Annotated in this window: 125 protein-coding genes, 1 other RNA gene and 1 other annotated feature (2 of these 127 cut by a window edge); of the genes, 100 read left to right on the forward strand and 26 right to left on the reverse strand. The window is 44.9% G+C overall.

Annotated elements, in window-relative coordinates; all coding sequences use genetic code 11:
- From aroA to IRE19_RS04920, 9 genes are all read left to right on the forward strand, one after another.
- Positions 1-713, forward strand: partial view of a 3-phosphoshikimate 1-carboxyvinyltransferase gene (gene aroA / locus IRE19_RS04880; RefSeq protein ID WP_203339492.1) — the 3' portion only. 571 nt of this gene lie to the left of the window's left edge; the window shows 713 of its 1,284 coding nt (coding positions 572-1,284); its start codon lies beyond the left edge, outside the window; its stop codon occupies positions 711-713.
- 86 nt (positions 714-799) lie between these two features.
- Positions 800-2,053, forward strand: a complete 1,254-nt coding sequence (locus IRE19_RS04885; protein ID WP_203339493.1) for a tetratricopeptide repeat protein — start codon at positions 800-802, stop codon at positions 2,051-2,053.
- Positions 2,054-2,067: 14 nt separating this feature from the next.
- Positions 2,068-2,628, forward strand: a complete 561-nt coding sequence (locus IRE19_RS04890; protein ID WP_191714243.1) for a ReoY family proteolytic degradation factor — start codon at positions 2,068-2,070, stop codon at positions 2,626-2,628.
- Between the two features lie 9 nt (positions 2,629-2,637).
- Complete coding sequence (locus IRE19_RS04895; protein WP_191714244.1) at positions 2,638-3,090, forward strand: YpiF family protein; 453 nt, start codon at positions 2,638-2,640, stop codon at positions 3,088-3,090.
- Positions 3,091-3,230: 140 nt separating this feature from the next.
- Entirely contained in the window at positions 3,231-3,734 is a 504-nt protein-coding gene (locus tag IRE19_RS04900) for a QcrA and Rieske domain-containing protein (protein ID WP_191714245.1), read from the forward strand.
- Between the two features lie 21 nt (positions 3,735-3,755).
- The gene (gene qcrB / locus IRE19_RS04905; RefSeq protein ID WP_191714246.1) at positions 3,756-4,430 is read left to right on the forward strand and encodes a menaquinol-cytochrome c reductase cytochrome b subunit; all 675 of its coding nucleotides are present in this window, start codon (positions 3,756-3,758) and stop codon (positions 4,428-4,430) included.
- Positions 4,431-4,469: 39 nt separating this feature from the next.
- Positions 4,470-5,252 (forward strand): menaquinol-cytochrome c reductase cytochrome b/c subunit, encoded by a 783-nt coding sequence (locus IRE19_RS04910; RefSeq protein ID WP_191714247.1) that lies wholly within the window; start codon positions 4,470-4,472, stop codon positions 5,250-5,252.
- A gap of 62 nt (positions 5,253-5,314) precedes the next feature.
- Positions 5,315-5,926: a lipoprotein heptaprenylglyceryl N-acetyltransferase LhaT gene (gene lhaT / locus IRE19_RS04915; protein WP_203339494.1), complete on the forward strand. Its 612-nt coding sequence runs from the start codon at positions 5,315-5,317 to the stop codon at positions 5,924-5,926.
- 54 nt (positions 5,927-5,980) lie between these two features.
- Positions 5,981-6,661: a zinc metallopeptidase gene (locus IRE19_RS04920; RefSeq protein ID WP_203339495.1), complete on the forward strand. Its 681-nt coding sequence runs from the start codon at positions 5,981-5,983 to the stop codon at positions 6,659-6,661.
- Between the two features lie 583 nt (positions 6,662-7,244).
- Here the strand turns inward: IRE19_RS04920 and IRE19_RS04925 are convergent.
- Positions 7,245-8,096, reverse strand: a complete 852-nt coding sequence (locus tag IRE19_RS04925) for a YitT family protein (protein WP_191714509.1) — start codon at positions 8,094-8,096, stop codon at positions 7,245-7,247.
- A gap of 122 nt (positions 8,097-8,218) precedes the next feature.
- Between IRE19_RS04925 and IRE19_RS04930 the strand changes: the two genes are divergently transcribed.
- From IRE19_RS04930 to IRE19_RS05005, 16 genes are all read left to right on the forward strand, one after another.
- Positions 8,219-8,557, forward strand: coding sequence for a nucleotide pyrophosphohydrolase (locus tag IRE19_RS04930; RefSeq protein ID WP_203339496.1), 339 nt, complete (start codon positions 8,219-8,221; stop codon positions 8,555-8,557).
- A complete protein-coding gene (gene dapB / locus IRE19_RS04935; RefSeq protein WP_191714251.1) occupies positions 8,554-9,354 on the forward strand; it encodes a 4-hydroxy-tetrahydrodipicolinate reductase in 801 nt (266 codons plus the stop codon). Before IRE19_RS04930 ends, dapB begins: the two co-directional genes overlap by 4 nt.
- Positions 9,355-9,367: 13 nt before the next feature.
- Positions 9,368-9,772 carry a methylglyoxal synthase gene (gene mgsA, locus IRE19_RS04940; protein ID WP_191714252.1) on the forward strand — a complete coding sequence of 135 codons (405 nt, stop codon included), beginning with the start codon at positions 9,368-9,370 and terminating at the stop codon, positions 9,770-9,772.
- A gap of 11 nt (positions 9,773-9,783) precedes the next feature.
- Positions 9,784-10,926 carry an N-acetyl-alpha-D-glucosaminyl L-malate synthase BshA gene (gene bshA, locus IRE19_RS04945; protein ID WP_203339497.1) on the forward strand — a complete coding sequence of 381 codons (1,143 nt, stop codon included), beginning with the start codon at positions 9,784-9,786 and terminating at the stop codon, positions 10,924-10,926.
- The gene (locus tag IRE19_RS04950) at positions 10,923-12,056 is read left to right on the forward strand and encodes a CCA tRNA nucleotidyltransferase (RefSeq protein WP_203339498.1); all 1,134 of its coding nucleotides are present in this window, start codon (positions 10,923-10,925) and stop codon (positions 12,054-12,056) included. Before bshA ends, IRE19_RS04950 begins: the two co-directional genes overlap by 4 nt.
- Positions 12,034-13,017, forward strand: a complete 984-nt coding sequence (locus tag IRE19_RS04955; RefSeq protein WP_203339499.1) for a biotin--[acetyl-CoA-carboxylase] ligase — start codon at positions 12,034-12,036, stop codon at positions 13,015-13,017. Before IRE19_RS04950 ends, IRE19_RS04955 begins: the two co-directional genes overlap by 23 nt.
- A 285-nt stretch (positions 13,018-13,302) precedes the next feature.
- On the forward strand, positions 13,303-14,139 hold the full coding sequence (gene panC / locus IRE19_RS04960; RefSeq protein WP_203339500.1) for a pantoate--beta-alanine ligase: 837 nt from the start codon (positions 13,303-13,305) through the stop codon (positions 14,137-14,139).
- Positions 14,140-14,142: 3 nt separating this feature from the next.
- Positions 14,143-14,526, forward strand: a complete 384-nt coding sequence (gene panD / locus IRE19_RS04965; protein ID WP_203339501.1) for an aspartate 1-decarboxylase — start codon at positions 14,143-14,145, stop codon at positions 14,524-14,526.
- Positions 14,527-14,669: 143 nt separating this feature from the next.
- The gene (gene dinG, locus IRE19_RS04970; protein WP_203339502.1) at positions 14,670-17,432 is read left to right on the forward strand and encodes an ATP-dependent DNA helicase DinG; all 2,763 of its coding nucleotides are present in this window, start codon (positions 14,670-14,672) and stop codon (positions 17,430-17,432) included.
- 24 nt (positions 17,433-17,456) lie between these two features.
- Positions 17,457-17,627: a YpmA family protein gene (locus IRE19_RS04975; RefSeq protein WP_191714259.1), complete on the forward strand. Its 171-nt coding sequence runs from the start codon at positions 17,457-17,459 to the stop codon at positions 17,625-17,627.
- 8 nt (positions 17,628-17,635) lie between these two features.
- On the forward strand, positions 17,636-18,112 hold the full coding sequence (locus IRE19_RS04980) for a cell wall elongation regulator TseB-like domain-containing protein (protein ID WP_203339503.1): 477 nt from the start codon (positions 17,636-17,638) through the stop codon (positions 18,110-18,112).
- 15 nt (positions 18,113-18,127) lie between these two features.
- The gene (locus tag IRE19_RS04985; RefSeq protein ID WP_238943047.1) at positions 18,128-19,318 is read left to right on the forward strand and encodes a pyridoxal phosphate-dependent aminotransferase; all 1,191 of its coding nucleotides are present in this window, start codon (positions 18,128-18,130) and stop codon (positions 19,316-19,318) included.
- Positions 19,319-19,349: 31 nt separating this feature from the next.
- Positions 19,350-20,645: an asparagine--tRNA ligase gene (gene asnS / locus IRE19_RS04990; protein ID WP_191714261.1), complete on the forward strand. Its 1,296-nt coding sequence runs from the start codon at positions 19,350-19,352 to the stop codon at positions 20,643-20,645.
- Between the two features lie 29 nt (positions 20,646-20,674).
- Positions 20,675-21,376, forward strand: coding sequence for a DnaD domain-containing protein (locus IRE19_RS04995; RefSeq protein WP_191714262.1), 702 nt, complete (start codon positions 20,675-20,677; stop codon positions 21,374-21,376).
- 12 nt (positions 21,377-21,388) lie between these two features.
- The gene (gene nth, locus IRE19_RS05000; protein ID WP_191714263.1) at positions 21,389-22,069 is read left to right on the forward strand and encodes an endonuclease III; all 681 of its coding nucleotides are present in this window, start codon (positions 21,389-21,391) and stop codon (positions 22,067-22,069) included.
- Positions 22,044-22,382, forward strand: a complete 339-nt coding sequence (locus IRE19_RS05005; RefSeq protein WP_191714264.1) for a YpoC family protein — start codon at positions 22,044-22,046, stop codon at positions 22,380-22,382. Before nth ends, IRE19_RS05005 begins: the two co-directional genes overlap by 26 nt.
- A 45-nt stretch (positions 22,383-22,427) precedes the next feature.
- Here the strand turns inward: IRE19_RS05005 and IRE19_RS05010 are convergent, their stop codons facing one another.
- Both IRE19_RS05010 and recU read right to left on the reverse strand, forming a co-directional pair.
- Positions 22,428-25,181 carry a penicillin-binding protein 1A gene (locus IRE19_RS05010; RefSeq protein WP_203339504.1) on the reverse strand — a complete coding sequence of 918 codons (2,754 nt, stop codon included), beginning with the start codon at positions 25,179-25,181 and terminating at the stop codon, positions 22,428-22,430.
- Between the two features lie 34 nt (positions 25,182-25,215).
- Complete coding sequence (gene recU / locus IRE19_RS05015; RefSeq protein ID WP_191714266.1) at positions 25,216-25,827, reverse strand: Holliday junction resolvase RecU; 612 nt, start codon at positions 25,825-25,827, stop codon at positions 25,216-25,218.
- A gap of 188 nt (positions 25,828-26,015) precedes the next feature.
- Between recU and IRE19_RS05020 the strand changes: the two genes are divergently transcribed.
- The 11 genes from IRE19_RS05020 to IRE19_RS05070 all read left to right on the forward strand — a co-directional run bounded on the left by IRE19_RS05020 (position 26,016) and on the right by IRE19_RS05070 (position 41,079).
- Complete coding sequence (locus tag IRE19_RS05020; RefSeq protein WP_191714267.1) at positions 26,016-26,384, forward strand: YppE family protein; 369 nt, start codon at positions 26,016-26,018, stop codon at positions 26,382-26,384.
- Positions 26,377-28,647 (forward strand): DEAD/DEAH box helicase, encoded by a 2,271-nt coding sequence (locus tag IRE19_RS05025; RefSeq protein WP_238943048.1) that lies wholly within the window; start codon positions 26,377-26,379, stop codon positions 28,645-28,647. Before IRE19_RS05020 ends, IRE19_RS05025 begins: the two co-directional genes overlap by 8 nt.
- Before the next feature lie 6 nt (positions 28,648-28,653).
- Positions 28,654-29,901: a ribonuclease H-like domain-containing protein gene (locus IRE19_RS05030; protein WP_191714268.1), complete on the forward strand. Its 1,248-nt coding sequence runs from the start codon at positions 28,654-28,656 to the stop codon at positions 29,899-29,901.
- A 65-nt stretch (positions 29,902-29,966) separates the two neighbouring features.
- Entirely contained in the window at positions 29,967-30,260 is a 294-nt protein-coding gene (gpsB, locus tag IRE19_RS05035) for a cell division regulator GpsB (protein WP_191714269.1), read from the forward strand.
- A 48-nt stretch (positions 30,261-30,308) separates the two neighbouring features.
- An RNA gene (gene rnpB, locus IRE19_RS05040) (RNase P RNA component class B) lies at positions 30,309-30,688 on the forward strand.
- A 272-nt stretch (positions 30,689-30,960) separates the two neighbouring features.
- Entirely contained in the window at positions 30,961-32,094 is a 1,134-nt protein-coding gene (locus tag IRE19_RS05045) for a THUMP domain-containing class I SAM-dependent RNA methyltransferase (RefSeq protein WP_203339505.1), read from the forward strand.
- 53 nt (positions 32,095-32,147) lie between these two features.
- Entirely contained in the window at positions 32,148-34,055 is a 1,908-nt protein-coding gene (locus IRE19_RS05050) for an ATP-dependent DNA helicase (RefSeq protein ID WP_203339506.1), read from the forward strand.
- A gap of 53 nt (positions 34,056-34,108) precedes the next feature.
- Positions 34,109-35,614, forward strand: a complete 1,506-nt coding sequence (locus IRE19_RS05055; protein WP_191714272.1) for a carboxypeptidase M32 — start codon at positions 34,109-34,111, stop codon at positions 35,612-35,614.
- A gap of 94 nt (positions 35,615-35,708) precedes the next feature.
- Positions 35,709-36,467, forward strand: a complete 759-nt coding sequence (locus IRE19_RS05060) for an SDR family NAD(P)-dependent oxidoreductase (protein ID WP_203339507.1) — start codon at positions 35,709-35,711, stop codon at positions 36,465-36,467.
- Positions 36,468-36,564: 97 nt separating this feature from the next.
- Positions 36,565-40,146 (forward strand): dynamin family protein, encoded by a 3,582-nt coding sequence (locus IRE19_RS05065; protein ID WP_203339508.1) that lies wholly within the window; start codon positions 36,565-36,567, stop codon positions 40,144-40,146.
- 3 nt (positions 40,147-40,149) lie between these two features.
- Entirely contained in the window at positions 40,150-41,079 is a 930-nt protein-coding gene (locus IRE19_RS05070) for a sulfurtransferase (protein WP_203339509.1), read from the forward strand.
- 541 nt (positions 41,080-41,620) lie between these two features.
- Here IRE19_RS05070 and IRE19_RS05075 read toward each other — a convergent pair.
- Entirely contained in the window at positions 41,621-42,931 is a 1,311-nt protein-coding gene (locus IRE19_RS05075) for a hemolysin family protein (protein WP_203339510.1), read from the reverse strand.
- 170 nt (positions 42,932-43,101) lie between these two features.
- Here IRE19_RS05075 and IRE19_RS05080 point away from each other — a divergent pair, with 170 nt between their 5' ends.
- The 8 genes from IRE19_RS05080 to IRE19_RS05115 all read left to right on the forward strand — a co-directional run bounded on the left by IRE19_RS05080 (position 43,102) and on the right by IRE19_RS05115 (position 51,237).
- Positions 43,102-44,679 (forward strand): amidohydrolase, encoded by a 1,578-nt coding sequence (locus IRE19_RS05080; RefSeq protein ID WP_203339511.1) that lies wholly within the window; start codon positions 43,102-43,104, stop codon positions 44,677-44,679.
- Positions 44,679-45,428 carry an SDR family NAD(P)-dependent oxidoreductase gene (locus IRE19_RS05085; protein WP_191714278.1) on the forward strand — a complete coding sequence of 250 codons (750 nt, stop codon included), beginning with the start codon at positions 44,679-44,681 and terminating at the stop codon, positions 45,426-45,428. The genes IRE19_RS05080 and IRE19_RS05085 overlap by 1 nt, the downstream gene beginning before the upstream one ends.
- Entirely contained in the window at positions 45,425-45,634 is a 210-nt protein-coding gene (locus IRE19_RS05090) for a hypothetical protein (RefSeq protein WP_203339512.1), read from the forward strand. The genes IRE19_RS05085 and IRE19_RS05090 overlap by 4 nt, the downstream gene beginning before the upstream one ends.
- A 245-nt stretch (positions 45,635-45,879) precedes the next feature.
- Entirely contained in the window at positions 45,880-47,466 is a 1,587-nt protein-coding gene (locus IRE19_RS05095; protein ID WP_203339513.1) for an L-lactate permease, read from the forward strand.
- 76 nt (positions 47,467-47,542) lie between these two features.
- Positions 47,543-48,250 carry a FadR/GntR family transcriptional regulator gene (locus IRE19_RS05100; protein WP_203339514.1) on the forward strand — a complete coding sequence of 236 codons (708 nt, stop codon included), beginning with the start codon at positions 47,543-47,545 and terminating at the stop codon, positions 48,248-48,250.
- Between the two features lie 119 nt (positions 48,251-48,369).
- The gene (locus IRE19_RS05105; RefSeq protein WP_203339515.1) at positions 48,370-49,104 is read left to right on the forward strand and encodes a (Fe-S)-binding protein; all 735 of its coding nucleotides are present in this window, start codon (positions 48,370-48,372) and stop codon (positions 49,102-49,104) included.
- 2 nt (positions 49,105-49,106) lie between these two features.
- Positions 49,107-50,543 carry a LutB/LldF family L-lactate oxidation iron-sulfur protein gene (locus IRE19_RS05110; protein WP_203339516.1) on the forward strand — a complete coding sequence of 479 codons (1,437 nt, stop codon included), beginning with the start codon at positions 49,107-49,109 and terminating at the stop codon, positions 50,541-50,543.
- Complete coding sequence (locus IRE19_RS05115) at positions 50,536-51,237, forward strand: LutC/YkgG family protein (protein ID WP_203339517.1); 702 nt, start codon at positions 50,536-50,538, stop codon at positions 51,235-51,237. Before IRE19_RS05110 ends, IRE19_RS05115 begins: the two co-directional genes overlap by 8 nt.
- Before the next feature lie 375 nt (positions 51,238-51,612).
- Here IRE19_RS05115 and IRE19_RS05120 read toward each other — a convergent pair whose 3' ends face one another.
- Positions 51,613-51,972 carry a GNAT family N-acetyltransferase gene (locus IRE19_RS05120; protein ID WP_203339518.1) on the reverse strand — a complete coding sequence of 120 codons (360 nt, stop codon included), beginning with the start codon at positions 51,970-51,972 and terminating at the stop codon, positions 51,613-51,615.
- A gap of 528 nt (positions 51,973-52,500) precedes the next feature.
- Here IRE19_RS05120 and IRE19_RS05125 point away from each other — a divergent pair.
- Positions 52,501-53,139: a pyridoxamine 5'-phosphate oxidase family protein gene (locus tag IRE19_RS05125; RefSeq protein WP_203339519.1), complete on the forward strand. Its 639-nt coding sequence runs from the start codon at positions 52,501-52,503 to the stop codon at positions 53,137-53,139.
- 168 nt (positions 53,140-53,307) lie between these two features.
- Here IRE19_RS05125 and IRE19_RS05130 read toward each other — a convergent pair whose 3' ends face one another.
- A complete protein-coding gene (locus tag IRE19_RS05130) occupies positions 53,308-54,054 on the reverse strand; it encodes an alpha/beta fold hydrolase (protein ID WP_203339520.1) in 747 nt (248 codons plus the stop codon).
- Positions 54,055-54,608: 554 nt separating this feature from the next.
- On the opposite strand from IRE19_RS05130, the gene IRE19_RS05135 reads away from it, so the two are divergent.
- The 4 genes from IRE19_RS05135 (at position 54,609) to IRE19_RS05150 (ending at position 57,320) form a co-directional block, all read left to right on the forward strand.
- Entirely contained in the window at positions 54,609-55,358 is a 750-nt protein-coding gene (locus IRE19_RS05135; RefSeq protein ID WP_203339521.1) for a class I SAM-dependent methyltransferase, read from the forward strand.
- A gap of 35 nt (positions 55,359-55,393) precedes the next feature.
- Entirely contained in the window at positions 55,394-55,885 is a 492-nt protein-coding gene (locus IRE19_RS05140; RefSeq protein ID WP_203339522.1) for an NUDIX hydrolase, read from the forward strand.
- A gap of 84 nt (positions 55,886-55,969) precedes the next feature.
- Complete coding sequence (locus IRE19_RS05145) at positions 55,970-56,542, forward strand: nucleotidyltransferase family protein (RefSeq protein ID WP_203339523.1); 573 nt, start codon at positions 55,970-55,972, stop codon at positions 56,540-56,542.
- 70 nt (positions 56,543-56,612) lie between these two features.
- Entirely contained in the window at positions 56,613-57,320 is a 708-nt protein-coding gene (locus tag IRE19_RS05150) for a DNA alkylation repair protein (protein WP_203339524.1), read from the forward strand.
- Positions 57,321-57,374: 54 nt separating this feature from the next.
- Here IRE19_RS05150 and IRE19_RS05155 read toward each other — a convergent pair whose 3' ends face one another.
- Positions 57,375-57,650 carry a hypothetical protein gene (locus IRE19_RS05155; RefSeq protein ID WP_191714286.1) on the reverse strand — a complete coding sequence of 92 codons (276 nt, stop codon included), beginning with the start codon at positions 57,648-57,650 and terminating at the stop codon, positions 57,375-57,377.
- 175 nt (positions 57,651-57,825) lie between these two features.
- Here IRE19_RS05155 and IRE19_RS05160 point away from each other — a divergent pair, with 175 nt between their 5' ends.
- Together IRE19_RS05160 and IRE19_RS05165 are read left to right on the forward strand one after the other, a co-directional pair.
- The gene (locus tag IRE19_RS05160; protein ID WP_203339525.1) at positions 57,826-58,755 is read left to right on the forward strand and encodes a phosphotransferase; all 930 of its coding nucleotides are present in this window, start codon (positions 57,826-57,828) and stop codon (positions 58,753-58,755) included.
- Between the two features lie 80 nt (positions 58,756-58,835).
- Positions 58,836-59,027: a hypothetical protein gene (locus IRE19_RS05165; protein ID WP_191714288.1), complete on the forward strand. Its 192-nt coding sequence runs from the start codon at positions 58,836-58,838 to the stop codon at positions 59,025-59,027.
- A 23-nt stretch (positions 59,028-59,050) separates the two neighbouring features.
- Here the strand turns inward: IRE19_RS05165 and IRE19_RS05170 are convergent, their stop codons facing one another.
- The gene (locus tag IRE19_RS05170) at positions 59,051-59,842 is read right to left on the reverse strand and encodes an alpha/beta hydrolase (protein ID WP_203339526.1); all 792 of its coding nucleotides are present in this window, start codon (positions 59,840-59,842) and stop codon (positions 59,051-59,053) included.
- A gap of 98 nt (positions 59,843-59,940) precedes the next feature.
- Between IRE19_RS05170 and IRE19_RS05175 the strand changes: the two genes are divergently transcribed.
- Entirely contained in the window at positions 59,941-60,246 is a 306-nt protein-coding gene (locus IRE19_RS05175; protein ID WP_203339527.1) for a hypothetical protein, read from the forward strand.
- A 192-nt stretch (positions 60,247-60,438) separates the two neighbouring features.
- On the forward strand, positions 60,439-60,654 hold the full coding sequence (locus IRE19_RS05180) for a hypothetical protein (RefSeq protein ID WP_203339528.1): 216 nt from the start codon (positions 60,439-60,441) through the stop codon (positions 60,652-60,654).
- A 94-nt stretch (positions 60,655-60,748) separates the two neighbouring features.
- Here the strand turns inward: IRE19_RS05180 and IRE19_RS05185 are convergent, their stop codons facing one another.
- Together IRE19_RS05185 and IRE19_RS05190 are read right to left on the reverse strand one after the other, a co-directional pair.
- A complete protein-coding gene (locus IRE19_RS05185) occupies positions 60,749-61,441 on the reverse strand; it encodes a DUF3169 family protein (RefSeq protein WP_203339529.1) in 693 nt (230 codons plus the stop codon).
- Entirely contained in the window at positions 61,438-61,644 is a 207-nt protein-coding gene (locus IRE19_RS05190) for a helix-turn-helix transcriptional regulator (protein ID WP_191714293.1), read from the reverse strand. The genes IRE19_RS05185 and IRE19_RS05190 overlap by 4 nt, the downstream gene beginning before the upstream one ends.
- A 202-nt stretch (positions 61,645-61,846) precedes the next feature.
- Between IRE19_RS05190 and IRE19_RS05195 the strand changes: the two genes are divergently transcribed.
- The 13 genes from IRE19_RS05195 (at position 61,847) to IRE19_RS05255 (ending at position 74,565) form a co-directional block, all read left to right on the forward strand.
- The gene (locus IRE19_RS05195) at positions 61,847-62,266 is read left to right on the forward strand and encodes an RrF2 family transcriptional regulator (protein WP_191714294.1); all 420 of its coding nucleotides are present in this window, start codon (positions 61,847-61,849) and stop codon (positions 62,264-62,266) included.
- 25 nt (positions 62,267-62,291) lie between these two features.
- Positions 62,292-63,224, forward strand: a complete 933-nt coding sequence (locus tag IRE19_RS05200; protein WP_203339530.1) for an NAD(P)/FAD-dependent oxidoreductase — start codon at positions 62,292-62,294, stop codon at positions 63,222-63,224.
- A gap of 21 nt (positions 63,225-63,245) precedes the next feature.
- A complete protein-coding gene (locus IRE19_RS05205; protein ID WP_203339531.1) occupies positions 63,246-63,842 on the forward strand; it encodes a class I SAM-dependent methyltransferase in 597 nt (198 codons plus the stop codon).
- A 129-nt stretch (positions 63,843-63,971) separates the two neighbouring features.
- Entirely contained in the window at positions 63,972-65,354 is a 1,383-nt protein-coding gene (locus IRE19_RS05210; RefSeq protein ID WP_203339532.1) for a M1 family metallopeptidase, read from the forward strand.
- 214 nt (positions 65,355-65,568) lie between these two features.
- Positions 65,569-66,018, forward strand: a complete 450-nt coding sequence (locus tag IRE19_RS05215) for a hypothetical protein (protein WP_203339533.1) — start codon at positions 65,569-65,571, stop codon at positions 66,016-66,018.
- A gap of 151 nt (positions 66,019-66,169) precedes the next feature.
- The gene (locus tag IRE19_RS05220) at positions 66,170-66,652 is read left to right on the forward strand and encodes a hypothetical protein (RefSeq protein WP_203339534.1); all 483 of its coding nucleotides are present in this window, start codon (positions 66,170-66,172) and stop codon (positions 66,650-66,652) included.
- Between the two features lie 263 nt (positions 66,653-66,915).
- Entirely contained in the window at positions 66,916-67,098 is a 183-nt protein-coding gene (locus IRE19_RS05225) for a hypothetical protein (protein WP_203339535.1), read from the forward strand.
- Positions 67,099-67,592: 494 nt separating this feature from the next.
- Positions 67,593-67,806 (forward strand) — a binding site (T-box leader).
- A gap of 55 nt (positions 67,807-67,861) precedes the next feature.
- A complete protein-coding gene (gene argS, locus IRE19_RS05230) occupies positions 67,862-69,553 on the forward strand; it encodes an arginine--tRNA ligase (protein WP_203339536.1) in 1,692 nt (563 codons plus the stop codon).
- A 200-nt stretch (positions 69,554-69,753) separates the two neighbouring features.
- Positions 69,754-70,998: an MFS transporter gene (locus IRE19_RS05235; RefSeq protein ID WP_203339537.1), complete on the forward strand. Its 1,245-nt coding sequence runs from the start codon at positions 69,754-69,756 to the stop codon at positions 70,996-70,998.
- Positions 70,999-71,034: 36 nt separating this feature from the next.
- Positions 71,035-71,586, forward strand: coding sequence for a GNAT family N-acetyltransferase (locus tag IRE19_RS05240; protein WP_203339538.1), 552 nt, complete (start codon positions 71,035-71,037; stop codon positions 71,584-71,586).
- A gap of 654 nt (positions 71,587-72,240) precedes the next feature.
- Entirely contained in the window at positions 72,241-73,584 is a 1,344-nt protein-coding gene (locus tag IRE19_RS05245; protein WP_203339713.1) for a PepSY domain-containing protein, read from the forward strand.
- A 22-nt stretch (positions 73,585-73,606) separates the two neighbouring features.
- On the forward strand, positions 73,607-74,077 hold the full coding sequence (locus IRE19_RS05250) for a FixH family protein (RefSeq protein ID WP_203339539.1): 471 nt from the start codon (positions 73,607-73,609) through the stop codon (positions 74,075-74,077).
- A gap of 29 nt (positions 74,078-74,106) precedes the next feature.
- The gene (locus tag IRE19_RS05255; RefSeq protein WP_203339540.1) at positions 74,107-74,565 is read left to right on the forward strand and encodes a GNAT family N-acetyltransferase; all 459 of its coding nucleotides are present in this window, start codon (positions 74,107-74,109) and stop codon (positions 74,563-74,565) included.
- A 33-nt stretch (positions 74,566-74,598) separates the two neighbouring features.
- Here the strand turns inward: IRE19_RS05255 and IRE19_RS05260 are convergent, their stop codons facing one another.
- From IRE19_RS05260 to IRE19_RS05270, 3 genes are all read right to left on the reverse strand, one after another.
- The gene (locus IRE19_RS05260; RefSeq protein WP_203339541.1) at positions 74,599-75,129 is read right to left on the reverse strand and encodes a GNAT family N-acetyltransferase; all 531 of its coding nucleotides are present in this window, start codon (positions 75,127-75,129) and stop codon (positions 74,599-74,601) included.
- 466 nt (positions 75,130-75,595) lie between these two features.
- Entirely contained in the window at positions 75,596-76,795 is a 1,200-nt protein-coding gene (locus IRE19_RS05265; RefSeq protein ID WP_191714309.1) for an MFS transporter, read from the reverse strand.
- A gap of 122 nt (positions 76,796-76,917) precedes the next feature.
- On the reverse strand, positions 76,918-77,496 hold the full coding sequence (locus tag IRE19_RS05270) for a TetR/AcrR family transcriptional regulator (protein WP_203339542.1): 579 nt from the start codon (positions 77,494-77,496) through the stop codon (positions 76,918-76,920).
- Between the two features lie 166 nt (positions 77,497-77,662).
- Here IRE19_RS05270 and IRE19_RS05275 point away from each other — a divergent pair, with 166 nt between their 5' ends.
- Entirely contained in the window at positions 77,663-78,139 is a 477-nt protein-coding gene (locus IRE19_RS05275) for an immunoglobulin-like domain-containing protein (protein WP_191714311.1), read from the forward strand.
- Positions 78,140-78,225: 86 nt separating this feature from the next.
- Here IRE19_RS05275 and IRE19_RS05280 read toward each other — a convergent pair whose 3' ends face one another.
- The 4 genes from IRE19_RS05280 to IRE19_RS05295 form a co-directional block, all read right to left on the reverse strand.
- Positions 78,226-78,591 (reverse strand): hypothetical protein, encoded by a 366-nt coding sequence (locus IRE19_RS05280; RefSeq protein ID WP_203339543.1) that lies wholly within the window; start codon positions 78,589-78,591, stop codon positions 78,226-78,228.
- A complete protein-coding gene (locus tag IRE19_RS05285) occupies positions 78,588-78,776 on the reverse strand; it encodes a hypothetical protein (RefSeq protein ID WP_203339544.1) in 189 nt (62 codons plus the stop codon). The genes IRE19_RS05280 and IRE19_RS05285 overlap by 4 nt, the downstream gene beginning before the upstream one ends.
- Positions 78,777-78,830: 54 nt before the next feature.
- A complete protein-coding gene (locus tag IRE19_RS05290; RefSeq protein ID WP_203339545.1) occupies positions 78,831-79,313 on the reverse strand; it encodes a flavodoxin in 483 nt (160 codons plus the stop codon).
- Positions 79,314-79,547: 234 nt separating this feature from the next.
- On the reverse strand, positions 79,548-79,757 hold the full coding sequence (locus IRE19_RS05295; protein WP_191714315.1) for a heavy-metal-associated domain-containing protein: 210 nt from the start codon (positions 79,755-79,757) through the stop codon (positions 79,548-79,550).
- Positions 79,758-80,138: 381 nt separating this feature from the next.
- On the opposite strand from IRE19_RS05295, the gene IRE19_RS05300 reads away from it, so the two are divergent.
- Positions 80,139-82,040: a heavy metal translocating P-type ATPase gene (locus IRE19_RS05300; RefSeq protein WP_203339546.1), complete on the forward strand. Its 1,902-nt coding sequence runs from the start codon at positions 80,139-80,141 to the stop codon at positions 82,038-82,040.
- A 99-nt stretch (positions 82,041-82,139) separates the two neighbouring features.
- Here the strand turns inward: IRE19_RS05300 and IRE19_RS05305 are convergent, their stop codons facing one another.
- Positions 82,140-82,946, reverse strand: coding sequence for a TIGR00266 family protein (locus IRE19_RS05305; RefSeq protein ID WP_203339547.1), 807 nt, complete (start codon positions 82,944-82,946; stop codon positions 82,140-82,142).
- Positions 82,947-83,266: 320 nt separating this feature from the next.
- On the opposite strand from IRE19_RS05305, the gene IRE19_RS05310 reads away from it, so the two are divergent.
- The 3 genes from IRE19_RS05310 (at position 83,267) to IRE19_RS05320 (ending at position 84,897) form a co-directional block, all read left to right on the forward strand.
- Entirely contained in the window at positions 83,267-83,782 is a 516-nt protein-coding gene (locus tag IRE19_RS05310; protein ID WP_191714513.1) for a cupin domain-containing protein, read from the forward strand.
- A gap of 49 nt (positions 83,783-83,831) precedes the next feature.
- A complete protein-coding gene (locus IRE19_RS05315) occupies positions 83,832-84,080 on the forward strand; it encodes a hypothetical protein (RefSeq protein WP_191714318.1) in 249 nt (82 codons plus the stop codon).
- Positions 84,081-84,393: 313 nt separating this feature from the next.
- Positions 84,394-84,897, forward strand: coding sequence for a hypothetical protein (locus tag IRE19_RS05320; protein ID WP_203339548.1), 504 nt, complete (start codon positions 84,394-84,396; stop codon positions 84,895-84,897).
- A gap of 208 nt (positions 84,898-85,105) precedes the next feature.
- Here the strand turns inward: IRE19_RS05320 and IRE19_RS05325 are convergent, their stop codons facing one another.
- Positions 85,106-85,750, reverse strand: coding sequence for an SDR family oxidoreductase (locus tag IRE19_RS05325; RefSeq protein ID WP_191714320.1), 645 nt, complete (start codon positions 85,748-85,750; stop codon positions 85,106-85,108).
- Positions 85,751-85,945: 195 nt separating this feature from the next.
- On the opposite strand from IRE19_RS05325, the gene IRE19_RS05330 reads away from it, so the two are divergent.
- The 3 genes from IRE19_RS05330 to IRE19_RS05340 are packed head-to-tail and all read left to right on the forward strand — an operon-like array spanning position 85,946 to position 87,697.
- Positions 85,946-86,152 carry a hypothetical protein gene (locus tag IRE19_RS05330; protein WP_203339549.1) on the forward strand — a complete coding sequence of 69 codons (207 nt, stop codon included), beginning with the start codon at positions 85,946-85,948 and terminating at the stop codon, positions 86,150-86,152.
- A gap of 21 nt (positions 86,153-86,173) precedes the next feature.
- On the forward strand, positions 86,174-87,184 hold the full coding sequence (locus IRE19_RS05335; RefSeq protein ID WP_203339550.1) for a S66 family peptidase: 1,011 nt from the start codon (positions 86,174-86,176) through the stop codon (positions 87,182-87,184).
- Positions 87,185-87,199: 15 nt separating this feature from the next.
- Positions 87,200-87,697 (forward strand): GNAT family N-acetyltransferase, encoded by a 498-nt coding sequence (locus IRE19_RS05340; protein ID WP_203339551.1) that lies wholly within the window; start codon positions 87,200-87,202, stop codon positions 87,695-87,697.
- 161 nt (positions 87,698-87,858) lie between these two features.
- Here the strand turns inward: IRE19_RS05340 and IRE19_RS05345 are convergent, their stop codons facing one another.
- On the reverse strand, positions 87,859-88,869 hold the full coding sequence (locus tag IRE19_RS05345) for a PQQ-dependent sugar dehydrogenase (protein ID WP_203339552.1): 1,011 nt from the start codon (positions 88,867-88,869) through the stop codon (positions 87,859-87,861).
- Positions 88,870-88,944: 75 nt separating this feature from the next.
- Here IRE19_RS05345 and IRE19_RS18485 point away from each other — a divergent pair, with 75 nt between their 5' ends.
- Positions 88,945-89,067, forward strand: coding sequence for a hypothetical protein (locus IRE19_RS18485; protein ID WP_255548226.1), 123 nt, complete (start codon positions 88,945-88,947; stop codon positions 89,065-89,067).
- A 91-nt stretch (positions 89,068-89,158) separates the two neighbouring features.
- On the opposite strand, the gene IRE19_RS05350 is transcribed toward IRE19_RS18485, so the two are convergent.
- From IRE19_RS05350 to IRE19_RS05365, 4 genes are all read right to left on the reverse strand, one after another.
- On the reverse strand, positions 89,159-89,476 hold the full coding sequence (locus IRE19_RS05350) for a hypothetical protein (RefSeq protein ID WP_225218339.1): 318 nt from the start codon (positions 89,474-89,476) through the stop codon (positions 89,159-89,161).
- Between the two features lie 17 nt (positions 89,477-89,493).
- The gene (locus IRE19_RS05355) at positions 89,494-89,703 is read right to left on the reverse strand and encodes a hypothetical protein (RefSeq protein ID WP_203339553.1); all 210 of its coding nucleotides are present in this window, start codon (positions 89,701-89,703) and stop codon (positions 89,494-89,496) included.
- A gap of 117 nt (positions 89,704-89,820) precedes the next feature.
- Complete coding sequence (locus IRE19_RS05360; protein ID WP_191714326.1) at positions 89,821-90,210, reverse strand: ribonuclease HI family protein; 390 nt, start codon at positions 90,208-90,210, stop codon at positions 89,821-89,823.
- An 8-nt stretch (positions 90,211-90,218) separates the two neighbouring features.
- Positions 90,219-90,902: a queuosine precursor transporter gene (locus tag IRE19_RS05365; RefSeq protein WP_191714327.1), complete on the reverse strand. Its 684-nt coding sequence runs from the start codon at positions 90,900-90,902 to the stop codon at positions 90,219-90,221.
- Between the two features lie 147 nt (positions 90,903-91,049).
- On the opposite strand from IRE19_RS05365, the gene IRE19_RS05370 reads away from it, so the two are divergent.
- On the forward strand, positions 91,050-91,247 hold the full coding sequence (locus IRE19_RS05370) for a zinc-finger domain-containing protein (RefSeq protein ID WP_006829962.1): 198 nt from the start codon (positions 91,050-91,052) through the stop codon (positions 91,245-91,247).
- A gap of 73 nt (positions 91,248-91,320) precedes the next feature.
- On the opposite strand, the gene IRE19_RS05375 is transcribed toward IRE19_RS05370, so the two are convergent.
- On the reverse strand, positions 91,321-91,530 hold the full coding sequence (locus tag IRE19_RS05375; protein ID WP_191714328.1) for a cold-shock protein: 210 nt from the start codon (positions 91,528-91,530) through the stop codon (positions 91,321-91,323).
- Positions 91,531-91,695: 165 nt separating this feature from the next.
- Here IRE19_RS05375 and IRE19_RS05380 point away from each other — a divergent pair, with 165 nt between their 5' ends.
- From IRE19_RS05380 to nadR, 9 genes are all read left to right on the forward strand, one after another.
- A complete protein-coding gene (locus tag IRE19_RS05380) occupies positions 91,696-92,331 on the forward strand; it encodes an HD domain-containing protein (protein ID WP_203339554.1) in 636 nt (211 codons plus the stop codon).
- Positions 92,328-94,214, forward strand: a complete 1,887-nt coding sequence (locus IRE19_RS05385) for an ABC-F family ATP-binding cassette domain-containing protein (protein ID WP_203339555.1) — start codon at positions 92,328-92,330, stop codon at positions 94,212-94,214. Before IRE19_RS05380 ends, IRE19_RS05385 begins: the two co-directional genes overlap by 4 nt.
- A 26-nt stretch (positions 94,215-94,240) precedes the next feature.
- Complete coding sequence (locus IRE19_RS05390; RefSeq protein ID WP_203339556.1) at positions 94,241-95,371, forward strand: virulence factor; 1,131 nt, start codon at positions 94,241-94,243, stop codon at positions 95,369-95,371.
- Positions 95,372-95,520: 149 nt separating this feature from the next.
- Positions 95,521-95,835 carry a hypothetical protein gene (locus tag IRE19_RS05395; protein WP_203339557.1) on the forward strand — a complete coding sequence of 105 codons (315 nt, stop codon included), beginning with the start codon at positions 95,521-95,523 and terminating at the stop codon, positions 95,833-95,835.
- A gap of 272 nt (positions 95,836-96,107) precedes the next feature.
- On the forward strand, positions 96,108-96,362 hold the full coding sequence (locus tag IRE19_RS05400; RefSeq protein ID WP_203339558.1) for a hypothetical protein: 255 nt from the start codon (positions 96,108-96,110) through the stop codon (positions 96,360-96,362).
- 233 nt (positions 96,363-96,595) lie between these two features.
- Positions 96,596-96,802, forward strand: a complete 207-nt coding sequence (locus IRE19_RS05405) for a hypothetical protein (RefSeq protein WP_191714334.1) — start codon at positions 96,596-96,598, stop codon at positions 96,800-96,802.
- Positions 96,803-96,921: 119 nt separating this feature from the next.
- Positions 96,922-97,164: a hypothetical protein gene (locus IRE19_RS05410; RefSeq protein WP_191714335.1), complete on the forward strand. Its 243-nt coding sequence runs from the start codon at positions 96,922-96,924 to the stop codon at positions 97,162-97,164.
- Positions 97,165-97,316: 152 nt separating this feature from the next.
- Positions 97,317-98,054 carry a nicotinamide riboside transporter PnuC gene (gene pnuC / locus IRE19_RS05415; RefSeq protein WP_203339559.1) on the forward strand — a complete coding sequence of 246 codons (738 nt, stop codon included), beginning with the start codon at positions 97,317-97,319 and terminating at the stop codon, positions 98,052-98,054.
- A gap of 3 nt (positions 98,055-98,057) precedes the next feature.
- Positions 98,058-99,107, forward strand: a complete 1,050-nt coding sequence (nadR, locus tag IRE19_RS05420) for a multifunctional transcriptional regulator/nicotinamide-nucleotide adenylyltransferase/ribosylnicotinamide kinase NadR (RefSeq protein ID WP_349291250.1) — start codon at positions 98,058-98,060, stop codon at positions 99,105-99,107.
- A gap of 396 nt (positions 99,108-99,503) precedes the next feature.
- Here nadR and IRE19_RS05425 read toward each other — a convergent pair whose 3' ends face one another.
- Positions 99,504-99,740 (reverse strand): hypothetical protein, encoded by a 237-nt coding sequence (locus IRE19_RS05425; RefSeq protein WP_191714337.1) that lies wholly within the window; start codon positions 99,738-99,740, stop codon positions 99,504-99,506.
- Between the two features lie 1,026 nt (positions 99,741-100,766).
- On the opposite strand from IRE19_RS05425, the gene IRE19_RS05430 reads away from it, so the two are divergent.
- The 15 genes from IRE19_RS05430 to IRE19_RS05500 all read left to right on the forward strand — a co-directional run.
- Complete coding sequence (locus IRE19_RS05430) at positions 100,767-101,204, forward strand: BrxA/BrxB family bacilliredoxin (protein ID WP_203339560.1); 438 nt, start codon at positions 100,767-100,769, stop codon at positions 101,202-101,204.
- Positions 101,201-101,983, forward strand: coding sequence for a class I SAM-dependent methyltransferase (locus IRE19_RS05435; RefSeq protein ID WP_203339561.1), 783 nt, complete (start codon positions 101,201-101,203; stop codon positions 101,981-101,983). The genes IRE19_RS05430 and IRE19_RS05435 overlap by 4 nt, the downstream gene beginning before the upstream one ends.
- 270 nt (positions 101,984-102,253) lie before the next feature.
- A complete protein-coding gene (locus tag IRE19_RS05440; protein WP_203339562.1) occupies positions 102,254-102,847 on the forward strand; it encodes a YpjP family protein in 594 nt (197 codons plus the stop codon).
- A 367-nt stretch (positions 102,848-103,214) separates the two neighbouring features.
- Positions 103,215-104,159 (forward strand): thymidylate synthase, encoded by a 945-nt coding sequence (locus tag IRE19_RS05445; protein ID WP_203339563.1) that lies wholly within the window; start codon positions 103,215-103,217, stop codon positions 104,157-104,159.
- Positions 104,160-104,526: 367 nt separating this feature from the next.
- A complete protein-coding gene (locus IRE19_RS05450; protein ID WP_203339564.1) occupies positions 104,527-105,024 on the forward strand; it encodes a dihydrofolate reductase in 498 nt (165 codons plus the stop codon).
- Entirely contained in the window at positions 105,017-105,757 is a 741-nt protein-coding gene (locus tag IRE19_RS05455; protein WP_203339565.1) for a lysophospholipid acyltransferase family protein, read from the forward strand. Before IRE19_RS05450 ends, IRE19_RS05455 begins: the two co-directional genes overlap by 8 nt.
- Positions 105,758-105,844: 87 nt before the next feature.
- On the forward strand, positions 105,845-106,684 hold the full coding sequence (locus tag IRE19_RS05460) for a DegV family protein (RefSeq protein WP_203339566.1): 840 nt from the start codon (positions 105,845-105,847) through the stop codon (positions 106,682-106,684).
- A gap of 39 nt (positions 106,685-106,723) precedes the next feature.
- Positions 106,724-107,524 carry a GDSL-type esterase/lipase family protein gene (locus IRE19_RS05465; RefSeq protein WP_203339567.1) on the forward strand — a complete coding sequence of 267 codons (801 nt, stop codon included), beginning with the start codon at positions 106,724-106,726 and terminating at the stop codon, positions 107,522-107,524.
- A gap of 12 nt (positions 107,525-107,536) precedes the next feature.
- The gene (locus tag IRE19_RS05470) at positions 107,537-108,112 is read left to right on the forward strand and encodes a YpmS family protein (RefSeq protein WP_191714346.1); all 576 of its coding nucleotides are present in this window, start codon (positions 107,537-107,539) and stop codon (positions 108,110-108,112) included.
- Between the two features lie 16 nt (positions 108,113-108,128).
- Positions 108,129-108,659 (forward strand): peptide-methionine (S)-S-oxide reductase MsrA, encoded by a 531-nt coding sequence (msrA, locus tag IRE19_RS05475; RefSeq protein ID WP_191714347.1) that lies wholly within the window; start codon positions 108,129-108,131, stop codon positions 108,657-108,659.
- A complete protein-coding gene (gene msrB, locus IRE19_RS05480) occupies positions 108,656-109,081 on the forward strand; it encodes a peptide-methionine (R)-S-oxide reductase MsrB (protein ID WP_191714348.1) in 426 nt (141 codons plus the stop codon). The genes msrA and msrB overlap by 4 nt, the downstream gene beginning before the upstream one ends.
- Before the next feature lie 58 nt (positions 109,082-109,139).
- On the forward strand, positions 109,140-109,355 hold the full coding sequence (locus IRE19_RS05485; protein ID WP_203339568.1) for a YozE family protein: 216 nt from the start codon (positions 109,140-109,142) through the stop codon (positions 109,353-109,355).
- A gap of 69 nt (positions 109,356-109,424) precedes the next feature.
- Complete coding sequence (deoD, locus tag IRE19_RS05490; RefSeq protein WP_191714350.1) at positions 109,425-110,129, forward strand: purine-nucleoside phosphorylase; 705 nt, start codon at positions 109,425-109,427, stop codon at positions 110,127-110,129.
- A 358-nt stretch (positions 110,130-110,487) separates the two neighbouring features.
- Positions 110,488-112,002, forward strand: a complete 1,515-nt coding sequence (locus IRE19_RS05495) for a lmo1851 family serine protease (protein ID WP_203339569.1) — start codon at positions 110,488-110,490, stop codon at positions 112,000-112,002.
- A 57-nt stretch (positions 112,003-112,059) separates the two neighbouring features.
- A protein-coding gene (locus IRE19_RS05500) for a CobW family GTP-binding protein (RefSeq protein ID WP_191714352.1) crosses the window boundary here: on the forward strand, positions 112,060-112,668 show its 5' portion. It continues 273 nt past the right edge of the window; the window shows 609 of its 882 coding nt (coding positions 1-609); it begins with the start codon at positions 112,060-112,062; its stop codon lies off the right edge, out of view.

A 112,668-nucleotide genomic window follows, 5' to 3' on the forward strand; every position in this document is an offset into this window, starting at 1 on the left:
TCGCTTCACGTGATCACACTGAAATTATGCTGGAACATTTCGGAGCGACGATTACACGTGAAAACCAGCTGATCAAGTTGGAGGGCGGCCAAAAGTTGACGGCTGCCCATGTTCAAGTGCCTGGCGACATTTCGTCCGCTGCGTTCATGATCGGGGCTGCCTTGGTTACAGAAAACAGCAAAGTGACGTTGAAGAATGTCGGAATCAATCCGACACGCACCGGCATTCTGGATGTAATCGAAAAAATGGGCGCCTCTTTCGAGCTGGTGGAAAACGATACGGAGGGAGAACGTTCTGCGGACGTAACCGTCTATTCCAGCAAGTTAAAAGGTACAGAAATCGGTGGAGAGCTGATTCCTCGATTGATTGACGAGATTCCGTTGATTGCTCTGATTGCGACGCAGGCAGAAGGAACGACGGTCATTAAAGATGCAGAAGAACTCCGGGTTAAAGAAACCGACCGCATCGCTGCAGTCGTCAAGGAATTGTCAAAAATGGGAGCGGATATCGAAGCGACAGAAGATGGCATGATCATTCAAGGGCCGACTGCTCTAACTGGAGCAGAAATGACTTCCTACGGAGACCACCGCCTTGGCATGATGGCTGCAATCGGTGCTTTGGCTGCATCTGGAGAAGTCGTAATCGATGATCCGGAATGCATATCGATTTCTTACCCTAATTTCTTTGAACATTTGAATTTACTGACAAAATGACTCTCCTGTTGGAGAGTTTTTTTATTATGATAAAGCAGGTATTTCGTGTAGGATGAGAGTAAGAACGTGAAGGAAAAGGTGATAGGATGTCTAATATTGAAGAGATACAGAATGCCGTTAAGCAAGGAGATCCCAATCTCCTGAACACATTGCTGGATAAATATTTGCTGCAGGGAGATCCAGATGAGCAATATGGTTTGTCGGAATGGCTGGCAGAAATCGGTTTTGTGGAAGAAGCGATCAAAGTGTTGGAACATCTGCAGTACATTTTCCCGGAAGAAGCCCAGCTCATCATTGATCGTGCGAACCTTTTGATCGACGCTGACCGTGAAGACGATGCGTTGAATGCATTGATGGAAGTGCCGAAAGACGACGAGCTTTATGCTCAGGCGCTGGTGACACTGGCGGATTTGTTCCAGTTGCAGGGCTTGCTGGAAGCCGCTGAAAACCGTTTAAACGAAGCGATAGAGCTTATGCCGGACGAACCGCTCCTGCAACAGGCGAAAGCCGAGTTGCTGCTGGATTCGGGGCGATACCTGGAATCGGCAAAAATCTATCAGGAATTGGAAGGGCGCAATATTGAGATTGAAGGCGTCAACTTTTCCGAAAGGCTTGCTGAAGTATACAGTGCAGGAGCTGCTTATGAAGAAGCTTTGCCTCATTATGAAAAAGCCTTGGAAGACCAAACAACTCCGGATGTCCTGTTCGGGGCAGCATTTGCTGCCTTCCAGACACGCCAGTATGAAATGGCTGTCCGGCGTTTGGATGAATTGATCGATATCGATCCGGATTATTTTTCCGCTTACTTGCTGAAGGCGCAAAGCCTGAATATGTCAGAAGACTATGATGCTGCATACAAAGCAATAATTGAAGGCATAAGCCGTGATGAATTCGATAAGGAACTATACTTGTTCGCCGGCAAACTGGCGATGAAACTCGGCAAACCCGAAGAAGGAGTCAACCATCTGCGCCAGGCAATCGCATTGGATCCCGAATACATGGAAGCCATCTACACCTTGGTGTCTTACTTCCATGGCGAAGAGATGGATGAAGATGTTCTGGAACTTGCAGAAATGGTGATTGAAAGCGGCGATGACTGGGCTGGTCTTTACCCGATGATCGCGGAAGCTTACGAGCGCTCTGAAAATTACAAGCAGGCGACAGTTTATTACGAGAAAGCTTACCCGTCATTTAAAGACGATGCGGCTTTCCTTAAAAACTACGCTTTATTTCTCATAGAAGAAGGAAAAAGAGGGGCGGCCCTCGAAATGATTAAAGAGCTGCAGGCCCTGGAACCGGAAAATCCGGAATGGTTCGACTGGCAGCAATCGTTTGAATGAAAGGAGGAAATTTCATGACCGCTTCAGTATCGATAGGGGAAAAAAAGCAATTCGTCCGTTGGTTTCTGCAATCGTACAAAATGAAAAGACGCGAGTGCATTTGGATTCTGAATTATATGTTGAGCAACGAAGAACTGCTTGAAAAAACCCATTTTGTTGAAGAAGCGCATTATTGTCCACGTGCAATGGTCATGTCCTCAACAGAATCAAAAGAAATCCCGTTCCGCTTCTACAAAGGGAACCTAATGACAGCAGATGCAGAAAAATCGTTCCACGATCTGCGTCTGAATCCAGATGATGATTTATACGTTCAGTTGAATTTCCCGAACATTCCTCCACCGTCCTTGTATTTATCGGTTTTGGAAGAAAATCCGTATATCCCTAAAAATGTCTCCGTCAGTGAGCAGGACCAATTAATCGCTGAAAAGATTCTGGAAGAGAGTATGCAGATTTTCCAGGAGGAAACGATTCATAAGCAAATTGATGAAGCACTGGATGCCAACGACCGCGAAAAGTTCTTTGAACTATCGGCTATGCTCCAGGCATTTAAAACCTTAAAAAAAGACGGAGTGTGAAATAGCTTTATGCATTTTTTCGGAAAAGAGATCGATCAATATTTGAACCAGCAGGATTATGTCGATACGGCTGTAATTCCGCTTCTTCCGTTGGACATGAGTGCTGCCGGAATGAAGTCGAGTGCCGGTGCTTCTGAATACCTGCAATCTTTGACTGCTTTATTGGAGAAACAATTCAAAGGGCGGATACTTTTGCTTCCGCCTATTTCTTATGCCAAAATAGCAAATCGCCAGCGGATAGCAGAAGAATTGACGGAAGAATTAAAGCAGACAAAGTTCAAACATGTGTTTTATTTGACCACTGATGCCGAATGGCGGACCATCGACAGTTTAAAGAATGTATTATGGCTGCCGGCGATTCCAATCGAAGATATGGACCAATCTTTTAAGAAATCCGTAATGGAAGACCAGTTGAGACAAGTATTGCCGCTATTTATGAAAGAATGGTCACATCATTCATGAAATGTTCACAATCTGCAGGAATAGGCTCTTTGCGATATTGACCTAAAGATTTGATTGATATATTATTAGGTTGTCCTAGTAATTATATTTGAATGAGTATGTCCATTGGACTGACCTTGAATGTTAGAGGGGGGAAAAGGATGAGTAACAATCGTGTATCACGACGTCAATTTTTAGGCTACACATTAACTGGTGTAGGTGGCTTTATGGCAGCAGGAATGTTGATGCCAATGGTTCGTTTTGCGGTAGACCCGATACTTCAGCAACATGAAGGCGGAGATTTCGTTTTAACTGATCAAGCTGTAGCTGATATTACGGAAGAGCCAGTACGTGTCGACTTTGCATTTGAACAAGTTGATGCATGGTATACATCTGAAGTAACGAATTCAGCTTGGGTGTATAAAGAAGGCGATAAGTTAATCGCGCTTTCACCTGTCTGCAAACATTTAGGTTGTACAGTGAACTGGGCGGGCGACACAGAAAACCCGACACAATTCTTCTGTCCATGCCACGCAGGCCGTTATGAGAAAAACGGACAGAACATCGCAGGAACACCGCCGCTTGGGCCACTGGATGAGTACGAAGTACGAGACCAGGATGGCTTTGTTGCAATCGGTGCAGTAAGAGACAACACATTAGTTTAATAGTTAGGGGGTACGACACCAGTGCTAAACAAGTTATATGATTGGGTTGATGAGCGATTAGACATTACGCCTATCTGGCGTGATATTGCTGACCATGAAGTACCTGAGCACGTAAACCCCGCACACCACTTCTCAGCATTTGTTTATTGTTTTGGGGGACTTACATTTTTCATTACAGTGATTCAGATCTTATCCGGTATGTTCTTAACGATGTATTATGTACCAGATATTGAAAATGCTTGGCAGTCGGTTTATTATCTTCAAAACGAAGTTGCTTTTGGAGAAATTGTGCGTGGTATGCACCACTGGGGAGCTTCACTTGTAGTTGTTATGATCTTCCTTCATACACTGCGGGTATTCTTTACAGGTTCTTATAAGAAACCTCGTGAATTGAACTGGGTCGTAGGGGTTATGCTATTCGGCGTTATCCTTGGATTGAGTTTCACAGGTTACTTGCTTCCATGGGATATGAAAGCTCTATTTGCAACAAAAGTTGGGATTGAAATTGCAGCATCTGTACCGGTTATCGGTGAATCAATCAAGATTCTATTGGCTGGGGATTCAACAATCCTTGGTGCACAGACTTTGACACGATTCTTCGCTATCCACGTCTTCTTCTTGCCTGCGGCTTTGCTTGGGTTGCTAGCTGCTCACTTTATCATGATCAGAAGACAGGGTATTTCAGGACCGCTATAATTTAGTCTGCAACAAGGATTTATTAAGGAGGGAACACTTATGCATCGCGGAAAAGGGATGAAATTTGTAGGGGATTCGCGTGTTCCGAGTATGGAATTCCGTAAGCCGAATGTTCCTAAAGATTACTCCGAATACCCTGGTAAAACAGAAGCTTTCTGGCCGAACTTCCTTTTGAAAGAATGGATGATCGGTGCAGTCTTCTTGATCGGTTATCTGCTTTTGACCGTCGCACATCCGTCGCCTCTTGAAGGCCAGGCAGATCCGACTGATACAGCTTATATTCCTTTGCCAGACTGGTATTTCTTGTTCTTATATCAATTACTGAAATACGAATTCGCTTCCGGCCCATACAACGTGGTTGGTGCCATCATCGTTCCAGGACTTGCTTTTGGAGCTTTGGCATTAGCACCATTCTTGGATCGCGGACCGGAAAGACGTCCTTCGAAACGTCCTTTGCCAACTGGCTTCATGCTTCTTGCCGTAGCTTCTATCATCTTCCTTACTTGGGAGTCGGTAGCAAACCACGACTGGGAAGCTGCAGCAGCGCAAGGTGAAATTACGGAGGAAGTAGAAATTGATACAGCGGACCCGGGATATGAAATTTATTCTGGAGCTGCATGTATCAGTTGCCATGGCGACAATTTAGAAGGCGCAGTCGGACCGACACTTATCGGAACTGGCTTGTCTCCTGAAGAAATCGCTGACATTGCTGTCAACGGTATTGAAAAAGACGGGGCTCAAGTAATGCCTCCTTCATGGGACGGAACAGATGAAGATCTGCAAGTCCTATCGGAATTCATTTCAGGCCTTGAAGCTGAATAATAAAAATAAAAAAAGAGCCGGGAAACCGGCTCTTTTTTTCTACCTTGAAAGGAAGAAAAACGATGCTTTCCTTCGCGATTAAGATTTCCACGTGGCTGATGTACCGACCTTTTCTAATTCTTCTGTTCCTCATCAATTTGGGCGGTACGATATATGGATACATATGGTACGGTTGGCAATTGAAGATTACAGAGCCGATCTTTTTGATTTTCGTTCCAGACAGTCCGACAGCCAGTCTCTTTTTTACGATTGTGTTGGGACTCTGGATTATTGGAAAACGGAGCCGTTTGTTTGAGGCTTTGGCTTTTGTGACCTTAATTAAATATGGTCTGTGGGCAGTCGTCATGAACTTGCTGACGCTGTGGGAAACAGGGTCCATCGGTTGGATGGGCTGGATGCTTATCGCATCCCATTTTGCAATGGCGCTTCAGGCAGTGCTGTATATTGAGCATTTCCGCTTTGGCTGGCTGGCAGTGGCCTTGACCGCCGTTTGGACTTTGCATAACGACGTCATCGATTATGTCTTTGGACAGATGCCGATCTACAGCACTTTAAGTGAATACAGCAGCCAAATCGGCTACTTTACTTTCTGGTTATCGATTGCTTGTGTCAGTTTTGCCTTATATGTTGCTCATCTGAATCGATCTCAATCCATATCAGTTGACCAATATTGACTAACACAAGTAAAATAAAGGTATCAAGCAGAAAGAAAGAGGTGCGATTTACACATGGGTATGAGCTATATCTTCTATTTTATCCTTTTGCTGATCATTCCAATTTGGGCACAATTTAAATTAAAAAGAACGTATGGAAAATATTCGAAAGTCCGGTCGACATCCGGCCATACAGGTGCACAGGTAGCACGTACCATCCTCGATGCCAATGGACTCCAGAACATCAAAGTCGTTGAAAGCCGTGGGATGTTGAGTGACCATTACAATCCATTAACGAAAACAGTGGCACTCAGCAGCCACAACTACCATGAAGCTTCTGTTGCGGGAACCGCAGTAGCAGCTCACGAAGTGGGACATGCGATTCAAGATGCTGAGGACTATTCCTTCTTGCGCCTTCGCCATCGCATGGTGCCGATCGTTAATATTTCATCGAATATGTCTTGGGTTTTCATCATGATCGGTTTCTTCTCGGCTTGGAGTGGTGCATTATTGATCGGAATCATCCTGCTTGCTGCTAGTGTGGTATTCCAATTGGTGACATTACCGGTCGAGTTTAATGCCTCTAGCCGGGCAATGGACCAATTGCTGTCGAATAACATTATCCGAAACGAAGAGGAACGCCATGCAAAAAAAGTATTGAGCGCAGCCGCGATGACCTATGTTGCAGCTACTGCAGTGGCAGTTCTTGAATTGGCTCGATTGATTTTGATCTATACAAGCATGAATCGTTCGTAAAAAAAACGGCCCTGTAAAAGGGCCGTTCAGCTTGTAGACAAAAGAATATTTATGTCGTTCAAAGGGTGAATATGCAATTTATTGTCTTTCTATTGGATCCTGCACTCCAGGCGGACGCTTTCCTGCGGGCTTGCGCCGAACTAACTCGGACTGACGCCCGAGTGGATTTCGGCACTTCGCTATCCCGCTGGAAGCGAGTCAGGCTGTGCCTGACTCGTTTGCGACGAAGCTAGCGAAGCGATGCAGGAGCATATCTTTGCCCTTCGCCGCCTTGCGCTACGGATCTTTGTATGAAGGAGTTACCAAGTTTATTGGGACGATGGTTTCCGGATCCTGACTAGCAGGCCATTTCCTTTGGTTGAAGCTACACGCCCCCGATCGGGCCGGCCACGGAGACTCCTGTGGGAGCAGCGCAGCGATGAAAGCTGAAGCCCCCGCAGGAACGCAGTGACGAGGAGACTGAAGCTGAGCCCACGGAACGCGAAGTGGCCGGACCGGTTGGGGTATGCACTGCTATTCATTTTGGAAAGACTTTGTCTATAGTCTAAACGGCCCTGTAAAAGGGCCGTTTTTTCTATGCTTTTTAACCGATCGGCTGTTTTTCCTCATCAAGCGTAAACCCTTCGCCCATGACATCATGGACTTCCATTAAGGAAACAAAGGCGTGGGGGTCGACGGAGTTGATGATGTTCTTTAAACGGACAATTTCATTTCTCGCGACGACGCAATACAATACTTCACGTTCTTCTTTTGTGAAATGGCCATAGCCACGTAGGATGGTAATTCCGCGGTCCATCTCAACAGCAATGCGGCTGGCGATTTCTTCCTGAGAATTTGAAATGATCAAGGCGCCTCTGCCGGCGTATGCACCTTCCTGCACGAAATCAATGACACGTGCCCCGACAAAAACTGCGACCAGTGTATACATCATAGAGCGATGATCCAGGAACGTCAGCCAGGAAAGCATAATGACGCAGGCATCGAACAGGAACATCGTTTTCCCCATGCTCCAGCCGATGTATTTCTGCGCCAAACGCGCCAAAATGTCGACGCCTCCAGTAGTGCCGCCAAAACGGAAAATGATCCCGAGACCGACTCCGACGAAGACCCCAGCGAACAAAGCCGCAAGGAATAAATCATTCTGCAAGTTGATCTGGATTTCGTAGATCAGAAAAATCTTCAGAAACACCGAAACAGCTACTGTGCCGATAATCGTGTAAAGAAAAACTTTTCTTCCGAGAAGCTTCCAGCCAATAAAAAACAAAGGAATGTTCAATAGCAAGTTCATCAATGCCGGGTCCCAATGGAAAATAAAGTACAAAATCAATGTAATACCGGCAAATCCGCCCTCGCCCAATTCATTTTGAATATTGAAGTGGACAAATCCGAAACTGTAGATGGCAGCTCCGAGCAGGATGAAAAAGATATTTTTCATTTTCAATTCTTTCAATTTACTCAAACCCCTTTCGTGAATATCAACTTCTGTATTATCGTTTAATTAATGTATTTTGACAACATCATCAGTTTTCTTTACGATTGACTGAGGAGTGTGATGATATGAGCGGAGATAAAACGATGAAACAGCTTCAGCTGGACGTGGACCAATACATAGGACAGTACAAAGAAGGCTATTTTCAGCCGATGGAAATGATGGCTCGCATGACCGAAGAACTGGGCGAACTGTCCAGAGAAGTGATGCACCAATACGGTCCGAAGAAAAAGAAAAGCTCGGAAGCTGAAAACAGTATTGAGGAAGAGATGGGAGATGTCCTGTTCGTCTTAATTTGTATGGCGAATTCAATGGATATCGATTTGGCGCATGCTCATGACCGGGTGATGGAGAAGTTTGCGAGCAGAGACAAAGACCGCTGGACAAGAAAGGATGGAGACAAATGACGATTCGCGTGTCAATTGCAGGAGCAAGAGGGAAAATGGGCAAAGAGGCTGTACATACAGTCATGAACAATCCGGATATGGAATTGGTTTCTGTTCTGGATTACAAAGAAGTTGGGAATACATTGGCAGATACGAACTTGTTTCCTTCTTCCTATACCGCACCGGTCTTTACAGATTTGCAGGAACTGCACTCGAAAACCAAACCGGATGTATTGGTTGACTTAACGACGCCTGAATTTGTTTACGAGCATACGAAACAGGCTTTGGAATTGAAAATCCGTCCGGTGGTCGGTACAACCGGTTTTTCAGATGAACAGCTTGAAGAGTTGACTACACTTTCAAAAGAATCGAAAATTGGCTGCATCATTGCACCGAACTTTGCAGTAGGAGCAGTTCTTATGATGAAGTTCGCTGAACAGGCGGCCAAATATTTGCCCGATATCGAAATCATCGAAATGCATCATGACCAAAAATTGGATGCCCCTTCCGGAACCGCAATGAAGACGGCCCATTTGATTTCACAAGAACGCCCAATCCATGAACAGGGGCATGCCCGTGAAAAAGAAACGCTTCCAGGGGCACGCGGAGCCAATTACGACGGCATGCGCATCCACAGTGTGCGTTTGCCGGGTCTTGTTGCGCATCAGCAGGTGCTGCTTGGAGGAGACGGCCAATTATTGACGCTTCGCCACGACTCGTTTAACCGCGGCTCATTTATGTCAGGCGTGGTTTTGTCCATCAACACTGTTATGGAAAAAGAAGAGTTGATCTATGGTTTGGAACACATAATCGTTTAAAGGGGAAGATGATATGAAAATTGCCTTGATTGCCCATGATCGAAAGAAAGACGATCTAATCCAATTTGTTACAGCATATCAGCCGATATTGGCTAAGCACACGCTTTATGCGACTGGGACGACCGGCCAACGGGTCATTGATGGAACAGGATTGCCAGTCATCCGTTTTCAATCCGGCCCCCTTGGCGGCGACCAGCAGATTGGTGCCATGATAGCCAAAAATGAGATGGATATGGTCATTTTCTTCCGGGATCCATTGACTGCACAGCCTCATGAACCTGATGTAACAGCATTGATTCGCCTGTGTGATGTCTACGGAATCCCATTAGCCACCAATATGGGAACCGCTGAAGTGCTTTTGAAAGGGTTGCAGGAAGGCTTTATTGACTGGCGGCTGCTCGGAGAAAGAAGAGGATAGGAGAGAACATTGTGCGAAAAATGAAAATTGGCATCACCTGCTATCCAACGGTTGGAGGATCAGGTGTAATTGCCACGGAATTAGGGAAAATGCTGGCAGAAAAAGGGCACGAGGTGCATTTTATCACGTCCAGTACGCCTTTTCGCTTGAATAAAACATATGCAAATATCTACAGCCACCAAGTGGAAGTCAATACGTATTCCGTTTTCCAGTACGCACCTTATGACATTGCGTTGGCGACGAAAATCGCGGAAGTCATCAAAAATGAAAAACTGGATCTGATGCATGTGCATTATGCAATTCCACATGCCGTCTGTGCCATTCTTGGGCGGGACATGGCAGGCTCCAACATCGGCATTGTGACGACTCTGCACGGTACGGACATTACAGTATTGGGGTCAGATTCTTCTTTGAAAGAAGCGATTCGCTACGGCATCGAGAAGTCCGATATCGTCACAGCCGTTTCAGATTCGTTAAGAGATCAGACTTACGATCTTATTAACCCGGATAAAAAGATAGAAACAGTCTATAATTTTGTTGATGAAAGGGAGTATTTCCCGCAGGACTCTAAAGAACTGAAAGCTGAATTAGGAATAGAACCCGATCAGAAAGTGATGATCCATGTTTCGAATTTCCGGAACGTCAAGCGTGTCCAGGATGTTGTAGAGACATTTTCACAGGCACGTCAACAACTGGATTGTAAATTATTGCTGGTCGGGGATGGACCTGAAATGGGACGGATCATTCAGCAAGTGCAGGATCTTGGATTGGAAGATGACGTGTTGTTCCTTGGAAAACGGGACAGCCTGGCAGAATTCTATAATATCAGTGACATCAAAATTCTTCTTTCTGAAAAAGAAGCGTTCGGCTTAGTGTTGCTGGAGGCGATGGCATGCGGGGTGCCGGTGATCGGCTCCAATATCGGAGGAATGCCCGAAATTATCGAACCGGGCGTGAATGGCTACCTGGTCGAATTGGGTGACACAAAACAGGCCGCTGAATACGCAATCGAAATGATGAGCGATGAGAAGAAGCTGGAGGAATTGCGGCAAGGTGCTTTGAAAACAGTGGCTGAACGTTTCCATTCCTCTAAAATCCTGAAACATTATGAAGGCTTGTATGAACGCTTGCTGGCAAAGGATGACACACAATGAAGACGGCCATCAAAGTGATCGGCATCTTGCAGAAAGCAGGTTTCGAAGCTTACATGGTCGGTGGAGCAGTGCGCGATTTTCTGCTCGGCCAGGCGCCTCACGATATCGATGTGGCTTCTTCCGCATCACCGCAGCAAGTGAAAACCCTGTTCAAGCGAACGGTCGATACGGGAATTGAGCATGGCACTGTGTTGGTGCTGATTGACGGTGAAGGCATAGAAGTGACGACATTTCGGACGGAAGGCAGTTATTCCGATAACCGCCGGCCTGATTCGGTGGAGTTTGTCCAATCGTTAGAAGAGGATTTAAAGCGCCGCGATTTCACCATCAATGCGATGGCGATGACGGAAACCTTGAAAATCATCGATCCGTTTGGCGGGACAGAAGATCTCCGAAAGCATATTATTCGTGCGGTGGGAGAACCAGATCAGCGCTTTCAAGAAGACGCACTGCGCATGCTGCGAGCGGTGCGTTTTTCGGGGCAGCTGGATTTTTCAATCGAGCAACACACACTTGAGTCAATCCGCCGCCATGCGTCGTTGATCCAATCCATCGCGGTCGAACGTTTAAAGTCGGAAATCGATAAGATATTCGCCAATCCTCGTACGGCCCGCAGCATGGAGTATCTGGGGAAAACGGATTTAACGGCTTTTCTTCCCGCCGGCAAGCTTTTCGAAATGGATTGGAGCCGTTACGAATCCAGCGGCAAAGCGGTATTTGGCTGGTTTTATTTATTGCATAAAAACAATCGGCCATTTTCAGAAATAAAGGATTACCGTTTTTCAAATGAAGACAAGCGGCTCATAGAGAAAAGCCTGGAGTTGGCCAAGCTGGAATTTTGGGATCAATGGACGTTCTACTATTATGCCGTTGACCAATTGGAGATGGCAGCTAAAGCAAGCGGGAAATTGCTTGACCCGGCAGCCGCCAAAGCCGAATTGCCCATTCAATCAAAATCCGATCTCGCAGCAAGCGGACGGGAGTTTATGGAATGGAGCGGAGAGCGTTCCGGCCCATGGCTGAAAGTGTGGATAGAAAAGTTGGAAAAACTGATTGTCTATGGTGAATTGAAGAATGACAAAGAACTCATAAAGGACTGGTTTGTGAATGAATATCACCGTCACGCATAAGTTAGCGAAGCGATTAATCGAATCGAACGGTGAAGCCGTGTCGGGCCAACAATTGGCAGAAGAATTCGGAATTTCCCGGACAGCAATCTGGAAGCACATCAAGGAGCTTGAAGAAAAAGGCTATGCCATTGAGTCAGTCAAGAAAAAAGGCTACCGCATCGTTTCCATTCCGGATACATTAGAGCCCTTGGCCATTCAAACAGGATTGAAGACGAAACACATCGGACAGAACATCGAATATGTGGAAAGCTGCTCTTCGACTCAAATCATCGCCCATAAACTCGCACAGGAAGGGGCGCCAGGCGGCACTGTCGTGCTGACAGAGACGCAGACAGCCGGACGTGGGAGAATGGCCCGGAAATGGGATTCAGCGGCAGGAAAAGGCGTCTGGATGAGCGTTATCCTCCGGCCGGATGTCGTGCCGCAAAAAGCGCCTCAGTTTACGCTGGTCACTGCTGTCGCAGTGGTAAGAGCGATTGAAGAAGTCACCAAATTGCAGCCGAAAATCAAATGGCCGAATGACATTCTCCTGAACGGCAAAAAGTGTACGGGCATATTGACAGAGCTGCAGTCAGATGCAGATGGCATTCAGGCATTGATCATCGGCATCGGCTTGAACATCAATCAAGAGAAAACGGATTTCGATCCGGAAATCCAAGCTATTGCGACTTCTCTGAAGATGGAGAGCGGGGACACGGTAAGCCGCCAAAAACTGGTCCAGTCCCTGCTGAATTACTTGGAAATTTATACACAGATGTACATTGAAGAAGGCTTCGGCCTGCTTAAAGTCATGTGGGAAAGCTACTCGACGACCATCGGACACCCGATCCGGGCGCGTATGACGAACCAGACACTTGAAGGCATCGCTGAAGGCATCACCGAAGACGGAGTTCTGCAATTGCGGACAGCGGACGGCAAACTCCACGGCATCTATTCAGCTGATATCGAAATGACCAACTAGAGGGTGCAGGATTCATTCCTAGCATATTGCCTCCAACTTGCATAACCCTTAAGCATGGAATATGTTTTTTTCTGAATTTCTGGTATAGTGTTTTTAACGGGCAGTATCGCTTGCGAACTGCACCGAACAACCGCAACACACCCAAAAATTCATAGTAATCTAGTTCTGCCTTGATCACTTATACGACAGGGACGGAGGAAACCAAACGTACATTTACTGTCCTTCTGTCTTTTTTTCGGCGGAAGGGCTTTTTATATGGTTTTCTTCCCGAGAGGAGAGAAAAAATTGTTGATTTTACAGACGGTGGACGAACTTAAAAAATGGATTCGGGAAACCAAAAAAGCAGGCGAGACCATTGGTTTAGTGCCGACGATGGGTTTTTTGCATGAAGGGCATTTATCTTTAGTGGAAAAGGCCAAATCAGAAAACGACAGGGTGGTCATGAGCATTTTCGTCAACCCTGCGCAATTTGGGCCGAATGAAGATTTCGACCGCTACCCGAGAGACCTGGATCGCGACCGGCAGCTGGCTGAAGGAGCAGGGACGGATGCAATTTTTGTACCGGGTGTAGAAGAGATGTATCCACGGGAAAGCCAAATCAAAATTACAGCCGGTGCACAGGCGGATGTCCTGTGCGGCGCTAAAAGACCCGGACATTTTGATGGCGTACTGAAAGTAGTCACCAAGCTGTTTCATTTAACTGAGGCGGATATGGCGTATTTCGGCCAAAAAGATGCCCAGCAGTTGGCGATCATCGAGTCGTTGGTTGCAGATTTCAATTTTCCGATGGCGATCCGCCGTGGGGAGACTGTCCGCGAAGAAGATGGATTGGCAAAAAGCTCACGCAATGTTTATTTGAGTGCTGCTGAACGCGATGAAGCGCCTCATTTGAAAAAAGCATTAGAGATGGGCAAGACCCTATTTTTGCAGGGGCAGGATCCGATTGCGCCAATGACTGGCTATCTCACCGAAAACACGTCCGGAAAAATCGATTACATTGAATTGCTCGATTATCCGACTTTGACCGCGGATATTCAAAACGATGCTATATTGGCTTTGGCTGTGCAATTCGAAAAAGCACGATTAATCGATAATATCATTTTTAACCCAAAGGAGAATTGACTCATGCTTAGAATGATGCTGAATTCAAAAATCCACCGTGCAACGGTGACAGAAGCTGACTTGAATTATGTAGGAAGCATTACCATCGATCAGGATTTGCTGGATGCTGTGAGGATGCTGCCAAATGAAAAAGTGCATATCGTCAATAATAATAATGGCGCCCGTTTTGAAACGTACATCATTGCCGGAGAACGCGGCAGTGGCGTGATTTGTGTGAATGGAGCGGCAGCGCGCCTGGTACAGCGTGGGGACATCGTCATTATCCTTTCCTATGCCTATGTCATGAACGAAAATGCCCGTGACCACAAACCAACTGTTGCCATTATGGATGCCGACAATCAAATCAAGGAAATCATCCATTACGAACCTGAAGCAACCGTCATGTAAATTGTGCAGCCTCCGATATGATTCGGGGCTGTTTTTCTTTTGCCTGAAGTAAAGCAAGAAGATTGAATTTTCATCTTGAAAGCGGAAAGCCGCTGGATATGTTACAATTTTTTTAGGCTAACACCTAAGAAAGAGGGGCTAAGATGAACACGCAAAAGTATGTCGTTGTCGATATTGAAACAACGGGCCATTCCCCTGCAAAAGGTGACCGGATTATTCAACTCGCAATGGTAACGATTGAAAACGGTGTAATTACCGATACATATACAAAATTCATCCATCCGGGACGCACGATTCCATTATTTATACAGGATCTGACGAATATTACAGACGAAGATGTGAAGGATGCTAAAGCTTTTGAGTATTATGCTGAAACGGTTTTCGAAAAAATGCAGGATGCGATTTTTGTTGCACACAACACCAATTTTGATCTGCCTTTCCTGCAGGCCGAACTAAAACGCAGCGGTTTGCCGAAATGGCATGGCATTACGATGGATACGGTTGAATTGGTGCGGTTGATGTACCCGACGGCATTCAGCTATAAGTTGCAGGACATCACTTCAGAGCTGGGGATTCCGCTCGAAAGTGCCCATCGTGCAGATGATGATGCGATGGCGACAGCCTTGTTGTTTTTGCGTGCCAAAAATGACTTGGAATCCTTGCCGTACGATACTTTGGCATTTCTACACAAACGTTCTTTCCAATTGAAGTCGGATCTGTCCCGTCTGTTTTTTGAATTGACGCAGAAAAAAAGAAATGCACAGGCAGACGAGTTCGACCGTTTTCAGGGAGTTCCCCTGAAGCCCCGAAAATCATTTTCGGCTGATCCGGAACAGCAAAATTCATTGCCGCGCGATTGGCGGGAGGGGCTTGAAACAGTCTTTCCGAATTTTGAGAAGCGGCCGAGCCAGTATGGCATGATGGCTTCTATTGAAGATGCATTGCTGCATAAAAAAGAACTGGTCATCGAAGCATCGACGGGAATGGGGAAAACGATTGCCTATTTGCTTCCCGCGGTCAACTATGCCCTGGACACAGGCAGGCAAGTCATGATCAGCACCTATACGACACACCTTCAGGATCAGCTGGTCCTGAAGGAAGGCCGGATGGTCGAGCAATTCATTGGAGCGCCTGTGCGCATTTCGTTGATCAAAGGGTTATCGCATTACATCGATTTGGGGCGTTTTGTCGAGTTGCTGCACGGAGATGACGAATCCTATGACGAGACGTTCACCATCATGCAGGTCCTGGTCTGGCTGACAGCCACCGAAACCGGTGACTTAAACGAACTCAATTCATCGAGCGGCGGACAATTTGTACTCGACAAAATACGGCGTTCCCATATACGGAAACTGTCGAAGCAAGAAAAGAAAGCCGACTTTTACGAATTTGCCTTGAATCAGGCGAAGCATGCCCATGTCATCGTCACCAACCACGCGTTTCTGCTCAATCAGCATTTGAGCAAAAAATCAATACTGGCCAGTGTCGATGCCTATATTTGGGATGAAGCCCATCAGGTTGTCCAGGCAGCTGTTTCCCAGCATGAGAAAACCTTTGTCTATACCCAATGGAAATACATTTTCGGCCAGCTCGGCAGTTTTGATGATCAGCAATTATTCCGTGCTTTATACGATGCGGCCAACCGGACCGGCTTTTCGACTGTGCCGGAATTGCTCAAGCTGGAATCGCTGTTTTTAAAATTCACCACGCTGTTCGATGAGGTTTCGAATTTATTGGCTGATGAGTTCGCCGCTAAATTCGCCTCGAGCCGACATAAGAAAAATGCCTCGCTTTTAAGCGAACTGTATCTTGAAGACAGCCGTTTTTTGGAACTGCTGCGCTATTTGAACGAATGGATCGATTTGTCACAACTTATCCTGCAAAAAGCAGAGCGCCTGACGGAAAAAACCATTCAAGACCAGCTGACGATCGCCGACTGGCGCTATTGGACGGAAGAAATGATGGTTAAAGCCGTTGAATTCAGTGAAATCTTCGTGTTCCCTCTGACGGACGAAGTAAGTTGGATTGAAGGGGATATGAGAAGTCTGCCGACCAGCTTATCGCTCTATAAACGGCCCTTTGCAGTGGCTTCATTAGTGGATAAGGTCGTGGCTGATGCACGTCAGGATAAAGCGGTCATCTGGTTGTCCGGCACAATGACTGTACCTGCCAACGAACGTTTTATCGTCAACCAAATCGGCATTCCGCAGCATGTGCCTATCCTGAAATTTGAACCGCCAAAAGATTTTTATCAAGGTGCGCATGTATATATTGTGGAAGACATGCCGGATATCCAGCAAGTTTCCCAGCATGAATACATTGAATCCGTAGCGGATGCCGTCATTCAGACGGTGATTGTGACAGAAGGACGGTGTTTTGTGCTATTTACGTCACAGGATATGCTCCGGAAAACAGTGGATTTGATTCAGGACACAGGTTTGCTCGATGATTATATGCTGTTTGCTCAAGGCATTTCATCCGGCAGCCGTATGAAGTTATTGAAATCGTTCCAGCGCTTCCAGAAATCTGTGTTGTTTGGCACAAACAGTTTTTGGGAAGGGGTCGATGTACCAGGGGATGCACTTCGTGCGGTCGTCGTGGTGCGTTTGCCTTTCACCTCGCCGGATGAACCAATCTTCAAAGCGCGTTCTGAAGTTATTACACGTGAAGGCGTTAATCCATTTTTGCAATATGCACTGCCTGAAGCGGTGCTTCGCCTGCGTCAAGGATTCGGCAGGCTGATCCGTTCCAAAAACGACAAAGGCCTGTTCATCGTGCTGGATCGCCGGATCGAGACGAAATCCTATGGACGGGAATTCATAAGTGCTTTGCCGAAAGTCAAAGTATCGAAAGTGTCTTTAGAAAAGATGGTAACGGATATTGAAGCTTGGTATAATAAGCAGTGATATAACGAAAGGAAGGGCGCATGCATGGAATCCAAAATTGAAGTGATCTCTACAGTAGAGCTTACGTATCAGTCAGATTTATATAAAGTGGTGGACGCCTTGAACCGCACTTTAAAAGACAAGAATTTAATGTTCGGCCTGGCGCTTGACAAAGAAGACTCTGAAAAAGCAATTTTTACAATATATAAAACATAGGTGATGAAATGAAACAATGGATCACATTCATACTCGGTTTTCTGTCTTTTTTGGCCGTTGCCATCATCATCCTAATATTGTTTCTTGGCAATAAACCCTATTCCGAAACCGAAGAGTTGGCAATTGACCGCGCTAAAAGCGAGCAATTGATTGAAGAAGTGGAACGGGCTTATGTCTATACCAATACGACCGCTTCTGTGACGGTGCTCGGCACTAACAGCAAGGGTGAACTCGTTGCAGTCTTTGTTCCGACAGGAGAAGGCAAGCTGCAGGCAATTCCGTTGGAAGATAAGATAACGGCGCAGCAAGCCAGAGAAATTGCTCTTGCTGAAATGGATGTCAAAGAAATACTGCATACCAGACTTGGGATGGAAAAAGACGGACCGGTCTGGGAGATCGCTTTTCTCAATGAAAAAGACAGCTTGAATTATGTTTATTTATCAGCAGGCGATGGAACCTGGTGGAAACGCATATTGAATTTGTGAAAGGGCGGAAAAAATTTGATCAACTTAGCGAATCGTGTACAAACTTTAACACCTTCAACAACCTTGGCAATCACTGCAAAGGCAAATGAACTTAAGGCACAAGGAGTCAATATCATCGGCCTCGGTGCCGGGGAACCGGATTACAATACGCCAGAGAACATCCTGGAAGCTGCTTATCAGTCAATGAAAGACGGCAAGACCAAGTATACGCCAGCAGGCGGATTGCCTGCTTTAAAAGAAGCCATCATCAATAAATTACAGCGCGATCAGCAGCTGAGCTATCAGCCGAAAGAAGTTATGGTCGGAATCGGTGCTAAGCATGTACTTTATACATTATTTCAAGTGCTGTTGAATGAAGGTGACGAAGTAATTATTCCGATTCCTTATTGGGTCAGCTATCCTGAACAGGTGAAATTGGCGCAGGGTGTTCCGGTATACATAGAAGCGACAGCCAGCCAGGAATACAAAATTTCTCCTCAGCAATTAAGAGAAGCCATTACTGACCGGACAAAAGCGGTTATCATCAACACGCCTAGCAATCCGACAGGGATGATTTATTCGAAAGAGGAGTTGGAAGCACTGGCGGAAGTTTGCCGTGAATTTGATATCCTCATCGTTTCAGATGAAATCTATGAAAAGCTGATCTACGGAGACGTTGGACATACGTCCATCGCGACTCTTTCAGAAGATGCAAAGAACCGCACGATTCTGATCAACGGCGTTTCGAAATCGCATTCAATGACAGGTTGGCGCATCGGTTACGCAGCCGGAGATGCCCAACTGATCAAAGCGATGACGGATTTGGCGAGCCATTCAACATCCAATCCGACAACAACTTCGCAATATGCGGCAATCGAAGCCTATAATGGGCCACAGGATGCAGTAGAGGAAATGCGGCAGGCATTTGAAAGCCGATTGGAAGCCATATTCCCGAAACTGCAGGCAATTCCAGGCTTCCAAGTGATTCGCCCTCAAGGCGCGTTCTACTTATTGCCGGATGTTTCAGAAGCTGCAGAAAAAACAGGCTTCACATCGGTTGATGATTTTGTTGCGGCTTTATTGACAGAAGCAAATGTTGCGGTGATTCCGGGTTCTGGATTCGGTGCACATTCAACAATTCGTCTGTCCTATGCGACTTCGCTTGAAACGTTGACGGAAGCCGTGGAACGGATCCATCAATTTGTTACATCAAAATGGAAAGACTAAGACAACCTAATTCTTTGGAGGCTATCGCTGGATGAAAAAAATTACTATTGCCGAAATGGCTAAATATAATGGGGAAACAGTTAAGTTAGGGGCTTGGATCGCCAATAAGCGTTCGAGTGGAAAAATTGCATTTTTGCAGCTGCGTGACGGTTCTGGATTTGTGCAAGGTGTTGTCGTAAAAGCTGAAGTGGGAGAGGAATTATTCGCAACAGCTAAGGGATTGACGCAAGAAACATCTCTTTATGTAACAGGGGAAGTAAAAGAGGACGAACGTTCTGCGTTCGGCTATGAGCTTGCTGTTACAGGCATTGAAGTGATTCATGAAGCAAAGGATTTCCCGATTACACCAAAAGAGCATGGTACGGAATTTCTGATGGACAACCGCCATTTATGGCTTCGTTCGCGCAGACAGCATGCCATCATGAAAATCCGCAACGAAATCATTCGTGCGACTTATGAATTCTTCAACGAAAACGGCTTTGTAAAAGTAGATCCACCGATTTTGACGGGTTCATCACCAGAAGGGACATCTGAGTTGTTCGCAACGAAATATTTCGATGAAGATGCTTACCTGTCACAGTCAGGGCAGCTTTACATGGAAGCCGCTGCAATGGCACTTGGAAAAGTATTCTCGTTCGGACCTACTTTCCGCGCAGAGAAATCCAAAACTCGCCGCCATTTGATCGAGTTCTGGATGATCGAGCCTGAAATGGCATTTATGGAACACGAAGAAAGCCTGGAAGTGCAGGAGCAATACGTCTCCCACATCGTCCAATCTGTCTTGAAAAACTGCAAATTGGAATTGGAACGTCTTGAAAGAGATGTATCGAAACTTGAAAAAATAAAAGCACCATTCCCGCGCGTTTCTTATGATGATGCCATCAAATGGTTGAACGAAAATGGCTTTGATGACATCAAATGGGGCGAAGATTTCGGGGCTCCACACGAAACGGCTTTGGCAGAAAGCTACGATATGCCGATTTTTATCACCAATTACCCGATTGGCATCAAGCCGTTCTATATGCAGCCGCATCCGGACCGTGATGATGTGGTCTTGTGTGCAGATATGATCGCACCTGAAGGCTATGGGGAAATCATCGGAGGATCAGAACGTATCCACGATTACGACTTAATGAAACAACGCATCCAGGAACATGGACTGGATGAAGAAGCTTATGCATGGTACTTGGACTTGAGCAAATTCGGGGCTGTGCCTCATTCTGGTTTCGGCTTAGGCCTTGAACGGACGGTTGCATGGATCAGCGGCGTTGAACACGTCAGAGAATCGATTCCATTCCCGCGTCTATTGAACAGATTGTATCCTTAAAAATAAATAAATGGAAAGGTGGTTGGGATATGAAACAACCTAATCGGCTGCAAACGTGGATCGAGCAGGGGAATGTTAACATTTCCCAGCTTTTTTTTCAGTTTTATAAAGAACTGAAGATTACAGACGAAGAAGCTATGCTGCTCATACACATTCAGGCATTCCAACAAACTGGGAACCAATTTCCAACGCCTGATGAAATTGGAGCACGTATGATGACTTCGCAAAAAAGCGTAACGACGATGTTGCAAAAGTTGATGCAGCAAGGATATCTAGCAATTGAACAAACGACAGAAAATGATGTGCTGACGGAAATCATTTCTTTGCAGCCTTTATGGGACCGACTGCTGGATTGTGTGTTCAAAGAACAACACGAAGTGAAAGAAAACACCCAGAAGGAATTGGAAGGAGAGATATTCCAATTGTTCGAACAAGAATTCGGACGTTTTCTTTCTCCGATGGAAATCGAAACCATCTCGATGTGGATGGACCAGGATGGCCATACGCCGGAAGTGATTCGGATGGCATTGAAAGAAGCGGTCATTTCACAAAAAATCAGTCTCCGTTATGTGGACCGGATTTTATTCGAATGGAAAAAGAAAAACATCAAAACTTCCACGCAAGTCACCAAACACGCAAGCTCTTTCAGAGAGAAAAATATCCGGATTCAGCCGACAGAAAACGTTGCGAAAAAAGTTCAGTTTTACAATTGGCTGGAAGACCGCAATTAGAAGGTGAAGTAGATGATGTCCAAAAAAGAATGGCTTGCCTGTCTCGAAGAAATGGATCGGATGTTTCCGGATGCCCATTGTGAGTTGGTTCACCGGAACCCGTTCGATTTGCTGATTGCCACCCTGCTGTCTGCGCAATGTACTGATAAGTTGGTGAACAGGGTGACGGCTGACTTATTCCAGAAATACCATACGCCTGAAGATTATGTATCGGTTTCTTTAGAAGAATTGCAGCAGGATATCCGTTCGATCGGCCTGTTCCGGAACAAAGCCAAAAATATTCAGGCGCTGAGCCGAATCCTGATCGATGAATACGGCAGCATCGTGCCTGCCGATCGCGATCTTTTGATGACACTTCCCGGAGTTGGACGCAAAACAGCCAATGTGGTTGTTTCCGTGGCTTTTGGCATACCGGCTTTAGCAGTAGATACCCATGTGGAACGTGTGGCCAAACGCCTCGGATTGAACCGTTGGAAAGACAATCCGCTGCAGGTGGAAGAGACGATCATGAAAAAGACGCCAGCGGACGATTGGTCCAAGACACATCACCAAATCATCTTTTTCGGCCGCTACCATTGCAAATCACAGAACCCGGGCTGCCACATCTGTCCGCTGTTTGACCGTTGCCGTGAAGGGCAGAAACGCGAGAAAAAAGGACTTGTCAAACGTGAAATCGTTACAGAAGTTAACTAAAGAACAACTCGATCCGTACTTTCTGGAATGGGACAGAATTTCAGTGGAACTGGCCGTTTTGCATAGGCAGCGCGATAAACGCGCGAAAATGGTTCTAGAAGTTGGAATCGAGCTATATAAACGACTGTTGTCCCATTGCCGTGAAGCACTTGGAGAGCCGGATTTTGAGCCGTTGAATGGTTCGGAGCGCCTGTCCTTTATGGAAGGTTCTCCAGGTACATATGCGGCCTATCGACAGCTTGCGGAACTGTTCGCTGAAATGAAAAAGACAGTTGCCAGAAAACGCATTGAATTGAAGCGTTCACTTGAATGACAACACAAAACCCCCGAATGCAGATGCATTCGGGGGTTTTGTTATTCAGTTATTATTTTCGTCTTCTTGTCCATTGCCATTATTGGCATTTCCGTTGCCATTGTTGCCATTGTTGCCGTTGCCGTTATTATTGCTTTCGGCATTGCCATTTCCACTGCTGTTGACAGAAGGCGTTTCGCTTTCCTCTTCTTCAGTTGGATCTGTCGGCTCTTCAATCGGTGCTTCTTCGGCTGGCTCTTCTTCAGCCGGTTCTTCTTCAGCCGGTTCTTCCTCAGCTGGTTCTTCCTCAGCCGGTTCTTCTTCAGCTGGCTCTTCTTCAGCTGGTTCTTCTTCGACTGGTTCTTCTTCGACTGGCTCTTCTTCAACGGGCTCTTCTTCGACCGGTTCTTCTTCAACCGGCTCTTCGGCTGGTTCTTCTTCCGGTTCTTCAGGAGCAGCAGCAACTTCCACTACTGTTGAAGCAGGGTCGCTGCGTTGTGTACTGTTGACTGCTACGACACGGAATGTGTAAGTTTTTCCTTCTTCAAGTCCATTGAATGTGTAGGACTTGCTTGATGAAGTGGTAAGGACCGAGCGTGATCCGTCCACTTCAACGGAGACTTCAAAGGATACGTCATCGTCTCCATGATTCCACGACAATTGGGCTGAGCTTCCACTGACATTTGCGCGCAATCCGCTTGGTGTAGCCAAATCTTCTACAACGTAGCGCTGAGATACGGAATTCGGTTCGGTTCCGCGAGCGAAAAGCTCAGTGCTTCTCATGCTGTAGGGTGTAAATGCACTTGCCAGTTTCAGTGGAACAGATCCTACTTCGACAACTTTCTCGGTAACTGAATCCGGCTGTTCAAAACGGGCCGTTTCAGGAGAAGAAATCTCAGACATTACACTTTTGAATAAACGCTGAGCTAGCAAACGTTCATCCGATGCTGTGTCAATTGGTGTTTTTCGAGTAGGGTAGCCGCTCCAGACGGAAACTGCATAGTCCGTCGTATAACCCGCAAACCAGACATCTGGTGCTGAGCTGGAGTCTAAATTATAATCTTGCATTTCTTTGGCTGTATAATTGGTGGTACCTGTTTTTCCTGCCAGGTCCAATCCGCTGATAGCCGCTTCTTTACCGGTAGCACCGGCGCGGTTGGGATCCATGACATCTCTCAAAATGTCCGTCACCATATAGGCAGTACTGTCTTTCATGGCTTGTACCGGCTCTGGTTCAACGATTTGCTCGGTCGAACCATCACGGAATACAATTTTCTTGATGGTGTGCGGTTTAATGAATTCCCCTTTATTCCCGAATGCTGCAAAAGCACCCGCCATATCGACTGTCGAAAACTCTGCTGATCCTAAAGCTGTTGATTCATAGATATTCTCCATATTGAGTCCAACATTCTTCATGAATTCGCCGGCGTTTTCAGTGCCTACTTCGGCCAAGGTTTTTACCGCCGGGATATTACGTGAACGGTAAAGTGCTTCACGGATCGTCATGCTTCCAAGGAATCGTCCATCTACATTTCGGACTTCCTGGCCATTGTCATCATAGGAGTAAGGTTCATCCACAACGGTTTGCCCAGTAGACCAGTCCAAGTATTCGATAGCTGGACCATAATCCAGAATAGGTTTGATAATTGATCCTACTTGGCGACTGCCGTCAATTGCATAATTATGGCGTACATCACCTGTATACTCGCGAGCCGCTCCGACTGCGCTGATTCCGCCTGTTTTCGTGTCTACGACGGTCATAGCCGATTGGACATTATCATCAAAGAACAAATCAGAAGCCATCGCTTCGTTTACTTTAGTTTGGACATATGGTTCCAATGTCGTGTAGATGGTGAGGCCTTCGTCCAGCGAGTAGTCGCCTTCCAATGATTCAAGCTCATCCTCCACCATTTCCATGAATGCAGTGTGTTCGCTGCTAGCCGTTTGAGGCTGGCGCTCACCTTCAGGAACCAGTGAATCGGCAACAGGTGCTGCCTGCGCTTGTTCTTTTTCTTCTGTGCTAATTTTTTCGTGCTGATCCATCAAGCTTAAGACGACATTTCGGCGTTCTTCAGCACGTTCTATATTTGTGAACGGGTTATAGCCGTTCGGGCTCTGCGGCATTCCTGCAAGCAATGCAGCTTCAGCAAGCGTCAATTCGCCCAATGGTTTGCCATAGAAATATTCTGAAGCTGTTCCGAAACCGTAAATGTTTCCAGACATCAGGATTTTATTGAAATACATCTCGAAAATTTCTTCTTTTTCATATTCCTGCTCCAACTTAAAGGCCAGATAAGCTTCCTGTGCTTTTCGCTTTAAGGTCTTATCATTGGTCAGGAACGAGTTTTTAATGACCTGCTGAGTGATTGTGCTGGCTCCTTGAGATCCGAAGCCACCAGTGATATTAGCGATGACAGCTCCGCCTAAACGGATGACATCGATGCCGGAGTGTTTGTAAAAACGGTTATCTTCTGTAGCCAGAATGGCATCTTCCATTACTTTCGGGATGTCTTCGTAGTTAACATATTCCCGATTCTCTGCGGTAATATACGGAATTTCCGTTTCGCCGTCAGCTGCATAGAAGGTCGGGCTGATCGGGTCGCGCAGAAGTTCCTCATCAATCTCGGGTGCGCTGCTTGCGTAGTAGGCAAACAGGGATGCTCCGAATACCAGTCCCGCAATGCCGATGGCGAAGATCGCCATTAGGATCCGTTTCATCCATAAAACTACTGGGGATTTCTTTTTCTTTTTGTTGTTTGCTTTCTTTTGGCGTTCGATTGCTTTTCGGCGTTCTTCACGCGAAATTTGTTTGTCGCTCAAGATCGGTTCCTCACTTTCATATATATGATGGTGCTTAAAGCTTATTCAGAAGAGGCAAATAGTCGATGCGGGGGAATGCTCCAGGTGTAATTTCAAATGAAGTTTCTTCAATTTCCTGCAAAGTAACCGATTTTCTTCCGCCTGTTATCATCCGGTTCCAAAAAACTTCGAGTTCTGCAAAAGGCATGATGAAATAGCGCTGCCAGGAAGAGAATCGGATGATCATGAACGCCGTTCCATTTTGTTTGACCACTTGAGACATATGATGTATCTGGTGGTCGTGAATGTTCTTCAATGGAAATGAAGTTTTGTTTTCCGTTTCCTTGGCTTCAAAGTCAATATAACGGCCATTCCAGACACCGTTATAGTCAGTTGTGGAAGGAGCTTGAAAATAGGCTTCCCGAATCACAGCTGCGCTTCTGGAAGGGTATTCTACTTTAACAATCTGCAGAGGTACCGGCTTCTTATGAATGACCGCCAATCCCAATTGAAGGTAATAATCATTGGTTTCATTCAGTTCATCCTCTAAAGTTTTGCCGCGGTTGCTGAAGGAAAAATCCTTCTTCTTTTTTTTGGCCGCTTGCTCTTTGGCAGGTTGAGCAGTTGAGGGAATGAATTTTTTCCCGTTCGGATAATTTATTGCCATTACGATACACCTCGCTTACTCTATCATATCACAAGCTCTTAGACGACTGATATGCTGAAAGGTTTCAACTTTATGTTCTAATAATAGCGGATTTCACCGGATGCTCCAACCCGAAAGAATGTCTGTTCGATAAAAGTCGTGTCACATTAGTGAATATGATAAACTAATGGCAATGGAGGGGTTGCACAATGACAGTTAGAGAACTCTCTTCCGCATTATACGATGAATGTGGAAAATGCCTGGACCGTTTTTATGAAATGCGTGAAAAAGACGCGGTCCCTGACTTTTATAAAGATGTTAAACCATATGCCGATTACTGGCATGGAAAAATAAATGAATGGCAAAAAGAATCGCTGCTATATATCCAGCAGCAGCGTCCGAAGTATGTACACAAGCCGACAATCGACACTGCGGCAGAAGGCATGACGCAGTTTTTTGTTCAAAGCTTTTACAAGGAAACGAGCAAGAAACGTTTTATCCAAACGATTCAAGCGGCTCAATATACATTGCAGACATTCATTTTGGCCATCGATGAAAAGAGTGCTGAAAATGATTAAGCGAAAAAAACTGCCTGAATTGATGAACGAATGGAAAACGGAACCGGACATGATGGAACGGATTGTCCATTGGCATACTAGACAGGAAAAACCGCCTCAATATGCTGAATTTCCACCGGAGATGCATGACAGCCTAAAAGCGGCACTCCGCAAAAAAGGCATTGAACAATTATATACCCACCAGCGCGAAGCGTTCGATTTGGCCACAGCGGGCAAATCGTTTACAGCAGTAACCCCTACAGCGTCAGGCAAATCGTATTGCTACCATTTGCCTGTCCTGCACAAGATTCTAAATGATCCAGGGGCGCGTGCGCTGTACTTGTTCCCGACGAAAGCGTTGGCACAAGACCAAAAAAGTGATCTGCATGACTTGATCGAAAAAACGGAAGAAGCGATTTTATCTTATACGTATGATGGAGATACTTCTCCTGCAATCCGGACAAAGGTACGCAAAGCGGGACAAATCGTCATGACCAACCCGGATATGCTGCATTCCGCGATTTTGCCGCATCATACAAAATGGGTCTCTCTTTTCGAGAATCTTCATTATATAGTGATCGATGAACTGCATACGTATAAAGGCATATTCGGGACACATGTAGCGCATGTCATCCGCAGACTGAAGCGGATCTGTGAGTTTTACGGAAGCGACCCAGTCTTTATTTGCACATCCGCCACCATCGCTAATCCGAAAGAACTGGCGGAAAACCTGACCAATAGCACCCATCAACTGATTGACCAGAACGGTGCACCCTCCGGCAAAAAGCATATTGTCTTCTACAACCCGCCGATTATCCATCCGACATTTGGCGTCCGCAGAAGCGCAATCCTGGAAGTACGAGATCTCGCCACCCATCTGATCAAAAACGGCATCCAGACCATCGTTTTTGCCAAGAGCCGCGTCCGCGTCGAAATGCTGGTGACGTATCTTCAAGCCATCACCAAAATGAAACTGCAGGACGACTCGATCAAAGGATACCGCGGCGGTTATTTGCCGACAGAGCGGCGAGCCATTGAAAAAGGGCTGCGCGATGGTTCGATACAATGCGTTGTGTCCACCAATGCCTTGGAGCTTGGTGTCGATATCGGCCAATTGCAGGCGTGCATCATGACAGGATATCCCGGCAATATTGCCAGCGCCTGGCAACAGGCGGGGCGTGCAGGGCGTCGGCAGGACGAATCCCTGGTCATTTACGTGGCACAGTCGACTGCACTGGACCAATACATCATCAACCATCCGGAATATTTGCTGGACCAGTCTCCGGAAGAAGCGCGCATCCATCCGGAAAACATCATCATTCTGATGGACCATTTGAAATGCGCTTCTTTTGAGCTGCCATTCCGCATTGATGATCAATACGGCGAGTTCGAAGTGCAGGAGTTGCTTGAGTACCTGCAGGAAGAAGGGGTGCTTGTCCGGACCTCGGACCGCTGGCATTGGATGAGCGACCGTTTCCCGGCGCATGATATTTCGCTCCGCTCCGCTTCACAGGAAAATGTCGTCATCATCGACCAGTCTGTGCCCGCGGATACACGGGTGATAGGTGAGATGGACCGTTTCAGTGCAATGACGCTTTTACATGAAGAAGCCATCTACCTGCACCAAGGCACACAGTTCCAAGTGGAAATTTTGGATTGGGAAGAAAAGAAAGCCTATGTCCGGGAAGTCGATGTCGATTATTTCACCGATGCCAATTTGGCGGTCGAGCTGAAAGTGATGAGTGAAGACAAAGACAAGAAAATGAACAAATCGGAAGTGTTCTATGGAGACATCGCTGTTCTGGCAATGCCAACAATCTTCAAGAAAATCCGTTTCGATTCGCATGACAATATCGGTTCCGGTCCGATTTCGCTTCCTGCGGAAGAGCTGCATACTTCGTCGACTTGGCTGAGCTTCACCAAGCCGGAGGACTTCTCGGAATCGGAATTGTCGGATACGATGACCGGAGCGGCCTATGCCATCGAGTCGTTCATTCCGGTATTTGTCCAATGCGACCGCCGGGATGTCCATGTTGTGCCGCAAGTGAAGTCGCCGCATAACGACATGCCATCCTTTTTCATCCATGATTCCTATCCGGGTGGCATCGGCATCAGTGAACGGATCTACGATTTGTGGATGCCTTTGCTGGATAAGGCACAGCAGCATGTTTCAGAATGCCCATGCCTCGATGGATGTCCGTCATGCATTGGTGCACAGGATGCTGCCATCAGCATGAAAGGCCATGTCATCCGCTTGTTGGATGATCTCCGTAAAGAGGGGTGAAGAAAGATGTCGTTTGAAAATAAACTTCTTCAGATGAAAGGCATGCTGAAAAAACAGCCGCCTAAAAAGCAGCAGCCGAAAGCGGCAGAGCGGCCGCTCCATGAAGGCAAATGGAATAACATCGGGCTTGAGCTCGTAGAAAATAAATTCGGTTTTGTGTACCGGAAAAAAATCATTTACCCGCTCGATACCCGCCATGGTTCAGTGGTTCTGAATGAACTCGATCCTGTGCTGAAAGCTTGGGGGAATGTGGATTTCGATCATCCGTTTAAACTGAGCGAGCAGGACCCTTTGGTGTTTTTCGATACGGAAACCACTGGCCTTAGCGGAACCGGCGCCTATATTTTTTTGATCGGCTTGCTGGTGAAACGCAGTGACCATTTTGAGATGATGCAATACATCATGCCGGACCCTTCACATGAAGCTGCGTTTTTGTATGAAACCGGTTTGTGGAAAAACGAGGATCCGATCATCTTTTCCTATAACGGAAAAAGTTTCGACTGGCCACAGCTGACATCCCGTTGGACCATGCACCGGCATATTCTGCCGAAATTACCAGTTCCACGGCAAATTGACTTATTTCATGGCACCAAACGGATCTGGAAAAATGAATTGGCCCGGATGAAACTTAGTACCATCGAGGAAGAAAAGCTTGGTTTTATGCGTCAAGGGGATGTGCCGGGTTATTTGATCCCAGCCATTTATCTGGATGCGGTGAAAAGCGGCTTTCCAGAAGGTTTGGCAAAAGTGTTATACCACAATGAACTGGATATCTTGTCATTGGTGTCACTGTACGTGCTGTCGTCCAATCTTTTGATGGAGGATATGGAATCGGAAACAAGCGGCGCCTATACGAATATTGGGAAATGGTATGCGGATTTAAAGCAGTTTGATCAAAGTGCTGCGTATCTTGAGCACGTCACCGCAGAAAGAGGCGCTTCTTCAGCATTGGCCCGTTATTTGCTCGCCATCCAAAAGAAGCGGGCGGGCCACCATGAGGAAGCCGTCAAATTGTTCAAGGAAGCGGCGCCTCATCTGCGCGGCAGCATCGAAGTGGAAGCGTGGATCCATGCGGCTAAACTGTATGAGCACCAATTGCACAATCTGGACCAGGCATTGATTATGGCCGGCTTTGCAAAAGAAGCCAGCGAGCATACGAAAGTACGCCAGTCATTGATTTCGGATATCCACAAAAGGATAACGCGGCTGGAAGAGAAAAAGCGAAAAAAACGCCCGGAACTTGATGAGAACTAAACACGAAAAATCCACCTTATGCTATACTTAGCGTAAGGTAGTTTTTTTATGGAAGGACGATTAAAATGGAAAATAAATTCACATCTAAAGATATACTGGAAAAAGATTTTAAAACAGGTATGCGCGGCTATAATCAGGATGAAGTAGATCATTTCCTCGATGAAATCATCCAGGATTACGAAGCCTTTTCAAAACGGATTGAACAATTGCAAAATGAAAACAAACGCTTGCGTATGGAATTGGAAGATACTCCAAGAAAACAGGCAACCCCGGCTCCAGGCACAACGAATTTTGATATTCTGCGCCGCCTATCCCATTTGGAGAACCACGTATTCGGCAACAAGCTGGATAATAAGTAAAACCATTGTTTTATTGCGCCAAATGACGTATACTGGTAAAGCCATTTGAAATTCTGGCAATCGCTCCGGCTTTTTAGCTGGAGAGGAAAGTCCATGCTCGCACGGTTCTGAGATGACCGTAGTGATCGCGCTCAGTGAAACAATAAGCTGAGGCAGCTAGCAATAGCTGACGGCGGGTAGAACGCCTAAGTCTTCGGATATGGCCGAAATACCCTGAAGGTGCCACAGTGACGGAGCTGTATAAGAAATTATACAGGTGGAACGAGGTAAACCCCGTGAGCGAGAAACCCAAATTACGGTAGGGGCACTTTTCTGAGGGAAATGAACCGATGAAGAGGCAGACGCAAGTTTGCAGATAGATGGTTGCTGTCCACTAGTACGAGGTGCAAACCGTTTGAGTACGTGGAAACAAAACATGGCTTATAGAATTTCACATGGTCTTAAAATGCTTATCAAAGGCTCTCCTGTCGGGGGAGCTTTTCTTCATATTATCAGACAAACTTTTGAGCAGGGCTGGTTAGATCCTACTAATTTAACTGTGTGCTTGTGCTGAAATATAAAAATTTCTATAATCGCTTCGGCCGCTTTCGGCATGGCGCCCGCCTGGCGCGATTTCTTCATACGTATTTTTCTTGCGATTGATGAAAAATAGAACAAACACCGAAAACTGAAATAGTGAACAACTGGAGAGGGAGTCGTTATGACAACATTTAAATTGCTCGCAACAGCCGCAATGGGCCTAGAGTCGATTGTAGCCAACGAAGTTAAAGAATTAGGATATGAAACACAGACAGAAAACGGCAAAGTATTTTTCGAAGGCAACGAACGCGATATCGCCAAAACAAATCTATGGCTGCGGACAGCTGACCGCGTCAAGATCATCGCCGGTGAATTCAACGCTTATACTTTTGATGAATTGTTTGAACAGACAAAAGCCATCGAGTGGGAAAAATTCCTGCCGGTGGACGCTGAATTCCCGGTACAAGGGAAATCGGTCAAATCGACGTTGCACAGTGTGCCAAACTGTCAGTCGATCGTCAAGAAAGCGATTGTTGAGCGTTTGAAAAAAGCGTATCACCGCAATTCATTCTTGGATGAAACAGGACCGCGCTTTAAAATTGAAGTCTCGATCCTGAAAGACAAAGTTCAATTGTCCATCGACACAAGCGGCGCTGGACTGCATAAACGTGGGTACCGTCTGGATCAAGGGGAAGCGCCGTTGAAGGAAACCTTGGCTGCAGCTCTGGTGAAGTTATCAAGATGGACGCCGGACCGTCCGTTTGTAGATCCATTCTGTGGTTCCGGTACAATCGCCATTGAAGCGGCGATGATCGGGCAAAACCTTGCACCAGGCTACAACCGCGAATTCGATAGCGAAGAATGGCCTTGGATCGGCCAGGAGATTTGGGATGAAGTCCGCGAAGAAGCGGAAGAGTTGGCGAACTATGACCAACCCCTTAATATTCTGGGCACAGACATCGACCACCGCATGCTGAAAGTCGCGGAAGAGAATGCTCGGGAAGCCGGTTTTGGCGACTTGATCCGCTTCGAACAGCGGCAAGTGAAGGATTTTGTCGCAACGGAAGAAAACGGCGTAGTCGTCGGCAACCCGCCATACGGCGAACGTATCGGTGAAATTGAAATCATTGAAGAAATGATTGCTGACATGGGCCGTGTGTTTGCACAACATCCGACATGGTCCGTGTATATGCTGTCATCTATGGGACGTTTCGAAACCCTATACGGGCAGCCGGCAACCAAAAAACGTAAATTGTTCAACGGGTTTATCCGTACGGATCTTTTCCAATTCTGGGGAGAACGTTCTAAAAAATAAATGAGACGAAACGGAAGGGCAGCGGCTCTTCCGTTTCTCTGTGAGGAGAGTTTATGAGACAACCACTACCATTTCCTTTAACAAAGGACAAAACTTTCTTTGAATCACTCAATGATTGGATCGGCGATGTGTTTTACGATGAGCTGCCTGAAAAAGGCTATGATTTGCGCGATGAGCAGATTTTCATGTCTTTCCAAATTGAACAGGCTTTGAAAGAAAAAGCGGTGCTGTTTGCGGAAGCCGGAGTAGGGACTGGGAAAACCATGGCTTATTTGCTTCCTGCAATCGCTTATGCACGCTATACCGGAAAACCGGCTCTCATTTCATGTGCGGACGAAACGTTGATCGAGCAATTGGTCAAAAAAGGCGGGGACGTCGACCGTTTGAATGACCTGTTCGATTTGAACCTGGATGTCCGCCTGGCGAAATCACGTGACCAATATCTATGCCTCCAGCGTTTTGAAGGCGCAAAAAAACGCAGTGATGCTGATTTTCTGGACGATATCGAATTCAGCCTGCCGGAATTCGTCAACAAAACCTATTCCATGCAAAATACCTATCCTTACGGTGAACGCTCAAGCTATCCGGAAGTTACGGATGAAGAGTGGCAGCAGGTCAATTACCATCCGATCCAAAACTGCAATGCCTGCGATCTGCGCAATAAATGCGGGCAGACCATCCACCGCAACCATTACCGTCAGGCGACAGACCTTGTCATCTGCTCTCATGATTTCCTGATGGAGCATATTTGGACAAAAGAAGCACGCAAACGGGAAGGGCAGACGCCTTTGCTTCCGGAATTCTCGCAAATTGTTCTTGATGAAGGCCATTTGCTCGAATTCTCCGCACAGCGCGCACTGACTTACGAAGTGCAGGAAAGTACACTTCAAGATGTGACAGAAAGCATTCTTTCCGATGGCATGCGTGAAAAAACATTGAACATGATCGAGCAGACCATAGATCTCCACAATGAGTTTTTCCGTCTATTGCGCATCCATACCGTCGCAAGTACTGAAGACCGCAAAGCCATCGCGAAAGCTCCGGAATTAGTCGAAGTCGGCAAATTGCTGATTCGCCACATTGATTTGATGATGGAAGAATTCGTCTTTGAAGGCGAGCTTTTCACCATTCCTGAATACGAGCTGCGCTTGGCTGAAGAATATTTTGAGCAATACACCTTCTCGATGCGTTTGTTTGTAGAAGAAGGCGACGCGGTAACATGGCTGGAAATAAAAGATGAGATCGAGACATTGGTCATCATGCCGCGCCTCGTTACCGATATTTTGGACGAAAAACTGTTTGACGGAAAAATTCCGATCATTTTTTCTTCCGCTACCTTATCGATTCAAAAAGATTTCACTTATCTGTCTGATAGTCTCGGAATCGATAAATACCAATCATTTTCTGTTTCGTCTCCATTTGATTATGAAGACGTCATGAAAATCTTTAAACATCCACTGGAGCAGCAGCAGAAATTTGAACGTGTCTATGACCTGTTCAGCGCGGGTGACCAGTCGCTTGTTTTGTTCACATCAAAAATGGAGATGGACAATTTCAAGAAATCCTTGCCGCTGGATCATCAATACACCATTGAATTCGAAGGAGATCGTGAGCTGTCGACGGTCGTCAAAGAATTTCAGGAAGGCAAATTCCAGATTTTGTGTTCGTATCATTTATGGGAAGGTTTGGATCTGCCTGGTGAAGCTTTGACGAAAGTCATCATCGTGGATCTGCCGTTCCCTCCGAAGGATCCTGTTTTTGATGCCAAACGCAAGTTCAGCAACAACCCGTTGGAAGAGATCGATTTGCCGTTCATGCAGCTGCGTATCCAGCAAGGAATAGGCCGCCTGATCCGTACTTCGAAGGATTACGGCGAAATTCATCTATTGCTGAATGAAGACGAACTGCGCGTAGAACATTTATGGGAAACAATTCTGCCGGTCCCTGCTGAAAACTTTTAAGCTGTTGGTTTTGTTGTGATACAATAGTCTCATCAAGCATTGGGGGGATTTAAGTGTCACTCGAAAAACAGTTTACCGAGCATTTCAGCAAGATCAAAGGCTATGAAGAAGCAATTGCATTATTGTATTGGGATTTGCGGACAGGTGCACCCAAAAAAGGCGTAGAACTACGCTCTGAGAGCATCGGTACGTTGTCTGCAGAAGTATTCAATTTATCGACTTCAGATGAGTTTGGCGAACTGCTTTCTTCTTTAGAAGAAAATCAGGCAACACTGGATCCTTATATCCGCCGTTCCGTAGAAGAAGCGCGCAAAGAATACGATTTGAGCAAAAAAGTCCCTCCTGAAGAATACAAGAAATTCATCATTTTGAAGTCCAAAGCGGAATCGGTCTGGGAAACTGCCAAAGATGCTTCGGATTTCTCAATGTTCCTTCCTTATTTAGAGGACTTGGTGAGCAGCACGAAAAAAATGATCGGCTATTGGGGCGAGAAAAATGGCAGCCCTTATAATACGTTGCTCGATCAGTATGAACCGGGCATGACGACAGAGATTTTAGATGAAGTCTTCGGCAAATTGCGTAACCGCATCGTGCCGTTGGTGCAAAAAATTGCCGCTTCACCGAATAAACCCGAAACGGCATTTCTCTATGAGCATTTCCCGAAAGAAGCACAGGAGGATTTCAGCCGTCAAATGCTGGAACAGCTAGGCTACGATTTCGAAGCAGGCAGATTGGATGAAACGGTTCACCCATTCATGATTTCGATCAACCGCCAGGATATCCGGGTAACGACCAAGTACGACGAAGGCGATTTCCGCAATGCGGTATTCGGCACCATTCATGAAGGCGGACATGCCATGTATGAACAGAACTTGGGCGAAGCGTTGGCTGGCTTGCCGATTGAAACGGGCGCATCAATGGGGATCCATGAATCACAGTCTTTGTTCTGTGAGAATTTTATCGGCCGCAACGAACATTTCTGGCAAAACAACTTTAATTTATTGAAGGAGTACGCACCTAAGCAGTTTGCTGATGTGGAACTGGCGGATTACGTGCGGGCCATCAATGAATCAAAACCATCATTGATCCGCATCGAAGCAGACGAATTGTCGTACGCATTGCATATCATGGTGCGCTACGAGCTCGAAAAAGGTTTGTTTGATGGAGATTTACAGGTTCGTGACTTGCCGCAGCTATGGAACGATAAATACGAAGAGTATTTGGGTGTCCGGCCTTCGAATGACGCAGAAGGTGTACTGCAGGATGTCCATTGGGCTGGCGCGAGCTTCGGCTACTTCCCTTCTTATGCACTTGGCTATATGTACGCAGCCCAGTTCAAGGATGCCATGCTGAAAGACTTGCCGAATTTTGATGAGTTATTGGCAGAGCGGAACGTCAAACCGATCCGTGAATGGTTAAGCAAAAACATCCATCATCATGGGGCGTTTAAAAAACCATTGGAAATCCTCAAGGAAGTTACGGGAGAAGGATTAAACCCGGATTACTTGGCAGATTACCTGGAAGAGAAGTATTCGAAGATTTACCAATTGGATAAATAACCAACGAGCTACCGTGAAATTCACGGTGGCTTTGTTTAATTTATAAGACAATTGCCGAATTGTTTGATTATAATAGGAGCGGAGGCGATAAAAGATGTTGAAATCATTCAGTTTAGACGGCAAGACAGCAATTGTCACAGGTGCAGGCAAAGGCATCGGAAAAGCGATCGCCATGGCGCTGGCAGAAGCTGGAGCTAATGTTATGCTGGTGGCACGCACCGAATCGGACCTGCAACAGACCCAGCAGGAAATCGGCAACGGCCGCACCGCATACATTCGTACAGATATTACTAAGCGCAGTGACATCCAGGCAGCGGTAGAGAAAACGATGGATCAGTTTGGAGCGATTGACATTCTGGTGAATAATGCCGGAATGAATATCCGTTCTTCTCTGACGGATGCAACCGATGGGGAATGGCATCAAATTATGGACACAAACGCACAAAGCGTCTTTATGTTTTCACAGGAAGCGGTCAAAAAGATGGAAAGCGGCAGTTCCATCATCAATATCAGTTCAGTCGGCGGAGACCGTGCCTTGAAGACCGGCGTAATTTACGCTGCGTCAAAAGCAGCCATCATCCAAATGACCAAAGTGATGGCGATGGAATGGGGACCGAAGAATATCCGTGTCAACGCAATCGGGCCCTGGTATTTCAAAACGCCTTTAACGGAGAAGATTTTAAACGATCCCGAATACCTGGATACGATACTGGCAGTGACGCCGATGAAACGTGTCGGGGAATTGCCCGAAGTGGCTTCGCCCGTCGTATTTCTGGCTTCAGACGCAGCGAGTTATATTACAGGGCAGACGCTTTTCGTCGATGGCGGCATGTCCATACACGGGTTTTCATAAGAATACGGACTTCCTTCCCAATTTCGGGAAGGAAGTTTTTCGTTCTCCATTAAAAATGATATGATAGAGAACAGTAAGCGGAGAAGGAGATTTCTAAATGACAGTTCTGGATCATAAAAAAGAATTACTTGAAACGGCGCATCTCTATAAGATCTTCAAAGACAATGAAGATACTGAGCGTGAAGCGAAAGCCCATTTATTTGCGAAGAAAATTCTGAAGAACAATTTCATCATCGGTTTTGCCGGACATTTTTCATCCGGTAAGTCATCCATGATCAACGCGCTGACTGGAGAGACTCTTTTGCCGTCGAGTCCGATACCAACCAGTGCCAATATCGTCAATGTCCAGAAAGCGGATACGGATTTCGCCATCGTCAATATGCGCAACGAAAAGCCTGTCTACTTTCCCGAGAATTATGATTTTAACGCCGTCAAGGAGTTCTGCAAAAGCGGGGATGTTACTCAAATCGATATTGGCCACCAAGCATCGGTCTTGCCTAAAGGCATCACTGTAATGGACACGCCAGGTGTCGATTCAACGGATGACGCCCACCGCCTGTCGACAGAGTCGGCACTGCACGTTGCGGATATGGTCTTTTATGTCATGGATTATAACCATGTTCAGTCCGAATTGAATTTCAATTTCACGAAAGAATTGCAGAAATACACGGAGCTGTATTTGATTGTCAATCAAATCGATAAACACCAAAGCAGTGAAATGAGCTTTGCGGATTTCCAGCAATCGGTCTATGACTCGTTTGCGGCATGGGGAGTCGTTCCAAAAGGCATCTTCTTCACGTCCTTGAAGGATTTCGATTTTCCGGGCAATGATTTTGAGAAGGTCAAGGGCTTGGTGTCTTCGACTATGCAGGATTGGAAAGGCCATATCGGCGAAGCTTCTGATTCAGCTTTGAGCCAATTGAAGGATGAACACATCAAGTTTTTGGAAGATGAAAAAGCAGAGCGTCTTCAGGCGTTTTCCGATACACTCGATCCGGAAGAATGGGAAATGCGTGAAGACCTAAAAAATGAAAATGCATTGGTGTCCCGCCGGATGTCTGTTCAGGACTTCGAAAACTGGCAAGCCAAGTTCGAGAAGAGCCGCAAAGAACTGCTGGAAAACTCGAATATCATGCCTTATGAATTGCGCAGCGCCTTGACCAGCTACTTGGAGTCGGTGCAGCCGAATTTTAAAGTCGGCATGCTGTTCAGCGGAAAAAAGACAGAAGAAGAACGGCAGAAGCGGAAACTGGATGTGGCTGAACGGCTGGAACTGACTGTTTCCTCTCAGATCACCAACCATTTGAAAAAGTTGATGAAGTCTTCATTGAAGGATGCCGGAATATTGACCGATACTGAATCACTGGCAATTGATGATATGGTGTTTGAAGTGCCGGTTTCAGTCGTTGAAGAACAAACGCCAAAAGGTGCTTCCACAACTGGAGATGCCGTATTGAACTTTGCCAACAGCATTTCGACGGCTGTGCAGCGCTGGTTTATCCGTGAAACGGATGGCTGGAAAAAAGCACAGGAAGAAAAGTTCGAAGGTTTGACGGATGATGCCAATACAGAAATCGATATGAAATCACAAATCCTGTCTCGGAAAATATTGGCCATTGAAACGCTCGAAGAGATGGACAGCAAAATCGAAAAAGTGAAAAAATCTTATTCAGCCATATTGCCGAAGCAAAAAACGGCAGCCGAAGAAAAAGTGGATCAATGGTTGGAAGAATTTGAAGTCTCTATTGAAGAAATGACGGAATTCGATCCGGCTATGCTTGAAAAGAATGAGCAGCAGCAGGAAGTACAAGAGCAGCAGGAAGAAACGCTTGAAGTGGCGTCATTCGATGAAATGGCCGTACTGGAGCGTGCCAACCGGACTGCGGAAGTAATCGACCCGATCAAAGGTTTTGCTGAAACGGCTGCCTATTTGAAACGGAAAGCGGGACGTCTGGAAGGACAGGAATTCACGATCGCTTTATTCGGTGCGTTCAGTGCCGGAAAATCTTCGTTTTCAAATGCCCTGATGGGAGAAACGGTCTTGCCGGTATCACCAAACCCGACAACAGCCACCATCAACCGCATCCGGCCGGTTACGGAACAGCATCCGCACGAAACAGCGGATGTACGTTTGAAGACGCGTGCACAGATGACAGAAGATGTGAAAAACTCTTTCCATGTCCTGGGAGTGGAAATTTCCACATTGGAAGATGCGTATGCCAAGTCTTTAAAACTGCCGGAAAATACACCAACCGAGCAACAGGTTCATAAATCATTCATTACGGCTTTCAACAAAGGCTATCCTGTGTTTAAAGACCGCTTGGGCGAAACCATCCGTACAGACCGTGAAGAGTTTGGCTTGTATGTAGCAAAAGAAGAGAAAAGTTGTTTCGTTGATGAAATCGACTTTTACTATGATTGCGAACTGACGCGCAATGGTGTGACGCTCGTGGATACACCGGGAGCGGATTCCATCAATGCGCGGCATACCAATGTGGCGTTCGAATATATCCGCAATGCCGATGCCATCCTGTTCATCACGTACTATAACCATGCGTTTGCTCGAGCCGACCGGGAATTCCTGATTCAGCTTGGACGCGTCAAAGACGCTTTTGAAATGGATAAGATGTTCTTTGTCGTCAACGCTATCGACCTGGCTAACAACGAGCAGGAAAAAGATGCGGTCGTTACGTATGTAAAAGACGAGTTGCAGCGTTTTGGCATCCGTTTCCCACGATTGTTCGGCGTGTCCAGCCTTTTGGCACTGCGTGACCGGGAACATTCGGGAATGCCGGAGTTTGAGGAAGCGTTCCAGCATTTCCTGAAAGAAGAACTGAAAGGCATGGCGGTCCAGTCGCTTGCAGAAGAAGAGCAAAAAGCAGTGGACCGCTTCCGCAGCTTGATTGAACATACGGAAAAGAACCTGCTGCGTAAAGATGAACGCTTGGAGGAACTCAAGCAGTTGGAACAGCAGTTGCGCATCCTTTTCGGTGCATCGATCGCCAAACTATTGGAGCGTGAAGCTCTGCAGGAATTGGATGAATTGCTGTACTACGTCAACCAACGCGTCTTTTACCGTTTTAATGACTTTTTCAAGGAAGCATTCAATCCTTCTGTGTTTTCGAATAAATCCGCACAGCAGGCATTGGATACGGCTTTACAGGATATGAATGAAATGACCGGTTTTGATTTCCAGCAGGAATTGCGTGTCACCAATTTCCGGCTTGGCCAGTTTATCGAAAAGAGGTTGGAATCGCGCTTCAAGGAAGATGCTGCCAAATTGAAAGAATTGAATCCCGACTTTTCATTTACTCCATATGAAGTTCAGGAAGCCGGGACCCTGGAAATTGCCAAACCATTCATGGAGGCCGATTATTCTTCGGTCAAATCGTATTACAAGAACAATAAGAGCTTCTTCGAGAAGAATGAAAAAGAGAAGCTGCGTGATGCACTGCAGGCCATGATGGAGCCGGATGCGTTGCGTTACTTGGAAAAAGAGAAAAAAGAACTGGGCAACTGGGCTGAATTTTGGATCGAGCAGGAAGCGGAAGGTTTGCGCCAGCATATCCTACGCCAGGCAGTCGACCAAATTGATTCAGAGCGTATTTTACTGCAGCAATCCGAACGATTGGCACAATGGAAAGAGCTGTATTCAAATTTGATGGACGGAAGGGTGTAGACGATGTCAGTGTTTATTGAAACGACCGATACCGAAAACCATAAATGGATAGATGCACGATTCGATTTAAAAGATCCATCAGCAGGCAGAAAGCTTTATGAGCAAGAGCATGTGGCAGGAGCAGTCTTTTGGGATCTGGAAAAAGACATGTCCGATATGTCTTCTTCTAATGGGCGGCACCCAATGCCGTCAACTGAGCAATTGGCTGAATTGATTCGGTCAAGTGGCTTGGACCCCAAGGATTCCGTTGTCGTTTACGATCAGGGGGGCTCGCCATATGCGGCGCGTGCCTGGTGGCTCTTGAAATATGCAGGTTTTGATCAGGTTTACATCAGCCAAAAAGGCTTTGATAAACTGAAAGAGCAGGGAATCGCCGTTTCTGTTGAAATGCCGAATCCCCAGCCGACTGAGGCAAAAATCGAGTTCAATGATGAACTTTTTGCTGACCAGACATACGTGAAGAATGTCATCAGCGGCGATGAGCTGGGTGTGCTGGTGGATGCACGTTCCGCCGCACGCTATGCAGGGCTGGAAGAACCGATCGATCCAGTGGCCGGGCGGATTCCAGGAGCACGGAATTTGGACTGGGCTCAATTTGTTTCCAAAGGAGAATTCCAGCTAAGCGATGACATCAGCCACATCGTCCAGCAGCATGAGCCTGCAGTAGTTTATTGCGGCAGCGGTGTAACGGCAGCCGCTCTTTATGCCATCATGGCTGAAAAAGGCTATGACCAGCTGAAACTCTACATGGGCAGTTTTTCGGATTGGATTACAGACGCGGATAACGTTGTCGAATTCGACCGGGGCGAGCACCCTGAAGCAGCAGATGAGCAAACAAAAGCGATCTTGGCAAAATTGATCGAAGAGGGTTATTCGGGTGAGATGCTGATGAAAAAGTTTGAGTACGAAAAATCATTATTGGATAGCAAATAAGAAAATCCCCGACAGCTGTTTTAGCTGTCGGGGATTTTTTCAGACTGTAGACAAAGTCTTTCCAAAATGAATAGCGGTGCATACCCCAACCGGTCCGGCCACTTCGCGTTCCGTGGGCTCAGCTTCAGCCTCCTCGTCACTGCGTTCCTGCGGGGTCTTCAGCTTTCGCTGTCCCACAGGAGTCTCCGTGGCCGGCCCGATCGGGGGCGTGTAGCTTCAATCCAAGGAAATGGCCTGCTAGTCAGGATCCGGAAACCATCGTCCCAATAAACTTGGTAACTCCTTCATACAAAGATCCGTAGCGCAAGGCGGCGAAGGGCAAAGATATGCTCCTGCATCGCTTCGCTAGCTTCGTCGCAAACGAGTCAGGCACAGCCTGACTCGCTTCCGGCGCAAGCCCGCAGGAAAGCGTCCGCCTGGAGTGCAGGATCCAATAGAAAGACAATAAATTGCATATTCACCCTTTGAACGACATAAATATTCTTTTGTCTACAAGCTGGAAAATCCCCGACAGCTGTTTTAGCTGTCGGGGATTTTTGAATCATTCTTTCCGCTCTGCAGTACGTGTCAACAGTACACGGATAATCTGATGGTTTTCCATCTCGCGTACAGTGATGGTGTGGGTCGGCAAGTAAACCGATTCGCCTTCGGTGATGTCCGTGTTCTTTAATTGGATCCAGCCGCCTATAGTATCGACGTCTTCGCTGTCATCGAACTCGATGGCGAAGCGCTCTTCCAGGTCTGATAACAGCACGCGTCCATTCAGTAAATAATTATTGATGTCGATGGCTTTGATCTCGTCACGTTCGTCTTCATCAAATTCGTCGCGGATTTCTCCGACGATTTCTTCCAGAATATCTTCCATCGTGATGACACCGGCAGTTCCGCCGTATTCGTCAACGACAATCGCCATATGGACATGCTCTTTCTGCATTTTCAGCAAGACATCCTGTATGGGGGCCATGTCATGCACGAAGGGGATATCGTGGACCACAAGACTGTCGTTCAAGTCCTGTTTATAAGTATAATTGGTCAGCATTTCCTTAACGTTGATGAAACCCAGAATGTCATCCTTGTCCCCGTGTTCGGTGACTGGGTAACGGGTGTACTGATGGTCACGCACAATCTCCATCAAATCGTCATGGCTCATCTCAAGTGAAATGGTCTCCATTTGTGTCCGCGGCAGCATGATGTCTTTTGCCAACCGTTCGTCGAAAGAAAAAATGTTCTGCATGTACGATAATTCCGTTTGATTGATTTCACCGCTTTGATAACTTTGCGTCATGATGATCTTCAGCTCTTCTTCCGAATGGGCCTGTTCATGCTCTGCCGGCTCAATGCCGAAAGCACGCAGCAACAAACGGGCAGAACCGTTCATCAGCCAGATGAACGGGGACAAGATGATGCCGAACAGAAAGAGCGGGCGGGCGAAGATAAAGGCCATTTTCTCGGCGTATTGAATCGCCAGAGTTTTCGGAGCCAATTCGCCGATCACCACATGCAAAAATGTAATAACGGTAAACGCGATGATAAAGGAAAAGATCGACGCAGTGGGCTCTTCGATTCCAAAGTTTTCAAAAACCGGATGCAGGATCCGTTCGACAGTCGGCTCACCCAACCAACCAAGGCCGAGTGCCGTCACTGTAATTCCCAATTGGCAAGCGGATAAATAATAATCCAGGTTGCTGGTGATTTTCTTCGTCAAGATGGCGTTTTTATTGCCTTCTGATACAAGTTGATCGATGCGGGACATCCTGACGCGAATAATCGAAAACTCCGATCCAACAAATAAAGCGGTCAGTCCGATTAAAAGAGCGACCAAAAACAAATTGAGAATGAGTATACTGTCCAATTCGTCCCTCCGACTGGGAGGGTTCACCTCTGCTTTCTATAAGTAAAAACAGTATACCATAAATGAACGGCATCATGCTTTACGGAAAGTTGAGTGAAAAATTCAAATCAAACGTATTGAATGCCGAGGCGAATAAACTTATGATGGGAAGAGAGAAAAGGAGTGGTTAGATGAAAGTGTTATGGCATGGGGGAACGATTTATACAATGGAAACTGAAGGCGCGACTGCAGAAGCAGTACTGGTGTCGGATGATCGCATAGAGAAAATTGGTACATACAAGGAATTGAAGCAATTTGCAGAACGGGAAGTCGATTTGGGCGAGAAGGTTATGTACCCTGGATTTGTCGATAGCCACATGCATATGATCGGACACGGGGAAAAACTGATGCGTGTCGACTTGTCGAAAATCGGAAGTTCGGAGGAAATGCGTGAGCAATTGATCGAATCCACAAAAGGTTTAAGCAAAAAGGAATGGTTTATTGGAGAAGGCTGGAATGAAAATAATTTTGCAGACCGCAAAATTTTCCATCGCTCTGAGCTTGATGAAATCAGTGAATCACCAATGCTGTTGAAGCGGGTTTGCCGCCATGCCATCCTGGCCAATTCCAGTGCGCTGGCTCTTGCAGGCATCACTAAAAACAGTCCGGATCCAGAAGGCGGTGTGATCGTCCGTGATACAGACGGCGAACCCACGGGGTACTTGCTGGATGCAGCTCAGGACCTTGTCGCCAACCAGGTTCCGGAAGTCAGCGTCGAATACTTGACGCGTGCCCTGCAAACATCAGTGGACAATTTGCTGTCGCTTGGCTTAACAGGTGCCCATACAGAAGACATGGGGTATTACGGCCATTACTCACGTCCATTGCAGGCCTTTAAAAATGTCATCGGCAACGAAGTGAAATTCCGTGCGCATCTGCTTAGAGCCCATAGTGCTTTTGAAGAGATGATGGAAAACGCCACATACGCAGAGCCGTTTGTCGACCCAGGCCCAATGAAAATCTTTTCGGATGGTTCGATCGGCGGCCGTACGGCATTGTTGAGCAAGCCGTATAATGATGATCCATCAACGGTCGGTGTTGCAATCCAGTCTGATGAAGAGTTCAAACGCTTGGTGTCGATTGCGCGGAAACACGGTGAAGCGGTAGCCATTCATGTTATCGGAGACCTGGGCCTGGAAATGGCATTGGATGCCATCGAAGCGCATCCGGTGCCTGCAGGCAAGCGGGATCGCCTGATCCATGCAATGGTGGTGCGAGAAGATCTAGTGGAGCGCATGAAGAAAATCGATGTGGCTTTGGATCTTCAGCCAAGCTTTGTGACATCCGACTTTCCTTGGGTCGTGGAGCGTCTTGGTGAAAGCCGTTTGGAATGGGCTTATGCTTGGAAAAAGCTTCTCAATCAAGGCTTGATTTGTGCTGGTGGATCAGATGCGCCGATTGAAGAAGTGGATCCGTGTCTGGGCATCTATGCGGCAGTTACGCGCAGAAAGCCTTATGATTTGCATGAAGGCTATCAGCCGGAAGAAAAACTGTCACGTTTTGAAGCCATTCAGCTTTATACAAGCGGCAGTGCGGCAGCGATTTACAAAGAAGACGTACGCGGAATCATCCGGGAAGGCTTCGACGCCGATTTCACCGTTTTCGATCGAGACCTGTTCTTAGGAAATGAAGAACAGATTCTGGAGGCTCAGGCAGTCATGACTGTCGTTGCAGGAGAAATCATGTTCCAAAAGGGTGAAGAGAAATAATGGCAAAAGAAGCCTATATCATTACTGGTGCATCTAAAGGAATCGGTTTTGAATGGAGTCGCCAGCTCAACGCTGCGGGTCATGTAGTTATTGGAATTGCACGTACCGAGCCGGACAATTGGCCGGGAGGACATTTTTTGCCGTTTGACCTGACAAGGCTGGACGCGATCGAAGAAATTATTGCGCAAGCGTTGAACTTGATTCCTGGAGAAACGGAAACCATTGTCTTGGTGAATAACGCTGGAACGATTGAACCGATTGGGCTCGCACATACTAACGACGCCACTCAGGTCAGCCAAAGCATCGTCCTTAATTTGACAGCGCCAATGCTGCTATGCGGTGCTTTTATAAGGCAGCTGAAAAGCAATTCAGCTGATAAGAAAATCGTCAACACGTCTTCAGGAGCGGGGCGTAAAGTCTATGAAGGCTGGAGTGCTTATTGTGCCGGAAAAGCTGGACTCGATCATTTCAGTTCTTGTCTGGATGCGGAAAATGATGATGTAAAAGTGGTGTCGGTGGCACCTGGAATCATCGATACTGCCATGCAGCAGACCATTCGCCAAAGTGAAGCTGCCGACTTTCCATTGATCGACAAGTTTCTTGACTACAAGGAAAGCGGACTGCTCAGCAGTCCGGAAGAAACGGCGCGTCTCTTGATGGAAATGACCCGCCGTCCGGATTTCAACGAATTGCCGACCATTTTGGACATCCGCAATCTACCGCAACCAGGAAAGGGGAGCTTGAATTGAGCAAAACACCGGAACACATCCTGATGAAGCTGGCTGATGCCAACCAAGCGGGAATTGACATGACAAGCCCAAAAGCCGTCGTTACGTTCTTGCTGGCACAGGGCGAAAAAGACTCCATCCTTTTCTTCTACAAACCGAACAGCGTTGAATTCGATTTCGACAAATTCAATGCAGCTGTAGCGGAAATGAATGAGCGGAAAAATTAATAGAGCCTTTAGCTGTTCGTCAAGGTATAAGAAATCAAATAGGACGTCCGTAAAGTGTTTTGGCACTTTACGGACGTTTTTTGCTCTGAATATAAAATGTCTTTTATTCTCTTACTGTTATCTGAAAATTGTTGACAAAATTCAACTAATTATATAAAGTAAAACAACAGGTCATCAGATGACCTGTTTTGACTAAATGAAAGCGTTTTACTGAAATGTCTAAAAGAAAGGGGAGAACAAAATTTATGTTGTTACTTGTAGCTTTGAGCGCCATTATAGCGCCATTCATTTTTGTCGTTATGTTAAGGATGTCTGCATTAAAGGGGATGTTTTTCAGCGCTATTATCGTTATTGTATTGGCTTTTACAACATGGGGAATGGAATCAACTGTTATTTTGGCTTCCGTTTTACAAGGGACGCATAAAGCGTTCACCATTTTATTGATTTTATTTGGCGCAATTGTCTTGTTGAACACGCTAAAACATACAGGGGCTGTGAAACGGATCAATCAAGGATTTCAAAGTATTTCTGGGGACATGCGTGTTCAGGTGGTCCTGGTGGCATTCTTATTCGGCTCGTTAATCGAAGGGGCGGCTGGATTCGGTACCCCTGCTGCCGTGACAGGCCCGTTGATGCTGGCATTGGGTTTTAATCCGCTTGCAGCAGCCGTCTTAGCGTTGGTCGCTGACAGTTCAGCGGTTTCCTATGGAGCTGTCGGTACGCCTATTCAAGTCGGACTGAGCAATATCCCCAATGCGGACCTGTCTTTTTTCCAGGAAATCGGCGTGACAGTAGCGACAATTGACATGTTTGCCGGTACATTTATTCCTTCCATTCTTGTTATTATGTTGACGCTGATTTTCGGTAAAAGAAAAGGGTTATCGGAAGTCTTCGGATTGCTGCCTTGGACATTGTTTGTTGGCATCATCTATACATCATCAGCACTTCTTTATGCAACACTATTCGGCCATGAGTTTGTGGCGATCCTGGCTTCGCTGACAGGTTTGGCTTTTGCGGCATTCACCGCAAAAAAAGGCTGGCTATTGCCGAAAGAACAGTGGAAAGATGCGTTACAGGATGATTTTGAAGTGGAAACGGAAAAGTCGAATATGGGGCTGTTGACGGCATGGTCTCCTTATTTCGTGGTAGTTGGATTGTTATTGATTACACGGATCCTCCCAGCAGTGAAAGAATTCACATTAACCGCCATTGATCTGACTTGGAACAATATACTGGGTATAGAAGGCATTACATCGAAATGGGAAATTTTATATTCTCCAGGAACAATTCTTGTTTTAGCTGCTGTACTTGCTGTCTTTTTTCAGCGGCAACCATTCTCGAATTTTACAAAGGCTGCAAAAGAATCGCTTTTCTCTATCAAAAATGCTGGATTAGCGTTGATATCTACACTGGCATTGGTACAGGTTTTCACCAATTCCAGTATAAACATCAACGATCTAGTCAGCATGCCGAATTATATCGCACAGGCTTTAGCGATGTCCATCGGTCCAGCCTGGTTATTTGCGGCACCATTTTTAGGGGAATTGGGGGCATTTATCACGGGCAGTGCAACAGTTTCCACATTGACATTTTCACCAGTCCAATACAGCATTGCAGAACAGACCGGTCTGGACACGAATATCATTTTAGCGCTTCAAGTTATCGGTGGAGCTGCCGGAAATATGATTTGTGTCCATAACGTAGTTGCGGCTTCCGCAGTCGTAGGATTATCGGGGAAAGAAGGAACCATTATAAGAAAAACACTGATTCCAGCTTTACTGTACGGTATATTAGCTGGAATTGGCGGGTTTGTTTTAAGTACCTTCCTGTAATTTGTCTCTTTCTTTTAAATTCTGTCTGTTTCTATTAAAGTAAGGATAGGTATATATTAGCGGGGAGAGAAAATAGTTGGAATTCAAACAAATTCGAACGAGAAAAATATACGAAGAAGTAACCGATTCTATTTTGGAAATGATTAAGACTGGTCAATTTAAGGCTGGAGATAAATTGGATTCTGTCGAACAATTAGCGAAAAATTTCAACGTGGGACGTTCAGCAATCCGGGAAGCTTTAAGCGGCTTGCGAGCCATGGGCTTAGTGGAAATGCGCCAAGGTGAAGGGACTTACATCACAACATTCGATGCGACAACATTTTCACTTCCCTTATCTTCGGCACTTCTAATGAAGCGCGAAGACATCAAAGAACTCTCGGAAGTACGGAAAATTTTAGAAGTCGGAGCGGTAGCATCAGCTTCTATCAATTATGAAGCTGAAGATTTATTGCCCATGGAAGAAGCTTTACAAGCTATGAAAGAAGCTAAAGGGCAAGGCGAGATAGGGGAAAAAGCAGATTTGGATTTCCATTTAGCCATCGCCCATGCTACGCATAATAAAATGCTGATCAACTTAATGACGAGTGTCTCTGAAATTATGGTTGAATCGATGAAAGAAACACGGTTGCTTCTTCTATACTCACAGGAAATGATGGGTTCGTTATATGAAGAGCACCAGTTAATCTATGAGTCAATAAAAGCACGCAGGAATGAAGAGGCTCAAAAAAATATGTTAACTCATTTAATTGGAGTCGAAAAAGTCCTGTCAAAATACATTGATTAAATAGCTCGTTCACAGTAAACGAATTTTATTGATCAAGTCATATGATGACCTGCTTTATTCATTGCGATAGTTGAACATTTTCTTGTGAATTAAAAATAATTTATAAAGGGTGATTAGTTATGAAAGTATCATTGTTTGTTACTTGCCTGTCAGAAATGTTTTATCAAAACGTTGCAAAAGATGTGGTCGAAGTTTTGGAGCGGCTGGGATGCGATGTTGATCTTCCTGGAGGACAAATTTGTTGTGGCCAGCCTGCTTACAACAGCGGCTACCGGAAAGATGCCCAAAAAGCGGCAAAGCAAATGATAGCGAGCTTCGAAAACTCGGAATTCGTGGTTACACCGTCCGGTTCCTGTGCGGCAATGTTCAAGGAATATCCCGAGCTGTTCAAAGATGAACCGGAATGGCATAAGCGGGCGGAAGCTCTCTCAGGCAAAACCTACGAATTTACTCAGTTCATCGTCAATGTATTGAATATCGAAGACGTAGGCGCGGTGTATCCGGCTCGGGCAACGTACCATACGTCGTGCCACATGACACGTTTATTGAAGGAAACAGAAGCGCCTTTCAAATTGCTGGCGAATGTCAAAGGGCTTGAAATGCTGCCGCTTGCGAATAATTATGATTGCTGCGGATTCGGTGGAACATTCGCCGTCAAGATGGCACCGATTTCCGAGCAGATGGTCGATGAAAAAGTGCGCCATGTCGAAGAGTCTAACGCTGAGCTGTTAATCGCGGCGGATAATGGCTGTATGATGAACATTAAAGGACGTATTGACCGGAAAGGCAAACCGATTGAAGTGAAGCATATCGCCCAAATCCTGAATTCACGGACAGCTGAAGGGAGGAAGTAACAATGGCAATGAAAATTGGAGACAAATCCTTCTTCGGACGTGTAGATGACGCGTTGGAAGATGATTTCATGAGACAAGCGATGAGTTCTGCACAAGACCGCCTGCGCGGCAAAAAACAGGTAGCAACAGTGGAAGATGAGCTGGTTGGGGATTGGGAAGAGTGGCGCAGTGCAGGTGAGGAAATCCGCCAGCATACACTCGACAACTTGGACTACTATTTGGAGCAGCTAAGTGAAAACTTCACCAAGCGAGGCGGCCACATCTATTTCGCCAAAACGGCGGAAGACGCGACACGGTACGTCCAAGAAGTAGCGAAGCGCAAGAATGCCAAAAACGTCACCAAAGCAAAATCGATGGTGACCGAAGAAATCGGACTCAACGAAGCGCTCGAAGAAATCGGCTGCAACGTATATGAAACAGACCTTGCAGAATACATCTTGCAGATTGATGACCATGACCGGCCATCTCACATTGTTGTGCCATCCTTGCATAAAAACAAAGAGCAGATTCGCGACACGTTTCGGGATAAAGCCAATTACACCGGAACGGAAGAGCCGAAGGAGCTGACAGCATTTGCGCGTGCCCAGCTTCGGGAGACATTCATGGAGGCGGATATCGGAGTGACCGGCTGCAATTTCGCCGTTGCTGACTCCGGTTCGATTTCATTGGTGACAAATGAAGGGAATGCCAATATGGTCACTACGTTTCCCAAAACACAGATCAGCATTATGGGAATGGAGCGCCTAGTCCCATCATGGGAAGAACTTGATGTCATGACCAATTTATTGTGCCGCAGCGCGGTAGGGCAAAAAATCACAACGTATGTAACAAACCTCACGCCGCAAGTGGAAGAAGACAGCATTGATGCGCCGAAAGAATTTCACTTGGTCATTTTGGATGCAGGACGCTCAAATGCCCTCGGCACCGAATTCCAATCGGCGCTCCAGTGCATTCGGTGCGCAGCTTGCGTCAATGTATGCCCTGTATACCGACATATCGGAGGCCATGCATATGGATCAATCTATCAAGGGCCAATCGGGGCTGTATTGTCTCCAATATTAGGCGGCTACGAGGAATACGGCGAGCTGCCATATGCATCGAGCCTGTGCGCGGCTTGCACAGAAGCTTGTCCGGTTAAAATCCCGCTCCATGAATTATTGATCCGTCATCGGGAAAATTATGTGGAGGATTACGGAAAAACGGCTGAGAAGATGGCGATGAGAACATTCGGCGTCGGAGCGAGTTCGCCTTTGCTGTTTAAAATGGCTGTAAAAGGCATGCCGGCAGCGATGAAGCCATTTGTCAAAGGCGACCATATAGAAAATGGACCGGGTCCGATGAAGTTATGGACCGAAGTGCGCGATTTCCCAGCACCTGGCAAAGAAAATTTCAGGAAATGGTTCGATAACCGTAAAAAAGGAGGCGAGGTTCATGACTGAAAGTTTGCTGAGTAATCAGGAAGAATTCTTGAACAATATTTCCGAACGCCTTGGCAGGGAACGAAAAAAGCAAGTAGTGAAGCCGAAGTGGAAATATCGCCCGCAATGGGAAATTCTAAAAGATGCGACTCCAACAGAACTGGCGTCTGAATTTAAAAAGAGCAGCCTGGAAAAAACGACGGCAGTGATTGAAACGACTGCTTCCGAGCTTGCAGAAAAGTTGCAAGGCGCAATTAGTCAATATAGCGGTGGGCGTATCGTCACCACGAAAGACAGACGCTTTGCCGAATATGGATTGGAGCCGTTACTTGTGGAAAGTGAAGCACATGTATGGAATACCGAGGTGGGTGAAGAAAACATCACCATTGCAAAGGAGGCTGCGGTTGGCGTCTTCTTCAGTGATATCAGTCTAGCAGAGTCCGGTACAGTCGTGCAGTTCAATGATAAGGATATCGCGCGTTCAGTCAGCTTGTTGCCTATAGCATATATAGCCATTGTGCCGCAGTCGACAATCGTGCCGCGCATGACGCAAGCGACACAACAGATCCAGCAATCGGTGGATGCAGGAGATCTTCTTCCAACTTGCATCAATTTCATTTCAGGGCCGAGCAATAGCGCGGATATCGAAATGAATATCGTCATCGGGGTCCATGGTCCGATCGAGGCGATCCATGTCGTGGTAACAGACAGATGAAGGGCCGTCTCCAGCTATAAGAATTTGATTTGCAAACGAGAAAACTAAACAATCATGCACATGTTGCCGCTCCCAAAATCTTGATTTTTGGGAGCGGCAATTTTTAATGACGTTAGAAAATTGATTAACTCACTTGAGCCATGACCGGCGATTGAAAATCTCTAAAGGGCAGTGTCTTTATATTTATTTGAAGAAAAAATGGTCTGAACCAATTTATAAGCTGTTCGACTAGTTCAGAGAGGGAGATGGTCTTCGCTGTTTTACTCCATATCTTTAGAGATCTCTCTCAGCGATGGCGCGGCTCCGGACTGAGCGGGAGCTTTGTTCAAAGTGCCAAGCATTTTTTATATTATTTTTCTAGCTCAACTAATATAGTTAGAGCGGATGAGCCGTTTCCCAACATTTCGCGAGGAATTCTTTCGTTTCCATCGAAGCCCGCATGGCACGGGGTTCTTGAAGCTCTTGGACTATTTTTATCATTGCATGGCCAATCCCTTCATTTCGATAGGAGGAGTTCACGGAAGCATGAAGGACCGTGAATGTGAGTTCAGCCACTTCAATCCCAATCACCCCGACAACATCATCTTCCTGTTTCCACAGGTATAATTGCCAAGCTGAATTTTCTTCGTTCTTCTGCATGGTTTGTTGCAAAGCTTTCAATTGATGTTCATCGGACATAAAAGACAATAGATCCATTGCCGCTTTTTCATACGCGTTGTTGTATTCAATTAACACAGTCAACATCCCCTTTCCATACGAAGTTTCTAACCATTCTCTTATCGGAAACGGATCTCCTGTAGCAGAAAGCGTGTAAATCGACGAAGAAGCAGAAATGTACTGAGCTTTTTTGGTTGGTGTACAGTTCAAGCGTCTCCTTTGTCGCGAAAGGAACATCTTTTGCGACGCTTAAAGCATATCCGATTCTTCAACTAGAAGAAAGAGAAACACGGCTCATTTTTCTGTAAATTTAGATTTTTTGTTTTTAGCCATTATCTCATGAGCAAGACAGGTTTTATTCGTCCTCTTTCATTATGAATGGAATGATAGGCAAAGAATCCCATTCGCCGCTAGAAAATTTGATGATGGGATACTTTTTGGGAAACAATTTATCTCGAATGGCTTCAGTAATGCGTTTTCAAGATCTTGCACTTCATGTTACAATCCTTCGTATATAGAAATTTCCGTTATCTTTATAGGCAGCGATTATGCGTTGCAACCATTTCTGGAAATAAAAAATATTCATTGAGAAAAGGATTGAAAGAAATGAAAACAACACAAGCATTTCCAAATACAGTGAAGACGATAGAAGAACTTCGCGAAATTACAGGAAACCCGAGTGAACTTGTGAACAATAAAGTCATTTCATACTTGGATGAACATTGCAGAGACTTTATCAACAAGTCGCCATTTCTGACAATTTCAACGGCCGATGAATTCGGAGCTTGCGACGTGTCTCCACGTGGTGACAATGCCGGTTTTGTATACGTGTTAAATGACAAGCAGTTGATCATTCCTGAAAGGCCCGGCAATAAGCGGATGGATTCCATGCGGAATATCTTGTCGAATCCGAATGTTGGTTTGCTGTTTCTAATCCCGGGGCTTGGGGAGACCTTGCGCATCAACGGAAAAGCCAGCGTGATCCATGATGAAGAATTGCTGGGAAAAATGGCGGTAAACGGAAAAAGGCCGCTTCTGGGCATCGGTGTCGACGTGGAAGAATGCTTTATTCATTGTGCCAAGGCGTTCAGGCGGTCAGAACTGTGGAACCCGGAGATGTGGGCGAATAAAGAGGAACTTCCAAAAGGTGCAAAGATATTGGCGGCTCATGCGAAATTGCCGAATGTGGATGAAGAGGCGATTGGGAAAATTCTGGATAAGAGCTACCGGGAAACATTGTATTAAATTTGATGGGCATAGGGGTTATTTGAGTTTTATAGAGAAAGAACGAGATAGGTGCTGGGACCTTAAAGTGTTTAAGGTTAAGGATATTTCCTTAGATAGTAAGTAGCTGACTGGGGTTGAGCTTTCTTTCAGATGACGCAGCTGAAAAAATAGCTATTGACCAAACAGCTATTCACCATGAAAGCAATCCAGCCACTCTCTTAACAGCCGGTTAAATTCCGGCGCTTTTTGCACCGGCCAGGCATGTTGGGCGCCAGGAACCAAACGCCCCACAGAATTCGGTATGAGTTTTGGAGCTAAGTCGACCGCTTCCAGAATGCCGCGTGATTCCTGATCCCCAGCCGCAAACATGCACGGTGCTGCAATCTTTCCATAGGACTGATCCAGATGAAACTGCATAATTTCTTTCCAAATGGTTTCATAGGTTTCGCTGGTTAGAAGTTGGTAATTCGTGATAAAGTCAGCTGTTTTATCGGCAGGCAAGCGGTAATATTCACGCGCTATTTTATGGAGATAGCGATCGTTGTGGATTCCTCTTTGGACGATTCGCGATTGCAGTTTAAGGAAAAATTGAAAATGCATAAGTGTGACGGTAATGCCGCTGATAAATGCACTGAGAACCTTTTCAGGATATTGTTTCGCCAATTCCAAAGCGATATGGCCGCCCAATGATATCCCGACCACATGAGCGGCCCGGTTTTTAAGTACATCTTTTGCAATCAAATCAGTGGTACCCATTAAACTGATCCATGGAGTTGAAACACTTTTTCCGTGACCTGGTAAATCTACGAGGATGATTGGATAATCCGAGAATGCTTTTTCTTGCTGCCACCACATCCAACGACTCGCACCAATTCCGTGAATAAAGAGAATGGGTTCGTTTTCATTAGCTTCTGTTTCCGAAAAATTAAGCATGGGTTTCATCCTTTCCAAGAAAATAAGTCACTTTATACTTTTGCGGATTGAGTGAGAGGAAGGGAACTGACTATTTGAAGAGAATCTGGAGGCTAGAGATTATTTATCTGTGCACAAATAAAGCTTGTCTTTCTTTATTTCAGTAATGGTTTTACTGACTTCGTCGGTAGCTTGATGCTAAATATCCTTAGAATTTTCATCTGGGCTGGCCACAGTATGGGTTGCTGTGTCACTTTGATAAGCGCTCAATAATAAGGCCATAGCAAAAAAAACATATTGCCTTCATCCGGGTCACTCTCTCAACGTCTAAACTATGTTGGTTCTTTAAATTTTAGACGAGAAGAATGTCTTATAGTTTCAAACGAATAAAGAACGATAATAGTCGCTCTTTTATTTATCCTTTTTCAGCTTTGAAATTGGATATAATGAAAATAAAGACTAAATGATGTAACTGCCACGTTTATGAGCTATTTAGGTAGATGTATTTTTTATATCGAATAACAATTTGGAACTCAACTTGGAAACGCTATTAGAGCTGAAAAGGGGGTAGCTACATGAAGGACTTTGATTATACAAATTTTTATGACAAGATAGGCAAAATCAATGGTTGGGACTTCAGTCAATTGCGGGTTTCGGCTGATAAAGCAGCTTGGGAGTTCACCGCAGAAGTAAGTAGGCGCTGCAATAAAGACGATTTCCTATTGGATATTGGAACTGGGAGCGGAGAAACTCTTTTGAAAATTGCGCCGTTCGTGCAAATTGCTGTTGGAATAGATTTGTCGATTGAGATGATCCAATCAGCAAAAGAAAATTTGAGAGGATCAACACAAACGAATACGCGTTTTGCCCAAATGTCCTCTAAGGCTTTATCATTTCCTAAACACTTCTTTGATATTGTGGTCAGTCGACACGCTCCATTTAATTCAGCCGAAGTGGAAAAAGTGTTGAAGTCAGATGGGATTTTTATAACTCAACAAGTCAGTGAAGACGATAAGTTAAATATCAAACGCAGTTTTGGCCGTGGACAAACTTACAATTTACAAGATGGTACGTTGAAAGAAAAGTATCGACGAGAATTAATCGATGCTGGATTTTCAAAAGTGGAAATATACGATGACAATGTTCTGGAATACTATGAAAGACCTGAAGATCTCTTGTTTCTGCTTCAACATACACCAATCATTCCGAACTTCGGTCAAGAGGAAAATGATTATCGCCTATGGAATATTTTTATTGAAAAAAACCAGACATCAAAAGGTATTTGTACAAATTCGAAACGTTTTTTGATAGTGGCAATAAAATAAGAGGCAAATTCATAAAAGGGAAGGAGGAGCAGCATATGGTTTCATCCTACGTAAAATGGGGAGACGCTGAAGTGAAACTGACCTGGCAAGCTAATAAATGGCTGCCGTCTGATAAGCTCGTGACCAGTGCGCATGGCTTTTGCTTCTATAAAGAAAAAATGCTTTTGGTTGATTTAAAACATCGAGGCTGGGATTTTCCGGGAGGGCATATCGAAGTCGGGGAAACCCCTGAAGAAAGTATACATAGAGAAGCACTCGAAGAAGGGTACGTCTCAGGAAATTGCCAGCTGGTCGGATATATAATGGTCGATCATAGTGACAATCCGATTTGGGACGAAAAAGGGAGGTATCCAAAGATTGGCTATCAGGCATTCTATAAAATGGACATCAATATGTTGCATCCTTTTAAAGCAGGATATGAATCGTCACGAAGAGTCTTGCTGACATCGGATGAGGTGCCGAATACTCACCATGATTGGAATAAACTGTACCAGGAGATTCTTTCTGAGGCCATTAATTTGAAATGATCTGAAGCAGGTTAAAAACAAGGAACCTATATAAAGACAGAATCCGGTGGTTTAAAACTATCGATGCAATAAGGGGAATTGCGGATGATAATTAGCGAGAGTGATATTATAGAACTGATTGAACAAGATGAATGGATGTTGGAAGTGTTGGTAGAGGTGAAGACTCTAAGCCTTCCAGACTGGTGGATCTGTGCAGGATTTGTGCGCTCAAAGGTTTGGGACAGGTTGCATGGATACAAAGTAAGAACGCTTTTGCCTGATGTCGATGTTATTTATTATGATGATACAATCGATAGTGAAGAAGTGGACAAGCGGATAGAAGGAATCCTTATAGAAAAGATACCAGGAATTCCATGGTCTGTGAAGAATCAGGCAAGAATGCATATACAGAATCAAATACCACCTTATATTTCAGCTGTGGATGCGATATCGAAATTCCCAGAGACAGCTACCGCATTGGGCGTTAAATTGGATGCACGAAATCAATTGGTTTTAGCTGCTCCGCATGGTGTAGAAGATTTAGTTAAATTGCACGTAACCCCAACGCTTTATTTTATTGCGAGTAAAGAAAATCTTAAGATTTACAAGGAACGGATGGAAAAGAAGAAGTGGACACAATATTGGCCAATGCTCAGTTTGGATACGATAAAACCATGACTCGGTATTAATGAAATGCTTTATACTTACTAAAGTACACAGCAGTTCTTCTGCGAGAGGATGGAATAAGATGGATTTCGAAACAGTAATGCAGGAACTTGAAGCGCTGGGCAAAGAGCGGATGAAGAAAATGTACGTATCCAATGGTGCACACGAACCGGTTTATGGAGTGGCTACGGGGGCGATGAAACCGATAGTGAAGCAAATCAAAAGAGACCAGCAATTAGCAGACCAGCTTTACGCGACCGGCAACTATGATGCCATGTATTTTGCAGGCATTATCGCAGATCCGAAAGCCATGGCCGCAACAGATTTTGAGCGGTGGATCGATGGCGCATATTTTTACATGCTGTCGGATTATGTTGTAGCCGTAACGCTGTCGGAATCGGATATTGCACAGGAAGTAGCCGACAAATGGATAGACAGCGGCGAAGAGCTGAAGATGTCTGCAGGTTGGAGCTGTTACTGCTGGCTTCTGGGGAGCCGGAAGGACCAGGAATTTTCCGAAAGCAAAATCGCCTCAATGTTGGATCGAGTTAAACATACGATATACGATTCGCCTGAACGAACGAAATCTGCAATGAATAATTTTTTATACACGGTTGGTGTCTCTTATAGACCACTTACTGAAAAAGCGGTTGAAGTTTCAAAAGAAGTGGGAGTAATCGAAATGAAGAGGGACAATAAAAAGAGCAGTTTTTTGAATGCCCATGAAAGCATTCAAAAGGATCTGGATAAAGGCAGAATCGGATTTAAACGGAGATATGTAAGATGTTAATAGAAAAGGACAATCTTCTGTGGATTGTCCTTTTTGAGTTGTTTCGGGCTTTCTTTATTCCTCACGCAGTTTTTTGGATGCATAGCCAATATACAAGAATGCCAATCCATTAACCAATGTAGCAACAGCAAAAATAAAGCCGAAAAAGCTGACACCGATTCCGGCCTGTACGATAGGCGCGATGACTCCCATAAAAATGGCGTAAACCAAAAAAGGGAGCAGGAAAGCTGTCATGTATCCGGAATGAATCCATCGGTGCCGCTTGTTTCCGGCAAACTTGCTTACCGAAAAGCTTAACAGAGCAATGTATATAGCCAAAATAAGGATCATCTCCAGACCTCCAATTCATTTGATTTTAAGTGAAAGATAACACACAAGTATTTCAACTATATCCACGTACTGGTAAGATAATGGAAAGTGTTGATGTATGTAAAAGGTAATCCTAAGCAGGCAATGAATCATCTTTCACCTAGTAGTGGATATAAACCAGTAGAGGAGCATTTCAATGAACGCTAAAAACATACTGAATAAATTCGGATTCCATGCGGAAGATGAGCCGATCAGCATTTATGCTTTTTCTCCTGTGTACCGGGTCACTCAACCTGGAGGAGAATATATCATCAAAAAAACCCAAAGTCCGATGCTTAAAGCAAATCGTCTGATGGCCTACACCACAAGTTTGAAAGAGTCGGGAATTGACGTAGTCGTGCCTGTTTCCATGACCACGGATAATCCGATGGCTATTGATGGCGCAATATATGTCGTGTATCCGTTTATTGAGGGAAGCACTTATTCAGGACTGGACAGTGAAATCCAGGAAGCTGGTAAACTGTTCGGCCGGATCCACGCTCTTTCTTCCAATGAAAATGAATTTAATTTAAGTCCCTATGATGTATATGATTTTAATGAACAAGAAGCTGAAGACGGTATTCAAAAAATCACACAGAATTCATCAGCATACGATATCGAAATATCTCCTAAGCTGGAAGACAGGCTTATGCAAGCTGTCCACAATCAAGAAGACTTAAATCAAGCTGGATTGCCCCACGTTGCCACGCCTTATGATTATAAAGCGAACAACCTGATCTATACTCCCGATCCTTATTTGATTGACCCGGATAATGCAGGCTGGGTCCCACGGATTTTCGATTTGGCGTTGGTTCTTTTACTGTTTCACAATGAACTGGAAACTGCACCAGATCAGCCATTTACTTCGCGCCAATGGAAATTGTTTTTAATAGGCTATGAAGAATCGGTGGCCCTGTCACCGCTAGAAAAATCCTATTGGCCGAAAGCCATTGAACATGTATTTCTTGATGAAGTGATGTGGCTGATGGCCGATACCCCGGAAGATTGGCACAATCCTGCACAGCGGAAATTGTTCGAGAAGCTTGTCCAATTGCTGATGAATAGTGAAGAATATAATTTTATGTAACCTGATCAGGAAAGTATATTGAGTGCTTTGAATCAGGGAGATGAGTTATCACTTATAATTTTCCAAAAAGGAGCGTTTTTATGAAAGATCGAATCATTTTAGCAATCATCTTATTTTGTGTACTCGGAGCAGCCGCAGTGAGCAACATAGATTTTTTAAGCCAAACTGCCAAGTCCGCTTTTTATATCGTCAGCATGGGAATCCTTCTTATAATAGGGATCGTCAGTCTGTTTGCTTTAATAAAAAAAGGAAGAAATAAAGAAGGGATGTAGCCCTGATGCATTCTTTGGACACTCTATTGTTTTAATGACATCACTAGTTCTTTAAAATGAACAGATACATAAGCAGGGTTGGTAATCGGTAAAAGGTGATGGCTTTTCGGGATGACCTCGATGATCGCCTCTGACTGCGAAAGACGGAAGGCCACTCTTTTCTCTGACTCAGACTCGTCTTTTTCCTTATCAGCCAGCAACAACAAAAGAGGAACGCCAGATTCTTCCTTTAGACAATAGTTAGTTTTGGTGACGGCTTTAGACAGTGCATTTACTGCAACTGCATCGCTATGATGGACATATACTCCATCTCTGTTGATAAAGTTGCCGAGCAGATACGCGGTAAATTTCTCTTTCATAAAAGCTGGCATATCCATTGCCTCGGCTTGTTCCTGGATGGCTCGTTGTAAATCTTCGAGCTTTTCAACGGCAGGAAGTTCAATTTCTTCATCTTCACCGTCGCTATAATCGCCTATGAAATAATGACCTCCATCCAACAAAGTGATGCTGAGGACTATTTCAGGAAAGTTTTTATAGAAATGTTGGATGATCCAAGCGCCGATTGAATTGCCGATAAGATGGACTTCGGAAATTGATAATTCAGCTAAAAGTCTCTTAAGCTCTTCTATGTAGGTTTCAATTGAAAAGTCTTTGCTTGCCTCATCATTATGGCCCGGCAAATCGATAGCCAACAATTGGAATTCCTTCAGGTTTTCAGCTAAGGATTCATAGATTTCTTTCCGTTCCCCAAGTGCGGGAATGGCGGCGATTGTGGGTTTATTGTTTCTTTGATTGTATAGAACAGACTGCAGCATTCGAGTATCCCCCAATTATTCCTAGATAAAGTACTATTTCGTCAACCGCAAAATAATACCTGCAAATTCATTTGTTTTATTCGAAAAGGGGACAGGACATGACAAAGTTGACTGCATGGGTGATCGGCAGTTTTGTATCGGCCACCATCTTATGTGTTTTCGGGCAAGGGATCGCATATTTTTTGAATGGCAATGTTATCGATATCTCGCCAGTTTATTATTTGACGGCTTTAACTGTTTTGGGTATTTCATTATATGCAGTGGCTGCGATCTTAATTTTTTTCCTGTTCAAAAAGAAAAAGTATGTTTCTGAAAATCGGGAAATCTATTTAATGATCCTGTGCATAACTGCTCCAAGTGCATCTGTCTGGGCATTTTTTGTAACGGTAATGTGGTGGGGATAGGAACGAAGTTTCACAGAAAAGCGAATTATAAACGGTCCTAAAGCTTTTGATTTCATGAGAATAAAAACAAATTTTATATTTATACGACAGCACGTGCTATAATGTAGAACTTAGGGCAAAATCAACTTTTGCCGTAATTGAACGGATGCCAAAAAGCCTCCGCTTCCCGAAAGAATATGGAGGTGTAAGAAAATGAATAAACGATGGAACTTTAAAGAAATTAAAGCATTTGTTGAAAAAAACTCAGACAGCAAATTATTGTCTACAGAATACCACGGATTTTCTCAAAAGCTGCTGTTTAAATGTGCATGCGGCAATAATTTCGAGAAAACATTTACGAAATTCAATACGAAAAACCAGCGTAAATGTGATGTATGCCAGCCGCCAAAAGCACCGCGAGGCCAATAATAACTAACGAAAGCACTGATTTCTGCATTGAGAAATCAGTGCTTTTTTATGTCTGGGCGCAAGTTCAATACTTCTCATTGTTTACTGCAGGCATTTATTTGTTTCGAATGCTGAATTGGTATTGAGTGTTGGTGATGGCCAAAATACCAACAATGATAAAAATGCTGAACAGCTGTGATGAATCTGACGCAATCGAGTAAAACAGAAGCAGGACAATCGCTCCCAGCAACAGGGAATTCATAGTGATATGTGTTTTATATAAACCGCCAAGCATTATATGCTTTTCGCCATCATCTGAAACATTCAACAGTTTTTCGGCATATTTCTTATCAGTAATGGAAGGCAAATCTCTTTCTGGATACATATTTTTCATCAATCCTGGCAGAATGCCGGAAATGATAAAACTGAAGACGATCAGCACAAGACCGAAAATCAGCAGCCAAAGCGGCTGGGTCGTCAAAAGGCTTAAGCTCATTGATGCCAAACTGAACAAGATCGCCAACGTGGAAGCAAGGCTTGCGTCCGTATATTGTCTGTACATTCGCCCTTCAGCTGCATCTTCTTCGTCTCCGGTTAAATCCTGTTTGGCTAGATAGCGGATACTGACATAACGGTAAGCGGAAAAGACAACTAACACTGCAGCGGCTGCGAGAATGACCAGGTTTCCAGGGTAGGCGTAAGGCGATAAGTCGATACGGAAATCTCCATCCAAAACAGCGAGCATACCGAAAAATCCAATCAATGCACCGATCACCAATTGACCGATTAAACTTCCGTATTTTTTCATTTCAGTTCCTCCTCTTCAAATTGAAAAATCTCTTCGACGGGTTCTTTAAAGACACGGGCGATTTTCGTAGCAATCAGCAGAGAAGGCATAAATTCTCCCCGTTCAATCAAACTTACCGTTTGCCGGGAAATCTTTGCCCGTTTCGCTAATTCTGTTTGATTGATGCCCAATCGAGCCCGTAATTCCTTTAATCTTGTCTTCATGTCTTCACCTCACTATAGGTAAAGTGTAAACGATGTATTTCAAAATGACAAGTATATTAGTCATATTGAAAATTATTGTTGTCTTTCTCCAATAATTTATAAGGATGAATAAAAATTGACTCCGCATGGCATGGGTGTTATATTTTATTTGATTAGAGACAACAAGAGTCTGTAATATCTCTAAAAGGAAAGGAAGGCCATTATGAAATATTCAAACGCGACGAACTATGCTTTGCACACGATGGTGCATCTTATCCGGTTGCCGCAAAACAGTACGATAGGTGTTCAGGAACTGGCGGAATTTCAAAAGCTGTCGCCAACTTATCTTTCGAAAATATTAACCAAGCTTACCAAGGGTGGACTGATTGAATCAACTCCGGGTGCCAAAGGCGGGTACAAAATCTCCAAGTCTCCAAATGAAATCTCATTTTTAGATGTCATTATTGCCATTGAAGGAGACAGCAAGCTGTTCAATTGCTCGCTTCATCACAATGAAGGCTGCCTGATAGAAGAAGTCATGCGACAATCTGAAGAAAATATGAAATCTGAACTTGAAAGCCGGTTATTGATTGATATCGTGAAGAAAATGGAGAGCAGAGCCGAAACAGCCACCGGCAACTAAATTTATAAAGAAGGAAGATGATAGCATGATAATGGATTGCGCAGTAATCGGCGGAGGGCCTGCTGGATTGAATGCTTCACTGGTTTTGGGCAGGGCAAGAAAGAAAACGGTTTTGTTTGATGACAATAAACCAAGGAATATTGTCACATCGGAAGCCCATGGATTTATAACACGCGACGGGATAGATCCTCAGGAATTGAAACGAATTGCCCAAGACGAACTGGCTGAATATCCGAATATCCAAATTGAAAAACAGCGGGTGCAAAGCATAGTAAAAGTACAAGAGCTGTTCCATATTGAAACCGAGCAAGGTGATCACTTCCAAGCCCGAAAAGTGATTTTAGCGACGGGCTTTAAAGAAGTTCTTCCGGCTATCGACCGCTTGAACGAATTTTATGGAAAGAGCCTTTTCAGTTGCCCATTTTGTGATGGATGGGAGCTCAGAGACCGTCCGCTCGTTGTGCTTGCAGAAATCCCAGGGGCTTTTCATATGGCTAAAGTGGCTTCCAATTGGACGGATGATTTGATTGTCTGTACGAATGGAAAACCGGTCCTGTCTATAGAGGAAAAAGAGATTTTGGAAAAGAACAGCATCAAAGTCAACGAGAAAAAGATCCGCTCATTGATTGGGACAAACGGTAAATTGGAAGCCATTGAGTTTGAGGATGGCGAAAGTCTTTCCCGTACAGGCGGGTTTGTAGCATCCGAATGGATACAGGCTTCTGGGTTTGGCACATCACTCGGCTGTGAGTTGAATGAACGGGGCGGTGTGGAAACCGATCGTTTTCAACGGACCAATGTCGAGGGAGTCTTTGCTTGCGGAGATACGGTGATGGATGGGCCATCACAATTGATCATCGCTGCTGCAGAAGGCAGTATGGCTGGGATTAGCGTCAATGGAGAACTGCTTGAAGAAAAGTTAAAAAAACAGGACAGGTTGAATTCGATTCAAAATTAAAGAGAATGAGGAGAGTTGCAAATGCCAAACAACCACAGCAAGCCCCACGAAAAAACACATGGCCATCACCATGGGAAAATCTCTTATCTGGAAAACCCGGAAAGAAGAAAGGCATTTTCTCCCGAAACCTTGTTGAAAAGAATTCCATTGAAAAACACTGACTCTGTTTTAGACTTTGGTGCTGGAACCGGTTATTTCACGATCCCTGCAGCTAAACAAGTCGATGGCGATGTCTATGCATTGGATACTGATTTGAGTATGCTGGAAATGATCAAAACAAAAGCCGCGAAAGAAGAGCTTACTAATATTGTGCCAATCCAAGGCGGTGAAGGAGAGCTTTCAATCCCGAAAGAATCCATCGATGTGGTCATTGCATCATTGGTTTTACATGAAATTGATCCTTTGGCAGAAACGTTAATGAAGATAAAAGAGTTGCTCAAAGCAGGTGGCCATTTGGCCGTCGTTGAATTGGAGTCTAAAAAAAAGCCGGACCAAAAAGCGCCGAGAGTTTCATTGGCCGGCATGGAAAAGGAAATTGAAGATGCAGGGTTGTGTATTACCGATAAGTTCTTTCCAGCTGACTCCTTGTATGTTCTCATTGCCCGGAAGCAAGAGTAGGCAAAAGGTTTACTGACTGATATACAGAATGGAAATTTAGCTCTGGATGATTGGTAAAACAGAAAGTCAAAATCACAAGATATCGGCGATAATGAACTGTGCGTTAGCTGCAGAAATGGGAGATGAACCATGAAGCTCAAAATAGGGATGGCGATTATAGCCATTGGGATTATCATATTTTTTATTTTGCAGGCTCTAGTGTTTTGTGAAGAATGCGGCAGCGATAAAGCGGAGAGTCAGCAAGATGCTGCAAATGCGGTTTATGAGATAGATGTTCAGATGAGTGAAGACGGGGGCTTTCAGGTTGGAGCTTCAATTGAAGTGACGAATGATTCAACGGATACCTGGTCTGAAATCGGCTTTTATCTGGTGCCGAATGCCATGAATTCGGAAGAAACTTCAAACTACGAAGATGAAGATCTTGAGATGGAAGTTTCTTCAGTCTCCATTAACGGTGCAGAAACCGATTATAAACTGGACAACAATGAACTGCTAGTGGAATTGGAAAACAAGCTGGAGCCTGATTCCGCAGCTACTGTGGCCGTTGAGTATTCGATGATCTTGCCGGAAGGCGGCATGCGATTATCTCAAGTGGGAGATAATTATTACTTGGCCCATTGGTACCCGATGCTCGGCATTTACAAAGATGGCTGGGATATTATCGATTATGATTCAAAAGGGGAATCCTACGATACGGATTACGGCGACTATACTGTCAGCTACGAGTTGCCCAAAGAATACCTGGTAGCCAGTTCAGGTGAAGATGGACCGATTGAAGCGACACAGAACGGTCTGGTGGAAGGTCAAAACATCAAAGATTTTTACCTGGCAATCATGGACCCAGATGAGTGGGAAACCGAAACCGTCCAAGCCAACGACACCGAATTGCGGGTGTTCACGCCCGTTTCGGCAAACATGCTGGAGGAAACCTCAGAATTGGCTGCTGAAGCTTATGTGTATTTTGAAGAAAATATTGGAGACAATCCCTTTGGTGAATTGGATATCATCGGGAACGACGGCTATATGGAATACCCGAACATCATAGAAGTAGCCGCAGATGAGGAATCGCAGGAGTCGGTTTTGGTACATGAAATCGCCCATCAATGGTTTTATTACTTGGTGGCGAATGATCCGTATCAGGAAGCGTGGCTTGACGAAGGCTTGACGGAATTCGCGAGTTCCATTTTCATCAGCGAACGCTATGACGATGACGAATATGGATTTTGGAGCGCTGCAGCAGCTGAAGATTACTATCCGACAGAAACTTATGTGAACATCCCGCTCGATAAATTTGTGGATGAATCGTATTACTCAACCATTTATGGCAAGGTTCCAATGTTGCTTAAAGAATATTTTGACAGCCTGAATGGAAATGAAACAGCGCTGGAGTTCCTCGCTGCCTATTACGCAGAATTTCAATTCAAACAAGTCGGCACCGAAGAGTTTAAAGCATTTTTTGAAATGTATTTTGAAGGGGATCAAAGCGAATTTCTGGATAGCTGGTTAAAGTAGGAAAATTGTAGGAAGGAAAAGGGAAACTGCAACAATACTCACTCTTTCCCTTCCTTTGATGAAAAGACCATAGACAAAACCCGATAAGCTGAATCGCCAGTCTGACTCTACATCTAAAGTCTTAGTCTTAAGCACCCCTGAGCCCGATGGTTTAAATGGTAAAGCCGGTTATGCTGGTATTATTAAAGATTTACCAAAATTCAGGAGGTGCTTTATGCAGTTGAATCAAAAATTGGTTTTATCATCTATTCTTTTATTGGTTGCTCTATTGGCCGGCTCTGGATTATTCCTGAATTCATTGGAAAGGAATCAATGGGTCTACGAAACCTTGATCGAAGTGTTTCAAAACGATGCGAAAGTAAAACAGGATATGAGCAGAGGAGAAGTCACGGTTTCCGCAGATGAATTTGCGGATAATATGGTTATTTTTGTAGAAGACGTCCTAATGTATCCTTTTTACATGTTGGTCTTTGCCGTATTCCTAGGCTTGTTCGGATTTCTGATGATGGCGACCCATCCTTCGATTGCGTCAGCTTTTCTTGCGCTGGCCGGTGTATTATCCCTGTTCACTTTAGTTCCACCTGTTTTATTGTTTTTTGCTGCAAACAGTTTAGTGAAGTCGGGTGGGACTTTAACGGCGGTGCCCCACAGGAACGCATTTTGATCACTGGGTAGATCGGCAGAAAAGGAGCTTTAAAAAGGCTTCTTTTTTTATGCGTATATGGCTAAAGCATAAGGGAAAAGAAGGAGTTTTCAATGAAATGGAGAATATAACCAACTAGCTTGAAATGGTGCATTTGTGAGGGAGGAACAATATGTACAAATTGCTTATGTTGTTGTATTGGCTTTCTGCATTCCTTACGCTTGCTGTTTTCTATGGCATGAATAGTTTGAGTGAACCGGTAAAAAATGATGATTTCGGAGGAGGAAATGGCAACCCGACTCTGGTTATTCCATTTTTCCTCATGTCGTTCATTTTGTATTTCTTATATGGAACGATTGAATTATCGATGAGAGCAACCAGCAGGTGGTTCAGTCCTAAAGGCATTTGGACTGGAATTGCAATCAGTTTCATTTATGTGGCTGTATCCTCTGCTTATACATTGAAAAAAGCAAAAGACTTTCGGATCTATATCGTTGAGACAAAAGATGCTTTTGACAACCCCAAAGACTTTTCCTTATTCACTATTTTTTCCAATCATATTTTCTTTAACCCACTGACTTTTGGTCTGCTGGTGATGGGGTGTTTTCTGATAGGATCGGTTTGGAGTTTAATTAGACAAGCACCTGAGAAATAAAGAGAAGATACATATTGCCGTTCGCATAAGAAAGGACATAAAAGGCATGTTAACTTACGGGTATTACGTTGTATTGCTGGTTTTAATTCTGCTAGCGGCATGGAGTACGTGGGGGGAAACCCATAAAACGATTATGTATGGAATTGCCATAGCCGGACTTTTAGGTTTAGTCGTCCTAAAAGTATTAGAAAAAAGCCGATGTAAAAACTGAAAAGACTAACAACTATGTTAAACTTAACCAATAAATACTGGAGGTGTTATAGATGTCCAATGAAGTACTTGGAATCATTGCTTTGTTGTCCATAATCATCTGGATCGCGGTTTCCAAAGAAGCGGTAAAACCGACGAAAGAACTCCAGTGGCCGAAGATGTTAACTTTGCTGTCTGCAGGAACTGCATCAGCATTCGTCATCACTTTGTCGCTTTTTCAAAGCCTGCCGTTCTAAAACAGGCTCAGTGAGTTGAGTCTGTTTTTTTCTTTCTGTACTGAAAACGCCAAGCATAATAAATAATCCAGGCACTTAAAAGAACCAATGAGGAAAGATATTGGTAAGCATAGTCTGCAAAAATCAGAATGGAAAATCCGATAATCGCTGTGGGAATCATGATATAAAGAGAAACTTCAATCAGTGGGGGGTTCTACATCCCCCGCTGATTGTTAGTTGATCCAGTCGGACTTTTACGGGCAGTAAGACTCCCGCTTATAAAAGCGGGAGTCTTACTGCCCGTTAAAGCGGGATATATCCACATTCTTACTTCTTTGTTTTTCAAACTCAATTCGAATCGATTCGTCATGGGCATCTCCTCGTTTCTGACAAGTTAATAAACAATAGATTTGTTTAATCATACCTTTTTTTGGCAACAGGAACAAAAAAACCTTTTGTTTTCAAAATCTTTTGACTCTGCAAGCATTGTAAGCTATGATATTCCAAAACTATACAAAAATTCTGCGACGAAGAGAGTAGTTGCATATGGATACGTCAGCGAGCCGGGGACAGTGAAAGCCTAGTGATGTCTGCTGCAATGAACCGCACTTCCGAGAAACTGCCTGAACCTTCCAGTAGGGCATGTCGGTGAAACCCGTTATCATGTTTAAGTTGGTCTGTTTAATTATGGACAATGAGAGTGGTACCGCGGGAAAGCCCGTCTCTGTATGAATGCATACAGAGATGGGCTTTTTTATTTTTAGTTAAAAGAGGGGGCTATGAAATGGAATTAAAACAAACGTATGCTGAGGAAATTGCTTTAGAGCTGAATGGGCTTGTGGAGCTTGATGAAATCGTGAATTTAATTGAACAGCCGAAATTCGACACACAAGGAGATCTGGCTTTTCCTTGCTTCATATTGGCCAAAGCATTAAAGAAGTCACCTGTTGAAATTGCGAAAGAGCTGGCACAGGCAATTTCCCACCCGTATTTTGAAAAGGTGGTAGCGGAAGGGCCTTATGTGAATTGTTTTTACGACAAGCTGGACGTCAGCTTAATGGTCATGAAAGAAATTTTGCATAAGCAGGAAAATTACGGCTCTTCAGAGCTTGGGCAAACCAAAACGGTAACGCTGGATTTTTCATCTCCAAACATTGCGAAGCCGTTTTCCATGGGACATCTGCGCTCGACGGTTATCGGCAATTCTTTGGCAAACATCTCTGAGAAATGTGGCTATAAAACCGTTCGAATCAACCATCTTGGAGACTGGGGAACGCAATTCGGCAAATTGATTACCGCGTATAAGCTGTGGGGAAATGAACAGCAAGTGAAAGAGGCCCCTATCAGTGAATTGCTGAAGCTTTATGTAAAATTCCACGATGAAGCTGAAAAGAATGCGGAGTTGGCGAACGAAGCCAGACTGTGGTTCAAGAAACTTGAAGATGGAAATGAAGAAGCCCAGCACTTATGGAAATGGTTCCGTGATGAGTCGCTCCAGGAATTCGCTAAAATCTATCAACTATTGGATGTTGAGTTTGATTCCTATGACGGAGAAGCTTTTTATAACGACAAGATGGATGAAGTGGTGGAGCTTCTGGTAGAAAAACATTTGCTGATCCAATCGGAAGGGGCGGATGTCGTTGATTTGAGTGATTACAGCCTGCCGCCCCTATTAATCAGAAAATCGGATGGCGCCACACTATACGGCACCCGCGATTTGGCGGCAGCTTTGTTCAGAAAAAGAAGTTACCAATTTGATCAATCATTTTACGTCGTGGGGCAAGAACAAACGCTTCATTTTAAGCAATTGTTTTTGGTGTTGGAAAAGATGGGATATGAATGGCCAAAAGACATGGTCCATGTGCCGTTCGGCTTTATCTTGAAAGACGGCAAAAAGATGTCGACTCGTAAAGGCGGCGTGATTTTGCTAGAACAAGTCATCAAAGAAGCAATCGCTCTTGCGGAAAATAACATTGCAGAAAAAAATCCAGCGTTGCCGGATAAAGAAGAAGTAGCCAAAATGGTGGGCGTAGGGGCGATCATTTTCCATGATTTAAAAAATGACCGCCAAAGCAATATAGAATTCTCCCTTTCGGACATGCTGAAGTTTGAAGGCGCTACAGGTCCTTACGTCCAGTATACGCATGCGAGAGCCCGTTCCATTTTATCGAAGTCTGCAATCGATCTTACACTGCTCAATCCGGCAGGACTGAATGACCCTTACAGTTGGCCGATTATAAAAAGATTGCTGGCGTTTCCTGAAGTGGTTATCAAGAGTTTCGATTACGCCGAGCCGTCTCAAATTGCCAAGTACCTGATATCGCTGGCCCAGGAATTCAATACCTATTATGCTCATGTGAAAATACTGAGCGAAGACATCGGTTTGGAAGGAAGAGTAGCATTGGTGCAATCCGTAGCTATCGTTTTAGCAGAAGGCTTAAAATTACTCGGGATCAAAGCGCCAGAACGAATGTAAAGGAATTTTGGAGACCATCCAAGCCTATACCAGAATAAGAAATAGCTGGGTTCCCAGGACTTTAACGTATTCAAAGCTGAAAATTTTTACTGATTATTACTTATTATGGAATTAAATAATGCTATACTTTCAATATATCAGACAAAGTAAAATAATCTGTCAGTTTTGTGAGGATGGGTCTAAGTTAAGGGGGAAGCGTAGTGAAACAGCATTTAAACGAATGGAAAACGCCTTCCATCCTGCTGGGTTCTTTGGGCATCGCCAGTCTGGGTGATTTCATCTACTTGGTGGCAATTAACATCATCGTTTACCAAATGACCGGTTCGGCAGCTGCTGTGGCAGGGCTTTGGGTGATCGGTCCGTTGACCAATATTGTGACGAAATTCTGGACAGGCAGCTTTATCGATTACCGAAGCAAGAAAAATATCGTAATGGTGACTTTGGTCGCACGGGCATTGTTTATCGTTTTCATCCCCTTGGCGCCGAATCTTCTGGCGGTGTATGCGATTCTCGTTGTTCTCAGCGTTGCCAAGTCCTTTTTCGGTCCCGCTTCAATGACTTATATCACCATGCTGGTGTCTCCGCATAAGAGAAAGCGATTTAACTCGCTTCGGTCATTCAGCTCATCGAGTGCATTCATCATTGGTCCAGCTATTGGTGGAACGCTTATCCTCACAACCAATATTTCGGTCACTTTGTGGCTGACGGCTGTGTTCTATCTGCTGGCCTCGTTGTTGCTGGCTCTGTTGACTGAAACCGAAAAAATCGAACCAACAGAAATTCCTGCTCTGACGTTTGCTCAAGTCGCAAGAGATTTTACAGTCGTCTATGCTTTTATGACTGAAAGAAAATATGTATCTGCGATTTACCTGGGTTTTCTTGCGGTGATGTTGTTTTCTTTTGCCATGGATGCCCAGGAAGTGGTCTTTACCCAGCAGGTGATTGGTCTGACGGAAGTGGAGTACAGCCTCCTGATCAGCATCACGGGCATCGGTTCAGTGAGCGGGGCGATGTTGCTGTCCATCTTTTCGAATAAAGTATCTATCCGTTATATGATTGTCATCGGTTTGTTGATGATGACTTTCGGCTATGTCATATACGCATTTTCCTGGTCTTTTGCATCGGTTACTGTCGGCTTTATCATACTTGGATTCTTTAATGTCTTTTTGAATGCGGGAATTGCGACTTTTTATCAAAACAATGTACCGGTGTCTGTCATGGGGAGAGTGACAAGCATCTTCCAATTGATCCAAAGTATTTTTCAAATCTTTTTCATCCTGGGCATTGGCTTGCTGGCCGATCTAGTTTCATTGAAACTGACGATTGGGGCTCTTGCAGTGATTATGCTAGTGGCCGCTTTCTTGTATGCAATAGCGGTGCTGCACCCGAAGTATTCCGGCTGGTATGAGGAAGCGGAAGAAGAACTGGAAGAAGAGCTGGCTTAAAAAATATAAATGCCAGATAGATGGGAGTAAATATAGATGTTGATCGACCAGAAAAACTTTTCATCAAGTAATGTAATTTTTAGCATACGGACGGCATCTGAAGAAGATGCCAGTCATTTATCTGAACTAAGGCTGAAAATAGATGGCGAAACCGAAAACTTAGACAGGGAAAAAGGAGAAGCCTACATAGATGAAGCCGGGTTCAGAAAAATAATTGAAGAAGATAAACTTAGTGGAAATAGCTTGTTTCTAGTAGCCGAAACAAATGGAAAACTTGTAGCATTTTCAAGGTGTGCAGGAAATGGACTGAAAAGAACTTATCACCAGACAGAATTTGGTATCGGCGTCTTGCGTGAGTATTGGGGATATGGCATTGGGAAAAACATGCTGAATGAATCAATCCAATGGGCAGACGCGAATGGCATCCAAAAACTAACCTTAAAAGTGTTGGAAACCAATAGCAAGGCCATTGCTTTGTATAAGAAATTTGATTTTGAAGTAGAAGGCATATTAAGGAAAGACAAACTTCTTTCGGATGGGGATTATTATAATACGGTCTTGATGGGCAGGTTCAACATACATGATTAATTTAACGCAGAAACACCCTCGCACGAGACATCATGTCTTGTCTTATGCGGGGGTATTTGTGTGAATGGATTCTGTGCAACTTCAGGATTTGTATGATACCGCCCTTTTGGCACTGCAAAAGGAGATCCGGAAACGAGATCTTTGATTACGACGCAGTCAAGGTCAAAATGGCTTTGGCCGATGGACTGTTGTTACCTCGAATGGCGGTCTATCAGTTCGAATAAAACGATTAAAATCAATAAACTCAAATGATCAGACTGATCATCATCACTTAGTTAAATTGTTGGTTATTTTAGTGCGATTTCAACAAATACTTTTGGACTTTTTTCAGTTCTCTGTTATGCATATATATTGAAAGGTGAAAACTAGTATTTTTTTATAAAGAATTAACGAGATAAGCTTGCGTAATTTAACTAAAGTTAGGAGAATTAATAATTGCGTTCGTTATTACTGCAGAGACGGTAGACTTCCTTTGTCAAACCTATCCTGGCTTCTAATGATTACGGACATATCCGGCAAGGTATTTATAAGCTTTTATGCAGTTCAACAGATCTAAATCGGGACTTTAAACGTTAATTCAATAAAGCAGCTGCATGCAAAAGAAAAGAGGAAGTTCAATTGAAAGACAATAGAGAGAAAGGGGATTCCGATAAAATCCCCAAAAAGACGATAGGCAGAAATACATATAAAACAATATGGAGATGGCATTTGTATGCAGGTGTTCTTTTTGCACCGCTCCTTTTACTTTTAGCAGTAACAGGCTCTGTTTATTTGTTTAAAAGTGAAATTGAAAGTGTACTTTACCAGGAATATTATCAAGTTGATCCACAGAAAGAAAAAGTGGCTGTTTCTGAACAGCTGGAAGAAGTGAAACGGTTATATCCCGAAGCCATCGTCACGAAATATCGGCCAGGTGAAGACAATGAGCGTTCGAGTGAAGTAACCATAAGTACAAACGAAGAATCTCTGACGCTTTTTATAGATCCTTATACAGGGAAGTCCGTTGGAGAACTGAATAATGAAGATCGGATTATGGATAAAATTGAAGAAATACACGGCGAACTTATGGCTGGAACGCTGGGTGATCGGATTGTCGAATTGGCTGCTTGCTGGGCCATTGTACTATTGGTGACGGGTTTCTTTTTATGGTTTCCCAAGAAACCAAAAGGTATGGGAGGGGTTTTGTTTCCCCGATTGAAAAAAGGCGGAAAGATTTTAAGGCGCGATTTGCACGCAGTTCCTGCTTTTTGGGTTTCTGGAGGGTTATTATTTTTAATCCTGACAGGTTTGCCGTGGTCAGGATTCTGGGGAGCAAATTTTCAAGCAATCACAACAAATACTGGGGAAGGTTACCCGCCTTCGGTATGGATAGGTGAGGCACCTGTTTCAGGAGTTGAAACACAGGATATTGCAGAAGTTCCCTGGGCTGCTGGAACCTTGGATGTTCCCATATCGAGTTTGCAGGGTCTGGTACCGCAAACACTGGATCAAGTGGTTAAAATTGCAGAGCAAACAGGCATTTACCCAACCTACTCCATTATCATTCCTCAGGAACCGGAAGGCGTCTATACACTTTCCGTGTTCCCGCCTAAAGCCCAGGATGAAGCGACTATTCATATTGATCAATATTCGGGTGCGGTTCTGGCGGATTACCGTTACGATAATTACGGAATAATCGGTAAGGTGGTAGCGTGGGGGATTACGTTGCACAAAGGAACTCAATTTGGTTTGGCCAACCAACTTGCTAGCCTGATTATTTGCTTAGGCGTTATATTGACAGCGATAAGCGGCGTTTATTTATGGTGGAAGCGAAAACCGAAAAAAGGGATGGGTGGACCAACTGCACCAGCTCTTTTTAAAACGAAAATGTTTCTTTGGCTGATGATCGGATTGGGGATTCTATTTCCACTGGTCGGTTTGTCGATATTGATTGTCTGGTTATTTGATTGGCTGATCATCCAGCGCATCCCAGTTGTTAAGCGGTGGTTTAACGCCTAAACGAAGAAAGGCGGACAGAAAAATGAAAAGGAAATACTTATTGGTTCTATTCATCGGTGGTATGCTTCTCCTTAGCGCTTGCTCCCTTCGAAACGATGCGGCGGATTTGTACAAGAAAGAGAACGCTCTTCAAGTTAAAGTAGCTGTCCCCGATGTTATTGCTGCTGATGAGCCATTTAAAGTGCAAGCAATTTTGTCGCGAGATGGTGAGAAGCTTGAAAAAGCTGATTTTGTTCATTTTGAAATTTTAAAACATGACGGTTCGTTTCGTTTGCCGATGGAAGAAGCAGCATTCATAAAAGAGGGGCTGTATGAAATGGAGCTTTATCTTGAAGAAGATGGACTTTATTATTTGGATGTCCACGCCGGATTTAAAGGTTCCATCGTCAATCCCCGCCAGCAATTCATCGTCGGTGAGCTGTCGGAGGCAGAGTTGGATGCGCTAAAAAAAGGGACAGTTGCAGATCAAGAAATACCTAGTAAACACCATTAGTATTTAGTAAATGAATAGGAGCAACGAAAATGAAAAGCGAAACTGCACGATTAATACTGCTTCCATGTGACAGCCAGTCAGCTCAAGTCATAGAAGCTCAACACTATGAGAACGGTCCTCAAATCGCCGATCACGTCAAAGAATTGAAAAACGATCCGACATTATATGGTTGGGGAAGTTGGCTGGTGCTGCGGAAATCCAATGGGTTGATCATTGGTGATGCGGGATTTAAAGGGAAACCGGATTCGAATCGGCAAGTGGAAGTAGGATATGGTTTTCTAGAATCTGAGTGGGGAAAAGGCTATGCTACAGAAGCTGTCGAATGCCTTTTGGATTGGGCGTTTCATAAAAAGGATGTTATAAAAGTAATCGCAGAAACGGATTTGGACAATATCGGATCAATCCGCGTCCTCGAAAAGCTGGGGATGAAGAGAACTCAGGCCACATACGATATGATTTACTGGGAAAAGAATAAAGAAAACATCTAGAACGATAAAGTTGGAGACCAAAATCTTTTGGCTTTAGTTTTTAATCAGTTTTTCAAGCACGACGTCTACATGGTCCCACTCATAGATCAATTCATTTAAAACGGTCCCGGATATTTTTATCGCTACAGACTTTGTAAGCCTAGCCCCGTAGTATTCATAAAAATACCGGGTTTTATTCTCCTCGAGTACTTCCACAAATACGCTTTTGTAACCCGATTGCGTGAAATGAAGAAACAATTCCGCCAGCAGTAATTTTCCGATTCCTTGCGATTGATAGTCCTTCAGCAAATAGATGGAAGTTAAATCAGCCGCCCCTTCAACGGTGTTGGTTCTTCTTTTTGCTGCAGTACCGAAGCCGATGATGGTGCCATCAGCATTCTCAGCTACCACGATATAATTTGTTTGATCTGAAATATTGCAATCCCATAATGTTGTCCGCTGCTCATAGGATAAGTTTTCCAGAAATTCAGCTGGCAGTATGTTCTTGTACGTCGTTCTCCAGCTGTCTACATGCACTTTTGCGATGCCTGCTGCATCTTTTGCTTGTGCTTGCCTGATCTGCATTATTATCCCCCTTTTTTCTGTCATTGTAGTATGAAAAATTTTCATCTAAACAAACATAGCATAGCGAAAGACGATTCTGTACGATATACAGCAGGCATTGCTTGATTTTAAAAATTGCTTACTGCCAAATGAATGAAAGCAGAAGGTCATCAAAAGCAAAGTGAGTCCGCTTTGGAAATTCGAGGGGAGATTTCTTTACGCAACTCAAGAATGGCAATAAACTTTAAGTAATGAGGAAGCTGATATTAAAATTCAAGCTATAAGAGACAAGTATTTTAGACCATAGAGCTGGCAATAACGCCAAAATGAATGCGTTATTCTTTTGGCTTATTTTATGGATGAATGAAGTTTGAATCATTGCAAAAAACTGGGAAATAAAAAAAGCAGGCTTACTTGAATAGATCAAGTAGGCCTGCTTTGTGTTTCTTTATTTATTCTTTTCTTCCATTCACGGCACCACACGGCATCAAGAAATTTCAACAGGTTTGCTGGTTTCTTTTCCTTGTCCCAACGAAGGGCTTTTCCATACATACGTTAAGGCGATGCCGACTCCAAGTACGATGGTCGCAAAATAGAACGGGTAGTTCAAATCGATATCGAACAGGATCCCGCCGATAATCGGACCAAAAATATTGCCGATGCTCGTAAACATGGAGTTCATTCCCCCAGCAAATCCTTGCTCGTTTCCGGCAATCCGGGACAGATATGTAGTGACGGCAGGGCGCATCAGGTCAAAACCGACAAACACCACCATCGTCACCAGCAGGATTGACCAATAGCTGTTGACGAAAGTCATAATGAACACCAAGATGGTCGACACCAATAGGCTGTAACGGATCAACCGGATTTCGCCGAGCCATTGAGTCAGCCGATTGAACAAGCCAACCTGGAAAATTACGCCGACTATAGCGCCGAGTGAAATGATGATGGCGATGTCCATCGCGGTAAAGCCGAACTTATGGTCGACAAACAGCGCAAACAGCGATTCGAATGCGGCCAGACCAAATGACGAAATGAGGATGACCATGAACGCAATGAAGTACATGGGTGAAAAGATCTTTTTAAATCCTGATTTCGGAATCGCCTGATGTTTTTCCTCCACTTCGTATATCCGTTCCGGCTCTTTTAATGTAATCAACGATAGAATGGTCGCAAATAAACCGAAGCCAGCTGCAAAGAAGAAAGGAAGCCGTGTACTGATATCAGCCAGGAAGCCGCCGATCCCCGGGCCGATGATGAAGCCGGTGGAAATGGCCGCAGACATATAGCCTAAAGCTTTCGGGCGCGTACTGCTGGTCGTGATGTCTGCAATGAAGGCGGTCACAGCCGGCATGATGAATGCGGCACTGACGCCTCCGAGAATCCGGGAAAGAAACAGGACTTCAACTGTTTCACCGATGCCGAACAGAAATTCCGAAATGCTGAAGATAAGCAATCCGATAATAATCATGGGCTTGCGTCCGATATTATCGACCCATCGCCCAGCGATCGGCGAAACAATCAGCTGGGCTAAAGCAAAAGCAGAAACCATGTAACCGACGACGGTTCCTGAAATGTCCAATTCATTCATAATGGTCGGTGTAACCGGGATGACCAGGCCAATTCCTAAAAAAGCGATAAATAGATTAAGCAATAAAGTGGATAAAACTAATTTATTTGTTTTCATGTGGTGATCTCCTTAGTATATTCGTGCCTGATGAGTCGTAATGGTTTGGATTAGAAGGAAACCACTCAGTTTAATGAATGAAAGATTCAAATCAAGAGTCTGCATGACGAGAATCTGGTGATTTACTTGCGCAAGCCGCGCCAAAAGATCGGCCAAACAGCCTGTAGGCGGCTTTCATAGCGGTCCATGCCGCTATAGACCAATTCAGTCATCGTTCCTTCTGTTACCGTCAAATAGGCTAATGCCGCATTTGAAAAATCCTCTGAATGTAAAACTTTTTCTTGTCGGTCCCGCTCACGCAATAGACGGGTTAAGTGGCGGTGCATGCTGTCAAAGAAAGGGTTGAAAAGTTCGCCAACCTCCTTTTCCAGTCTGAGTGGCGGGAAATAAGCAACTCGCAAGATGAAGTTCATTCGTTCGTTGTCCTGGCTTTCTTTGGCGAACCAATTGAAATAACCATATAGGATGGATTCCAATGGTTCATCTCTCACGGAATTAAAATAGGCAGCCAAGTGGCTTTTTTGTGTATTTAACGAATACTGAAGTGCAGAAAGGAATAAATCGTCTTTTCCTTTGTAATGAGCATAAATCGATGGCTTCTTGATGCCAACTTCCTCGGCAATTTTGCTGAGCGAAGCGCCTTCAAAGCCTTCTTTTGCAAAATGGCCGACGGCAGTTTGAAGAATATGGTCAGCTTTCATTTTTTCACCTTCCTAACGGTCGTTAGGATATAATCTCATGTGCTCTTTCTTTTGTCAAACCTTCTTTCTTGGCACTTTTATGTCCATTCCATCTTCCTTGAGAAGCTTGATGGGGGTCAAGGCGAAGAAACTGCCCTAGAGCTATGCTGAAGGGAGAGGTGAGTTTATGAAAAAGATACTGTGCTTGGTGTTTCTTCTGGCAATGATGACAGCCTGTGGCAGAGAACCGTTGATGAAGACATTGGCCGATCCGTCTCCTGATCAACTGCTGCATTCGAGTGAGGCGGGATTATCCATGCATCTTGAAAAGGCGCGATACCAAAAATCGTCCATTGTTATTGGAATGGAACTCGAAAACGACAGTGGACAGGATTTTGGGTATGGTGACTATGTATATATCGAGTTGAAACAGCAGGACGGCTGGCATCTCCTGACCCATTCAGACGCTGTATTCATCAACAATCCCGACTTCAATGATTTTGGCCATGTACTGCAGGCGGGAACTAAAACGGAGATGGAATTTTCGATAGAAGGATTGGGGATTGAACTGGCTCCTGGTGAGTACCGGATCGTTAAAACGTTCTTATCGCAAGATGTACCTTATTTCGAGATTTCCTTGGCGTCACCATTTCGTGTCGAATAGTTCCTCGCAATAAAACGTCTATTCAGCGCCTGCAAAGGCATAGAATAGACGTTTTCTATGATGTGCTGCGACCGAACACCGTGTCATCAATACAGAAGATGGCCTGTTCCTGCATTGCCGCCTTTGGTGATGTCATGCGGCCGTAGATGTGTTTTTTCAGAATGCCGATAAAAACTAGTGTCGACGGCAGCTTTGACTTTCCAAATCATCCAGATTCCGAACAGTACCTGCAGAATGACCAGTACCAGGTAAAGCGGATTGGATAAGGTTTCTGTGATGACAAAGAAGAGGGCCAGCAGGACAGCCTGAGCAATAACGAATCTTCCTGCCCTTAACACCACCGAGACAAAGAGGATCAGAAGCCCGATAATCAAAATTGCTTGATGTTCCTGCATTAGAGAGCTGAAGGTGAAGTCTGTAGAGAAAGGTGAAATCCACTGAACTGTATTCATTTTATGTCTCCTCCTTGTTCGGATATTTCAATTGGCTGGACTGAAGGGGTGGGCTGGTATTTTTCTTTCAGCTTCAGATGAGCTTCCGTATACTTTGGATCGACTGTGCCTCCGCTTAATCCTTCGTCAATCATACGATCTATTTCCTGGATGCAATCACAATTTACGGGGTGTTGAGTTTTCATTTTTACTTCCTCCTCATATTATCTAAATTGACTTTCCTTAAATAGTGCCATAAATCAAAAATTCCCGGCTTTTCTGGTTGCGGCGGAATTTGTTGTCAGATCCTGAAACTCCTCAGCCAGTTTTTTGATGGATTGCAGATCTTCTTCATCGGGTGACAGGTCCACTTTGACGGAATGCTGGATGACCCGGGCGTTCTGCTGTTTAAATTCCGCTTTCATCAAGTCAACCGCTGCACAGAATTCGTCATAAGCCGTATCTCCTGAACCGAAAACCCCAACGACTTTCCCGGTAAGGTCGACAGTCCGCAGAGTATCGCAAAAGATATCCGTTTCAAAGGGAAGGTCCCCGTCATCATACGTATAGGTGCCGAAAAGAATGCCGTCATACTGAAGAAGGCGCTGGGGATCCATGTCTCCCATTTCGATATTTTCCATGGTCGTTTCACAGACTGTCGGGTCCAGGTACTTTTCTATTAAATCGGCTATTTCTTCTGTATTCCCGGTAGAACTAGCATGAAGGATAAGAACTTGAATCATAGCGAACACTCCTGTTCGTAACTTTCTTTCTACATTCAGCTTACAGGAAAACCCGATAAAAAAACTTGATGCACATCAAGTCGATTGATTTGTCTGGCGTTTTTTTCAAAAATCAACCAAATAAAAAAGCCAAGAAAAATGATTGCTGTTTCTTGGCTTTTGTTCTGCTGTTTCTTAGTGAAGGATGAAGAAAACTCTATAGATGGATGCGTCTCTTTAACGGAATGCCAGCTGTTAAGCGACAACTGGGTAGCCTAGTTTCTCAATGACTGCCTTCAAGTCTTCCGGTGCTACTTTGTCTTCGTCATAAACGGCTTTTACTTTACTGGAATTGAACAACACCTTCACTTCCTCAACGCCATTTATTTTCCCTACTTTTCCTTCGATTTTTTTGATGCAGGAAGGGCAAGTCAGCGGTTCTAATTGGAATTTAACCGTGGTCATTTCAATCACTCCTTTGTTTTTCTAATTTCAGTATAATGTCTCCAGTCAGTTCATTCCTTGACCTGCATCAAGATGTGAAATGAAAAACGGGTTAAAGAGACGTTGAGAATAATAGGTGGAAAAGCCCTTGTTCGAATCGTTGCAGTCTATTCTCTATTGAATGTGATTTCATTTACCAAACCCCATTTCTATAGAAGATCCACTCACCAAATGTATGAGAAAACAAAAAAGGCATTAATTTTCAATCGTAAACTGCAATTGCTTGACGGGGGTCAAGTACTAAGAAAATAATCCGGTTTATTATAGAAGTATAAAGAAAAGCATCACGCACGAGGAATATATTTGTAATTTCGAAACTAATGAAAGAGGAGTTGAAGAGCGATGTTTGCATTTATTCACAAGCACAAAAAAACGATGACATTCGGAGCCGGTTTCTTGCTGATGCTCGCCTTGGCTTTGAATAGTGGAGGTTTTCATGAGTTGCGCCAGCTCACATTGATCCTCGCGACGGTCATTGCGGGAATTCCAATTGCCATCAAAGCGTTTCAGGCATTAAGGATGAAAGCCTTCAGCATCGAGCTGCTGGTGACAATCGCTGTTATCGGGGCGTTGTTTATCGGGGAATACGTGGAATCCGCAGTTGTGACATTCCTGTTCCTGTTCGGAGATTATCTGGAAGCCCGTACATTGGAAAAAACGCGGTCTTCTTTAAAAGGTTTAGTGGATATGGCACCACAGGAAGCGAATATCATCCGGAATGGCGTCAATGTAACTGTGCCGGTAGAAGAAGTGGCCAAAGGAGATCATGTCATCATCCGGACCGGCGGCAAAGTGCCGGTGGACGGCAAAATCCTCACTGGACATGCGTTATTGAATGAAGCGGCCATTACAGGAGAATCAGTCCCGGCATCCAAAAAAATAGGGGACAAAGTGTTCAGCAGTACAGTCATCGATACTGGCTACATCGAAATTATCGCCGAAAAAGTGGGAGATGACACCACATTCGCGAAAATCATCGAATTGGTGGAAGAAGCGCAGGAATCAAAATCGAAAACCGAAAAATTCCTGAACAAATTTGCGAATATCTATACACCTGCAGTAGTGCTGTTATCGATAGTTGTTTATATACTGACCAGAGATCTTCATCTCGCCATTACGTTTCTCGTCATTGCCTGTCCCGGTGCATTGATCATCGGCGCACCGGTCTCCAGTGTAGCGGGCATCGGCAACGGAGCGAAGAACGGTGTTTTGGTCAAAGGCGGGGAAGTGATGGATCGGTTTTCAAAAGTTGATGCACTGGTCTTCGATAAAACCGGTACATTGACGAAAGGGAAACCGGAAGTGACAGAGATCAAAGTCTTTCATTCTTATAATGAACAGGAATTGCTTCAATGGGTGGCGCAGGCGGAAATGGTGTCTGAACACCATCTTGGCCAAACAATTGTCAAAGAAGCGAAAGCACGGAATATGGACCTTGGCCAAGAACCGGAAAACGTAGAAGTCATCAAAGGTAACGGGTTGGTGGCTAAAGTAGGAGAGCGGGTTTTGGCGATTGGGAACCGGAAACTGATGAAAGCGAAAAACATCTCCATCCCGGCGGAAACAGAAAGTTATGCGGTAGGGCGTGAAAAATCCGGAAATACTGCCATCTTTGCAGCAGTAGACGGGAAAGTGGCCGGCATCTTTTCGATTGCCGACCAAATCCGCGAAGACGCAGCGCCAGCGCTCGCTCAAATGAGAAAAAACGGCGTCAAGAAAATCGTCATGCTGACGGGTGATAATCAGCATACGGCCGAGCTGGTCGCCACAGCTTTAGGGCTGGATGAATTCCATGCCGAGTTGCTTCCGGAAGACAAAGTGGCTTTCGTAAACCAATTAAAAAAACAAGGTTATGTAGTCGCAATGGCAGGAGATGGGGTCAACGATGCCCCGGCGATCGCTACAGCGGATATCGGACTGGCGATGGGAGAAGGCGGCACCGATATTTCAATGGAAACCGCGGATGTCGTGTTGATGGCTGACAAACTGATGCAGTTCTCGCATGCCTATTCATTGTCAAAAGCAACGATCCGCAACATGAAACAAAATACTTTCTTTGCAGTCGGGGTTGTGGCGGTCCTGTTGGCCGGTGTGCTGACGGGATCCATCCACTTGGCTTCCGGCATGTTCATCCATGAAGCGAGCGTTCTCATCGTCATCTTGAACGCCATGAGACTGATGGGCTTTAACTACAAAAAAATAAAAACTGGGAAATCTTTGAAACCGGCCAATGCCGGGATTTAAAACACAGATTCACCGGTAGGAAAGCCTATGGCAAATTGAATTTTAGACAGGAAAAAGCCGACTGTTTCCAATTGGACAGTCGGCTTTGAATTAGTATGATTATCTTCCGCCCAACAAATCGAACAACCCGCCTGCAGCACTGCCTTCACCTTGCGAGCGGCCGGCAGGATTTTGAGGAGCGGCTGCGAATACGCGGCTGGCCAAACGGCTGAATGGCATCGATTGGATCCAGACGCTGCCCGGTCCGCGAAGCGTAGCGAAGAACAAACCTTCGCCGCCGAACAAAGCAGTTTTGATGCCGGGAACGGTTTCGATATTATAGTCGACGTCGCCCGTCATCGCGACCAGGCAGCCGGTATCGACGCGCAGCACTTCGCCTTTTTGGAGATTTTTTCGGTAAATGGTGCCGCCTGCATGGACGAACGCTAAGCCGTCGCCTTCAAGTTTCTGCATGATGAATCCTTCTCCGCCAAAAAAGCCGGCACCGAGTTTGCGCTGAAATTCAACGCCGATGGACACGCCTTTTGCCGCTGCCAGGAAGGAATCTTTTTGGCAGATGATTTTGCCGTTCAGTACGCTCAAGTCCATCGGAATGATTTTGCCGGGATAAGGGGCCGCAAAAGACACATGGCGTTTTCCGGTCCCGTTATTGGTGAAGGCCGTCATAAAAAGGCTCTCACCGGTGATGATGCGTTTTCCTGCACCCATCAGTTTGCCCATCAAGCCCAAGCCGCTGCCGCCGGAACTTTTGGAGCCGTCCCCAAAAATCGTTTCCATGGCGATGCCATCTTCCATCATCATCAAGGCACCCGCTTCTGCAATGACGGTTTCGGATGGATCCAGTTCCACTTCTACGAACTGCATATCGTCCCCATGAAGCTTAAAATCGATTTCATGATTATTCATTTTTTATTCCTCCTCGGTTTATTATATAAGTTGAACTAAGAATCATCGCCTGCTGATATTCCTCAAACCAGCTCCGCTTTCCTACGGGCTTGCGCCGAAATCCACTCGGGCTAAACGCCCGAGTGGATTTCGGCACTTCGCTATCCCGCGAGAGTCTCCGCTGGTTTGCTCCATACCTTTTATGTATACAGTGATAATTTGAAAGCTGGTTTCTATCGTTCAACTTATATGGATATGTTATATAATGAATACGTCTAAAGAGCTGGAAAGTTTCATTAATTTGGGGCAGGAAAAAATAATAAGGAATGGAGCTGGATATGATGAATGCAGAGGATTGGATCACCCATTTGGATATGGCTGCGCACCCGGAGGGCGGATATTTCAAACAGTCTTTCGTCTCGCCTGAAAAAATCAGCCTGGATACGCATCCCGCCGAACGGAATTTGTATACCAGCATTTACTTTCTGCTAAGGTCGCAGGATGTTTCCCATTTCCACCGGCTGAAGTCTGATGAACTGTGGTATTTCCACGCGGGGCAGACCACTACGGTGCATATTCTCGATGTTCAAGGGAATTACCGGGCAGAAAAATTAGGCTTGGATATAGCAGCGGGGGAACGGCCGCAGGTTTTAGTCGAGAAGGGCAGTATTTTCGGTTCGACTGTGGAGGCGGATGAGGCTTTTTCACTGGTAGGCTGCATGGTTTCGCCTGGATTTGACTTTGCAGACTTTGAATTGTTGCTGCAGGCGGAGCTGCTTGAACAGTTTCCGGACCAGGAACCCATCATCCGGAAATTGGCATATAAAAAATTGCCAGACACTCTATCAGGTCGGTAGGATAAATGCTAGACTTGTGGAAGACAAAGCAAAAGGGTGAGGGAGAACAATGGGGAGTAGTTTATTGATTTTAATTATTGCAGTGGCGATTTTTGTGGGCATCGCCTCCAAGAAATTCTATGACCGGCCGTATATTGTGAACTTCGGCATCGCGGTCATGATGGCACTTCTGGTCATCCAGACTTTCCAAATGACACCGATCGGCGGGCTTGGCTATGCCGCGATCATTCTCTGTTCGATCGCGTTTGTGTTCCAGCTGGTAATGGGGATTAAGAATTTAAAAACAGTCTCGCAATAGCAAAAAATACGTGTGTAATTAATTGGTTTAGTTTGGAGTCGCTAAATACGAAATGTCTTTTGAATGTATATTATTGAGCACCGCTTTTAGCGGTGTTTTTTTGATGCTATCTATTAGGGATTCACGGTGTACTGTAAACTGGCTGAAGTAATAAGGTCCTGAAATAAATTTGATATGTAACTTTTGGGATTAATAGCCGACTAAATGATATAGAGATAGTCAGTTATGCAATTGAAGTCGAGACTAAGTCTTTCTCCCATTAAATCTGTTGTTTATAGTTGACTGTCTAGGTACTGAAAAAAGGAGGGATTCTTTGAAGAAATTAATCTTTATTCTATTTATTATCTCTCTAATCTTAATGCCTAAACCCAGTTTTACTTTATCGTGTGTGGAGCCTTCTCCGCCAGATATTGCTTTCGATGAATACGATGCAGTGATAATAGGAATAGTAGTAAACATCAAAGAGAACCACAATGAAAAAATTTTAACAATAGCTGTTGATACAAGCTTTAAAGGTGTAGACGAAAACTTTATTACAGTAAAAGAAGATATCACTTGGGGGTCAAGTAAACTGAATAAAGGTTACTTGTATTATCTTAATAAAGAAGGAGAGAACTGGATACATCCACTTTGTTCTCCGACAACAGATCATACCTATATAGCAGAGGAATTTTTTGCTGATAAAGAAACAATCACTTTACAGAATGTCGAGGTTGACGAAAATGGGTCGGAATATGGGATCTTTGTTGCTCTTTTGGCAGTAATAGTTGTGATTGTATTAACACTTCTTTTGATAAAAAAAAGAAAAAAGAAATAATTTATTGAGTTGCTGCCTTAATTGGAAACCAGAATTTTGATTTCTAAATAAGAAAGAGAAATACAGAAAAAGCTAATTTATAAATAGAGATGCACAATCAAAAGTTTGATTGTGCATCTCTTTCAGGGTGACACTGCGTTTTTGTAAACCAAAACCAAATGATTATGAATGTGTTATTCAAATGGTTCTTCATTAGAGAAAGGGTAACTCATAACCGGTTTAATGCATCCTCGATGTCCTGCTCTCCAGAAATGATTTCAAATGTTTTATTGTAAGTATGTTCATTCGCCAAAGCATGCAAGAGGACACTAGCGACATCTTCCCGTGGAATTTCACCGGAATCCAAGTTCTCAGTCGCGAGAATTTTGCCGGTTCCCGGATCGTTTGTCAAAAGGCCGGGACGGATGATGGTATAGACCAACCCGCTCGCGCGCAGAATGTTATCGGCGTGGTGTTTGGCTACATAATAATGGGCCATATCTTCTTTCCACATTTCCCGTTTATCGGCATTGATGGCGCTGATCATCAGGAATCGCTCTGTGCCTGTTTGTTCAGCAGCTTCAATCGTTTTTGCAGCGCCGTCCAAATCGATCAGCAAAGTTTTGTCCGCGCCGGTTCCGCCGCCGCTGCCGGCAGTGAACACCACAGCGTCGCAATCTTTCATAGCGTCTGCAATCTCCTCAACACTGCCTTCTAAGCTCGTTAATACGGATTCAACACCGAGACTATTGAAAAAACTGATTTGCTCTTCTTTGCGGATCATCGCTTTCGGAGTGTGTTCTTCACTGTCCGCCAGCATTTTTACAAAATGCCTACCGATTTGTCCGTTTGCCCCGACTACCAACACTTTCATCCTGATCAACCCCTCTGCAATTTTCGTCTCTTTTCTATCATATATACCCTGGCAGATCTATTTCAAGCAAATGGGGCTCTTGTTAAGTCTGAAAAATGCCAATATGAAGAAAAGGGGACTTTATTCTCAAGTTAAGTTTAGTATAATGAAAGATATCGCAATGATTTTACTGCTACTGATTTTAGGAGGAAGACAATGAACCCGACCACAGAATCAAAGACGATAAAGATGAAGGAGACTGCTCGCAAAAGAGAAACACCACCGGATTTCTCCCAGTTTAAAGGGGAGAGATTGGACAAAGAACCGAGCCGTTTTCTCGAAATGATGGGACATGCGGTATGGTTTTGCGTAGGTGCTGCTGTTTTAATGGCAATGATTTTTTCCTTGTTTTATTTCGTTTAACTTGAAAAGGGGGACTATTGGATGATTCGTTATCCTGCTACTACTTTCAAAACAATCGGCATTACAGCACCATCATCAGGGGTGGGGAAAGAACAGCATCATCTGCTGGAGCAGGCCATTGCCCGCCAACAACAAAATGGCTTCGATATAAAAACCGGAGAGACGGCCTGGACACAGGAGTTTGCCAAATCGGCTCCTGCCAAAAAGCGGGCGGCTGAATTCATGGACATGATGAATGATCCGGGAATCGATTTCATTTTCCCGCCATGGGGCGGTGAATTGCTGATTGAAATGCTGGAGTATGTAGACTTCTCCCAAATCCAGCCGAAATGGGTGCTCGGGTACTCGGATCTCAGTGTCTTGCTGCTGGCCATTACTTTAAAAACGGGAATAGCCACAGCGCACGGAACGAACATCGTGGATCTGCGGGGCGAAAAAAGTGACGAAACGACGGGACAGTGGCTGACAGTTCTTCAAACCGAGGCGGGGAAATCCGTTTCTCAGCATTCTTCGGCGCTTTATCAGAAGGAATGGAATCATTCGAATCCATCGCCAGTCGTCTATCACCTGACGGAACCGACCGAATGGAAAACGGTTTCCGGCAACGAGGAAAACTTCGCAGGCCGCCTGTTGGGCGGGTGTATCGATGTCGTCCGGCACATCATCGGCACGCCATACGGGGGAGTACAAGCTTTTCGGGAACAGCATATTCCGGGAGAACAGGTTGTCTGGTTCCTGGAGAATTGTGAAATGTCCGTTGCGGACTTGAAACGTTCGCTGACACAAATGAAATATGCCGGCTGGTTCGACAATTGTGCGGGCATTTTATTTGGAAGAAGTGCAGCGAATGAGCCGGTCGAAGGCTATACCGCCGAAAAAATGTACCAGGATCTTGCAGAAGACCTCAATCTGCCGATTGCCTATGATATCGATTTAGGCCATATGCCCCCGCAAATCACTTTTCTTAACGGCGCTTATGCAGAAATCCGAGTCGCCGACGGCAAAGGAACAGTGGAGCAGGAATTCAGGTGAAAAGGATGTCTGTACATGGAGATAAGAAAGCTCAATGCCAATGACGCACAACTTTATTACGATTTACGGATTGAAGCATTAACAAACAGCCCGGATGTTTTCGCTACTAGGCTGGAAGATGCAGTGAAAAGACCGGTAGAACAGACGGCAGAGAGCTTGGCCTTGGAACATGCCGTCACTTTTGGTGCATTTGCAGATGGGGATTTATGCGCCAATGTCACTTTATTGCGCAACACCGCACCTAAGATGGACCACCGGGCATCGGTCGTGGCGGTCTATGTAACGCCTTCAGCAAGAGGCAAAGGCATAGCAAGCCGATTGATGCTGGAGCTTCTTGATTTTGCGGCTGGTTGGCAAGGGCTGGAGCGGCTGGACCTGATGGTTGCTAGTGAAAATCTGCAGGCGATCGAATTGTACGAGAAGCTTGGCTTTGAAAAATACGGAACAGAAATCCGTGCCATGAAAATCGGCGAGAAGTACATCGATGAAGACATGATGGTGAAGTTTATCTGATGGATTTTGGAGCTTGCTGTCAAGCCTGTCCATTTTTGTGATAAATCCGGCTGTATTTAAAGCATTCATTCGAAATAGAGCTGCTGGACACCAATCAGCACCGCCAATAAGTGCTGGAGAGATGAAAGAAGGGTATCGGCACAACGCCGATACCCTTCTTGCTATTCATTCAATTTGTAAAGCTTGTCATCGCCGTCTGCCGGAGTGCCGCGCCCATCGGTATTATTGGAAATGAAGTAAAGCGAGTCGCCATCCGAAAAGACATCCCGCACACGCCCGAAGCCTTCAATCGAATCCGTCACTTCGGCACTTTCCGGATCCAGCACGTTAATCGCGGTTCCGCGGAGGGCTGCTACGTAAAGAGAACCGTTGTGGATGTCGATGCCGCTCGGAGCCCATGTCTCATCGGAACCCGTTGTGAAGAACGGCGACACCATGCCTTCTTCAGACGCGTCACCTTCAATGGCCGGCCAACCGTAATTATGGCCTTCTTCGATGATATTGATTTCATCATTCGCTGATTGGCCATGTTCAGAAGCATACATGGTATCTCCGTCCCAAGTGATTCCCTGCGGATTGCGGTGGCCGTGCGAATAAATTTCGAATTCATCCGAGTTGTTGAGTTTCAATAGTTTGCCGTTGACGGAAGCAAGGTCCTGGGCAAGATCAGGTGTGGAAGCATCGCCGACCGTTGCGAAAAGAGTGCCATTTTCATCCAGCTCGAGTCTGCCGCCATGATGGACATTGCCTGTCGGAATACCTTCTAAAAGCACTTCGTTTTCCCGCCACTGTCCATTGTCCAACTGCATGGTGACGATTTTGTTGTAGTCATTGCCCTCGCGTTCGTAGACATAATAACCGTACGCTTCCTGGCTTTCATTAAAGTCCTGTTTTAACACAAAGCCCAGAAATCCGGCTTCGGCTGCGCTGGAAAGAGAGTCCGAAAAGCTGACTTCCTGGCGTGTCAGTTCGCCTTCTTCATCTATATAGGCAACAGTGCCTGCACGTTCGGAAATATAAAATTCATCACCGGTTTTATTGATTGCCCAAGGCGCTTCAAGTCCTGTCGCAATTTCATCGAAAGGAGCCGTTGCTTCTTCCGGGTTGGGTGCGGCATTGTTGCAGCCTGCCAGCAGCAATAGGATAATTGAGGGAGTCCATATTTTTTTCACGAAGAAAACCTCCTTTCTTTCATCATAATTGAATAGCGAACTGATAGGAAATAATTAAGCAAAGAAGGTGAGTCCATGCCGTTGTTGAAAGACGTCAAAGAACAAGAAGAAATCCGAAAGAAACAAAACCCGATCCGCATCATCACCTGGGTCATCGTCGCCATCGTTTTGGTGCTGGTCTGGTATTTCACGAAATAGTCTTCCGCCATAACAAATCCAGCGTATTTCTAAAGATTTTTTAAACAAAAAAACCTTAAACAGCTCAAGGCTGTTCAAGGTCAGTGCCAGCTTAGGCTGGCTTTTTTTTCGTCTGCAGCAATTCGATGATCACCAATCCGAGTGCAATACCCAATAGGATGTTGATGATTAACGGATCCAAATACTGGTCACGGAAAATCGTTGCCACAGTCAGTATGTAAAAAGCCGCTTGTGTGATTTTTGCAATGGGTGGAATGGCATCTTTCGGATAGCGGATGCGCGCCAGTTGGAACACAAGAAATGCTACCAGCAGCACCAAATAATACGGCCACGATAAGACCTCAACCACATTGTTGATCACCGCGAAAACCAGCAGCGGAATAAAATAAAACAAAACTGATTTCACCATGCAAGCCTCTTTTCCACTTATTTTTTCGTATTGTCCTGCTGTTTGCGTGCTACAAGCAAGTACAGGTTGTAGATGGAGAATATCACGGCAACCGTGACGATCAGGACCGAAATCACCGGATAGACAGAGACTCCGTTTTGCATCATTTCAATGATTCGTGTATAGACGATCCACGGACCGATGACCAAAATGAAAATATCGAGTGCAGTGCCAAGTTTAGTTCTCATAAAGTTCCTCCAATAAAAGATGATAGGTTAATCTTATCAGACTTTGCCGGCTGAGTATGCATAGAAACCAAAGCAGCCGCCCTCAAAAATGAGAACGGCCGCCACAAGATGGACAGATTATTTATGAGCGCGAAGTTCCGTACGGGCAAGGGCGTCCGCTGCCCGGTTCTGTGAGTCCGGAATCCATTTGATAAAGCAGAAATCGAAGTAGTCGCCGATTTCCAATGCTTGTGCCAACAATGGCTTGAACTTCGGATTTTTGATCGAGCCTCTTTCAAAAGCATCCACCGTCACCTGTGAATCGGACTTGATGGAGACCATGCCCGAAGTCAGGCCCTTCGCCAGTTCCAATCCTTTTACCAGTGCAGTGAATTCTGCCGTATGATTGTCCATTTCACCCACATATTCGCTCCAGTGGATCAAATGGCCTTCACCTCTAATGAAAACACCAACTGCGCTGACTTGCGGAGAACCTGCAGTCGCCGCATCCACAAAAACTTCCAGCATAGAATCACCTACTTTTCATCAATGGGTTTGATTGCTTTCGCAAGGTAGCCGAACGGCGTTGACATAATAGAGACGACAAATTTAAGGACGTACGTCGAAATGAAAATTTGAAGCCAGACATCGAACGGGAACACGCCCCAGAAAGCAATGGAAGTGAAAATTAAGGTATCCAGCAACTGACTGGTCAAAGTCGATCCATTGTTGCGGATCCAAAATTGGCTGTCTTTCGGGAACATTCTGCGCAGCGCGCTGAAAATGATGACATCCAAATGCTGGCTGGTGAGATAGGCCACCATGCTGCCGATGGCAATTTGCGGAATCAGTCCGAAGACGGTTTCCAGTGAACCTTGTGCAAAATCACTTTCAGCCGGTATGAACTTGATGCCGAACTGCATGACGAGCACCATGATAAGCAGGGAAGAAAAGCCGAGCCACACTGCTTTTTTGGCTTCTTTCTTGCCGTATTTTTCGTTCAGGATATCGGTTGCCAGAAAAGTCGAAGCATACAGGCTGTTGCCCAATGTAGCCGTCAAACCGATGATTTCAATGGTTTTGGTCACTTGGATATTGGCCAGCACCGTGGAAATAGCCACCCAGGCGAACAATCCTGTCTTTCCGAAAAATTTATACATGATCAATAAAAGTACAAAGTTGAACAAGGCAAAGCCCAGTCCCCAAAATTCATTAAACAAAAAACTTCCTCCTTAGTTTTGGTAAAGCGGGAATTTGCGAACCGCTTGGTACCGTAAAAAATGTCCTCAGTCAGTATAACTATTGTTGGAATAAAAGACAAATGCGTAGTAGAATGAGGAAATGACGATTTTCTAAGAGGTGACAAAGTGAAAAAAGTTTCGATTATCAATGAAATTGACGAAATGCTGACTACATATTGTGAAGGCTGCTTTGTGAAAACCCAACTTCGCAAAGATGAAGGGAAGACTGCTGCCCACCGTTTTTGTATCAGCAATTGCACGGTCGGAACGCAGCTGCAGTTTCTCGGAAACGAACTCAACAAAGTCGGTACCGGCGATAAATAAAAATAGGGGATTCGATTCTTTCCCAAAAATAAAAAGCAGAGACGGAATTTTCCGTCCCTGCTTTTGTTTATTTTTATTCTGATTCGATTTGAATAACATTTGCAGCCTGTGGTCCGCGGTTGCCGTCAATAATTTCAAATGACACGGGCTTGCCTTCCGTCAATGTCCGAAACCCATCGCCCTGAATGCCTGTAAAATGGACAAATACATCATCACCATCATTATACTCAATAAAACCGTAACCTTTTTCTGAGTTAAACCATTTCACTGTACCCTGGTGCATGCGAGTTCCCCCTATTATTGAGTATGCCATGGACCCATAGACGCCATGTTATGGATGGCTATACTATACATGAAGCCTATGGAAACGTCAATAATCGTTGGGAATACAGGCATTTTGAGGAGCTTTCAGGTTATAATAGAAGAAACAAGCGATTGGAGCGGAAGCATGGAACTGGAAAAAATAGAGCAATGCCAGAACGAAGTAAAGAAAATCTATGATTTGTTCGATGCGAGCCATGACTGGCAGCATATTGAGCGCGTCATGAAAAATGCCAAAACGATTCTGGAACAGGAGTCAGCAGATGCCTTCATTGTTGAACTGGCAGTGCTGCTGCACGATGTATCGGATCCGAAATACAAAAAACCTGAGGAAGATTTGGAAAGTGATATCCTGGATCGTCTGGAACTTCGGGATGATCAGCGCCATCACATTCAGGAAGTGATCGGTTCAGTGTCCTTTAAAGGCGGCAACGGCAAGCCGGCATCGAGCATTGAAGCGAAAATCGTCCAGGATGCGGACCGTTTGGATGCCATTGGGGCAATCGGCATTGCGCGTGCGTTTGCCTATGGCGGCGCAAAAGGACGGAAGTTGTACGATTGGCACGAAAAAGCACGCACCGAAATGACGGAACAGGAATACCGGGATGCACCAACCAGCAGCGTCACGCATTTCTATGAAAAGCTATTGCTGCTGAAAGATCAAATGACTACGGAAACTGGTAAGCAGATGGCTGAAGAACGCCATGAATTTATGCTATCCTTTTTAAAGCAACTTCAAACAGAAACGGATGGGAATAAATGAGCCACTTAAATATTTCGAAATTAACCAAAACAGTAGGAGCCAAAACATTATTCAAGGACGTCGAATTTTCATTGTATCCAGGAGAACGTGCCGGCTTGATCGGTGTCAACGGAACAGGGAAATCGACTTTGATGTCCATTTTGGCAGGAACGATGGATGCCGATAACGTTGTCATGGACCATCCGAAAAAGTACCGGATCACGTATTTGATGCAGGAGCCTGAATTCGATGAGTCGTTGACGGTACTCGAAACAGTGTTCTCGGGCGATTCGCCGTTATTGGCGTTAAACCGCGCTTATGAGAATGCCTTGAAAAATATGATGATTGATTCAAGTTCTACGCAATTGCAGGATGAATTGATGGAGATCCAGGAAAAAATGGAACAGGACAACGCATGGGATATCAACGCCTTGGCCAAAACAGCCTTGTCGAAACTGGGAATCGACATGTACGACCAAGTCGTCAGCGAACTGTCAGGCGGACAGCGGAAACGTGTAGCGCTTGCTAAAGCGTTGATCGAACCGGCTGACTTAATCCTGCTGGACGAGCCGACCAACCATTTGGACGCCGTTTCAACAGAATGGCTGCAGGAAACCTTGCTGCGCATGGATTCAGCGATGCTTTTCGTTACGCATGACCGCTACTTCCTGGATGCAGTCTCGACCCATATTTTTGAGATCGCTGACCAAACTATGTATACCCATAAAGGGAACTACGGCGATTACCTGGAAAACAAAGCCATACGCGATGAAATGAACGCATCGTCACAGCAGAAACTCGAAAACCGTTTCCGTTCAGAATTGAAATGGATTCGCCGTGGAGCAAAAGCACGCTCTACCAAGCAAAAGGCACGTATTCAGCGCTTTGATGAAATCAAGGAAAGCGTCCAAAAAGAAAACGACAATACATCGCTTGAACTATCGATGCAAAGCCAGCGTCTCGGCAAGAAAATCATTGAAGGCAAAAATATGGGCGTCGCATATGGCGACAAGCAGATTTTCAGCGGCTTTGATTTCCTTCTGCAGGGTGGAGACCGCATCGGAATCGTCGGGCCAAACGGCGCCGGCAAATCCACTTTGATGAAAATGCTGGCTGGCGAACTGGAACCGACCACTGGCCAGATGGAATACGGCAGCACTGTCAAAATTGCTCACTTTACGCAGCATCTGCCTGAGATGGACGAATCGCAGCGGATGATCGAATACATTCAGGAAACATCAAGTGATTTTGAAGCTGAAAAAGGAGTTCGCTTATCAGCGACTCAAATGCTCGAACGTTTCTTGTTCCCTTCAAACGGTCACGGCACGCAAATCGGCAAATTATCCGGCGGCGAACGCAAGCGCCTGTATTTATTGAAATTATTGATGGAACAACCGAATATCCTGTTCCTCGATGAGCCGACTAACGACCTGGACATCCAGACGCTTTCTGTTCTGGAAGATTTCCTTGAAAACTTCCCGGGTGTCGTCATCACCATTTCGCATGATCGCTTTTTCCTTGACCGCATTGCGCGGAAACTATGGACGACTGGCACTGGCCAAATAGAAGAATACCAAGGTTTGTATTCCGAATTTATTAAAGAGAAAAACAATCCGGTGGCTCTGGCGGAGCAGGAGCTTGTAGAAAAAATTGAAGCTGAACCTGTAGAACCAGCGAAGCCGAAAAAGAAGATGAGCTACAAAGAACAACAGGAGTACGATGGCATCCTGGACAAGATAGCAGAAGCGGAAGAAAAAATCGAAAAACGCGAAGAAGAAATGGCGGCGGCAGGAGCAGATTACGACAAATTGGCGAAACTGACTCAGGAAGTCAATGAACTGACAGCCGAATACGATACATTGATTGAACGCTGGACCTATCTTCAGGAAATTGCGGAAGCATGATCTACTAATTGCAGGAGGGATTTTTTGTGAAAATCATTACCATTGAACCGACACCAAGCCCGAATACGATGAAAGTGATCATCGATCAGGAATTGCCGTTTGGCAAAAGCCATAATTACCATAAAGACAATCTGGAAGGCGCTCCAAAAGAAGTTCAGGAGCTGCTGAAGATTGACGGGGTAAAAGGTGTTTATCACGTGGCCGACTTTTTGGCAGTCGAACGCATTTCAAAGTTTGACTGGGAATCGATTTTGGCACAAGTCCGCAATGTCTTCGGTGAAGATCGTGAACATTCGAGCGAAGAAATCGAGTTGGATGAGCATTACGGCGAGGTTTATGTGCATGTTCAGGAGTTCAAAGGAATTCCCCTTCAAGTAAAAGTCTTTGATAACAGCTCTGAAGAACGCTTTGGCATGCCGGATCGCTTTATCACTGCGATGAAGCTGGTCATGGACCCGACAGAGGAAAATTACCTGCTGCAGCGCAAATGGGCTGATTACGGTGTCCGTTACGGCGATAAAGGTGAAATCGGGAAGAGCATGGTGGAAGAACTAGAAGCCGCTTATCCACAGGAGCGTTTAGATGCGTTGACTGCAAAAGAAGACACGGAACAGGCCGAATCGGCACCGCGTGGACGGAGAATTACAGTTGACGAATTCAATGCCCCTGACTGGGAGACCCGTTTCCAGCTGCTTGATCAGATGATTGAAGCGGATATCGACGACCTGCCATTGCTGTCTTTGGCATTGGATGATGAAAAAATGTCCATTCGCCGCCAGGCTGCCATCTTCCTTGGCGATATCGATGATAAAGCTGTAGTGCCTTACGTTGAACGCGCCATGAAAGACAAGAGCTGGGCTGTCCGCAGAACGGCTGGCGACACCATCAGTGATCTGGGCTTTGAGGAATTTGAGCCGATCATGATGGAAACATTAGGCGATAAAAACAAATTGGTTCGCTGGAGAGCTGCCATGTTCCTTTACGAAACCGGCACAGAAGCCGCGTTGCCGGCCCTGAAACAGGCAGAGGAAGATCTTGAGTTTGAAGTGAAGCTTCAGATCAAGATGGCCATCGCACGAATCGAACAAGGCGAAGACGCCAAAGGTTCAGTTTGGAAACAAATGACTGAAGCCAGACAGGCAATGAAAGAAGAATAAAGTGAATGGCCGGTGACTGAAAAGTCGCCGGCCTTTTTTTGTTTTTCAGCTTGCTAGATAAAATTAATGTTTCCAAGAGTCCATTAAGAGGTAAAGTGCTGTTAACCGACAGAAACAAGGGAGTCATCATTTACTAGGAGGAATTGGAAATGGAAAACAGCGTCTATTCAATGGAGATTTTATATAGCGGAAAGTATGAATCGTGGGAGTTTGAAGACCGCCAGAAACGCGATGAATTTTATCAGAAAGTGGTCAAGCAATTCGATGGCCAGAAAGTGAAAGGACAGGAAGAGGATGTGGAAGATACGCAAATTGTCCAGTTGTCTTCCAACAACGTGGAAATCAAAGAAGATGGAAAATACGATCAGGATACATCCTATGAATGGTTTGAGTACGATATCTTCAGCCAGATGCTTGATTTCATCAATAAGGAATATGACAAGCTAGATAAGTTGAAGAAATAATGCAATATAGTTGATATTCCGCAAAACAGCTGCGCTTGCCGGGGGCTCGCGCTGAACTAACTCGGGCTAAATGCCCGAGTGGATTTCAGCACTTCGCTTGATCCCCAAGGCGTCTTCGCTGTTTTGCTCCATATCTTTAGAGATTTCTCTCCACGCAGGCGCGGCTCCTGAATGGGCGGGAGCTTTGTTCATAGTGCCAGAGATTTTATATGCTATCTCTCTAGTTCGACTTATATAGGATAAATTTTAAAAAAGAGGGAAGGTGGAAGAACATGAGACTGAACAAAGAACAACTGGAAATCATTGCGAAAACATTAAATGACAAAGGAGTCAGCAAGGTTTGTTCGGCTTGCGGAACAAAAGATCCGGTCATCGTCGATGAATTGCTGTTTCTGGGTAAATCAACGTCCGGAAAATTTCCGGTGATCGTCACAGGATGCGGCCATTTCGGCATGACGCAGAACTTCGCAGTCAATAGGTTGGTGCCAGAGCTATTCAACAATATTCTTCCTGAACAGCAAAATTGAGCTGGAAACTGAATGCTGCCTGAAAAGGCAGCATTTTTATGTTGAGAATAACTGGTATAGGTGTCTTGACTATTATTTGTTTAATCATTAATGGGTATTCAAAACTACTTTATACGACTAAATAGACAAAAACGGTACTTTAAGAGAAAAATATTAATAAATATTAGGTCCATGTATACGTTTAAAGATGATAAGTTTATGATATCTTTTAAGTATACATAGGAGGGTTTCAGTTGAATCTTACAGTCAATGGCATTGTATTAAATGAAAAAAGAAGCTCGTTGATTATTAAAGAGCTTTTACGGGAGACGAGTGCAGAGCATCCCCAGGATGTGGAAGAATATTTAAAAGAATACACGGTAGAAGAAAACGGGACTACCCTTACTCTTCGCCCACCTACTGCTGAAGGCATCCAAATCTCATTATTCAAGTCATCCTAAGGGATGGCTCTTTAATTTGACTACTATAGAGTAAATGGAAAGTAGCAGAACCGCCGCTTTAAAGGTTCTTTTCAAAGTTTCTTAAATACTGTATATTGGTTAGAGAAAAGAGTGATGATATGGGCAGTGCAGTATTTCCAGCGAAGAAGAAAAAAATAGAAGCAATGATCAAAAAATATGGCGAAGACATGACGTGGCATGTGTTCAAAACGAATTTTAAAGAAGATTATCCAGAAGATTGGGCACTGATTAATGCCGCTTTTGAAAGCTACCAAAAAAACACCAAACGAGGCAAAAATCATCCGATGCCGCATCCGGATAAATACTTAAAGAATTTATATGCCAGTTTTTCAACTAAATAATTTCCCGAAAGAGCGTCCTTATGGGCGCTCTTTTTCTTTTGAAAACTAGTTGGTGGAGTGAGAAAAAATGGTATAGTTGGGGTAATAAGTAACGAAGTCAGGAGGAGAACTGGTAGGCAAATGAAACGATATAAAATCTGGGAGGAATAGCCATGGCCATCAACGCTGCTGAATCAAAAACACAACGATTTTTGAAAGATTGGAGTTTATTCGAAAAGAGTTGGCTCCTCATTTTCACTGCCATTAATATCTATTTGTTTTTTGCTTGGGACGACACGCTCCTTGGACTTATCAGTTCTCTAAGCGGCATGTTATGCGTTCTGCTGGTTGCAAAAGGGAAAATCAGCAACTATTACTTTGGAATTATCCAGACCTCTACCTACGCGTATATTTCTTTCACTTACGGGTTATACGGGGAAGCGATGCTCAACGGACTTTTCTATTTCCCGATCCAATTTATCGGACTTTATTTATGGCATCGCAACACCATCAGGAACAAAGACAGTGTGCAGGGTGAAGACGTCATCGTCAAAACCATGAAGATGAGTTCTTGGCTTTATACCGTAATTGCGATTATTGTAGGAACGGTTTTATATGCGGTTTTGCTCCAGGCGATCGGCGGACGGTCTGTCGGATTGGATTCTGCAACGAATGTGTTGTCTGTTACAGCGCAGATTCTGATGCTGAAACGATTTGCTGAGCAATGGCTGTTCTGGATTTTGGTCAATATTCTTTCCATCGCCCTATGGGTCATTACGCTCGATTCAACAGGAGGCAACGATTATACATTGGTGGTAATGTGGACTGCCTTCTTGTTTAACTCCATGTACGGCTATTACAATTGGAGAAAGATGGCCAAAAAGCAAGGGCTGGAAGAAGGAGCTGTTTAACAAGTGATAGGAAAAGTTGGAATGTATGGCGGCAAGTTTTTGATTATCCACCAAGGGCATGTCAGTGCCATGATCCGTGCCAGTACGATGGTCGAGGAATTGCATATCATCCTGACGCATGACGAGGACTATGAGCGGGAATTTTATTTCAAGGGAACGACCATGAAGCCCATTCCCTTTCATCAGCGGCTTCGCTGGTGGAACGAACTCACAAAAGACCTGCCGCATGTCAAAGTGCATGCCGTTGCAGAAAAACAGACAGGCGAATTCTACGACTGGGAGAAGGGTGCTGTCGGCATCAAAGCGGCAATTGGAAAAGAAATCGATGTTGTCTTTAGTTCTGAACATGCCTATGGCGACCATTTCGAAAAGCTCTATCCAGGTGCGAAGCACGTCGTCCTGGATGCGGAGCGCCGGACCTACCCGATCTCGGCCACGCAAATACGCGAAGAAGGCGCAATGAAACATTGGGCGATTATCCCGCATGTGGTTCAGCCTTATTTTGTCCGGACCGTTGTCGTAGTGGGAACCGAGAGCGCCGGGAAGTCGACATTGGTCAAGAACCTGGCGAACCTGTATAACACCAGCTACGTGGAAGAATACGGGCGCAAATTCTATGACCATATCGGTGCCGAAATCGCCATCGAATCCGATTTCCCGAAAATTGCCTTTGAGCATAAATACCATGAAACAGAACAGGCTAAACGCGCCAACAAGCTGCTCTTTATCGACACAGAAGCGAACGTCACCCAGTATTTCTCCTGGGCCTACCTGGGTTATGAGCAACCGGTCTTAGACCAAGTCGCAGCCCTGCAAAATTATGACCTGTGGCTTTTCCTGGAGCCGGATGTGAAATGGGTGGATGACGGCACCCGGTTGTTCGGCGAACAGACGATTCGGGAGCGCAACAACGATTATTTAAAAGCCATACTGGACCGCCAAAACATCACTTACCACTCCATTAGCGGGAATTATCACGAACGTCTCGAGCAGGCGATCGAGCTGGTTGATGAAGTTCTGGAGGAGAAGCTTTATGGGGAAATAAGTGAATAAAGTCTATTGGATGCAGGCTGAGGGTGAGAGCTCTTGGCTTGTGTCTTTTTTTGTGAAGAGGGATATGGAGGCCATACAAAAGATATATAAGAAAAAAAGGCCAAAATAGTTAGACGTGTATGAAGTTGAGCTGAAAATCATTATTTAGGTAAACTCAAATACTGGTGTACATACGATAAATTCATCTTGGTATGGCCATCAAAGTATTCCATATTGCTAGAAATGCAGCTTCAACAATAATTAGAAGGCCAATTTCCTTAACCAAGCCTATAAAGCAATTTTCTTTTCTCTGCTTTTTCATCTCATAATCGACCTCTTATTCTTAAGGATTTTTTAAGTAGAGTTTCCAAACTTTTTTTAAAAAAAGAAAACAAAAAACCTCCCGGTTAAGAGAAGTCAATTATCATCAAGCACATGAATTTTTTCATTAATAAATTCAGCTGCTTCGTCAATGGAGGTAAAGTGCTTTGTTATTTCCTGTTCATTGGAAGTGATTTCAAGAATGAATGTTTCTTGAATGCAGATAACTGTTAGCGTCTCATCGCTTCCTTTAACTGCAAAGGTATGAGTGATGTTGGAGTTGTTGAAATTACAAATGATCTGCAACAGTTCTTTGATGTTTTCTAACTTCATGAAAATCAGGCTCTTCCTTTTCAGACGTAGTTTTAGACGGAGGAAATGAATCTCGTTGCCCGGGTCCACTTCTTGGTATGCCCAATACTGAGCAAAAGAAAACCCCTGAAAAAATCAGGAGCTGACTGGAAGTAGGTTAGCACTAAGATAGTTGTCGATAAACAAAGCAGTCTCGTCCATAGATGCATTTTCCCACAATTGATTTGTTGCAGCATCGGTAACAGAAAACATTTGAATTGCTGCTATGAATTGAACTGATAAGCTTCTTGTTTTGTCCTCAGAAGCAAAAGTCTGAGTGATATTAACCGATGAATAGTCGTGCATCGTTTGTAGAAAACTTTTGATGCTATTGAGTCTCAAATAGACCACGCCTTTCCTAATGGAAAGTGACTAAGAAAAGTCTTAAGAATCCATAAAATCATAAAAGTAACTATAACACAGGATGGAAACTTACGTCCTTGATGTTCAATGCTGTTGTTGTATTGCTTTGGATTACCATTCCTATTTTATTTCTGAGCAGCTACCGTGTTTTTTGAAAAAGAAACGCGTACAGGCTTCTGGAGTTGTGCGGAAGTTCAATACAATGCAGAAAACAAAATTTGGATAGGCCATATATCTAACAAACGTGCACAATTGACGAGCGCCCCTATAAATTTGAATCCATGCAGGCCGGCAGTGATAGAAAAAGTCCGAAATCGAAAAACTAAATTGCGATGATGACGAAGGTCCAATCTGATCATGGTCGATAGGTCGGTCGCTGAGAGTAATTATCCTGAAAGAAGTCGATCCTCATTTCAAGGATTTTTTGTTCGGCTAAAATCAAAATTTTCAGTTCCTGGTAGGTGGTTGCGGCAACTCGAAAAGAATCCAGATTAAATCTCGAGACTTCACGGCATAAAAGCCTGGTTTTCTTATTAAGAAAACTAAGGTGAGTCTACAAAAAAAACCTCCAAAACCCCACACTATGAAATCCCAAGCCATCTGGGTTACACTAAAGATATAATCCAAATGAAATGAGGCGAAAGCATGAACGCATATGATGAGTACATGAAAGGCATAGTTGTGCCTATGCGCCAGGAATTGACGGGTGCAGGATTTAAAGAGTTACTGACGGCAGAAGAGGTAAACGAACACATGAGCAGTTCTGAAGGAACAAGTCTTGTTGTGATCAACTCGGTTTGTGGTTGTGCAGCAGGATTGGCGCGTCCAGCGGTTCTGGAAGCATTGAATACGGCAGAAGCGAAACCGGATCACTTGGTGACGGTATTTGCCGGGCAGGATAAGGAAGCAACTGCGCAAATGCGCAATTATTTCGAGGAAGTTCCTCCGTCATCTCCGTCGATTGCGGTGCTGAAAGACGGCCAATTGGCATATTTCATTCCGCGTGAACAGATCGAGGGTTATCCAATGGAACAGATCCGCGACCATTTGGCGCAGGTTCTTGAACAGGTGGCTGCCCAGTGAAGACGGTAGTCACAACCGCGTACCGGCCGACCACAGCCACGCTGGAGTGGGCCGAACGTGTTTCGGCAGATCTTTCGCTTTTGCAGGTCCCGCGCAATAAACGTTCCATCGACAGAATGCATGCGGATGAAAGAGCGGATCTTGTGGTCTGTTTGAAGGAGCGGCTCGAGTTTTACCCGAGAGGTAGAAGCGAGCCGTTCTTTTTTCATCCGAATTCGGCAGCGTTCCGGACGAAGCGCCCGCTTGAACAGGATCCGTTGATCGACGTATCCGGCCTTCAGAGGGGTGATTCTTTTTTGGATTGCACTTTGGGCCTGGCGTCTGATGCGATTGTGGCTTCTCAGCGTGTCGGAGAGAAAGGCAAGGTGTATGGCTGCGAAAGCCATCCGATCCTCGCTTACGTCGTTCGGCAAGGACTCGGGCAATACAATGGTGTGCCGCATCTGGATGAGGCGATGAAGCGGATCGAGGTGATTTCTTCTGATGCTGTATCGTTCTTGCAGACGCTTGACTCTAATTCCATCGATGTGATTTACATGGACCCGATGTTCACAGAGGAAATTACGGAAGCGTCCAACTTCACGCCATTACGTGGACCGGCTGACCAAGGGCAGTTGACGGAGCGGTGGCTCACAGAAGCAAAGCGTGTAGCGCATAAATCCGTTGTGCTGAAAGCACATTTCCGTTCGGAGGATTTTGAACGCTTCGGCTTTACCCGTCGCGTACGACCCAATACGAAATTCCATTACGGCGTAATCCTGTGCCAAACACAAAAATAAGCAACAAAAAAACTTCCTGGCTTTCAGGAAGTTTTTTTGTTGCTTATTAATCCGTAATTGAAAGTGAAGTCAAGTATATAAGCATGAATAGAAGACCTAATCCGATCAATAATGATGCATCCACAAAAATTCCTCCTTTTCAAAAAAACAAGGCATTGTATATAACTTTATTGTACAATGAATCTCAAGAAGATGAAACCTTTACACAGGAAATTCGTATAAATAAGCAAACGCGTTACTAAAATGTTCATAAATGAAAAGGTGATGTTGATGAAAAATTGGTGGAAAAAGTCGCTGATGATTACAGTTGCCGTATTGACATTGGGCGCAATCTCCCCGAACCACTTGATCTGGGAGTCCCTTTTGGACGAAAAAGGCCAACCGAAATCACATGCAGCGCAAAGCGATAACAAACAATATGTCTATGATTGGATCGACCCGAGCGAATTTTACGATACCGGCGACTCCTTCATCCACTCCGTGCACCAGTCTGCCGAAGAACAGTCCTACATAAAATTCGGTTCGCGCATAGGACCGGTCATTCAGGATGAATTCCAAACTTCCATCTTGCCGAACATCCAACGGGCCATCGATCTTCATTTGGCGAACCTGGATACCGGCAAACTGAACAAATTGGCGATTTCCGAAAAACCATCAGGTGATTACTCTGAAAAGATTTTCCATGTATACGATACCGAAACCAATAATGACGAAATCCGTTTCCATGTAAGAACAGAGAAAAAACCGCAAGTCGGCTATTCCTTCAATTTCCATTACCACTTAGCCGAGGATAACTTCCAAAAACACATTACCTTGGGCGACATTTACTGGTCCAAAAATACACCGCCGAAATGGCTTTCCTGAAACCGTTCACTTTGTGACGGTTTTTTGTATGTCCAAAACCAATGATGTGGACGAATAAGCTATTACTGGTAAAATCCCATAAAAATAATGCCCACTGCGTCGGCTTTTCTTTTATTATTCATATCTTTATAATAGGAGACCAAAAAGTATAAGCTTCTTTTATGAACATTTAATGAAGCTGCGGCGCGTCCAAGGGCTAGGCGGAGCGATAAGACGGATGATCTTTCCGGCTTATCGTGTGAGCCATGCCCAAAGCGTCCGAAGCGGTTTCTGAAACAATGATTGTGATGTATAACTTATCTTTCTAAAATCTTTATAAACATTAAGAGTATTGTTATGATTAGACTTAACAACGGAGGCGATTTACATGAAGCAATATTTAGATTTATGCGAACATATTTTACATAACGGAGCACAAAAAGAAGATCGGACCGGAACCGGGACTTTGAGTGTTTTCGGCCATCAAATGAGATTTGACTTAAATGAAGGATTCCCACTAATGACCACGAAGAAAACGGCATTCCGCTTGATTGTCTCAGAGCTTCTTTGGTTTATCAAAGGCGATACCAATGTCCGGGCGTTGCTTGAAGACAATAACCATATTTGGGACGAATGGGCGTTTGCGCAATGGGTGGCAAGCGATGAATATACTGGCCCCGATATGACCGATTTCGGGCGCCGTGCCCAAAAAGATCCTGAGTTTGCGGAACTGTATAAGATCGAGATGCAAAGCTTTCAACGTAAAGTAATCGAAAATCCAGTATTTGCAGAGAAATACGGAGATTTAGGTCCGGTTTACGGCAAACAATGGAGATCATGGGCTACTACAGAAGGCGGAACCATTGACCAGTTGAAGAACGTCATTGAATCCATCAAGAAAAACCCGGATTCCCGCCGTCATCTTGTCACTGCCTGGAACCCGGAATTCATCGATGACATGGCTTTGCCGCCATGCCACATCATGTTCCAGTTTTACGTAGCGGACGGAAAACTGTCTTGCCAGCTTTATCAGCGAAGTGCAGATGTCTTTTTAGGCGTGCCGTTCAATATCGCTTCTTATGCATTACTGACGCATCTGATAGCCCGTGAATGCAATTTGGAAGTCGGTGACTTTGTCCATACGACAGGCGACACCCATCTGTACTCAAACCACCTGGAACAAGTGAAAGAACAATTGACGCGCGAACCAAAACCGCTGCCAACTTTGAAAATCAACGAAGAAGTTGAATCGATTTTCGACCTGACATTATCGGACATTACAATAGAAGGCTATGATCCACACCCACGGATCAAAGCGCCGGTTGCTGTATAACGAGTTATGCAAATAAACTAATTTGCGCTAGCTTCGTCGCAAAGACACTGGCTGAACTTACTCGGGCAAGACGCTCGAGTAGATTCCTCTTTCCTTTCTGCTCCCTAAGAAGTCTGCGCTGTTTTGCTTCATATCTTAATGGGCAAGCAGTAATTAGAACTTTCATTTATTAGCAAGGACCTGACTATTAGAAGAAAGAGCGGAAGGGGGCGACTCCTGCGGGAATAGCACGAGGTGGAGCCACTGGACTGAGCAAAGCGAGGGAAGCGGCAGAAGCCGTGCCCGCGGAAAGCGTCCGCCTGGAGCGATTTCTTCAACAACTACTAAAGTTCAACACCCGCCAAGCGCGGTTTAGGAGGAAAAATAAATGATTTCATTGATGGTAGCGCATGATCCGAACCGGGTCATCGGAATAGACAACGAATTGCCTTGGCATATCCCGGCCGATTTGGCTTATTTTAAAGAACACACGATTGGAAAAGGCATCGTCATGGGCCGCAACACCTTCGAATCCATTGGACGCCCGCTTCCAAAACGCCGCAACATCGTGGTGACACGCAGCGACGATTACCAGGCAGAAGGGGTGGATGTGGTCCATAACTTGCAGGATGCGGTGAAATTGGCAAGAGAAACCCATGAAGAAGTGATGATCATCGGAGGCGAGCAGATTTTCAACTCGATTTTGGATGAAGCAGACCGCCTGTACATCACATTGGTCCATCAGGAATTTGAAGGCGATACCTACTTCCCTGAATACGGCCGTGAATGGAAACTCGTTTCCGAGTCGGAACAGCAAATTTCAAATGATGTGCCTTTTTCGTATCAGGTATATGAACGGCGCAAAAAGAAAAAGAGCTATGCTTAATTCCATCCGCACATTCTCGTTTCTTTTCGGCTATTTGCCTCTCAGTGCAGTGAATCTGAAGAAATTCATCAAGCAGAAGCCGCAGTTGAGTGTACAGGAATACGATGAATTGATTCACACAGAACCTCAAAAATGGGCAATGGGCATCATGAAACGGACACAGAGCAAGATTACGATTACAGGATTGGAAAAGTTGCCTGAAGGGCCTGTCCTGTTTGTCAGCAATCACGAAGGAAATTTTGACATTCCGGTCCTGCTGTCAAAGATTCCGAAGCCCTTCGGTTTTATTTCCAAAAAAGAAGTCAAGAAACTGCCAATCATCCCTTTGTATATGGAACAGATGAATTGTGTCTTTTTGGATCGCACCGATCGCCGGAGCGCCTTAAAATCAATCACCGATACCGTGGAGAAGCTGAAGGAAGGCCACTCGATTTTGATTTTTCCTGAAGGCACCAGAAGCAAAGGTGAAGGGATGGGCGAATTCAAGTCCGGCTTTATGCGTATTGCGAAAGATGCTGGTGTACCGATCCTGCCGATTGCGATTCTCGGAACTTCCGACATCATGGAGAAAAACAACAATAAAGTGTTGCCGGCAGATGTAGCAGTTCAGCTTCTGGACCCTATTCCAGCTGACATAATCGAACAGTTGAATGCAAAAGAAGCAATCCATCTGGTTCGATCAAAAATTGAAGAAGCCATTGCCGGGCTGTCTCGTCAAAAAACCAATAAATGACGGCAAATAGAACTGTGCAAGATATCCTATCAGTTGTGTAAGGCCCGGCAATTCCTTAAACTAAGTGAATAAGAAGGAAGTGATTTCATGTCAAAGATTCATATCGTCACGGATTCGACCGCTGATCTAAAACCAGAGGTCATTGAAAAATATAATTTGCATGTGGTCCCGCTGACCATCCAAATCGGGGGCAAAACCTATTTGGACCGCGTTGATCTTGAACCGGAATCTTTCCTCGAATTGATGAAGAATTCCGATGAAATGCCAAAAAGCTCACAGCCTGCTCCAGGTGTATTCAAAGAGCTATACGATAAATTGGGAAAAGATGGCGACCAGATCCTGTCCATCCATATGACTGGGGGGATGAGCGGTACAGTGGAGTCGGCAAAAACAGCGGCACAGCTGACCGACTCGGATGTGACCGTAATCGATTCGCGTTACATTTCGCATGCGTTGACATTCCAGGTATTCGAGGCAGCCGATATGGGAAAAGCCGGCAAGTCAATGGAAGAGATTGTGGAGCGGATGGAAAAAATCCGTCTGAATACAAAATTATTCGTAGTCGTTGACACCCTTGATAATCTCGTCAAAGGGGGACGCATCGGTAAAGGGCGTGCCTTGCTTGGTTCCTTGATGAAGATCAAACCGATTGCTTCATTGGACGATGGTTCTTATACACCGGTGGCGAAAGTCAGAAGCCACAAACAGGTGGTCGAGTATCTATTCAACGATTTTAAAGAGCGGACTGCCGGGAAAATCGTTAAAGGCGTCGGGCTTGCCCACGCTGGTGGACTTGCCATGGCTGAACCGTTGCGTGAAAAAATTAAAGAAACGGGTTTTACGGATATTAAATTCGATTTTACAACACCGGTCATCTCGACCCATACAGGAGTCGGAGCCATTGGTTTTATGTACTACACGGATTAAAGAAAGCTGTAAGGCCATTTTCAAAAAGGAGAGACGAATTTGAAGCGCATCCTGTTGATTATCGTCGTTTTGTCCATAGCTATAGTAGCGGGGTGCAGTCCAACTTTTATCTTCAATAACGAAGAAGCGGAACCGCGCAACGAACCGTCTATCGGCCGGTATACGGTACCGCCGAATTTCATCCCCCAGGCATTGGTCATCACTGCACTTGGGGATTCCTTGTCTCAAGGCGTGGGAGATGAAGAAAATCTGGGTGGCTACACGGGAAGAGTAGCCGCTGAAATCCGGACATGGCCGGGCGTTGAAGGAGTCGCAGTTGAAAATACGGCAAAACGTGGACGCCGCAGCGACCAATTGCTGGCGATGTTCCAGCAGGGAGAACTGACCGGCCCGGTAGCCGAAGCGGATTACCTGTCTCTGACCATCGGCGGCAATGATGTGATGCGGATCGTCAAACGCGATTTGTTTTCACTGAATATGCAAGCTTTTGAAGATGAACTCATTTTGTATGAAAACCGATTTGAAAATATCTTTACCGCTATCCGCAGCATCAACCCGACTGTTCCCATCATCGTCATGGGCATCTATAACCCTTTCTCGCTCATAACGGATGAAGTGGAGGAATTCGATCAAATCATCGCTTCCTATAACGAGGCCATGCAGGAAAGCGCTGAAGCGGATCCACAGGCCTGTTTTGTGCCTGTCAGTGATTTGTTTGAAGGGAATAAAAATCTGGTTTACCATACTGATTTCTTTCATCCGAACAGCAAAGGCTATGATTTGATGAGTGAGCGCATCCTGGAACGGATGGAAGAATGCGGGTTGAGCTACAAAGAGTAAGGGGTAATGAAAATGAAAAAATGGCGTTTTGCGTTTTTTATTTTGCTGGCAGTGAATGTACTGGCGCTGGTGGGCGTTGTTCTCTATATGACGACGCCTCCAAAGGACTACACGTCCTATCAGGCATTGAAAAATGCACCGGCAGCCGGCAATACGGTAGTCGTCAATACGACGAAAGCTGACTTTGAAGGAATTGCCAACACATATATACAGGATGCGATGAAAGACCAGCCGATTCCGTTGGCGTTGTCCGTTAACGACGATGTCAGCTTATCGACGGAGTTGACTATTTTTTCGGTGACATTGCCGATTTTGATGAAATTCGAGCCACTTGTTCAAGAAGATGGCAATTTATTGCTCGAACAGAAATCTGTGGAAGTCGGTATGCTGGATATTCCGCCTGAATCTGCGTTAAAGTTGCTAAGAGACTCAGTTGAACTTCCGGATTTCATGGAAGTGATGCCTGCTGAAGAGGAAGTGCTGCTGAAGCTGACGGAAATTCCGTTGGATGACGGCATCTCGGTCCGGGCGGCATCGTTCAACCTGCAAGAGGATGATATCCGCTTGTTGGTGACAATTGAACCATAAGGAACGGAGTGAGCACATGAAGACAGAAAAAGCGACATTTGCAGGGGGCTGTTTTTGGTGTATGGTCAAGCCCTTTGATTCATTGGACGGCATTGAAGAAGTAGTGAGTGGCTATACGGGCGGCGAATTGCCGAATCCGACATATGAACAAGTATGCTCCAACGCAACCGGACATGTGGAAGCCGTACAAATTACGTTCCAGCCGGACATTTTCCCATATGAAAAGTTATTGGAAGTGTTCTGGACACAAATTGATCCGACAGATGCAGGCGGCCAATTTTTTGACCGCGGCGAATCCTACCAAACAGCGATTTTCTATCATTCTGAAGAACAGCGGATCGCTGCAGAAAAATCCAAGCAGGAGCTGGACAATTCAGGCAGATTCGAAAAACCTGTAGCCACGCCTATTTTGGAAGCGAAACCGTTTTATTTGGCAGAAGCATACCATCAGGATTATTATAAGAAAAACCCTGCCCATTACAACCGTTATTCGGTTGGTTCGGGTCGGACAGCGTTTATTGAAAAGAACTGGGGTGGACAAGCATGAAAGAAGAACTAAAAGCGAAATTAACACCGATGCAATATCATGTAACCCAGGAAAGCGGCACTGAGCCTCCTTTCCAGGGAGAATACGATCAGCATTTCGAAGACGGCATCTACGTGGATATCGTTTCCGGCAAACCGCTGTTCAGCTCTAAAGACAAGTTTGACGCCCATTGCGGTTGGCCGAGTTTTGCTAAGCCGCTTGAAGACACAGAAGTGAAAGAAAACCTGGATACAAGCCATGGCATGAGAAGAACGGAAGTTCGTTCAGCTACAGCTGATTCACATTTGGGCCACTTGTTCCCGGATGGCCCTTCGTCTCTTGGCGGATTGCGCTACTGCATCAACTCTGCAGCTCTCCGTTTTGTTCCGAAAGAACAATTGGATGCTGAAGGCTTATCCGAATACAAGAAACTGTTTGAATAACGGGTTGCCCGGACAACTGTCCGGGTTTTTTTTGCCCTAAATAAGGAAGGAGACCTTCATGGACCGTTCATTCTATCAATTTGCATTAAAATACCGCGGAAAACTGGTGGCCGATGATTTTTCGCGTTTTGCGGAGTCGATGTTCTTGGATCATTCGTTTCCTAAGAATTCCAGAGACTTTGACCACTTGTCAAAGTACATTGAAGAAAAAGCGCATCCGGTCATGAAAGCATCCACCTTCGATGAAATGTGGGAAGAATATACAGCGAGTTAAGGCTCGTCATTGCACTATAAGGAAAAAAACAGTATGATTAAATCGACTATATTAAAGTGAGGTTTTTAGATGAGTGTTCATATTAACGCAAAAAAAGGCGATATTGCCGATACGATTTTACTGCCGGGTGACCCGCTTCGCGCAAAATACATAGCGGAAACGTTTTTGGAAGATGTGACTTTATACAACGAAGTCCGTAATATGTTCGGATATACAGGAACATACAAAGGCAAACGCATCTCTGTTCAAGGAACAGGAATGGGTGTACCATCGATTTCAATCTACGTGACTGAATTGATGCAGGAATATGACGTACAGAAATTGATCCGCGTTGGTACATGTGGGTCTATCCATAAAGACGTTAAAGTACGCGACGTTATTTTGGCTCAAAGTGCCTCAACTGACTCAAAAATGAACGAAATCATTTTCAAAGGCGTCAACTATGCACCAACAGCAAATTTCGATCTATTGCTGAAAGCATATAATGCAGGCCAGGAAAAAGGATTGAATTTACGTGTCGGGAACGTCTTTACTGAAGATGTTTTCTACAACGAATTTGCAGAACATGAAAAATGGGCTCAATACGGTGTACTTGCACTAGAAATGGAATCTTCAGCTCTTTATACATTGGCAGCGAAATTCGGCCGCCAGGCGCTATCGATCCTGACAGTGAGCGATCACTTGTTGACAGGTGAAGTGACAACTTCTGAGGAACGCCAAACAACGTTCAACGACATGATCGTTGTCGCGTTGGATGCTGCAATTCAGGAGTAGTATATAAGAAAAGCGCAAGCGCCCGTGTAGCTCTGCCGGGCATAAGATAGACCAGCAGAGTGGCGTTCTTTGCCGCGGCAGCTGGGTTGGCTTATGACCCAAAGAGCTGGGCGCTGGAGTCTGGACAAGGAAAAGCGCAAGCGCCCGTTTAGCTCTGACAGGTGTAAGGCGATTTGGCGAAGCGGCATGTTTTCAGCCGCACAGCCAGAGCGACTTACATCCCGAAGAGCTGGGCACTGGAGTCTGGACAATCAGAAAAGCGCAAGCGCCTTTATAAAAGGAAAAAGACTGTCTTGACAGTCTTTTTCTTTACATTTCCTCCTGTTCTAAAGGCAATTATGAAAGTGGTGAAATATAGATGGATGACAAACGTCCGGGGGAAGAGCAGGAACAAATTCCGCCAACAGAGGAATCGCCGTCACACGTTATTAAAATGAAGACATTCAGCTTTATTATGCTGGTATTCCTTTTAATCATTGCAACGGCAGGCTTGACCGTTTTTGCGTTGACCTTTGGTGACGATAAAGCCGTGGAAGTCAATTCGCCGGAGCGTCGTGAATTCGACAAGCTCTACACAGCCTATGATAAAATACAGAATAATTATTTCGAAGATGTGGATAGAAATGTCCTGATCAACGGGGCAATCAACGGAATGGTTGATTCGCTTGAAGATCCTTACTCCGATTACATGAATGAAGAAGAAGCTTCACAGTTCCTGGAAGGGATTTCGTCCAGTTTCCAGGGCATTGGTGCAGAAGTACAAGAGCGAGGCGGCTATGTAACAGTCGTATCACCGATTAAAAACTCACCTGCTGAAAAAGCAGGCATTCTGCCGAATGACCAGATTTTAGCGGTTGATGGAGAAAGCATTCAAGGCTTCACTACCACTGAAGCTGTTATGTTGATCCGTGGTGAAAAAGGAACGGAAGTTACATTGACCATTCAACGCGGTGAAAACACAGAGCCGATTGAAATTACAATCGTCCGTGATGAAATACCGATTGAAACCGTTTATGCGGAAATGGTCGGCGATAACGTGGCCCATATCCAAATCACGAGTTTCTCTGAAAACACGTACCAGGAGTTGCTTGATGCCATTGATGAAATGGAAGCTGAAGGAATGGAAGCGGCCGTAATGGACGTTCGCCAGAATCCGGGCGGCTTATTGGATGTAGCGCTTAAAATATCCGATTTGTTTATTGAAGACGGGAAACCGTTGTTCGAAGTCCAGGCAAAAGGTGCTGAACCTGAAGTTTATATGTCTTCACCGGGTACGAAACTCGAAGTGCCTGTCACTTTATTGATTGATGGCGGCAGCGCCTCGGCATCTGAAATTTTGGCCGGAGCGATGAACGAGTCGGCTGATATCAAATTGGTTGGTGAGAAGACATTCGGCAAAGGAACGGTCCAAACAGCCAATGACCTTCAAGATGGCTCGAACCTGAAATTTACGACGGCTAAATGGCTGACACCTGACGGCAACTGGATTCATGAAAAAGGAATCGAACCGGATGTGAAAGTTGCTTATCCGGCATATGCCTCTCTTCCGGTCCTGGATACTTCTCAGGAGCTAAAAGACGGTGTGATTTCAGAACAAGTGAAAACTGCTGAGCAGATGCTCGAAGCACTTGGCTACGAAGTTGGAGATGTGGATGGTGTATTTGAAGAGCAGATGACGGAAGCTGTTGAAACTTTCCAGGAAGAAAACGAACTAGAAGTGAACGGTATTCTTACTGGAGACAGTACATTTGCGGTGATGGATGCGTTGCGCAAGAAAATCGAAAGCGATGATCCGCAATTGCAGGAAGCCAAAAAGATTCTGATGGAAGAAGCGGGAATTGAAGCTTCTGCAGCAGAAGAAACTGAAGAGTAATTCTCGAGGTCCGCTTAGGCGGGCCTTTTCTTAATCAGTAACCGAAAGGATGAGACGATGAAAGACGTATATTTGTTTAGTGGATTTTTGGGAAGCGGAAAGACGACGCTTTTGAAAGGCATGATCACCCAAATGAAAGATAAAGGACTGAAACCTGCAGTCTTCATGAATGAACTCGGCAAAATGAACATGGATTCCGATTCAGTGGAAAACGGCGTGCCGCTGAAGGAAATTCTCGACGGCTGCATTTGCTGCTCGGGTTCCGAAAAATCAGAAGCGCAGATCCAGACGCTATTGGCAGAAGAAGATTTTGATGTCTTGTTGATTGAAACGACAGGGGCGGCGCACCCAGTGGAAGCGCTTGACGCTATTTTTTCTCCGTTGTTTGCCGACCAATTAAACTTTAAAGGAATCGTTACGGTAGCGGACAGCAAACGCTGGATGGACCGCAACAGCTTGTCGCCGCAGATCCGTTCGCTGTTTTTGGAACAAATCCGCCATGCCGACTTGATTTTGGCCAATAAAATGGATTTATTGACGGATGGCGAACAGGGAACGGTCGTCTACGAAATCCAGTCATTGAACCCGACAGCGCAGATCATTCAGACCGTGCATGCCAAAGTGCCGTTTTCTGCACTTGACAAAATGACGCCTTCAAGATCAGAA

Source organism: Planococcus beijingensis, from assembly GCF_016820615.1.
GTDB lineage: Bacteria > Bacillota > Bacilli > Bacillales_A > Planococcaceae > Planococcus > Planococcus notacanthi.

What these genes read in the sequence shown, in the direction of transcription:
- IRE19_RS04885 (WP_203339493.1), top strand. Translation starts at nt 800, where the DNA reads ATGTCTAATATTGAAGAGATACAGAATGCCGTTAAGCAAGGAGATCCC.
- IRE19_RS04890 (WP_191714243.1), top strand. Translation starts at nt 2,068, where the DNA reads ATGACCGCTTCAGTATCGATAGGGGAAAAAAAGCAATTCGTCCGTTGG.
- IRE19_RS04895 (WP_191714244.1), top strand. Translation starts at nt 2,638, where the DNA reads ATGCATTTTTTCGGAAAAGAGATCGATCAATATTTGAACCAGCAGGAT.
- IRE19_RS04900 (WP_191714245.1), top strand. Translation starts at nt 3,231, where the DNA reads ATGAGTAACAATCGTGTATCACGACGTCAATTTTTAGGCTACACATTA.
- IRE19_RS04910 (WP_191714247.1), top strand. Translation starts at nt 4,470, where the DNA reads ATGCATCGCGGAAAAGGGATGAAATTTGTAGGGGATTCGCGTGTTCCG.
- lhaT (WP_203339494.1), top strand. Translation starts at nt 5,315, where the DNA reads ATGCTTTCCTTCGCGATTAAGATTTCCACGTGGCTGATGTACCGACCT.
- IRE19_RS04920 (WP_203339495.1), top strand. Translation starts at nt 5,981, where the DNA reads ATGGGTATGAGCTATATCTTCTATTTTATCCTTTTGCTGATCATTCCA.
- IRE19_RS04925 (WP_191714509.1), bottom strand. Translation starts at nt 8,096, where the DNA reads ATGAAAAATATCTTTTTCATCCTGCTCGGAGCTGCCATCTACAGTTTC.
- IRE19_RS04930 (WP_203339496.1), top strand. Translation starts at nt 8,219, where the DNA reads ATGAGCGGAGATAAAACGATGAAACAGCTTCAGCTGGACGTGGACCAA.
- dapB (WP_191714251.1), top strand. Translation starts at nt 8,554, where the DNA reads ATGACGATTCGCGTGTCAATTGCAGGAGCAAGAGGGAAAATGGGCAAA.
- mgsA (WP_191714252.1), top strand. Translation starts at nt 9,368, where the DNA reads ATGAAAATTGCCTTGATTGCCCATGATCGAAAGAAAGACGATCTAATC.
- IRE19_RS04950 (WP_203339498.1), top strand. Translation starts at nt 10,923, where the DNA reads ATGAAGACGGCCATCAAAGTGATCGGCATCTTGCAGAAAGCAGGTTTC.
- IRE19_RS04955 (WP_203339499.1), top strand. Translation starts at nt 12,034, where the DNA reads ATGAATATCACCGTCACGCATAAGTTAGCGAAGCGATTAATCGAATCG.
- panD (WP_203339501.1), top strand. Translation starts at nt 14,143, where the DNA reads ATGCTTAGAATGATGCTGAATTCAAAAATCCACCGTGCAACGGTGACA.
- dinG (WP_203339502.1), top strand. Translation starts at nt 14,670, where the DNA reads ATGAACACGCAAAAGTATGTCGTTGTCGATATTGAAACAACGGGCCAT.
- IRE19_RS04975 (WP_191714259.1), top strand. Translation starts at nt 17,457, where the DNA reads ATGGAATCCAAAATTGAAGTGATCTCTACAGTAGAGCTTACGTATCAG.
- IRE19_RS04980 (WP_203339503.1), top strand. Translation starts at nt 17,636, where the DNA reads ATGAAACAATGGATCACATTCATACTCGGTTTTCTGTCTTTTTTGGCC.
- asnS (WP_191714261.1), top strand. Translation starts at nt 19,350, where the DNA reads ATGAAAAAAATTACTATTGCCGAAATGGCTAAATATAATGGGGAAACA.
- IRE19_RS04995 (WP_191714262.1), top strand. Translation starts at nt 20,675, where the DNA reads ATGAAACAACCTAATCGGCTGCAAACGTGGATCGAGCAGGGGAATGTT.
- nth (WP_191714263.1), top strand. Translation starts at nt 21,389, where the DNA reads ATGATGTCCAAAAAAGAATGGCTTGCCTGTCTCGAAGAAATGGATCGG.
- recU (WP_191714266.1), bottom strand. Translation starts at nt 25,827, where the DNA reads ATGGCAATAAATTATCCGAACGGGAAAAAATTCATTCCCTCAACTGCT.
- IRE19_RS05020 (WP_191714267.1), top strand. Translation starts at nt 26,016, where the DNA reads ATGACAGTTAGAGAACTCTCTTCCGCATTATACGATGAATGTGGAAAA.
- IRE19_RS05025 (WP_238943048.1), top strand. Translation starts at nt 26,377, where the DNA reads ATGATTAAGCGAAAAAAACTGCCTGAATTGATGAACGAATGGAAAACG.
- IRE19_RS05030 (WP_191714268.1), top strand. Translation starts at nt 28,654, where the DNA reads ATGTCGTTTGAAAATAAACTTCTTCAGATGAAAGGCATGCTGAAAAAA.
- gpsB (WP_191714269.1), top strand. Translation starts at nt 29,967, where the DNA reads ATGGAAAATAAATTCACATCTAAAGATATACTGGAAAAAGATTTTAAA.
- IRE19_RS05045 (WP_203339505.1), top strand. Translation starts at nt 30,961, where the DNA reads ATGACAACATTTAAATTGCTCGCAACAGCCGCAATGGGCCTAGAGTCG.
- IRE19_RS05050 (WP_203339506.1), top strand. Translation starts at nt 32,148, where the DNA reads ATGAGACAACCACTACCATTTCCTTTAACAAAGGACAAAACTTTCTTT.
- IRE19_RS05060 (WP_203339507.1), top strand. Translation starts at nt 35,709, where the DNA reads ATGTTGAAATCATTCAGTTTAGACGGCAAGACAGCAATTGTCACAGGT.
- IRE19_RS05065 (WP_203339508.1), top strand. Translation starts at nt 36,565, where the DNA reads ATGACAGTTCTGGATCATAAAAAAGAATTACTTGAAACGGCGCATCTC.
- IRE19_RS05070 (WP_203339509.1), top strand. Translation starts at nt 40,150, where the DNA reads ATGTCAGTGTTTATTGAAACGACCGATACCGAAAACCATAAATGGATA.
- IRE19_RS05080 (WP_203339511.1), top strand. Translation starts at nt 43,102, where the DNA reads ATGAAAGTGTTATGGCATGGGGGAACGATTTATACAATGGAAACTGAA.
- IRE19_RS05085 (WP_191714278.1), top strand. Translation starts at nt 44,679, where the DNA reads ATGGCAAAAGAAGCCTATATCATTACTGGTGCATCTAAAGGAATCGGT.
- IRE19_RS05095 (WP_203339513.1), top strand. Translation starts at nt 45,880, where the DNA reads ATGTTGTTACTTGTAGCTTTGAGCGCCATTATAGCGCCATTCATTTTT.
- IRE19_RS05105 (WP_203339515.1), top strand. Translation starts at nt 48,370, where the DNA reads ATGAAAGTATCATTGTTTGTTACTTGCCTGTCAGAAATGTTTTATCAA.
- IRE19_RS05110 (WP_203339516.1), top strand. Translation starts at nt 49,107, where the DNA reads ATGGCAATGAAAATTGGAGACAAATCCTTCTTCGGACGTGTAGATGAC.
- IRE19_RS05115 (WP_203339517.1), top strand. Translation starts at nt 50,536, where the DNA reads ATGACTGAAAGTTTGCTGAGTAATCAGGAAGAATTCTTGAACAATATT.
- IRE19_RS05125 (WP_203339519.1), top strand. Translation starts at nt 52,501, where the DNA reads ATGAAAACAACACAAGCATTTCCAAATACAGTGAAGACGATAGAAGAA.
- IRE19_RS05130 (WP_203339520.1), bottom strand. Translation starts at nt 54,054, where the DNA reads ATGCTTAATTTTTCGGAAACAGAAGCTAATGAAAACGAACCCATTCTC.
- IRE19_RS05135 (WP_203339521.1), top strand. Translation starts at nt 54,609, where the DNA reads ATGAAGGACTTTGATTATACAAATTTTTATGACAAGATAGGCAAAATC.
- IRE19_RS05140 (WP_203339522.1), top strand. Translation starts at nt 55,394, where the DNA reads ATGGTTTCATCCTACGTAAAATGGGGAGACGCTGAAGTGAAACTGACC.
- IRE19_RS05145 (WP_203339523.1), top strand. Translation starts at nt 55,970, where the DNA reads ATGATAATTAGCGAGAGTGATATTATAGAACTGATTGAACAAGATGAA.
- IRE19_RS05150 (WP_203339524.1), top strand. Translation starts at nt 56,613, where the DNA reads ATGGATTTCGAAACAGTAATGCAGGAACTTGAAGCGCTGGGCAAAGAG.
- IRE19_RS05155 (WP_191714286.1), bottom strand. Translation starts at nt 57,650, where the DNA reads ATGATCCTTATTTTGGCTATATACATTGCTCTGTTAAGCTTTTCGGTA.
- IRE19_RS05160 (WP_203339525.1), top strand. Translation starts at nt 57,826, where the DNA reads ATGAACGCTAAAAACATACTGAATAAATTCGGATTCCATGCGGAAGAT.
- IRE19_RS05165 (WP_191714288.1), top strand. Translation starts at nt 58,836, where the DNA reads ATGAAAGATCGAATCATTTTAGCAATCATCTTATTTTGTGTACTCGGA.
- IRE19_RS05170 (WP_203339526.1), bottom strand. Translation starts at nt 59,842, where the DNA reads ATGCTGCAGTCTGTTCTATACAATCAAAGAAACAATAAACCCACAATC.
- IRE19_RS05175 (WP_203339527.1), top strand. Translation starts at nt 59,941, where the DNA reads ATGACAAAGTTGACTGCATGGGTGATCGGCAGTTTTGTATCGGCCACC.
- IRE19_RS05180 (WP_203339528.1), top strand. Translation starts at nt 60,439, where the DNA reads ATGAATAAACGATGGAACTTTAAAGAAATTAAAGCATTTGTTGAAAAA.
- IRE19_RS05185 (WP_203339529.1), bottom strand. Translation starts at nt 61,441, where the DNA reads ATGAAAAAATACGGAAGTTTAATCGGTCAATTGGTGATCGGTGCATTG.
- IRE19_RS05190 (WP_191714293.1), bottom strand. Translation starts at nt 61,644, where the DNA reads ATGAAGACAAGATTAAAGGAATTACGGGCTCGATTGGGCATCAATCAA.
- IRE19_RS05195 (WP_191714294.1), top strand. Translation starts at nt 61,847, where the DNA reads ATGAAATATTCAAACGCGACGAACTATGCTTTGCACACGATGGTGCAT.
- IRE19_RS05200 (WP_203339530.1), top strand. Translation starts at nt 62,292, where the DNA reads ATGATAATGGATTGCGCAGTAATCGGCGGAGGGCCTGCTGGATTGAAT.
- IRE19_RS05205 (WP_203339531.1), top strand. Translation starts at nt 63,246, where the DNA reads ATGCCAAACAACCACAGCAAGCCCCACGAAAAAACACATGGCCATCAC.
- IRE19_RS05210 (WP_203339532.1), top strand. Translation starts at nt 63,972, where the DNA reads ATGAAGCTCAAAATAGGGATGGCGATTATAGCCATTGGGATTATCATA.
- IRE19_RS05215 (WP_203339533.1), top strand. Translation starts at nt 65,569, where the DNA reads ATGCAGTTGAATCAAAAATTGGTTTTATCATCTATTCTTTTATTGGTT.
- IRE19_RS05220 (WP_203339534.1), top strand. Translation starts at nt 66,170, where the DNA reads ATGTACAAATTGCTTATGTTGTTGTATTGGCTTTCTGCATTCCTTACG.
- IRE19_RS05225 (WP_203339535.1), top strand. Translation starts at nt 66,916, where the DNA reads ATGTCCAATGAAGTACTTGGAATCATTGCTTTGTTGTCCATAATCATC.
- argS (WP_203339536.1), top strand. Translation starts at nt 67,862, where the DNA reads ATGGAATTAAAACAAACGTATGCTGAGGAAATTGCTTTAGAGCTGAAT.
- IRE19_RS05240 (WP_203339538.1), top strand. Translation starts at nt 71,035, where the DNA reads ATGTTGATCGACCAGAAAAACTTTTCATCAAGTAATGTAATTTTTAGC.
- IRE19_RS05250 (WP_203339539.1), top strand. Translation starts at nt 73,607, where the DNA reads ATGAAAAGGAAATACTTATTGGTTCTATTCATCGGTGGTATGCTTCTC.
- IRE19_RS05255 (WP_203339540.1), top strand. Translation starts at nt 74,107, where the DNA reads ATGAAAAGCGAAACTGCACGATTAATACTGCTTCCATGTGACAGCCAG.
- IRE19_RS05260 (WP_203339541.1), bottom strand. Translation starts at nt 75,129, where the DNA reads ATGCAGATCAGGCAAGCACAAGCAAAAGATGCAGCAGGCATCGCAAAA.
- IRE19_RS05265 (WP_191714309.1), bottom strand. Translation starts at nt 76,795, where the DNA reads ATGAAAACAAATAAATTAGTTTTATCCACTTTATTGCTTAATCTATTT.
- IRE19_RS05270 (WP_203339542.1), bottom strand. Translation starts at nt 77,496, where the DNA reads ATGAAAGCTGACCATATTCTTCAAACTGCCGTCGGCCATTTTGCAAAA.
- IRE19_RS05275 (WP_191714311.1), top strand. Translation starts at nt 77,663, where the DNA reads ATGAAAAAGATACTGTGCTTGGTGTTTCTTCTGGCAATGATGACAGCC.
- IRE19_RS05280 (WP_203339543.1), bottom strand. Translation starts at nt 78,591, where the DNA reads ATGAATACAGTTCAGTGGATTTCACCTTTCTCTACAGACTTCACCTTC.
- IRE19_RS05285 (WP_203339544.1), bottom strand. Translation starts at nt 78,776, where the DNA reads ATGAAAACTCAACACCCCGTAAATTGTGATTGCATCCAGGAAATAGAT.
- IRE19_RS05290 (WP_203339545.1), bottom strand. Translation starts at nt 79,313, where the DNA reads ATGATTCAAGTTCTTATCCTTCATGCTAGTTCTACCGGGAATACAGAA.
- IRE19_RS05295 (WP_191714315.1), bottom strand. Translation starts at nt 79,757, where the DNA reads ATGACCACGGTTAAATTCCAATTAGAACCGCTGACTTGCCCTTCCTGC.
- IRE19_RS05300 (WP_203339546.1), top strand. Translation starts at nt 80,139, where the DNA reads ATGTTTGCATTTATTCACAAGCACAAAAAAACGATGACATTCGGAGCC.
- IRE19_RS05305 (WP_203339547.1), bottom strand. Translation starts at nt 82,946, where the DNA reads ATGAATAATCATGAAATCGATTTTAAGCTTCATGGGGACGATATGCAG.
- IRE19_RS05310 (WP_191714513.1), top strand. Translation starts at nt 83,267, where the DNA reads ATGAATGCAGAGGATTGGATCACCCATTTGGATATGGCTGCGCACCCG.
- IRE19_RS05315 (WP_191714318.1), top strand. Translation starts at nt 83,832, where the DNA reads ATGGGGAGTAGTTTATTGATTTTAATTATTGCAGTGGCGATTTTTGTG.
- IRE19_RS05325 (WP_191714320.1), bottom strand. Translation starts at nt 85,750, where the DNA reads ATGAAAGTGTTGGTAGTCGGGGCAAACGGACAAATCGGTAGGCATTTT.
- IRE19_RS05330 (WP_203339549.1), top strand. Translation starts at nt 85,946, where the DNA reads ATGAACCCGACCACAGAATCAAAGACGATAAAGATGAAGGAGACTGCT.
- IRE19_RS05335 (WP_203339550.1), top strand. Translation starts at nt 86,174, where the DNA reads ATGATTCGTTATCCTGCTACTACTTTCAAAACAATCGGCATTACAGCA.
- IRE19_RS05340 (WP_203339551.1), top strand. Translation starts at nt 87,200, where the DNA reads ATGGAGATAAGAAAGCTCAATGCCAATGACGCACAACTTTATTACGAT.
- IRE19_RS18485 (WP_255548226.1), top strand. Translation starts at nt 88,945, where the DNA reads ATGCCGTTGTTGAAAGACGTCAAAGAACAAGAAGAAATCCGAAAGAAA.
- IRE19_RS05350 (WP_225218339.1), bottom strand. Translation starts at nt 89,476, where the DNA reads ATGGTGAAATCAGTTTTGTTTTATTTTATTCCGCTGCTGGTTTTCGCG.
- IRE19_RS05355 (WP_203339553.1), bottom strand. Translation starts at nt 89,703, where the DNA reads ATGAGAACTAAACTTGGCACTGCACTCGATATTTTCATTTTGGTCATC.
- IRE19_RS05360 (WP_191714326.1), bottom strand. Translation starts at nt 90,210, where the DNA reads ATGCTGGAAGTTTTTGTGGATGCGGCGACTGCAGGTTCTCCGCAAGTC.
- IRE19_RS05375 (WP_191714328.1), bottom strand. Translation starts at nt 91,530, where the DNA reads ATGCACCAGGGTACAGTGAAATGGTTTAACTCAGAAAAAGGTTACGGT.
- IRE19_RS05380 (WP_203339554.1), top strand. Translation starts at nt 91,696, where the DNA reads ATGGAACTGGAAAAAATAGAGCAATGCCAGAACGAAGTAAAGAAAATC.
- IRE19_RS05385 (WP_203339555.1), top strand. Translation starts at nt 92,328, where the DNA reads ATGAGCCACTTAAATATTTCGAAATTAACCAAAACAGTAGGAGCCAAA.
- IRE19_RS05395 (WP_203339557.1), top strand. Translation starts at nt 95,521, where the DNA reads ATGGAAAACAGCGTCTATTCAATGGAGATTTTATATAGCGGAAAGTAT.
- IRE19_RS05400 (WP_203339558.1), top strand. Translation starts at nt 96,108, where the DNA reads ATGAGACTGAACAAAGAACAACTGGAAATCATTGCGAAAACATTAAAT.
- IRE19_RS05410 (WP_191714335.1), top strand. Translation starts at nt 96,922, where the DNA reads ATGGGCAGTGCAGTATTTCCAGCGAAGAAGAAAAAAATAGAAGCAATG.
- pnuC (WP_203339559.1), top strand. Translation starts at nt 97,317, where the DNA reads ATGGCCATCAACGCTGCTGAATCAAAAACACAACGATTTTTGAAAGAT.
- IRE19_RS05425 (WP_191714337.1), bottom strand. Translation starts at nt 99,740, where the DNA reads ATGAAGTTAGAAAACATCAAAGAACTGTTGCAGATCATTTGTAATTTC.
- IRE19_RS05430 (WP_203339560.1), top strand. Translation starts at nt 100,767, where the DNA reads ATGAACGCATATGATGAGTACATGAAAGGCATAGTTGTGCCTATGCGC.
- IRE19_RS05440 (WP_203339562.1), top strand. Translation starts at nt 102,254, where the DNA reads ATGAAAAATTGGTGGAAAAAGTCGCTGATGATTACAGTTGCCGTATTG.
- IRE19_RS05445 (WP_203339563.1), top strand. Translation starts at nt 103,215, where the DNA reads ATGAAGCAATATTTAGATTTATGCGAACATATTTTACATAACGGAGCA.
- IRE19_RS05450 (WP_203339564.1), top strand. Translation starts at nt 104,527, where the DNA reads ATGATTTCATTGATGGTAGCGCATGATCCGAACCGGGTCATCGGAATA.
- IRE19_RS05455 (WP_203339565.1), top strand. Translation starts at nt 105,017, where the DNA reads ATGCTTAATTCCATCCGCACATTCTCGTTTCTTTTCGGCTATTTGCCT.
- IRE19_RS05460 (WP_203339566.1), top strand. Translation starts at nt 105,845, where the DNA reads ATGTCAAAGATTCATATCGTCACGGATTCGACCGCTGATCTAAAACCA.
- IRE19_RS05470 (WP_191714346.1), top strand. Translation starts at nt 107,537, where the DNA reads ATGAAAAAATGGCGTTTTGCGTTTTTTATTTTGCTGGCAGTGAATGTA.
- msrA (WP_191714347.1), top strand. Translation starts at nt 108,129, where the DNA reads ATGAAGACAGAAAAAGCGACATTTGCAGGGGGCTGTTTTTGGTGTATG.
- msrB (WP_191714348.1), top strand. Translation starts at nt 108,656, where the DNA reads ATGAAAGAAGAACTAAAAGCGAAATTAACACCGATGCAATATCATGTA.
- IRE19_RS05485 (WP_203339568.1), top strand. Translation starts at nt 109,140, where the DNA reads ATGGACCGTTCATTCTATCAATTTGCATTAAAATACCGCGGAAAACTG.
- deoD (WP_191714350.1), top strand. Translation starts at nt 109,425, where the DNA reads ATGAGTGTTCATATTAACGCAAAAAAAGGCGATATTGCCGATACGATT.
- IRE19_RS05495 (WP_203339569.1), top strand. Translation starts at nt 110,488, where the DNA reads ATGGATGACAAACGTCCGGGGGAAGAGCAGGAACAAATTCCGCCAACA.